This window comes from Microbacterium sp. (genome assembly GCF_047602155.1).
Classification (GTDB): Bacteria; Actinomycetota; Actinomycetes; order Actinomycetales; family Microbacteriaceae; genus Microbacterium.
This window is the reverse complement of record NZ_JASGHZ010000001.1, coordinates 56832-170568: the sequence shown is the minus strand read 5'-3', so window position 1 is coordinate 170568 and position 113737 is coordinate 56832. Positions and strand designations below refer to the sequence as shown.

The following is a 113737-nucleotide window of genomic DNA, read 5'->3' as shown; positions in this document are numbered from 1 at the left end:
ATGCGCCACCGCCTCGCCGGCATCGGCCTGCCCGCCCTCGCCGTCTCGCCCCGTCAGCTCGACCGCGACCTCATCCGGGCGATCGGCCGCAACGAGAAGGCCACGCAGCCCAAGGTCGCCGACGTCGACGACGCCCTCGTACGCCTGCGCACCGTGCTGCGCGACTATCGCGACGCGCTGACGCAGCGGCATCCGCGTGTGAACGTCTCGCCGCTGGAGGCGCTGCGCACCCTCACGACCATCGCCGGCACGACGCCGCAGCCGTCGGCATCCACCCGGTTCGACATCGGGACGCTGCAGACCCTGTCCACGCGCCGCAACGAGGCGGCGCAGGCGCTCGCGAAGGCCGCGCGGCTCGGCGAGTTCCGCTTCGGCCCCGACGACTCGCCGTGGTACGGCGTCGCCTTCGACACCACCGCGCAGGCCCGCGACGCGCACGCGCTCGCCGCGCGCCTGCACAAGCGCGACGTTCCCGGCATCCTGGAGCGCGGCTACGCGCTGATCGCGCAGACCCGGATGCGGCCGTTCACGACGGTCGCCGAGCTCGGCGCCTACGTGCAGCTGCTGCAGGGCATCCGCGGCTCGCTCGACCGTTTCAGCATGACGGTCTTCGATCGGCCCCTGGGCGAGCTCATCCAGGCGCACGGGTCGCGCCGCGACGCGCCGAACCTGTCCAGCGCGCAGCGCCGGCGCCTGAAGAACCTGTCGAAGGAGTACGTGCGTCCCGGCATGCACGTCACCGACATGCACGAGGCACTCGTGCGGGTGCAGCACCAGCGCACGCAGTGGCAGGGGCTCGTCGAACCGGGCGTCACCCCCGAGATGCCGCTCGGCCTCGACGACGTCGCCACGGCCTGGCAGCGGGTCGCCGCCGACCTCGGCGACCTCGACCGGGTCCTCGGGCGCGACGATGCGCTCGCCTCGCTGCCGATCCCGCTGCTGCTGCGCACGCTCGCCGGGCTCGCCGCCGACTCGGACGTGTTCGACAACCTCGTCGAGCGGGCGACCCTGCGCGGCGAGCTGACCGAGCTGGGGCTCGACGAACTGCTCACCGAGCTGTCGGTGCGCCACGTGCCGGAAGAGCACGTCGCCGCGGAGTTCGAGTTCGCCTGGTGGCAGTCGGCGCTGGAGGCGATGCTGCGCAGCGACCGCGCGCTGCTGGGCGCCAACACCGCCGTCGTCGACCGCCTGGAGCGCGACTACCGCCTCGTCGACGAGGCGCACGCGGGCTCCGCGGGGCCGCTGCTGGCCGCCGAGCTGGCGACGACGTGGAAGATCGCCGTCGTGGACGAGGCCGCCGAGGCCGCCGCCCTCAAGCAGACCCTGCGTGCCGGCGGAGCGACCGCCGCCGAACTGGTCGCCGCCGCCCCGACCCTCGTCCGCACGCTCGCACCGGTGTGGCTCGCCTCGCCGTACGAGGTGCCGTCGATTCCCGAGGCGCCGCTGTTCGATGTCGTCGTGATCGCGGATGCCGCCGCACTCTGCCTCGCCGAAGCGGCCCCCGCCCTGCGCCGTGCGCGCCAGGTGGTGCTGTTCGGGGACCCCGTCACGCAGAAGCCGACGCCGTTCCGCGTCGGCGCCGGAGCACCGACCGCCGACGACGAGCTGGAGGCGCCCTTCGACGAGGTGAGCGTCTTCGAGCGGCTCGCCGAGCTGATCCCCGTCGACACCCTCACCCGCAGCTACCGTGCGGGCGGCGAAGACCTCGCCGAACTCGTCAACGACGCCTTCTACGACGGCCGGATCGTCTCGCTGCCCTGGGCCGGCTCGTACCTCGGCCGCGGCAGCCTCAGCGTCGACTACGTCGAGGGCGGCCACGGCACCCCCGACCCGGTCACCGGCGCCGTCGAGAGCCCCGACGCCGAGGTCGCCCGTGTCGTCACCCTCGTCGTCGAGCACGCCGTCAACCGCCCGACCGAGTCGCTCATGGTGGTCACGGCATCCGTTCGCCATGCCGAGCGCGTGCGCGCCGCCGTCGCCGAGGCGTTCGCGGGGCGCTCCGACGTCGCCGCGTTCGTCGGCCGCGACACCGCCGAGCCGTTCGCCGTGCTCGGGCTGGAGGAATCGGTCGCCGAGAGCCGTGACCGGGTCGTGTTCTCGCTGGGGTTCGGCCTCACCAAGCACGGCCGGGTGCTGAGCGACTTCGGCGACCTGTCGGGGCCCGACGGGCAGCGCCTGCTCACCGTCGGCATGACCCGCGCCCGCCGTTCCATGGTCATCGTCTCGTCGATCCGCCCGTCGGCGTTCGAGGAGGGGCGCCTGGAGACGGGCGCCGCGACCCTCATGTCGATCCTCGGGGGCATCGCCGCCCGCGCCCGCCAGTCGCGGCTCGAAGACCTCGCCGATCCCCTCACCCTCACCCTCGCGGCGCACCTGCGCGCGCTCGGGGTGTCGGTGGACGTCGACTACCGTGGCCTGCTGCCGCTCGTGGCCCAGTACAAGGGCAAGGCGATCGTCGTGGAGAGCGACTCGGACACGATCGGCGAGTCGCTGCGCGAGAGCCTGCGGCTGCATCCGCAGGTGCTGCGGCGCCTGGGCTGGCACTACGTGCGCGTGCACGCGTTCGACCTTTACAGCGACCCGGCCGGCACCGCGGTGCGTATCGCCGCCATCCTCGGGATGCCGCCCGAGACGCCCACCGCCGACACCGTCACGCAGCCGATCGATGTCGTCGAATGAGCGCCAGCGCGTCGAGCGGGTGCCCGGTTCGCGCCGGGCGCGGCTGACGCCGGCGCCCGGCACGGACCCCGCTCCGGAGCTCCCGGAGACGGCGGATGCCCCTGCCGCAGGGGCAGAGGCATCCGATCCCGCCGGTCCCAACGACGACCGGATGCGGCGGGACGTGCCGCCGCACTACTGACTCAGGACTTCTGCTTCTCCAGCAGATCGCGGATCTGCACGAGCAGCTCCTGCTCGGTGGGCAGCGCCTCCGGCTCGTCCACCGCGGGCGCGGCGGCGGCTCGCTTCGCCTCGGCGCGCTCCTTGAAGCCGTTGTACGGGCGCACGATGAACAGGTACACGACGAGAGCGATCGCGAGGAAGTTGATCGCCGCCGAGATCAGTGCGCCGATGCCCAGCTGCGCCTCGGCGAAGATGCCCGGGATCGGGATCGTCCAGCTCGCCAGATCGCCCGTGGGCACCAACGCGCCGATGATGGGGTCGATGATCGCTTTCACGGCGGTGTCGACGATCGCGGCGAACGCCGTGCCGATGACGACCGCGACGGCCAGCTCGATGACGTTGCCCTGCGCGATGAACTCCTTGAAGCCTGCGACGAGGCCTTTCTTCTCAGACATGTGAGGATCCTTCTGTGTGTCCGCTCGGCCTGCGGGTGAGGTTACGACCCGGTCGACGCGGGGGAAATCGATGCTCCCGCACTCGATGATGGCGTGGAACCGGCCTTCGCGCCAGCGGCCGCATCGCTTTGTTTCGCTCGTGAGTCGGTGCGGTAGAAGCCCGATCCGTTGAAGGTCACCCCGACCGAGCCGTACTGCTTGCGCAGGCGTCCGTCGCACTCGGGGCAGTCGGTGAGCGCGGCGTCGGAGAACGACTGCACGGCGTCGAAGCTGTGGCCGCACTGCGTGCAGGCATAGGAATAGGTGGGCATGACGTCCTCGTGTGGGGGTTCAGCGCCGGCGCGGCGCGAGTTCGATGGTACGGGTCGCAGTGACGACGCCGGTGACGGGCTGGTCGTGCAGGTCGCGGGGCACCTCGTCGACGAGCTCCGAGTCGAAGACGACGGCGTACACCGGCGGGCAGTGCTCCATCGACCCGAGCGTCTTGTCGAAGTAGCCGCGGCCCCAACCGAGCCGCATGCCGGTGCCGTCGACGGCGGCGGCGGGCACGATCATCAGATCGACGTCGTTGACCGCGAGCGGGCTGAGCACGTCGCCGACCGGCTCGGGCATGCCGAACAGGCCCTCGGCGACATCGCCGTCGAGGGTCGCGACGGCCCAGTCGAGCAGTCCGTCACGGCGCGTGACCGGCAGGAGCACCCGGATGCCGCGGCGCACCGCCTCGTCGACGAACTCGCGCGTCCCCGGCTCGGTGGGCGCCGACAGGAAGCACGAGATCGAGCGGGCGCCGGTGCGCGCCACGAGCGCGTCGAGCTGCTCTTTCACGCCGGATGCCGCCGCCGCCCGCGCCGCCTCGGACCGCTGCTGCCGGCGCTCGCGCAGCTCGGCGCGCAGGGCGCGCTTCGCGTCGGCGATGGCATCGGTGGTCATGGTCTGATTGTAGGCGGCGGCCCGCCCACTAGGCTGTGGGCATGTCCCGCCGTTCTATCAAGGCCGTCATCCCGGCCGCCGGTCTCGGTACGCGCTTTCTGCCGGCGACCAAGGCGATGCCGAAGGAGATGCTGCCGGTCGTCGACAAGCCCGCGATCCAGTACGTCGTGGAGGAGGCCGTGGCCGCCGGCATCAGCGACATCCTCATCATCCTGGGGCGCAACAAGAACACGATCTCCAACCACTTCGACGCGGTTCCCGAGCTGGAGTCCAACCTCTCCAACAAGGGCGACCAGGAGAAGCTGAACCGGGTGCGCGCCTCGACGGCGCTCGCCGACATCCATTTCGTGCGCCAGGGCGAGCCGAAGGGGCTCGGTCACGCCGTGCTGCGCGCGCGCAACCACGTGGGGGAGTCGACGTTCGCGGTGCTGCTCGGCGACGACCTCATCGACGAGCGCGATCCGCTCCTGACGAAGATGATCGCCGAGAACGCGGCATCCGGTCTCACCGTCATCGCGCTCATGGAGGTCGACCCCGACCACATCCACCTGTACGGCGCCGCGGCGATCGAGCCCACGGACGACCCCGACGTCGTCAGGATCACGGGGCTCGTCGAGAAGCCCAAGCGCGAGGACGCGCCCTCGAACTACGCCGTCATCGGGCGGTACGTGCTGACGCCGCGCGTCTTCGACATCCTCGAGCGCACCGAGCCGGGCAAGGGGGGCGAGATTCAGCTGACCGATGCGCTGCAGGAGCTCGCCGTCACCGACGGCGTGCTGGGCGTCGTCTTCCGCGGACGCCGCTACGACACCGGCGATAGGGTGGACTACATCAAGGCGATCGTGCAGCTTGCCTCCGATCGCGACGACCTCGGATCCGAACTGCGACCGTGGCTGAAAGACTTCGCGGCGCAGCTGTAGCAGGCTGAGGGAGGTGCGGTGGACGTGACAGCGCCCCGCCAGTACGGCCCCGTGTCGATCCGGCTCGTCAAGCCGCGCGACGCGCGCGTGCTGCAGCACGAGTTGCTGGCCAACCGCACCTGGCTGCGCCCGTGGGAGGCGACGAGCCCCGACGGGCCGGTGTCGTTCGACATGAAGCTCGGCATCCGTCGTCTGCTGCAGCAGTACCGCGACGGGGCCGGCGTGCCCTACGTGATGGAGTACGACGGCGAGGTCGCGGGGCAGCTGAACGTGTGGGGCATCGCGCGCGGGTCGCTGTCGTCGGCGACCATCGGATACTGGGTCAGCGAGCGGTTCGCCGGGCGGGGCATCACTCCGACGAGCGTCGCGCTCGCGACCGACGTGTGCTTTCGCGAGCTGGGGCTGCATCGCATGGAGATCTGCATCCGGCCGGAGAATCTGGCGAGCCTGCGGGTCGTCGCCAAGCTCGGGTTCCGGTACGAGGGGCTGCGTCGCCGGTTCATCCACATCTCGGGCGACTGGCGCGATCACTACGCTTTCGCGCTCGTGCGCGAAGAGGTTCCCGAGGGGGTGCTGCAGCGCTGGGTGTCGGGTCGCGCCTCCGAGGATGCCGCCGCCATCCCCGCTGCCGATCGCCCCGCATCCGGTCGTTGAGCGAGGCGCGCAGCGCCGAGTCGAAACGCAGCAACCTTCACGCTCGACCTGAACCTCAGACACGCCGCTGCGTGCCCGGGTCTGCGGGCACGCGAGCCCTAGCGTGGTCCCCATGGGTGGGCAGGTTCTCGGTGGCGGCGTCGTGGTACTCGTCGCCGTCGTGCTGTGGATGATCTACCTGCTGCCGTCGTGGCACGGCCGGCACCAGTACAACGCCGCCGAACGCAACGCCGTGCGCCTGAACCAGGCGCTGCGCGTGCTCGCCGAGACGAGCGAGACGCCCGAGGAGGTGCGGCTCGAACTCAACGCCCGCACCGCCCTCGCGCAGCAGCGGCTCGCCCGCCGCGCACAGTCCGAGCGTGAGCACGCCGACCTCGAGCGGGCGCGCGCCGAACTGTCGGTCGCCAAACTGCAGGCCAAGGCCGACGCGGCGGCGGCGCGCGAGGCTGCGGCGGCGGCATCTGTCGCGCTGCGCCGGCAGCCCGAGGTGCGACGCGCCCGGGCGCGCAGGCGCGCCCGGCTGGTCGTGACGGTGCTCGCGGTCGCCGCTGTCGGGCTCGGCGGATGGGGCGGGATGCTGGTCGTCTCCTCCGGATCGCAGGTGCTGCTGTGGTCGGCCGTCGCGCTGCTGGCCGTGTGCGGCGTGCTGCTGCAGCGGATGTCGCGGGTGCAGCGCCGTGCGGTCGCCCGCGTCGACGTCGTGGTCGTTCCGCGGGTCGCCGGATCCGTGCAGGACGTGCCGCTCGAATCCGACCGCACCGCGTGGATGCCGCGCGAGCTGCCGCGCCCCCTCACCGCCTCGGCGGGCTCGCGGGCGGCCGCCGTGCTCGACCAGGCCGAAGCGCGCGAGGCGCTGCGCCGGGGAGCGGTCGAGGAGGCCATGCGGGTGCGTGCCGAGCGGTCGCAACCGGTCGCTCTGCGCCCCCGTCGCGAGCCGGAGTTCGCCGGCGGTGCCGCCGCGGGCGATGCCGCCATCGAGGCGCACGTGCGACAGCTGCTGGAGCGCCGGGCCTCGGGACAGTAAGCGGGGCGGGAGGTCCGCGGCCTCGGGCCGTCGTGTGCATCCGACCCCTGCGGCGCGTGATAACCTATCGGAGGTTCACGGGCCTGTGGCGCAGTTGGTAGCGCGCTTCGTTCGCAATGAAGAGGTCAGGGGTTCGAATCCCCTCAGGTCCACCAAAAGAATCCCCGATGAGAAGCTCTTTTCTCGTCGGGGATTCGCTCGTTGGGGATCCGGCAACCGCGAACACGGCCGCTGCGACTGCAGCCCGCGCCCCCGCGAGGTCCGCTCCGCCGACGGTCGCATTCGCGGAGTTGCGGTAGTCTTCCGGCCGTGACGGTTCCCCGTGGGTTCGGGCGCGACGGTGCGCCCGCGGTGATCGATCTCGCCTACCCGTTCACCGGGCGCTGGCTCGTCCAGAACAGCCCGGCGAATCGGGTTCCCAGTCATGGCACGCACGCCTTCGCCACGGCCCGCGCCATCGACTTCGTGCCGGTCACTGCGTCGGGACGCACCGCGCCGATCACACCCGATTCGCTCGTGCGGCCCGAACCCGCCGAGCGATTTCCCGGCTTCGGCCGCTCGATTCTGGCTCCCGTCGAAGGCGTCATCATGGCCGTTCACGACAGTGCCCCCGACCACCCGGCCTCCCGGGGTCTGCCCTCGATCCGGTACGCGCTGACGCAGCGTCGCCGAGCCGCGGCGGGATGGGTCGCGCTCGCCGGGAACCATGTGCTGATCGACAGCGGTGGCATCATCGTCGTGCTGTGCCATCTGCAGCAAGGCGGCATCCGGGTCGGTCCAGGCCAGCGGGTGCAGGTCGGAGACGCGATCGGTCGGTGCGGCAACTCCGGCAACAGCACCGAACCCCGCACGCGGTGACCCGGTGGCGGCCGGCGAGCCGACCTAACTGTTGCGGCCGGTCCATCCCCGGTGCCGGAACCACCACCACATCGCCCCGGCCGAGACGAGCATGGTGCCGAGCCCGAGGACCAGGAACGACCACAGCCCGCTGAGGATGTGCGCCACCTCCCAGTCGAAGTTCATGCCGAAGAAGCCGGTGAGGAAGGTCAGCGGCAGGAACACCGAGGCGATGATCGTCAACTGCTTGGAGATCTCGCCCTGCCGGTTCGCGATCGTCGAGAGGTAGAGGTCGGTGCAGCTCGCGACCATCTCGTGATACGAGTCGAGCTCGTCCGTGATGCGGATGAGGTGGTCGTAGACATCGCGGAAGTAGTCGTGGCTGTCGCCCTCGAGTCCTCCGAGGTCGGCGATCTGATCGGCTTGGCGAGCGAAGACGTCGCGCATCGGCACGACCGACTTCCGCAGTTGCAGCAGCAGGCGCTTGAGCCGGAAGATCTCCTGAAGCTGGCGGCCCTTCGTCTCGGCGACGATGGCGTCTTCGAGGTCGTCGATGTCCTCATCGAGGTCGGCGAGGATCGGGAAGTAGCTGTCGACGATCGCGTCGATCACCTTGTAGCAGTAGTACTGCTCGCTCCTGGCGGCCCCGCCCTGCTGCAGCAGCGGCGCCAAGCGCTGCAGCTCGGCGAATGCGGCGCGGTGCAGCGTGACGATCCAGGTGCCGCTGAGGTAGCAGTGGATCTCCTCCACCGGGCGTTGATTCTCGTCTTCGGGCTTCGATTCGACGCCACCGTGCAGGACGAGGAGCGCATAGTCGCCGTAGACGTCGAGCTTCGGGCGCTGCTCGAACTGGATGCTGTCCTCCACGGCGAGGGGGTGCAGGCCGAGCAGTTCGCCGAGGTGCTGGATCTGCGCCTCGGTGGGTGCGGTGAGATCGAGCCAGAAGAACTCGCCCTGCCGGCACAGGTCGCGGATCGAATCGTCGTCGATGGAGGTGAGCACATGCATACGTCGATTCTCCGGGGTGCGGCCGGAAATCGGTGTACTGTCCGCCGACGATGTCCGACGACCGCATCGGCCTCCGCTCCGCCCCTGAACGGCGAGACCCACTTTGCACGTCGAGACCGCTGTTCAGTTCGCGGGTCTCGACGTGAAAAGTGGGTCTCGCGGGGCGGGTTGGAGGGGTTCGGGATGCCGTCGCGCTCGTGCGCCGCGGTGCCCTCGGATTCGTTACCTATTCGTGATGTTTCTGGCTGTGTGAGGGGTCTTTTCGGGGTCGGAATGTCGGTGGCCCTTCGTATCGTGGGGGGTATGGAAGTCAGGTTCAGGAGCACGTCGGCGGAGGTTGATCCGCTGGCCGAGTTGTGGGCTGACCCGGACTTCGCGGCGGCATATGTCGCGGCAGAGAATGCGTGGGCTGTCGAGCGTGTGGATGCCGTGTGGGCTGGCGATGTCGCCCCGGACTCGCCCGACGCTGTGGCGTTGGATGAGGTGATGGGTGATGGGCAGGACATCCTCGACGTGCATGCGGTCGTGCGTGCCGCGCGGGCGGCGGTGGTGGCGCAGGATGCGTTGTTCCACCGGATTCTGGTGCGGGCGGCGGAGAACCCGGACCCGTGGGTGGGTCCCGACCCGACCCTGGACCGGTTGTGGCAGCCGCGGCGGGAGGGTGAGACGGTCGGGACGGTGCGTGCCCGGCGGCGGAACCTTGCGGTGCGGTCTGCGGCGGCGGACATCGCCGTGCGGGTGAGTCTGACGGACAACCAGGTGCGGGCGCGTGCGCAGCGCGCCGCGGTGCTCTCCTGCCGCTGCCCCCGTGTGTGGGGGTTGTGTGTGGCGGGTGAGGTGTCGGAGCAGAACATCCGCATCACGGTCGACCTGGCCGCGTCCCTCCCCGACGATGACACCGCCTCCTGGGCGGCCTTCGATGATGCGGTGTCCGGGTTCGCGGCGACGGCCGCGCCCGGGAGGTTCCGGACCCGTGCCCGTGCCGCGCGGGAGCGCGCGTACCGGGAGCCGTTGCAGGAGCGTCACGCCCGGGCGGCGGATGGTCGTTGTGTGTGGGTGGATCCGCTGCTGGATGGGATGGCGCAGCTCAGCGTGATCGGCCCCGCCGCGGATATCCACGCGATCGACGCGCACATCGACGACCTCGCCACCCACCTCGCGACCGTCGATGGGGAGACCCGCACGAAAGCGCAGTTGCGCGCCGACGCTCTGTTCGGCTTGTTCTCCCAGGGCGCGCACGCCGTGGCGAAAGATCCCGACAGCCCGTCATCCGGGATCGTGCCGACTGTCCGCGTCACCATCCCGGTGCTCACCCTGATGGGGCACTCTGACGAGCCGGCGACCCTCGACGGGTTTGGGCCGATTGATCTGGACACCGCGAAGACCCTCGCCGCGACCGCGGACACCTGGATTCGGGTGCTGACCCACCCGGTGACCGGGACGGTGATGGACGTGGACCGGAAAGCGTACAAGGTGCCGGAGGACTTGAAGCGGTTGATCCGGATCCAGTACCCGACCTGCGCGTTCCCCGGCTGCCAGAGACCCTCTGACACCTGCGACCTCGACCATAGGATCCGCTGGGCCGACGGCGGCACCACCTCACGCGACAACCTCACCCCGGAATGCCCCGCGCATCATCCGATCAAGGATGAGACCCGGTGGGGGCTCCACCGCGACGACACCGGCCGCATGTACTGGGTCACCCCCACCGGATACAGATCCGACATCGACCCACCACCGTTCTAGGGTGCATTGTCTCCGTGCAGCGATCTGGCCTCGCTCGTCGAGGATCACTGTCGCGGCCAAGGCAACCTTGTGAGGATGATGACCAGCCAGGCCGCTGTCGGCCGCTCCCGGAACGGCGATCTGGTCGTGCCCTGATCCGCGCTCCTCCTTGTGTGAGTGACCTGGATTCACCCGGACGATACAAGGAGAATCATGACGGCACACTTCAACCACACCATCATCGCCTCGATCGGCGCGCCGGGATGGCGGAGTTCTATCGCGACCTGCTCGAAGCCGACGAGGCTCCCTCATGGGGTCCGTTCGTCAACGTTCAGCTCGCCGACGGCGTCTTGCTGCAGTTCGCGGCTCCGCCGATGGAGTTCTCGCCGCGGCACTACGCGTATCTCGTCGACGACGCCCACTTCGACCGGGCTTACGCCCAGATCACCCCTCGGGCCACTATCTCGAGCTGATCACCCGGCCCTCCCTCGAGTGTGCGCTCGCGTCATGAGGGGAGCAGTGGTCGTAGCGCCGCAGTGAACGGTGCGAGGCCGGCCGCAACATGGTCTGCGAGCCCGGTCTCGGGTCTCTCCGCCCGCGCCCACGTCTCGACGCAGCGCGCGGCGACCGTGACAAGGGCGCGGGCCACATGGTCGATGAGTTCGGGGTCGACGTCAGGGCTGTGACGCCGACCCCGATCGACGATCAGCCCGACCAGCTGTTCCGTGCGCACGGCGGTGTACGCCCGCAGCTCGGGATCGTCCTGCGTCAGTCTCCAGCGCAGGCGCAGCGCGTCGTGCTCCTGCGCGGGGTAGTCGGCGGCGGCGATCATCGCGGTCGCCATGATCTCGACCAGTGGTCGCGCGGGCTCCCCGTCGAGGCTCGCCCGCAGTCGGGCCAGTCCGGACTCGAACTCCTCCCAGATCAGGTCGCGCTTGGCCGGGAAGTACTCGAAGAGCGTCGTGCGGCTGATCCCGGCGGCCTTCGCGATCTGCGCGAGAGACGTGGCGGCGTAGCCCTGCGCCGTGAACAGCACGCGGGCGATCTCGCGGATCTCCTCGTGCGAGGTCTCACGCGGTCGCCCCGGGCCTCTCGTGCTCATCACGACCATCTTCGCGCATCCTGCCCCATATTTCCGAACTGTGTTAGATTATTGATTATCGAGCAGGAAGGGACGATCATGAAATCCGTCTACGTGACAGGTGTCGACCGCATCGAATGGGTGGAGGTCGACGAGCCCACGATCGGCTCCCGCGACGTGCTCCTGGCAATTCGCGCCTGCGGCATCTGCGGCTCGGACGCCTTCTACGCCCACGTGGGCGGCATCCCGCCCCGCCAAGGCGCGACGCCGCTCGGCCACGAGCCCGCCGCCGAGGTCGTCGCCATCGGCGACGAGGTGACCGGCGTCGCCGTCGGCGACCACGTCGTGATCGACACGATGGCCTTCAGTGACGGACTGCTCGGCTCGGGCGGCGCGCAGGGCGCCCTCACCCCGCACGTCGTCGTCCGCGACTTCGTGCCGGGCCGTCAGCTCAAGGTCATCCCCGACGAGGTGCCGTGGGAGGTCGCCGCGCTCAACGAGCCGATGGCCGTCGCGCTGCACGCCGTCAACCGCACGCAGCCCCAGCCCGGCGCGAAGGTCGCGATCTTCGGCGCCGGCCCGATCGGACTGGGGGCACTGCTCGGTTACCGCCGCAAGGGCGCGCAGCACATCGTGGTCGTCGACGTCATTCCGGAGCGGCTGGCCAAGGCGCTCGAAATCGGTGCGGATGCCGTCATCGACTCCGCGACCGAGGACGTCGCGGCCCGCCTCGTGGAACTGCACGGCGACGGCGCCACGGCGCACGTGCGCGGAGTGCGTCCCGCGACGGACGTCTATCTGGATGCCGCCGGTGTCGCCGCGGTGCCGGAGGCGGTGACCCGGATGGCCAAGCACGGCGCGACGCTCGGCGTCGTCGCCGTGCACAAGAAGCCGGTCGAGCTGGACTTCGCCGACATCCTCGCGACCGAGCTGAACCTCGTGTGGTCGATGGGGTACCCGACCGAGATCTTCGAGGTGACCGACGACATCGCCGCGAACTGGGAGAAGTACCGGCTCATCATCAGCGACGTGCTGCCGTTCGACCGGGCGCTCGAGGCGCTCGCCCTCGCCGCCACGCCCGGCGCCGCCGACAAGGTCACCGTCGTCTTCGAGTGACGGCATCCGCCCAACCGCGCCGGTGCGCGACCGCATGCTGGCGCGCTCGTGGAGCACGGCGACTACATCGCCGGATCCGACCGCGCCCTCGTCGCCGCCGGCGTCCACCGCGCGGTGGGCTGAGTCAGGCCGCCTCGCGGGCGCGCAGGTCCTTGCGGAGGATCTTGCCCGACGTCGACTTCGGGATCGCGTCGACGAACTCGACCCGGCGCACCTTCTTGTACGGTGCGACCTGCTCGGTCACGAACGCCATCACGTCGTCGGCGGTCAGGCCCGAGTCGGGCGCGGCTACGATGAACGCCTTGGGGATCTCTTCGCCATCGTCGGCCTTGACGCCGATGACGGCGGCATCCATCACCTTCGGATGCGACAGCAGCAGCGCCTCCAGCTCTGCCGGGGCGATCTGGTAGCCCTTGTACTTGATGAGCTCTTTGACGCGGTCGACGATCGAGAACCAGCCGCCCTCGTTGTAGGTGGCGACGTCGCCGGTGTGCAGGAATCCGTCGGCGTCGAGGGTGGCCGCGGTCGCCTCGGGCTGGTTCAGGTATCCGAGCATGACGTTCGGCCCCTTGATCCACAGCTCGCCGGGGCGGGTCTCGCCGTTCGCCTCGAACTCGGTGATCTCCTCGCCGGTCTCGGGATCGACGAGCTTGCACTGCTCGTTGGCGAGCATGACGCCCACAGAGCTGACCGGGATGTCGTCGCGCTGGTAGGGCATCGCGTGCGAGACGGGGCTGAGCTCGCTCATGCCGTACCCCTGCATCATCCGGGTGTGCAAGCGCCGGCCCGCCGCCTCGGCGGTCTCGCCGTCGAGCGGCGCCGCACCGGAGAACACCGTGTGCACGGTGGAGATGTCGAACTGGTCGACGATCGGATGCTTGGCGAGGGCCACCGCGATCGGCGGGGCGATGTACAGGTAGGTGCAGCGGAACTTCTGGATGTTGGTGAGGAACTCGACGAGGTCGAACTTCGGCATGGTCACGAGGCTCGCGCGCTGCTTGAGGGCGAGGTTGAGCAGCACCGTCATGCCGTAGATATGGAAGAACGGCAGCACCGCGAGCACCCGGTCGACGTCGTGCAGGTCGATGCTGACGCGGCACTGGGCGACGTTGGCGACGAGGTTGCGGTGACTGAGCATGACGCCCTTGGGGATGCCGGTCGTCCCCGACGAGTACGGCAGCACGGCGACGTGGGTGGCCGGGTCGAAGCTCACGTCGGGGGCGGGGCGGCCCTCGGTGAGCAGTTCACGCAGATTCGGGTGGCCCTCTTCTGCCTCGGAGGCACCGTCGAGGACGATCAGGTGGTCGTCGGCGATGCCGACCGCGGCGGCCGCCGCTTTCGCCTGGGGGAGCAGCGGGCTCACCGTGATGAGCCACGTGGCCTGGGCGTCGCGGAGCTGCTTCTCGATCTCGCCCGGGGTGTACAGGGAGTTGAGCGTCGTCACGGTCGCCCCCGCGCGCAGGATGCCGTGGAACACCGTCGCGAACGCGGGCACGTTCGGGCACAGCAGGCCGAGGGTCGTGCCGACACCGACGCCGCGGGCGGCGAGGGCGCCGGCGAACAGGTCGACCTGCGCCTTGAGCGCCCCGTACGTCGTCTGCGCGCCGGTGGCCGGATCGATGAGGGCGATGCGGGCGGCATCCTCGGCGGTCAGCGAGCCAAACAGGTCGTCATAGACCGAGATGTCGGGGATCTCGATGTCGGGGAACGGGCTGGTGAACACGGGGCGATCTCCTTCGAACGGCCACGGATGCTCCGGCGGCACCGCCGGACACGTCCATCATGCCACTCGGTGCCGCCCGCGGTGGCACCCGGTTCCGGTCAGTCGATCCACAGCACGACGCCGGTCATCCCGGTCAGCACGGCGGTCGTGCCGGCCCGGATCGCATCGGCGCAGCGCTCGGGCGTGAAGGACTCCGCGTCGAAGTGGGTCGCGGTGCCGAGTCCTTCGCCGCGGAAGCCGGCTCCGGTCCAGTCGACGGCGGTGACGTTGTAGGTGGGCTCGGCCAGCTCCGCCCCGAGGATGAGGAAGGGCACCTCGAGGTGGTTCGGCGTGACCATCGCGAGCGCATCGATCAGGCCGTCGTCGACGCTCACGATGAGCTCCGGTTCCAGGTCCATCGCCTCGACGATCCCGCCGATGGCGTCGTCTTCCGCCGACACCGTGCGCAGGTCGGCATCCACCTCGTCCGCCCAGGCGTGAACGGCGTCGCTCAGCGCCGCGGACGTGGGATCGTCACCTCCGGACAGCAGCACGATTCGGTAGCCGGGCGACGGGCGCACGCCGTCCCACGAGCCGCTGATCGGGTTCACCGTCGCCTCCGGGCTCGGCGCCGACAACGGGGCGAAACCCGCCGCGGGGGTGCCGATCGCCGTCGTCGCCGGATGGGGACCGGATGCGGCACAGCCCACGACCGCGACGGTGACGAGCGCGGCGAGCGCGATCGCCGCGAGGCGGGCAGGGACGGGCACGGTGGTTCCTTGCTGTGGGGAGGTCTCTCCAGCATGCCGCCCCCGAAGCCTCTGCGGGAGGGAACGTGGCAGAACGTTCGCAGATGCACCCGTGCGGGTCACCCGGCATTCATCCGATGGCAACCTTGCGGGTCGAGCGTGGCTTGTCGGGACACCCGTCACATCGGGATCTCATCCGGCATCCATATCTGCAAGAGAACGGAACATCCATGCTTCTGGAAGTCTCCCCGCGCCCCGCGGGCCGGGCGGCGCTCTGGCTGTCCGCCGCCGCGGTCAGCGCGGCAGTTGTGATCGGTGGCGCATTCGCCGTCCCGACCGCCGCGCACGCCGACGCGACCGCGTCGTACACCGGGATCGTCCTCGGCGTCGGCTCGGACGAGTCGCAGCGCTCCGTGACCTGGTACACCTCGGCCGACTCCGCCCAGGTCGTCCAGGTGGCGCCCACGTCGGCACTCGTCGGCGGCGACTTCGTCGGCTCCGTCACGACGTTCGCCGCCACCGGCACCGCCAACATCGCGACGAGCGGCGGCTACAACCGTCACGCGATCCTCTCCGGCCTGCAGGAGGACACGCAGTACTCGTACCGCGTCGGCTCCGACGGCAACTGGTCGCCGGTGTACTCCTTCCGGACGCAGTCGTTCGAGGGCGACTTCGACTTCCTCTTCTTCGGCGACCCGCAGATCGGCGCGTCGGGCGACGTCGCGAAGGACGGCGCGGGCTGGGCCGACACGCTGAACGTCGCGCTGACCGCCAACCCCGACGTCGAGATCCTGGTCTCCGGCGGAGACCAGGTCGAGACGGCCAACGTCGAGTCGCAGTGGGATGCGTTCCTCGCGCCCGATCAGCTGCGTCAGTACCCGTGGGCGGCCACGATCGGAAACCACGACGTCGGCGGCAAGGCGTACGAGCAGCACTTCTACACGCCCAACACCGACTACTCCGACGCCTACTACCGTGAGGCCGCCAAGAAGTCGACGACCTCGGGCGGCGACTACTGGTACATCTACAAGGACGTGCTGTTCATCGACCTCAACAGCAACAGCTACAACTCCGCCACCGGTGGTGGCGACGCCGCGCACGTGCAGTATGTGACCGACGTCATTAACGCGCACGGCGCCGACGCGAAGTACACGGTGCTGGTCTACCACCACTCGATCTACTCGGCCGCCGACCACGCGAAGGATGCCGACAACAAGATCCGCCGCGTGGACTTCCCGACGACGTTCTCGAACCTGGGCGTCGACCTCGTGCTGCAGGGCCACGACCACGTGTACACCCGCAGCTACGAGATCAAGAACGGCGAGAAGGCCAACCCCGACGAGCAGCCCGGCCAGAACGACGTGTTCGTCGGCGAGGGCGGCGTCATCTACATGACGGCCAACTCGGCCTCGGGCTCGAAGTACTACGACATCACCGCGCCCGACAACAGCGGCACGAGCGGTGCCGGAAACGGCGCCGACCCGCTCAAGCCCGACGAGTACTGGTACAACTCGGTGCAGAACCAGGAGCACGTGCGCAGCTACGTCAAGGTGCAGGTGCGTGCCGACCAGCTCGTGGTCGAGGGCATCCGCTCGGGCACGTGCGACGCGCCGAACGCGGCATCCGAGCTCGGCAAGGTCGGCTGCGGCACCGACGGCGAGGGCTACACGGCGCCCGCCGGCGGAGTCGGCTCGATCATCGACTCGGTGACGATCCACCCCTACCACGGCGGCGGCGAGGACATCCAGGTCGATGTCCCGACGGCGGCTCCGGGTGAGTTCGGCTGGACGATCGACGGGCACAACGGCCTCGTCGACCTCGGCACCGCCGAGGAGAAGGACGGCTACTTCGAGGCCGCCGGCGAGATCAACCCGATCGCCGTGTCGGACACGCGCCGGTCGCTGGCGCCGTGGTCGCTGAGCGCGCAGCTGGGCGACTTCACCGACGCGGACAAGACTTTCTCCGGCAGCTACCTGGGCTGGACCCCGAAGGTGCTCACCCCGGGTGCGGGAGCCGTCGCGGGCGCCGCGGTCGGCTCAGGCTTCGACAGCGGCAAGGGTCTGTCGATCAGCCGCGTGCTCGGCTCGGCGGCGCAGGGTCACGACAAGGGCTCGGCGACGCTGGGCGCCGATCTCGACCTGAAGCTGCCCACCGAGACCGCGAAGGGCACGTACCGCGCCACCCTGACGCTCACCGCGCTGGCGGGCTGAGCCTCGGTCGGGACAGACCCGACCACACCGGATCCGTGGGTGAGGCTCCTTTCCCCTCACCCACGGATCGACCCGTTTCCACCCGCATCCGAAAGACCTCATCGTGAACGCACCCTCCCTCACCGCCTCGTCGCGGCGCGCCGGTCGCGCGTGGCTCGTCGGCGCGGCCATCGCCGCACTGCTGCTGCCGGTCCTCCCCGTCTCCGCGGCGGCCGCCGCCGACGAGGTCACGTGGACCGTCCGCACCGCGTCGAACTCGCTCGGCAGCGACCGCACGAACTTCACCTACACGATCGACCCCGGCGGGTCGCTGACGGATGCGCTCGTCGTCGCCAACCACGGCACCGATCCCGTCACGCTCGAGGTCTACGCCTCCGACGGATTCACCTCCGACGACGGGCAGCTCTCACTCCTCGTGGCGGACGAGCCGTCGAAGGCGATCGGCGCGTGGATCACGCCGCAGAACGGCGTCATCACGGTCGCGCCCGGCGAGGACGTCACCGTGCCGTTCACCGTCGCCGTGCCCGATGCCGCGACTCCGGGCGACTACGCCGGCGGAATCGTGACGTCGCTCACGGTGCCCGACGCCGCGGCCGGGGTCAACGTGGACCGACGCCTCGGCATCCGCGTCAACCTGCGGGTGGGCGGCGAGCTCGCCCCCGCGCTCGCCGTCGAAGACACCGTCGTCACGTGGGGCGGCGGACTGAACCCGTTCGCGGGAGCGGACGCCACCATCACCTACACGCTGCACAACGTCGGCAACACCGCGATCTCCGCCCATCCGGCGGCGCAGGTCTCGGGCCCTTCGGCCTGTTCCCGATGGATGCCGTGGACCCCGGCGACGTCCCCGAGCTGCTCCCGGGAGAGTCGTGGACACAGACGGTGACCGTCCCGGGCGTCGCGCCGCTGTTCGCGCTGTTCGCGACCGCCACGGCGACGCCCTTCGTCGTCGACGCGTCGGGCTCGACCTCGCCGATCGCGGACGTCAGCGGATCGGCGGTGGGCGCCGCGATCCCGTGGTCGCTGCTCGTGCTGCTCGCGCTGGTGGCTGCGCTGGCCTGGCTCTGGCTGCGCCGTCGCCGTCGGCGCCGTGCGGAGCTCGCGGCCCGGGAGCAGGCCCGCATCGACGCGGCCGTCGCGCAGGCGCTGGAGCAGGAGCGTGCTACCGCGGTGACCGCATCGGCCGAGTAGACGGGTCGACGCTTTCCTCACGCCTCCGCGGCGGGCCACTGCGGTGATCGCGGCATCCGCGTGACCGCCCACAGCACGGCGACCAGCGCGACCAGCAGGGCGTAGGACACGAGCGGGAACCGCGCGATCTGGTCGAACGCCGGCTGCAGCGCGGAGTCCCGGTCGGTGAGGACGCCGATGATCCACGCCGAGGCTGCGACCACCGCGACGCCCGCCGTGGCGAACCGGAACGCCGCGTACGCGCGCGCGTGTGACAGCCAGATCAGCAGCGGCAGGACGAGCACGGCGGCGATGAGCTGAGCGAGCTCGACGCCGAGGTTGAACCCGAGGATCGCCACGAGCTTCTCACCGAACCCGAGATTCAGGTCGAGGATCGTCGTCGCGAACGCCGTCCCGTGCACGAGGCCGAAGACCCCGGCGATGAGCAGCTCCCCGCGGGGCAGCAGTGGCCAGGCGGCATGGACCGCCGCCACGATGATCGAGACCGCCACGAGGATCTCGACCGGTTTCGTCGGGAACGAGATGACGCCGAGCGAGACGAGGGCGAGAGTGACGAGGTGGCCGGCGGTGAACGACGTGATGATGAGGGTCGCCCGTGCGATCGTCTTGCGCACCGGGATCGGCTGCGTCCAGCGCAGCCCGCGGCGGCCCCGCACCGCGACGGCGGGGGCGACGACGAGCAGGGTCGCGAGGAACAGCAGGTGGTCGGTGCCCTCGGCGATGTGCAGCATGCCGAGCCGCACGACGGCGAAGAACCCCCGCCAGGGATCGGGCGCCGTGCGCTCCAGGGCGAGCTCCGTCACGCCGCCGCCGAGCACGCCGACGATCTCGGGCTCGCCCTCCTCGACGCGTCCGTCGTTCCAGTCGCTCACGAGCGCGACGTACACCTGGTGCGCCGGGACGACGTCGAGGATGAAGGCGTAGTCGAGCACGATGCGGCCCGAGATCTCACGGTCCCCGTCCGCGTACCGGATCGTGGTGACGATGGCATCCTCGTCGTTGACCGCCCGGAACTCGGGCGGCTCGATGACCTCTCCCGTCAGGGTCGATGCGTCGTCGCGCACGCTGACCCGATTCAGGATGAACGTCATCAGGTTGTCCGACACGGCGTCCAGAGCCGCCTGGTCGGTGGGGATGTCGTAGCCGGTGGCCGCGACGAAACCGGCCTTCTGGATCTGCATCTCGACGACGACGGCGTCGGACTGCACGGTGACGAACACGCCCGTCGTGCCGGCCGGATGGGCGGCCGCGCGCTGAGCGGGCGCGAGGACGAGCAGCACCGCGAAGACGAGCACCGCGATGATCGGAAGGGGTCGGAGGCTGCGCGAGACGACGGAGTTCACGCCGCGACGCTAGCGGGCGCGGGAGAACAGCAGGCGAACCTCAGGCGACCGGTCGGAGACGGACAGGCCGGCTGGATAGGGTGAGGGGGTGAGCGCCGATCATCTCCCCGTCCGCAGCCGACTCGTCCACGACGCCCTGCGGGCGGCCGGGATCGCAGGCGACATCGTCGTGCTGCCGGATGCCGCCTCCACCGCCGTCCTCGCGGCCGAGGCGCTCGGGGTCGAGGTCGGCGCCATCGCCAACAGCCTCGTCTTCTGGTCGGACGGGGAGGCACTGCTCGTCATGACCAGCGGCGCGCATCGTGTCGACACCGCCGCGCTCGCCGGCCGCCTCGGCCGCGGCAAGATCCAGCGCGCGACGCCGGAACAGGTGCGCGAGGCGACCGGTCAGGCCATCGGCGGCGTCGCTCCGACCGGCCACCCGGCGCCGCTCGTCACCGTCGTAGACGAGGCGCTCGCCGCCTACCCGGAGATCTGGGCCGCGGGCGGCACGCCGCACACCGTCTTCCCGTTGACCTTCGACGAGCTCGTCCGCCTCACCGGCGGCACGGTCGCCCAGGTCGACTGAACGCCACTCACGCCCGGCGCAGGATGTCCCAGGCGGTGACCGCCGCCGCCGCCGACCAGGCCTGCGGGCGGCACGCCGCGGGATAGGGCGCGGGACGCGGCACGTCGGCCGCCGCGTCGCCGGCGTGCAGTTCGGGCATGCGGTACGCGAACGCCTCGGCCGCCGCCAGCAGCCCGTCGACCACCTGACGCGCGGGCGCATCCAGCCCGGCCCGCGCCATGCCGCGCGCCACGATCGCGGTGTCGTGCGCCCAGACGCTGCCGCCGTGGTAGCTGAGCGGCCAGAAGCCGGCGGCGTCGGCGGACAGCGTGCGCAGGCCGAAGCCCGACGACATGGTGGGACCGGTGAGCAGCGTCGCGACGCCGGCCTCTTCGTCGGGGTCGAGCAGGCCCGTGCCGAGCAGGTGCCCGGCGTTGGTGGTCAGGGTGTCGACGGCGTGCCCGTCGCGGTCGAGCGCGACGGCCGGATAGCGGCCCTCGGGCGTCGTGACCCAGAACCGCTCGGCGAAGCGCCGTTTCAGGCCCGCCGCCCACTCGCGCAGGGCGTCGCCGCCGGGCCGGCCGAACCGGTCGAGCAGCCCGGCGCCGCCGAGGGCGGCCTCGTAAGCGTAGCCCTGCACCTCGCACAACGCGATCGGCCCCTGGGCGAGAGTGCCGCTGCGCCACTGGATCGAATCGCCGGAGTCCTTCCAGCCCTGGTTGGACAGGCCGTGCCCGGTCTCGTCGATGTAGTCGAGGAAGCCGTCGTCGCCGGCGCTGGTCGTGATCCACTGCAGGGCGGCCTCCATCGCCGGCAGCAGGTCGCGCACCTCGTCTTCGGGCATGCCGGATGCCGCCGCCTCGGCGAGCACGCACACCCACAGCGGCGTCGCGTCGACGGTGCCGTAGTACAGCGGCGGCAGCACGATGCTCTCGCCGGGCAGCTCGAGCGTGCCGGCGCGCAGCTCGTGCATGATCTTGCCCGGCTGCTCGGCGGTCGCGGGGTCGACGGCCCGGCCCTGCAGGCGCGCCAGGACGCGCAGAGTGGATGCCGCCATCCTCCCGTCCAGCGGCAGCAGCAATCGCGCCGCCCACAGCGAGTCGCGGCCGAACAGCGTGAAGAACCACGGCGCGCCGGCCGCGAAGAACTCGTCGTCGGGGTGGTCGGGCAGGGCCAGCCGCAGCCCGTCGAGGTCCTCCAGTGCCCGCCGCAGCCAGTGCCGCAGCCGACCGTCGCGACCCTCGAGCGCCTCGGCCAGCACCGGCGATGCCCACGGCGCCGCGCCGCGCGCGCCGCGCACGACGAGGGTCGGGTCGTCCATGCGCACCGACCACGTCACCGACGCGGCCCCGCGCGGTGCGAGCTGCAGCCGCCACGCGACCACGAGCTCGTCGCCGACGGCGACCTCCGCGCCCGGTGCCGACAGCTCCAGCCCGGCGCCGCCGGCCGAGCGCACCCGGCATCCGTCCGCCGCCGCCTCCACCGCCCAGGGCGAAGCCTCGTCGACCGCGACCCCGGCTTTGACATCCTGCAGTGACGAGAAGTCGGGCTGCAGGCGCACGCGCAGCCCGAGCCGCAGCGGGGTGTCCAGGTGGGAGTGCACCGTGACGGTCTCGGTGACGACGCCGTCGGTCACGCGCCGCTCGCGGACGAGCCGCACCTTGGGGTCGGGCCACGCGTCGTCGACGGCGCGCAGCAGCGCGTCGAAGCGCACGCCGCCGGCTCCGGGCGTCGACCAGGCGATCGGCTCGGGCGCGTGCCAGTGCCCGTCGGCATCCGCGTAGTCGAGCCGAGCCCCGCGGAGGAAGCGGGCGTCGCCGTGGTAGACGCCGTCGATCGCCGCCGTGCCGATGTCGCCGTCGTGCCCCGACCAGGCCTGGGTCGGGGCCGACAGTGCGACCACGCGGTCGGCCAGGAATGGCTGCAGGCCTGCCGTCATCCCTTGACCGCCCCCTCACTCGTGTTCATGATGCGCCGCTGGAAGATGAAGAACAGCACCGCGACCGGGATCGTCATGATCGCCGCCGCCGCGAGCTTCAGCGGGTACTGCGTGCCCTGGCTGAGCTGGCCCGACGCGAGCGACGCGACGCCCTTGGTCAAGGTTGTCAGATCGGGGGACTGCGTCGCGACGATGAAGTGGCTCAGCTCGTTCCACGACCCCTGGAACGACAAGATCACGATCGTGACGAGCGCCGGCCGTGCCATCGGCAGCACGATCGACCAGAACACCCGGAACGTGCCCGCGCCGTCGATGCGGGCCTGTTCCTCGACGGATGCCGGGATCGACTCGAAGAAGTTCTTCATGATGAACACGCCCGCGGCGTCCACGAGGAGGGGCAGGATCATGCCCGCGTACGAGTCGTACAGGCCGAGCTGGTTGAGGACGAGGAACTTCGGGATGAGCAGCACGACCCCGGGCACCGCCATGACGCCCACGACGAGGGCGAACACGATGCTGCGGCCGCGGAAGTTCAGCCGCGCGAGCGCGTAGCCGGCCAGCGACACGAAGAACACCCGCCCGATCGTCACGCAGATCGTCACGACCGCCGAGTTGGCGAACCACAGCGGGAAGTCGCTGTGCAGGAACAGCCGCTCGTAGGCGGCCATCGTGAACGTCTCGGGGATGAGCGAGATCGGGTCGATCGCCGCTTCCTGCTCGGTCTTGAACGAGGTCGCGACCTGCACGAGGAACGGGTAGATGTACACGAGCGCCATGAGCAGCAGCAGCGCGTACAGCAGCACCTGACCGCCGACGCTGCGCAGGGAAAAACGGCGGGCTTCGATCATGACGACACCCTCTTCGGCTCGTACGCGCGGGCGCGCCGCTTCGACACCGGTCGCTCCCGCAGCGCCCAGCGCTGGAACAGCGTGAAGGCGATGATGATCGCGAACAGGATGAAGGCGATCGCCGCGCCGATGCCCCAGTTCTGGTTCTGGAACGCCGCCGTGTAGGACAGGTAGGCGGGCGTCATCGTGGTCTTCGCGGGGCCGCCCTGGGTGCCGGTGTAGATCTGGTCGAAGACCTGCCAGCATCCGATGAGCCCGAGGGTGATGACCGTGAACAGCGTGGGACGCAGCTGGGGGAGCGTGATGCGCCAGAAGCGCTGCCACGCGTTCGCGCCGTCCATCATGCCGGCCTCGGTCAGCTCGTAGCCGACATTCTGCAGCGCCGCGACGAACAGCAGCATGAACGTGCCGCTGGTCGTGAAGATCGCCATCAGGATGAGGGCCAGCATCGCGACGGAGGGGCCGGAGAGCCACTCCCACCACGAGATCCCGAGGAACGTGGCGGAGGTCAGCCACTCCGGGCCGCCCGACGCGCCGAGCTGGAAGATGCCGCGCGGGTCGTTGAACCAGTTCGGGCCCTCCGCGCCGAACCAGGCGAGGATCGCGTTGATCGGGCCGGTGAACGAGAACAGGAACAGCCACAGCACCGTGATCGCGACCGAGCTCGTCACCGAGGGGAAGTAGAAGGCGGTGCGGAAGAACCCGCGGGCACGCAGGATGCGGCGGCTCACGAGCACCGCGAGAAACAGCGACAGCGCCGTCTGCAGCGGCACGACCAGCAGGACGTACCAGGCGTTGTTGCGCAGAGCCAGGCCGAAGTCGCGCTCCTGCAGGCCGCCGCCGGTGGTGATGGCGGCGTAGTTGTCGAATCCGACGAAGGTGACGTGCGACGAGAGCGGGCTGCCGCGCCCGGTCCAGTCGGAGAAGCTCACCCAGAGGGCCATGAGCACGGGGATCAGCAGGAACGTGCCGAGAATCAGGATCACCGGCGAGACGAACAGCCACCCGGCGCCGGTCTCTCCCCGGCGGACCCCGCTGGAGCGGGGCCGCCGAGGAGAGCGCGGGCCGGACGACGTCGCCGCCGGAGCGACAGTCGTGGTCATGAGGTCAGCCGACGACGGCCTCGAGGTTGGACTGCACCGAGTCGAGGATCGTCTTCGGGTCGCCCGTCTTCAGAGACTCCAGCTGTGCGTTGAAGTCGGTGATGACGTCGGAGGCACCCTTGTTGGTCGGCACGCCCTGAGCGTAGGCGGCGCCGTCGAGGAAGGCGGCCAGGTCGGGGTTGTCGGTCTTCCAGGTCTCGGCGGCGGACTGCACCGACGGCATCGGGCCGAAGGCCTTCGAGAAGGCGAGCTGCTGGTCGGATGTGGTCAGGTACTCCACGAGGTCGAGCGCGGCCTTCTGGTTCGGGCTGTCGGCGGCCATGCCCCAGCAGTTGGTGAACTGCAGCGTGCCCTGTCCGGCGGGGCCGGCGGGCAGCTCGGCGACCTTCATCTTGACGTCGGGGTAGTCGCCCATCGCGCCGGTGATCCAGTTGCCCTCGATCACCATCGCGCCCAGCTGCTTGCCGAACGCCTCGCCGCCCCACCCGGCGCCGACATCGGACGCGTAGGCGAAGGTGCCGTCCTTGAGGTGGTCCTGCACGTAGGTCAGCGCCTCGACGTTGGCGTCGCTGTTCGCTTCGGCGGTCGTGCCGTCCTCCGAGACGAGCCGGCCGCCGGCCTGCGCCATGAACACGCCGATCCGGGCGAACTCGCCGCCGAAGACGAGACCTGTCGTGGTGTCGGTGGTGAGCTTGGCGGCCACGTCGGCGAGCTGGTCCCACGTGGTGGGGATGTCGGCATCCGTCAGCCCTGCCTGCTCCCACAGGCCCTCGTTGATGATGAGCTGCAGCGTGGAGAAGTCCTTCGGGGCGCAGGAGAACTGGCCGTCGTAGGTGAAGTTCTGCACGAGCGAGGGGTAGAAGTCGCTCTTGTTCGACAGCAGGTCGCCGTAGGCCTTCAGCGACCCGTTGCTCGCGTAGCCCGCGATCGCGTCGGTGGAGAGGTAGAAGAGGTCCGGCGGCGAGCCCGCCGCGAAGCCCTGGGAGAGCTGCTGCGAGAGGTCGGTCGCGACCACGACGCTCGCGTCGGTGCCGGACTGCTTCGACCAGGCGGCGACGGCATCCTCCACGGCCTTGGTCTCGGCGTCGCCGCTGGATCCGATCATGATCGTGAGGGCGTCGTCCGAGGAGGTGAGGTCGCCGGGTGCCGCGGTGCCCGTCGAGCTCTCGTCGTCGAACCCCGATCCGCAGCCTGTCAGCGCGAGCGACGTGGCCAGAGCCAGTCCTCCCGCGGCGAGCAGCGTCCGTGCTGTGTGTCGCTTCATCGCGTCTCCTTTGTCGCTTGAACGATCAAACTGCGACCCGGATGCCGGTTTTGATCGTTCAAATTATGGGATGCTTGCCAAGATAGAGGGAAGGCACAAGCCCGTCAAGCCTTATTCGCAGGGAGGTGTGCCATGAGCCGATCCGTGACGATCGACGATGTCGCCCGGGCCGCCGGTGTCTCGCGGCAGACGGTGAGCAACGTCGTCAACTCGCCGCAGATCGTGCGCGAGGCCACGCGCGAGCGCGTGCAGGACGCCATCCGGCGCCTCGGCTATGCGCCGCACGCCTCGGCGCGGCGCCTGCGCACGCGCCGCAGCTCGACGATCGGCGTGCACCTGAACCCCTACACCGGCGGCATCTCGGGCGTCGTGCTCGACCGCTTCGTCCACGCGCTGACCGAGCGCGCGGGCGAGCGCGGGCTGCGCGTCATGCTGTACGCGGCGCGCACGCCCGACGAGGAGATCCGGCGCATGGCCGATCTCAGCGACGGCGGCGACATCGACGCCGTCGTGCTGACCGACACCTTTCCCGGCGACCCGCGCGCCGAATGGCTGATCGAGCGGGGTCTTCCCTTCGTCTCGTTCGGGCGCCCCTGGGGCGCCGACGACCTGGGTGCGCCGGCCCATCACTGGGTCGACGTCGACGGCGCCGCGGGCACCGCGCAGGCGACCCGTCATGCGCTGCAGGCGGCGGGCCCCCGCGTCGCGTTCCTCGGCTGGCCGCGGGGCTCGGCCACGGGAGACGACCGGGAGCGCGGCTGGCGCGAGGCGATGGGCGCAGTGCCCGGGCTCGTCCGGCTCACGAGCGAGGAGTACGTCGCGAACGCGCGGGATGCCGTCGCCGCCGCGCTGCCGCAGCAGAGCCTGGACGCCATCGTGTGCGCGGGCGACTCGCTCGCCATCGGCGCCCACCTCGCGGCCGTCGCCGCCGGGCGCCCGTCGCTGCCGGTCATCGGCTTCGACAACACCCCGGCCGCCGAGGCGCTCGGCCTGTCGAGCGTCGAGCAGCTGCCCGAGCAGGTCGCCGCGGGAACGCTCGATCTGCTGCTGGGCTCGGGAACGTCGATCGTGCCGCGCGCCGCCGAGCCCGGGCGGGCGCACGTGCTGGTGACGCCGCGGCTCGTCGTGAGATGAGAGACGCGAGGCTCAGCGCAACCGCCGCTCCAGCTCTGCTGCCGCCGCCACGGCGACCGCCGCGAGTTCGCCGCCGTCGCGGCGGCTCTCGTCGGGCCAGGTCACGGCGAGGGCCGCGGCCGGCCACCCGGTGTGATCGCGCACGGCGACCGCGACGGAGCGGAAGCCCAGCGTGACCTCGCCGTCCTCGCTCGCGTGCCCGGCCCTGCGGGTCGCTCGCAGCACCTCGCGCAGCTCGCCGGGGCGCCGCGGGCCGCGGCCGGTGCGGTCGGCGAAGGATCCGGCATCCGGGTACAGCGCCCGCACCTGCTCACGGGGGAGCATCGCGAGCATCGCGCGGCCGGTCGCGGTCAGGTGCGCGGGCAGGCGCACCCCGACGTCGGTGACGAGGGCCGGGCGGCGCGGTGCACGCTCCTCGACGATGTACAGCACGTCGCGGCCCGCCATGACGGCCAGGTGCGCGCTCTCGCCGGTGCGGTCGGCGAGGGCCGCCACGAGCGGCCGGCCCAGGCGTGCGAGCGGCTGCTGCCGCGCGTAGCCGCCCGCCAGTTCGAACGCTGCGGCGCCCAGGCCCCACCGGCGTTCGGCGTCCAGATGCACCACGAAGCCGTGCTGGGCCATCGCGGCGAGCAGGTGGTACACGCTCGACCGCGGGATGCCGAGGTGCTCCACGATCGTCCGCGCCGCGACCGGCCCGCGCTGGCGCGCGAGGAAGGACAGGATCCGCAGCGTCTGGTCGGCGGCGGGCACCTGCGGTTCGGCGTGCTCATCTGGGATCACAGACACAGAGTGCCACATCCGGGTGGCGGCGGGAAGCGTCGTGGGCGGGCCGCGCACTCGCCGACCGACGGTCTCCACGGGGTGACCGCGGTGCGATCGGCCGCCTGGTCCCGCCCGGCGAACAGCATGACGACATCCGCCCAGGACCAGCGCAGGTCGATGCCGGACACCGGCGTGCCGGCGCGCGGTTCTGATACCCATCCGGCGGGCACGACGTGCAGTGCCAGCGACATCGTCCCCTCAGCCTCGGCGCCGGCCCACACCAGCGCGATGCCGGTGGCCTCCGAGTACGTCCACCAGTGAACCCGGGTCGCGCCCGAGGCTCGGAGCGCCGCGAGGTATGAGCCCAGGCTGTCGCTGCGCCGTTCGTCCAGGTCGGGAACGTTTCCGCTGCCCGCCCAGTACATCCCCGCCGAGTGCATCGCCGATGCGAAAGCGGCGATCTCCTCCGGTGAGACGCCGGTGCCACCCCCGCCTGCGGGGTCTGCGCGCCACGCGAGCGGCAGGATCCTCGCCTGCCCGCGTACGAGGATCGGGTTTTCCGGCGACAACCAGCCGTCGCGCTCGGCATCCAGCACGGCGGGCGGCAGCCCGTCGGCACGGGTGATCAGCGTGCGTCCTTCGAACGGCAACAGAGATCCCGCAGCGACCGAATCCGGGCCGAACGCGGCGGGTCGGTCCCGGTGCAGATCCATGTCGAGATCCATGCGTCTCCTACAGTGTGAGATTCCGGGGGCTACCCGGCCAGAGCGTGGGGATGTACTCGCCGTTCTTCACGCCCGTCGCCGTCTCGGGGATGTCGATCACGGCCTCGGGGATGCCGCTGGGCAGGTATCCGCCGGGGATCCAGGCGTCCAGGTCGGTGCCGCCCTCGAAGAACCCGTCGGGTAGGCCCAGCGCTGCAGCGAGCCTGTGCGGGTCTCCGGCGGCCTCCCGGATGACGTTGTCCAACTGGTCGGTCGGGAACACGTAGGCGGTGCCGTTGTTCCCCGGGCCGCAGGCGTCGAGGCTGTCCTTCTTGTAGATCCTCCTTCCAGCCGCCCTGCAGCGGATGCGAGACATCGCCCGAGTCGAGGTTCTGCACCTCGCTCACGTTGCGCTTGGACTTGTCGCCGTGCCTGCGGAACATCTCCGCCAGGCTACCGGCCGGCTAGGCTCCGTCTCCCTCTGTCGCACCGACGCTCCACGCCAGCGGATTCCTCGCCGTCGTACCAGCAGGCGCTCATGATGCTCTGCCCGAGTTCGTTGGGCGGGCACCTGCGGTTCCCCGCGCTCATCTGGGATCACAGACACAGAGTGCCACATCCGGGTGGCGGCGGGAAGCGTCGTGGGCTGGAATCGGAGCATGGCCAGCACCACCCTCGCATCCGTCGTCATCGGCGGCGCCCCGCTGACGGTCGCCGGCGTCGTGGCCGTCGCCCGCCACGGCGCCCGCGTCGACCTCGATCCCGACGCGCGGGAGAGGGTCGCGGCATCCCGCGCCCTCATCGAGCGGCTTGCCGACGACCCGGAACCGCACTACGGCATCTCCACCGGGTTCGGGGCGCTCGCGACGACCTTCATCGCGCCCGAGCGCCGCCGCCAGCTGCAGGCGAGCCTCATCCGCTCGCACGCCGCCGGCACGGGTGCGGAGGTCGAGCGCGAGGTCGTCCGCGCGCTCATGCTGCTGCGCCTGCAGACCCTCGCCACGGGGCACACGGGCGTGCGCCCCGTCGTCGCGGAGACGTACGCGGCGATGCTGAATGCCGGCATCACCCCGATCGTGCGCGAGTACGGCTCGCTGGGCTGCTCGGGCGACCTCGCCCCGCTGGCGCACGTCGCGCTCGCGGCGCTGGGCGAGGGGGACGTGCGCGACGCGGCCGGAGCCGTCGTCCCCGCCGCCGAGGCCCTCGCGGCCGCGGGCATCGCGCCGCTCGTGCTGGAGGAGAAGGAGGGACTCGCCCTCATCAACGGCACCGACGGCATGCTCGGCATGCTGTGCCTCGCGCTCGCCGACCTCGACAACCTGCTGACGGTCGCCGACCTCACCGCGGCGATGTCGATCGAGAGCCAGCTCGGCACCGACGCCGTCTTCGCCGCCGACCTCATGGCGCTGCGCCCGCAGGCCGGGCAGGCGGCATCCGCCGCGAACCTGCGCGCCTTCCTCCAGGGCTCGCCCATCGTCGCGAGCCACCGCGACCCCGCCGTCTGCACCCGTGTGCAGGACGCCTACTCGCTGCGCTGCTCGCCGCAGGTGCACGGCGCCGCCCGCGACACGGTCGAGCACGCCCGCACGATTGCGGCGCGCGAGCTGGCGTCGGCCGTCGACAACCCGGTCGTCACGGGCGACGGGCGGGTCGAGTCCAACGGCAACTTCCACGGCGCGCCGGTGGCGTACGTGCTCGACTTCCTCGCGATCGCCGTGGCCGACACGGCGTCGGTGGCCGAGCGGCGCACCGACCGGGCCCTGGACCGCACGCGCAGCAACGGCCTGCCGCCGTTTCTCGCCGACGAGGTCGGCGTCGACTCGGGCCTCATGATCGCGCAATATGCCGCGGCGGGCATCGTGTCGGAGCTCAAGCGCCTCGCGGTGCCGGCATCCGTCGACTCGATCCCCTCGTCGGCCATGCAGGAGGACCACGTCTCGATGGGCTGGGCCGCGGCCCGCAAGCTCCGCCGCGGCGTCGACGGGCTCGCCCGCGTGCTCGCGATCGAGCTCGTGACCGGATGCCGCGCCCTCGACCTGCGGGCGCCGCTGCGGCCCGCCCCGGCCACCGGCGCCGTGCGCGACCTCGTGCGCGCGGCGGGCATCGCGGGGCCCGGCCCCGACCACGTCGTCAGCCCCGACATCGAGCTGGCCACCGAACTCGTGCTGTCGGGCGCCGTCGCCTCGGCGGCATCCGTCGCCACGACCTGAGCCTCCACACCCGCCACCGAAAACAGGAGATCACGCGAGAACAGGACGAATCAGCGGCGAATCGGCCTGTTCTCGCCGAATCTCCTGTTCTCGATCACCGCAAGGAGCCAATGACATGACCAGTGAACCCCGTACCGTCCGCGCCGCCCGCGGCAACGTGCGCACCGCGAAGAGCTGGGGCGCCGAGGCCGCCAAGCGGATGCTGATGAACAACCTCGATCCCGAGGTCGCCGAGCACCCGGAAGACCTCGTCGTGTACGGCGGCACCGGCCGCGCCGCGCGCTCGTGGGAGGCGTTCGACGCCATCGTGCGCACGCTCGACGAGCTCGAGGCCGACGAGACGCTGCTCGTGCAGTCGGGCAAGCCGGTGGGGGTGTTCCGCACGCACGAGTGGGCGCCGCGGGTGCTCATCGCCAACTCCAACCTCGTCGGCGACTGGGCGACGTGGCCCGAGTTCCGCCGGCTCGAGGAGCTGGGGCTCATCATGTACGGCCAGATGACGGCCGGCTCGTGGATCTACATCGGCACGCAGGGGATTCTGCAGGGCACGTACGAGACCTTCGCCGCCGTCGCCCGGTCGCTGCGTTCTTCGACAGGAGAGGGTCGCGAATCGCTCGCCGGCACGCTGACGCTGACCGGCGGCGCGGGCGGCATGGGCGGTGCGCAGCCGCTCGCCGTCACCCTCAACGACGGAGTCGTGCTCATCGTCGACGTCGACGAGTCGCGCCTGGCCCGTCGCGTCGACCACGGCTACCTCGACGAGTACACGACCGACCTCGACGCCGCCGTGGCCCGCGTCGTCGCCGCGAAGGATGCCGGTGAGGCGCTGTCGGTCGGCGTCGTCGGCAATGCGGCCTTCGTCTTTCCCGAGCTGCTGCGCCGCCAGCGGGCGGGGGAGCTCGTGATCGACATCGTCACCGACCAGACGAGCGCGCACGATCCGCTCGCGTATCTGCCGATCGGCGTCGCGTTCGACGACTGGAAGCAGGCGGCCGCCGCCGACCCGGAGGGGTTCACGCGCCGCGCCCGTGAGTCGATGGCCGCGCAGGTCGCCGCGATGGTGGCGTTCCAGGACGGCGGGGCGGCGGTGTTCGACTACGGCAACTCGATCCGCGCCGAGGCGCAGCTGGGCGGGTTCGACCGCGCGTTCGCGTTCCCCGGGTTCGTGCCGGCCTACATCCGCCCGCAGTTCGAAGAGGGCCGCGGCCCGTTCCGCTGGGCGGCGCTGTCGGGCGACCCCGAGGACATCTACAGGACCGACCGTGCGATCGCCGAGCTGTTCCCCGAGGATGCCGCCCTGCACCGTTGGCTGTCCAAGGCCGGCTCCACGGTGCACTTCGAGGGGCTGCCGGCGCGCATCTGCTGGCTCGGCTACCGGGAGCGGCACCTCGCGGGCCTGAAGTTCAACGAGATGGTCGCCTCCGGCGAGCTGTCGGCGCCGATCGTCATCGGCCGCGACCACCTCGACTCGGGTTCGGTCGCATCGCCCTACCGCGAGACCGAGGCGATGAAGGACGGCTCCGACGCGATCGCCGACTGGCCGCTGCTGAACGCGCTGCTGAACACGGCATCCGGTGCGTCGTGGGTGTCGCTGCACCACGGCGGCGGCGTCGGCATCGGCCGGTCGATCCACGCCGGCCAGGTCACCGTCGCCGACGGATCGGAACTCGCCGCCCAGAAGCTGGAGCGCGTGCTCACCAACGACCCCGGCACGGGGGTCATGCGCCACGTGGATGCCGGCTACGAGCACGCGCGCGAGATCGCGCGCGAGCGCGGGCTCAAGGTTCCGATGGGGCTGTGATGCCCACGCTCATCACGAACATCGGCGAGCTCACGACGAACGTCGCCGGTCTCGGTGACGACCCGGACGACGCGACCGGCCTCATCCGCGACGCCGCCGTGCTCATCGACGACGGCCGCGTCGCGTGGGTCGGCTGTGCGGACGAAACGCCAGAGGATGCCGCGCGGGGTGAGGACGAGGTGGTTGATGCCGGGGGTAGCGCGGTCGTCCCGGGCTTCGTCGACAGCCACACCCACCTCGTGTTCGGCGGAGACCGCGCCGACGAGTTCGAGGCGCGGATGGCGGGCGCGTCGTATGCCGCCGGCGGCATACGACGCACGGTGCGGGCGACGCGGGAGGCCTCCGACGACGAGCTGCGCGCGCGGCTGGCCAGATTCGTGCGGGAGCTGCACGCGCAGGGCACGACGACGTTCGAGATCAAGACGGGTTACGACCTCACGGTCGCGGGCGAGGCGCGCCTGGCGCGCCTCGCCCGGGGCGTCACCGACGAGGTCACCTACCTCGGGGCGCATGTCGTCGCGCCGGAGTACAGGGCCGACCGCGACGCCTACGTCGACCTCGTCTGCGGCGAGATGCTCGCCGCAGTCGCGCCGCACGCCCGCTGGATCGACGTGTTCTGCGAGACCGGCGCCTTCACACCCGCCGAGACGGAGCGGATCCTCCGCGCGGGCGTCGCGGCGGGCCTGCGGCCGAGGCTGCACGGCAATCAGCTCGGCCCCGGCGCAGGTGTGCAACTGGCCGTCGCGCTGGGCGCGGCATCCGTCGACCACTGCACCTACCTCAGCGACGACGACGTCGCAGCCCTCGCCGCCGGCGACACCGTCGCGACGCTGCTGCCCGGAGTGGAGTTCTCGACGCGGCATCCGTACCCCGATGCGCGGCGCCTCATCGACGCGGGGGTCACGGTCGCGCTCGCGAGCGACTGCAATCCGGGCACGAGCTTCACGAGCTCGATGCCGCTCATGATCGCCCTCGCCGTGCGCGAGATGGGCATGACCGTCGCCGAGGCCGTGTGGGCGGCGACCGCCGGGGGAGCGCGGGCCCTCCGTCGCGCCGACGTCGGTCACCTGGGCGTGGGCGCCCGCGCCGACCTGGTGGTCCTCGACGCGCCGACGCGCACGCACCTCGCCTATCGGCCCGGCGTGCCGCTCGTGCACGCCGTCTACCGGAACGGCGTGTCAGCGCGCGGCTGAGGCATCCCGCGGCGCGCTCACTGCCCGTGCCCCGGCGCGTCGAAGCTCCACCGATCGGGGCCGATCGAGGAGGCGACGTCCCAGTCGCTCGTCGCCCACTCGAAGACCGCGACGGCGCACGTCGGCATGTGGCCGATACCGCCGCCCGAAAGCGCCTCGGCGAGCACCGTCATGCCCGGGTCGTGCGCGACGACGACGACCGCGGCCGCGCCGCGCCGGGCGGCGGCGCCCAGCAGCGTCCGCGCCGGGGCGCCGTACAGTTCCGGGTCGGGTTCGGGCTCGAGTCCCAGCGCCGCGCCGAAGAACCCGGCCGTCGTGCGGGCGCGCAGCGCCGTCGACGACAGGATCGCCGTCGGCCGCAGCCCGGTCTCGGCCAGCCGCCGCGCCATCTCCGGCGCATCGCGCAGGCCGCGGTCGTTGAGCGGCCGGTCGTGGTCGCCAAGCTGCGGCGTACCCCAGTCGCTCTTCGCGTGGCGCACCAGCACGAGCGTCGTCATGCGCGGATCCTCCTCGTGTGCAGCGCGGCCAGCAGCTCCAGCACGCACAGCGCCGCGAGGCGCACCGTGCGGCCGTCGGCGGCGTCGGCGGTCGCATCCACCTCGACGATGTCGGCGCTGGCGACGGCGGCATCCGCGGCGATGCCGCGCACCAGCGCGCGCAGCTCCCACGCCTGCAGCCCGCCCGGCACCGAGGCCGGGCAACCGGGCGCGACCGAGCGGTCGCACACGTCGACGTCGATGTCGAGATGGATGCCGCCTCCGCCGGCCACGGCCAGCGCCTCGGCGACCACGGCGTCGATCCCCCGTCGCCGCACCTCGTCGAGTGTGACGACGCGGATGCCGAGATCCTCCGCGCGCCGCGCGTAGGCCGCCGAGTTGGCGAAGTCGGCGATGCCGATCTGCACGATCCGTCGCGGATCGAGGCCGTCGGCGACCAGGCGCCGCACGGGGGAGCCGTTGGAGACGCCGTCGCGCAGATCGTAATGGGCATCGAGGGTGATGAGCCCCGCGGCGCCCATGCCCTGCGCCGCCCCGTAGGTCACGGAGTTGTCGCCGCCGAGCGCGATGACGAGGTCGGCGCGCGCCGCGAGGTCGCGCACGCGGTGCCGCAGCCGGGCCTCGCCCTCGGGGCCGTCGGGGTCGTCGATGTCACCGGCATCCGCGATGCGCAGCACCTCGTTGAGATCGACGGGCGGAGGGCCGATGAGGGTCGGGCTGTAGCGCCGCAGCGCCTCGCGGACGGCGCCGGGTGTCGCGTGGGCGCCGGTGGGGGACAGCGACGTCTTCGATGCCGGGGCGCCGAGGATGACGGCATCCCAGGTCCCGTCGGCAGGCTCCGGCCAGTCGCCGGCGCGGGGCCAGAGGTCGTCGTGTGAGAGCGCCATCAGCCGACGTACACCCAGGCCGTGCGGCCGCTGCCGAGCGTCACCGCGATGCGGTGGTACAGCGCCACCTCGTACTCGTCGGCGGCGTCGAGCTCGTCGGCGGTGATGTGCAGCACCTTGCCCACGACCTTGTCGACCGGGTTCCCGGTGGCCCGCAGCACGGGGTGCACCGAGACGCCGGAGATGTCGACGACGCGCTGGTCCTCGATCTCGGCGTAGTCGATCGTGTAGCCGGGCAGCACGTCGGCGTCGCCCGCGACCAGGCGGCCGAACGTGTCGAGCTGCACCTCGGCGTATTGCAGTGTGCCGTAGGTGAACAGCAGCTGGTCGCGCGGCGCGTCACTCACACCGCCAGGCTACTGCCGGGGGCGCGACACGCACAGCCGCATTGCCGATCGTGTCGGGGTCACCCGAGCAGCGCGTGCGCGACCGCGAAGATCGCGAGGCCGGCGAGGGCGCCGACGATGGTGCCGTTCAGACGGATGTACTGCAGGTCGCGGCCGACCATGAGCTCGATCTTCTCGGTCGTCTCCGCCGGATCCCACTTCTCCACCGTGTCGGTGATGATCGAGGCGATGTCGTGGCGGTAGCGGTCGACGAGGAAGACGGCGGCGTCGGCGACGCGATCGTCGACGCGGCGTTGCAGCCCCGGGTCGGAGGCGAGCCGTTCGCCGATCTCGACGAGCGCGGCCACGATGCGCCGGCGCAGGGCGCTGCCGGGGTCGTCGAGCGAGCGCAGGAGCCCGGACTTGGCGGTGTGCCACGCCTCGGCGGCGAGCTCGCGCACGCGCGGGCTGTCGAAGACGGCGCTCTTGGCGTCTTCGAGCCGCCCGATGGTGGCGGGGTCGTGCTGCAGGTTGTCGGCCAGACGCGCGAGGTAGCGGTCGATGGCGATGCGCGCGGGGTGCTGCGGGTCGGCCTGCACGGCGGCGGCGAACTTGACCGCCTCGTGGTAGACGGTGTCGTCGACGAGCCGCATCGCCACCGAGGGCACCCAGGACGGCAGGCGCCGCGAGACGAGGCCGCTGAACGACTCGCGGTTCGCCGCCAGCCACGTCGCGATGCTGTCGATGCCGAGATTGACGGCGCCGCGGTGCGCGTCGGCATCCAGCACCTTCGTCAGCCAGCCGCCGATCGCCGGCGCCCACTGCGGATCGAGCAGGTGCTCGCGGGCGAGGTCGCTGATGAGGTCGCGCACCTCGTCGTCGCTGAGCGCACGCAGGATGCCGGCCGCCATCGTCGACGCCTCGGACGCGACCGTCTCGGCGTGCTCCGGAGCCTGCAGCCAGCGGCCCGCGGTCGCCGCGATCGCGGTGGATTCGAGCTTGGTGCGCACGACCGAGCCCTCCAGGAAGTTCGTCTCGACGAACTCGCCCAGGGTGCGGCCGATCTCGTCCTTGCGGCGCGGGATGATCGCGGTGTGCGGGATCGGGATGCCGAGCGGATGCCGGAACAGCGCCGTCACGGCGAACCAGTCGGCCAGCGCGCCGACCATGCCGCCCTCGGCGGCGGCGCGGACGTACGCGAGCCACGGATACCGCTCCTGCAGCACGAACGCGACGACGAAGACGATCGCCATGAGGACCAGGGCGCCCAGCGCGACGCCCTTCATGACGCGCAGGGCGCGGCGGCGCTCCTGATCGGCGGGGCTCAGCAGCTCGGTCGGGGTGCGCGCCATCTGGCTAGTCTCGCACGGCGGGCTTCGACGCGGCTGCCCCGCCTCGCATGCCGACGTAGCCGAGCACGTCGAGCGCGGCGTCGACGGTCTGCGCGATGAGGGCACCGTCGATGGGCGGCAGGCCCGGCATGACGACGCGCATGAGGAGCGGTCCGGTGAGGAGATCGGCGATCCAGGCCGGGTCGGCGCCGGGGGCGATCTCGCCGCGCATGACGGCGCGCCCGAGGATGACGCAGGTGTAGGCGCGGCGCGGGGCGAGGTATCCCTCGACGAAGGGCCGCATCCGTTCCGAGTGGACGCTGAGCTCGCCGATCCAGCCGGCGAAGCCGCGCGTGACGACGGGGTCGGTGAACAGCTGCTGCTGGCGGCGCTGCACCTCGCGGAGGTCGGTCACGAGCGCGCCGGTGTCGATGTCGTCGTCGCGCCCGTGCCGGGCGGCGAGGATGCGGGGGACGATGTCGGCGAGGTCGCGGAAGCGCCGGTAGAACGCGGGCTTGTTCGTGCCCGCGCGGGCGACGACGTCGTCGACGGTGACGCGGGAGTAGCCGCGTTCGGCGATGAGCTCGGCCATGGCCCGCATGATCGCCGCGTCGATGTCGGTGTTGCGGGGGCGGCCGGTTCGCGTCATAGTGTTACTGATAGTAACGTAAGTTGCGTCGGGCGAAGGATTCGATGGGGGAGTGTCATGTACAAGACGATCGTGCGGGCGAAGGTGCGCGCCGTGTTCGACCGGATCAACGAGGGCGACTACCTGACGATGGTCGACGGGCTCGCACCCGAGTTCGAGTACGTCTTCCACGGCGAGCACGCCCTCGGCGGACGCCGCACGTCGCGCGAGGCGATGGTCCGCTGGTGGGAGCGGACGCTGCGCCTGCTGCCCGGTGCGCGCTTCGACATCCAGGAGATCCTCGTGAACGGCGGCCCCGCGCGCACGCGCGTCGCGCTGCGGTCGAAGGTGTCGGGGACGCTCCCCGGCGGCGTCGCCTACGCGAACACGGTCTTCCAGTTCCTCACGCTGTCGTGGGGCAAGGTGACGTCGGTCGAGACGATCGAGGATCTGCAGGTGCTCGAACGCGCCCTGCGCGCGGTCGCCGCCGCCGGCATCGACGAGGCATCCGCCGCCCCGATCGAGTAGACGCGGCGGATGCCGGCCGCGGTGGCGTGGTGGCGCGGTGGCGCGGTGGTGTGGCGGCGCGGTGGCGCGGTGGCGCGGCGGCTCGTTCATCCGTCGCAAAGCGTGCCGAAACCCACCGGTGGCCGTGATTCGTGACGGATGAACGCGGTGGGCATGGCTTCATCCGTCGCAAAGCGTGCCGAAACGCACCGGTAGGCGTGATTCGCGCCGGATGAACCCGGCGGTGCGGTGGGCGTGGCTTCGTCCGTCGCAAAGCGTGCCGAAACCCACCGATGGCCGTGATTCGCGCCGGATGAACGCGGTGGGCATGGCTTCGTCCGTCGCAAAGCGTGCCGAAACGCGCCGGTAGGCGTGATTCGTGACGGATGAGCCCGGCGGCGCGGCGGGCGTGGCTTCGTCCGTCGCAAAGCGTGCCGAAACGCGCCGGTAGGCGTGATTCGTGACGGATGAACCCGATGGCGCGGTGGGCGTGGCTTCATCTGTCGCAAAGCGTGCCGAAACGCGCCGGTAGGCGTGATTCGTGACGGATGAACCCGATGGCGCGGTGGGCATGGCTTCATCTGTCGCAAAGCGTGCCGAAACGCGCCGGATGCCGTGATTCGTGACGGATGAACCCGGCGGCTATGCCCCGACCGGGCCCAGCCACGCGGCGGCGACGGTGGAGTGCGCGGACTCGGGGTCGGAGGGGTGGAACATCCCGGCCAGCACGTCGCGGGAGAGGCGGCTCAGCTCGTTGCGGGTGAAGTACGACGAGCCGCCGGCCACCAGCATCGCCTCGTCGACGACCCGCTTGGCCGTGACCACCGCGCGGTGCTTGAGGCCGCTGAGCTTCGCGAACCACAGGCCGCCGTGGTCGGCGCGCGCGTCGATGTCGGTCGCGATTGCGGCCAGCTGCGGCAGCATCCCGTCGTAGGCGAGGGCCATCTCGGCGATGCGCCAGCGGATGTCGGGGTCGTCGCTGTACGGCATCCCGGTCTTCTTCGACACGCGGCCCCGGGCCGCCGCGACCGCGAGGTCGAGCGCGCGCCGCGCGATGCCGGTGTACACCGACGCCAGCAGCACCTCGAACACGCTGAAGATCCCGAACACGATGGGGTCGGGGTTCGGCCCGGGATCCACGCGGCGCACAACGCGATCGGCCGGCGCGACGGCGCCGTGCAGCTCGGTCGTGCGCGACTGCGTGCCGCGCATGCCGAGGGTGTCCCAGTCGTCGCGCGTGAGGACGGCATCCGAGCGGGGCACGAACGCGTAGACCATCTTCGGGCCGTCGGGCGAGGTGGTGTCCAGGCCATGCAGTCCGAGCTGCGTCCACACCGGGGCGAGCGAGGTGAAGATCTTCGTGCCGGCGAAAGAGTATCCGCCGCCCGGCAGGGGCTCGGCGACGGTGTCGCTGCCGAACAGCACGAGGTCGTTGCCGGCCTCGCTGATGCCGAATGCGAAGACGTCGCCGGATGCCGCCCCCTCCTGCACGAACCGCAGACTGTCGATGCCGCGGTCGGCCAGCACCTTGGCGACCCCGGTCCAGACCAGGTGCATGTTGATCGCGAGGGCCGTCGCCGGCGCCGCGGTCGCCAGGCGCTGCTGCAGCGCCGACGCGTCGGCCAGGCTCAGGCCGAACCCGCCGAGGGCCTCCGGGACGAGGATGCGGAGGTAGCCGGCATCCACCAGCTCGGCGAGATCCTCGTCGGGAAAGCGGTTCTCGGCGTCGACCTGCGCGGCGCGGGAGCGGATGCGCTCGAGCAGGTCGTCGGGGAGGATGCCGGCCGGGTCGAACGCCGTCATGCCAGCTCCGCCAGAGCCTGCTCGAGGTGGCGCATCGTGTCTTCGGGCAGATCGCGGTGCGGCGAGTGGCCGGCGCCGGTGACGACCGACATCGAGATCACCGGGTTGCGCAGCACCTCCTCGGCGAGTGCGCCCTGGAAGATCGAGTACACCGCCGGGTCGCTCGCGATGATGTGGGTGGGGACGGCGAGGCGGGCGGCGTCGGCGCGCACGTCCCAGGGGGTGTTCTGCACGTCGGTCTGCTCGACCGCCCAGCGGCTCGCCTGCTGCGCCGACAGCGCCTTCAGCTCGATGTCCTGCTCGTGCCAGGCGGGGTGCTCGGCGCGGACGGCGGCCTGCGACGGGTCGGCGAAGGCCGCCTCCTGGCTCGCGCGCACGGTGTCGCGGTCGCCGTCCGCGAGGTGGATGCCGGGGTCGACGAGCACGAGTCGCCGCGTCCACGCGGGCGAGCCGGCGCTCGCGACGGTGGCCGCGGCGCCGCCGAGCGAATGGCCGATGACGAGATCCCACGGGGCGTCGTCGTGCGTGCCGGTCTGCGCGACGTCGGCGGCGTACGCGGCGATCGTGTAGTCGAGGGCGCGGGGCGCCGTGCCGTGCCCGCGCAGGTCGACCGCGGTGGCGTGCCAGCCGGCATCGGCCAGCCACGCGCCGTACCGCCACATGAGGGCGCCGTTGGAGCCGAGGCCGTGGATCAGCAGGGCGCGGTGCGAGGCGCGCGGGTCGCCCCACGACAGGCGGGGCAGGGTGACGGGTGCGGGCATGGTTTCAGCCTAGATGAGTGAGTCCGTTTGGCTTGTTTGGCTCTGACGCGGCGTGGACGCTGTTAATGCGAGGCGGAGGGTGTTAACCCCGGTGTGTGAAAACTGAACTCAACACCCTCCTGATCACACTCTACGTCCACCTCGATGACCGGATCCTTCCAGCGATCGGCTTCACCCGGGATCGTTCACCGGGCCGTAAGCCCGCGCTCAACGACGTCGAGCTGTTGTGTCTGCTGGTCGCGCAGCATCTGCTCGGGATTGCGTCGGACCGTAAGTGGATCCGGCACGCACGGAAGCACTTCATCGGGATGTTCCCGAACCTGCCTGGACAGTCCGGATGGGGCAAACGCGTCCGGCAAGCCACTGGGCTGCTGTCGGCGGTGATCACCGAGCTCGCTCGCGACACCCCGTCCTGGGGTGAGATCACCCGGCTGGTCGACTCGACCCCGGTGCCCTGCGCCGCGTCGAGGGAGACCGTGAAACGCTCCGACCTGGCCGGGCATGCCGGCTACGGGTACTGTGCATCCCACTCCCGATACTTCTGGGGGTTCCGGCTCTACCTTGTCTGCACTCCCGACGGGATGCCCGTGATCTGGGGGCTCGCGAACCCGAAGATCGGAGAACGCGAGGTCACCGAGGCACTACTCCGGCACGACCAGCATCTCGTCCGCCCTGGACAGGTGATCGTCGGCGATAAGGGGTTCGCGGGCCGCGAGTTCGAGGCCTTCATCACCGACGAACTCGGCGGACACCTGATCCGTCCCGACCGGAAGGACGAGAACCCCAGGTTCGGGAAGCTCGGCGGCATCCGGCAATGGGTCGAGTCCGTGTTCGACACATTGAAAGGACAACTCACCCTCGAAGACCACGGCGGCAGAACACCCGCAGGGGTCTACTCCCGCGTCGCCGCCCGCCTCCTCGCCCTCGCCGCCGGAATCTGGCACAACTGGCTCACCGACGCCCCCAACAAACGATCCCTCATCGCCTACGACCACTGAAAACGATCGGACTCACCCATCTAGGCGTGCCGCGGCCGCGCGAGCGCCGCGCGGTAGGGGGGCGCGTCCCGGCCGCCGGCGGTGCCAAAAGCAGGGCGAAACGGCCTTTCGGCGTCCCAGAGGGAGCGGCAGGTGCGATCCGCCCTGCTTTTGGCACGCGCTCGTGCCCTCGGACACCGTGTGCCTAGGACACCGTCGAGACCGGCTCGGTGTCGGGGATGGGGCTGATGTCGCGGTGGCGCAGGTCGGGGAACCCGCGCACGCACGTGGCCGCCACGATGACGCCCGCGAGCGCGAAGCCGGCCGCCGTCCAGTAGGCGCCAGGAGGGCCGGAGCTGTCGATGAGGAAGCCGGCGACGGCCGAGCCGGCCGCGGCGCCGATGAGCTGGCCGGTGCCGATCCATCCGTACGCCTCGGCGGTCTCGCTGAATTTGACGGATGCCGAGGTCATCGCGAACATCACCGCCAGCGCCGGCGCGATGCCGATGCCGGCGAGCAGCAGCGATCCGCCGATCCACCAGAACGTCAGCGAGAACACGGTCGCCGACAGGCCGACGGCGACGACGAGCAGGCGTCGCGCCATCGCCCACGGCCCCATCGGGATGTGCCCGAACGACAGGCCGCCGGCGAGCGACCCGATCGAGAAGATCGCGAGCACGATGCCGGCTTCCAGCCCGCCGTGCCCGAACGTCGCGACGACGCCGGCCTCGACGGCGGCGCACGCGCCGATCAGCAGCACGCCGATGACGGTCGCCAGCAGCACGACGGGCTTGCCCAGCACCTTGCCGAACGCGCGCCGGCTGCGCGGGATGCGGACGCGCCCGACCTCGGGCGAGAGGATGAACCATGCCCCGCCGCCGACGAGCACGGCGACGATCAGCAGCAGCGCCGGGACGGTGCCGACCTGGGTCGCGACGATCGTGATGACCACGGGCGCGAGGATCCAGATGAGCTCCTGCAGGCTGGCATCCAGCGAGAACAGGGGTGTCAGTTGCCGGGCGTTGACGAGCTTCGGGTAGATCGTGCGCACCGCCGACTGCACCGGCGGCGTCGAGAGCCCCGCGACGAAGCCGAACGCCATGAAGCCGACGAGGGGCAGCGGCGCGAGCGCGACGACCAGCAGCGCCGCCGCGCAGACCGCCGTCGTCGCGGTGAGCACGCGCCGGATGCCCCACATGCCCATCCACCGGCTCGTCACCGGCCCCGCGATGGCCTGGCCGACGGATGCCGCCGCCAGCACGAGCCCGGCCGCGCCGTACGATCCGGTCTGCCGCTCGATGTGCAGCAGGATCGCGAGGCTCGTCATGCCGTTGGGGAACCGCGCCGTCAGCTGGGCCGCGATGATGCGCGCGACCCCGGGGGTGCGCAGCAGCTCGCGGTAGGCAGACATCCCTCCAGGGTATCGCCCGGATGCTGGGCACTCGCCGGGCGGGGCGCCCTCCCGCGGTGCGCCCCGGCATCCGTCGCGACCCGCGCGCGACACGCCGCGACACGCCCGCGACACGCCGAAGAGCGAATTCCACAGGGATGCGATGTCGGAACCCCGGCGTAGCGTGCCGAACTGTGGAGAACGCTCCGAATGCCGCCCGGAAAAGCCGGTGATTCAGGCGTTTTCCAGGTTCGCGACCGATGTCGCGAACTGTGGATGAAACGGTGGAGAACCTGTGTTGTATCGAAGGACAGCGGTGGAAAACTACACGGATGTAACTACTACCCCTTGTGGTGCTTCCCGATGTCGATACCCATATGTAGTATTGAGCTCCCGGCAAGGCATCGGAGCCCGGTCGACGGCAACACAGCGGAATTCAGGGGAGAAAGAGTCGGAAAATGGCGATCACGGTCTACACCAAGCCTTCGTGCGTGCAGTGCAACGCGACGTACCGCGCACTGGACTCGAAGGGCATCGACTACGAGGTTCTCGACCTGTCCGAAGACCCGGCAGCGCTCGAGCGCGTCAAGTCGCTCGGCTACCTGCAGGCGCCGGTCGTCGTCACCGACGAGGACCACTGGTCGGGCTTCCGTCCCGACAAGATCGACGAGCTGGCTTCCCGGTTGGCGTGACGGCGATGAGCGCGGCGACTGCGACCGAGGCGCCGCTGCTCGTCTACTTCTTCGAGCGTGTCGGGCAACACCGCCCGGTTCATCGAGAAGCTTGCCGAGAGACGGCACTGGCCGGCTCTGCGCATCCCGCTGCATCCTGCCGACGCCCCGCTGGTGGTCGACGAGCCGTATGTGCTCGTCACCCCCACCTACGGCGGCGGGCAGGGCCGCGGCGAGGAGAAGGGGGCGGTCCCCAAACAGGTCGTCCGGTTCCTCAACGACGAACGGAACCGGAGCAACCTGCGCGGAGTCATCTCCGCAGGCAACACCAACTTCGGTGAGGCGTACTGCCTCGCCGGCGACATCATCAGCCGCAAGTGCACCGTGCCGCACTTGTACCGGCTCGAACTTTTCGGCACGCCCGACGACGTCGCCCGTGTGAGCGACGGATTGGAACGATGGTGGAAGCTGCAGTGAGCCAGGCGACCTTCAAGACCGATGCGCGCTTCGAGGGGCTGGACTACCACGCCCTCAACGCGATGCTCAACCTGTACGGCGACGACGGCAAGATCCAGTTCGACGCCGACAAGCGGGCTGCGCGCGAGTACTTCCTGCAGCACGTCAACCAGAACACCGTCTTCTTCCACTCGCTGCGCGAGCGCCTCGACTATCTCGTCGAGAAGGAGTACTACGAGGGCGCGGTGCTCGAGAAGTACCCGTTCGCGTTCATCCAGGCGCTCACCGAGCGCGCGTACGACGCGAAGTTCCGCTTCGAGACGTTCCTCGGCGCGTTCAAGTACTACACGAGCTACACGCTGAAGACCTTCGACGGCAAGCGCTACCTCGAGCGCTTCGAGGACCGCGTCGTGATGACGGCGCTGGGCCTGGCCGACGGCGACCAGCGCCTCGCCGAGCAGCTCGTCGACGAGATCGTCTCGGGCCGCTTCCAGCCCGCGACCCCGACGTTCCTCAACACCGGCAAGGCGCAGCGCGGCGAGCTCGTCAGCTGCTTCCTGCTGCGCATCGAAGACAACATGGAGTCGATCGCGCGCGGCATCAACTCCGCCCTGCAGCTGTCCAAGCGCGGCGGCGGCGTCGCACTGCTGCTGTCCAACATCCGCGAGGCAGGGGCACCGATCAAGCAGATCGAGAACCAGTCCAGCGGCATCATCCCGGTCATGAAGCTGCTCGAAGACAGCTTCAGCTACGCCAACCAGCTGGGCGCGCGTCAGGGTGCCGGCGCCGTGTACCTGTCGGCGCACCACCCCGACATCCTGCGGTTCCTCGACACCAAGCGCGAGAACGCCGACGAGAAGATCCGCATCAAGACGCTGTCGCTGGGGGTCGTCATCCCCGACATCACGTTCGAGCTGGCCCGTAACGGCGAGGACATGTACCTCTTCTCGCCGTACGACGTCGAGAAGGTCTACGGGGTGCCGTTCGGCGACATCTCGGTCACCGACAAGTACCGCGAGATGGTCGACGACTCGCGCATCAAGAAGACGAAGATAGGCGCCCGCGAGTTCTTCCAGACCCTCGCCGAGATCCAGTTCGAGTCGGGCTATCCGTACATCATGTTCGAAGACACGGTGAACCGGGCCAACCCCATCAAGGGCCGGATCAACATGTCGAACCTGTGCAGCGAGATCCTGCAGGTGAACACCCCGACGACGTACAACGAAGACCTCTCGTACGACCAGATCGGCAAGGACATCTCCTGCAACCTGGGGTCGATGAACATCGCCCTGGCGATGGACGGCAAGGACCTCGCCGGCACGGTGGAGACCAGCATCCGGGCCCTCACCGCGGTGAGCGACCAGAGCCACATCTCCTCGGTGCGCTCGATCGAGGACGGCAACGACCGCTCGCACGCGATCGGCCTCGGCCAGATGAACCTGCACGGATACCTCGCGCGCGAGCACGTGCACTACGGCTCGGAAGAGGGACTGGACTTCACGAACATCTACTTCTACACGGTGCTGTTCCACGCGCTGCGCGCGTCGAACCTCATCGCGATCGAGCGCGGCACGACCTTCGACGGGTTCGCCGACTCGACGTACGCGTCGGGGGAGTTCTTCGACAAGTACACGGATGCCGCGTGGGTTCCGCAGACGGAGAAGGTCAAGGAGCTGTTCGCCGGCATCCACATCCCGACGCAGGACGACTGGCGCCAGCTGAAGGCATCCATCCAGGAGCACGGCATCTACAACCAGAACCTGCAGGCGGTGCCGCCGACCGGGTCGATCTCGTACATCAACAACTCGACGAGCTCGATCCACCCGATCGCGTCGAAGATCGAGATCCGCAAGGAAGGCAAGATCGGCCGCGTCTACTACCCGGCGCCGTTCATGACGAACGAGAACCTGGAGTACTACCAGGACGCGTACGAGATCGGCTACGAGAAGGTCATCGACACGTACGCCGCCGCGACGCAGCACGTCGACCAGGGCCTGTCGCTGACGCTGTTCTTCAAGGACACCGCCACGACGCGCGACATCAACAAGGCGCAGATCTACGCGTGGCGCAAGGGGATCAAGACGATCTACTACATCCGCCTGCGCCAGCTCGCCCTCGAGGGCACGCAGCTCGACTCCTGCGTCAGCTGCATGCTGTAAGACCCGGTCGTTGAGCGAGGGCGCGCGCTGCGCGCCCGAGACGAAACGCAGTGAGGAAAGAAGAACGAAATGACCCCCCACGAACCGCTCAAGCTCGTCGACCACGTGCAGGCGATCAACTGGAACCGCATCCAGGACGACAAGGATCTCGAGGTGTGGAACCGCCTCGTGAACAACTTCTGGCTGCCCGAGAAGGTGCCGCTGTCCAACGACGTGCAGTCGTGGGCGACGCTCACCCCCGAGGAGCAGACCACGACGATGCGGGTGTTCACCGGCCTGACGCTGCTGGACACCATCCAGGGCACGGTCGGCGCCGTGTCGCTGATCCCGGATGCGATCACCCCGCACGAGGAGGCGGTGTACACGAACATCGCGTTCATGGAGTCGGTGCACGCGAAGAGCTACTCGTCGATCTTCTCGACGCTGTGCTCGACGCCGGAGATCGACGACGCGTTCCGCTGGTCGGTGGAGAACCCGAACCTTCAGAAGAAGGCTCAGATCGTCATGGACTACTACCGCGGTGACGAGCCTCTCAAGCGCAAGGTCGCCTCGACGCTGCTGGAGTCGTTCCTGTTCTACTCGGGCTTCTACCTGCCGCTGCACTGGTCGAGCAAGGCGAAGCTGACGAACACGGCCGACATCATCCGGCTCATCATCCGCGACGAGGCCGTGCACGGCTACTACATCGGGTACAAGTTCCAGAAGGGACTGGAGAACCTGACGCAGGCCGAGCGCGACGAGTTGAAGGACTACACGTTCTCGCTGCTGTTCGAGCTGTACGACAACGAGGCGCAGTACACGCAGGATCTGTACGACGGCATCGGCCTGACCGAAGACGTCAAGAAGTTCCTGCACTACAACGCGAACAAGGCGCTGATGAACCTCGGCTACGAGGCGATGTTCCCGTCGACGGTGACGAACGTGAACCCGGCGATCCTGTCGGCCCTGTCGCCGAACGCCGACGAGAACCACGACTTCTTCTCGGGCTCGGGCTCTTCGTACGTGATCGGGAAGGCCGTCGCCACGGAAGACGAGGACTGGGACTTCTAGAGGGGGAGAGCAGAGTGCAATGTCGCACCCGAGAGTGTCCATATCGACCGGTGAGCTGATCGGTCGAACATCAGAAGGCGTCGATGTCTCCCTCGGCATCCCCTATGCGGCGCCCCCGTTTGGCGAGAACCGATTCCGGCTGCCGCAGCCCGTCACAGCCTGGTCGGAACCGCGAGACGCAGGGGCGTTCGGGCCGACTTCTCCGCAGACGCCATACCGCGCACGAGTGGCAGAGTTTCTCCCCAGCATCAACGTTCCAGGCGAGGACATCCTTACCGTGAACGTCTGGTCGCCCAGCGGGGCGAAGAACCTGCCCGTGGCGGTGTGGATTCACGGCGGTGCGTTCGAGAAGGGATCGGCCGCGCTCGATGTCTACAACGGGATGTCGTTCGCTCGCGACGGCATCGTGTTCGTGTCCATGAACTACCGGCTGGGAAGCGAAGGTTTCTCCGTCATCGAAGGCGCGCCACGGAACCTCGGTCTCGAAGACGCTGCCGCTGCGGTGCGCTGGGTCCGTGCGGAGATCGCGTCGTTCGGCGGTGACCCCGACAGGATCACGATCTTCGGTGAGTCCGCCGGCGGCTCGATGGTCGCCGCACTGCTGTCGCGTCCCGAAGGCCAGCTTGTTGCCGGAGCGATCATGGAGAGCGGTCCTCTACTCGTCGACGACCCCGAGAAGGGCGCAAAGCTCAGCGCCGATCTCGCGAAGCGCCTTGGCGTCCCCGCGACACGCGAGGGCTTCCTGGGCGTCACGCCCGACGATCTCCTGCGGGCTCGACGTGAGCAGGTGGGGAACAAGACCATCCTCACCGGCGCGCCGTCTTTCGCGCTCACGCGCGACCCGGACACGCTGCCCGTCGATCCGGCTGTCGGGGTGATCCAATCGCCCGTCCCCATGATCATCGGCGCGAATTCCGACGAGGCTCTGCTCTGGTTCTCGCCGCAAGACCTTGCGGGGGTGAAAGGGTTCAAGTACTGGGCGGGCAAGAAGGTGCTCAAGGTATCGAAAGCCGCCGAGCAGGCCTACCGACAGGCGTTCCCCGATGCCAGTTCAGGCATGCTGTTCTCGAAGTTCATCACCGACCTGCTGCTGCGCGGTCCTGGTCTGCTGGCAGCGAAAGCCCGGCCGGCGCGGACGAACGTCTACGAGTTCACGTGGAAGACCGATGAGAACGACCTCGGTGCCGGCCATGTCATGGAGGTGCCTTTCGTCTTCGATGACCTTTCTTCGCCGGACGCACAGAAGCTCGTCGGGAAGAACGCGCCGCAGGCGCTCGCCGACGCAGTGCACGGCGACTGGGTGCAGTTCATCACGACGCAGAGGGTCGACTGGCCCGTCTTCCAGGAGGGAAACCAGGTGCGGTTCTACACCGACCCGGTGGCGGTCGGGCCGGTGCCCCACGAAAGCACCGTCACCACTCTCATCCGCGACGCCCAAGCAGCCCAGAAGAGGTAGTTCCACCGGAAAGCCCCGCGTATTCGGCGGCGCGTTCCAGCAGTTGCGGTACACCGGCTTCGAGGAGGGAGGGTGAGCGTGCGTTGCTCACCACGTTCCGGCCAGCATGCGCACGGCAAGGATGACGACGACCACGCCGACGAGTAGGTCGGTCCATGTCGCAAGGGTCTCTTGCGCGTTCTTGCCGCGTTTGGTGACGTGCATGAGACCGGCGATCAGCAGGAACACACCGCCCGCGACGCCCGCCGGCAGTGCCCAATCGGGGATGATCGCCAGCAGCCCGGCGATTCCCATGCCGATGTTCGCGGTGCCGAGCTCTTTTGTGAGCTGACGCTCGGCGGTGCTCGTCTGGGACGACCCGAGGATCTGCGCGGTCGGGCCCTTGCCCGAGGTCTGTACGAACCCCGCGAGCAACAGTCGCGAGCCGACGCCCCAGAAGACCCACCACTTGCCGAACACCAGAAGGGGGTCACCCCCGACTGCGATCAGTTCCCAGACGCCACACGCGATCGGCAGCACGATCGTCTGCGCGATCACCACGATGAAGTAGCCCATGCCGCCACCGTAGACCTGGCCGGCCGTGCCGGTCGGAAGACGCGTCACGACCGCGGGACGACGACGGGACCATGGTCCCGGGCGCCGGGACAGCCCGGCTGGGTGATGGCGGACCGGATTCCGGTCGCCGTCCGATGCGCGGCACGCGGGCTCTGAGCCTCGACATCCGCTCGGCGACGGCTCGCAATCGCTAGCATTGTGTCCATGCCACAGGCTCCCCGCTTCAGTCCGGTCATCGCGCTGCTCGCGGTGTCGGCGATGTGGGAGGAGCAGCTGTCGACGGTGCTGAAGGATCTCGGCATCACGACCCGCAAGTTCGGGCTGCTCGGGCACATCTACGCCGAGCCGGGCATCTCGTTCTCCGAGCTCGCGCGCCGCTCGCACATCACGGTGCAGTCCGCGCACACCGCGGTGCGCACCCTCGTCGACGATGGACTCGTCGAGGATGCCACCTCCCACGCCGGCGCCGCCAGCGTGCTGCACGTGACCCCCAAGGGCGACCGCGTGCTGCAGACCGCGCGCGATCGCCTCGCCGAACTCGACGGCGCGCTGGCCGTGCGGCTGCCGAAGGTCGCGGCATCCCTCGACGGCATCCGCGCCGGCATCGTCTGATCCCCGCGCCCGCGCCTCTCCGCCCGTGCGCGAAACCTCACAAATGTCCGCTCAAACGCCCATTTCGGGCGTTTTTCGCGACATTTGTGAGGTTTCGCGGGAGGGGCGGGGGGTGGAGACGGTGACGGTGAAGCGGGGGTCGCGGGCGACCTGGGTCGTCGGGCCGACGAGGCGTTCGAGGACGGGGCGGTAGCGCAGCGGCGAGTTCCAGACGCACCACAGTTGTCCGCCCGGCCGCAGCACGCGCGCGGCGTCGGCGAACAGGCGCGGTGCGAGGTCGCCGGTGACGGCCGCGCCGGAGTGGAACGGTGGATTCAGCGCGATGAACGACGCGCTGGCGTCGGGGCGCGCGGCCAGCAGGTCATCGCGCACGACCCGAACCCGGTCGGCCGCGCCGTTCGCCGCCACCGTCTCCCGCGCCGAGGCGACGGCGGCGGCCGACTGATCCGTCGCGTACACCGAGGCCGCGGGATGCCGCAGCGCCAGCGCCGTGGCGACGATGCCCGTGCCGCAGGCGAAGTCGATCCACGGGTCGTCGGGCGTCCCGCCCTCGGGGTGAGGGGGCAGGTGCTCCAGCAGCAGGCGCGTGCCGAGGTCGAGCTTCGCGCCCGCGAACGCGCCGCCGAACGCGCGCACCTGCAGCTGCGTGCCACCGGGCGGCGTGCCACCCGGCAACGTCACCGCGGCCGCGGCCGGCGCCGGATCGCGCCCGTCGTGCGGGCCCCGCGCCACGAGCACGCGCGACTTCTGCCGCGCGTGCGTGACGTCGACCGTCGCGAAGAACGACCGCAGCACGTCGTTCTGCGCCACCGTCATGTGCTTGAGGCGCCCACCGGCGAACACGACGACCGACGGGTCGGCGTGCGCGGCGACGAGTCCGGCGACGTCGCGCAAGGCATCGAGGGAGCGGGGGAGGCGCAGCAGCACGACCCGCGCCCCGCGCACCAGCTCGGCATCCATCGGCATCGAGCGAAAGCAGCCGGTCAGGCCCAGCGCCGCGGCGTTGGCCGCCAACGCCTGCTCGCCGGTCAGCGCGTCCTGGTGCACGCGCACGTCGGCCGCGCCGCCTGCCGCCGCGTGCCAGGCCGCTCCCAAGGCGAGCGCCCCGTAGCCGTCGCCGATGACGACGACCCCGCCGGCCGGCGCCGCAGAGCGCGCCGCGGCCGACTCGTCGAGAATGAGGCGGTCGGCGGCGTCGAACGCGACCAGCCCGGACCCCTCGACATCGGGCCGGCGGCGCAGAGCCTCGAACGGGAAGCTCATGAGTCCGCGTACCGCAGGCGCACGTCGCTTGGCGTGCACTCGTCGCCGATCCGGATGCCGCCCGCCAGCGCGCCCGCCACGCGCAGCTCGGTCAGTGATGTCACGGCGCGACGGCGCAGCTCCCACGGGTCGATCGTGTTGACGAAGATCCTCGTGCCGCCCTCGAACCCGGCGGGCGTCGAGATGCGCCACTTCAGCACGACGCGCCACGGCATCGGCCACGGCGCCCCGGACGGGCGGTAGTGCCACTCCTCGTTGGTGGGCACCTGCGCCCCGGTCGCGGCATGCAGCGCGTGCACGAGGTCGGACACCGCGCGGATGCCGGCATCCGAATGCTCCTGCGGCAGGTTCGCGGGCGACGTCGAGTAGATCTCGAACGCCGGGTAGCGGTGCCCGACTCCGGCGAACGCGACGGCGCCGTCGTTCGCCGCGACGACGAGTCCCTCGGCGACGGCGAGGTCGGCGATCGCGCGTTGATACAGGTCGCGCCCCTCCGACAGCAGCCGCAGCTCGTGGTCGACCTGGGGGCCGTGCTCGTCGATCGCGACGAGCTGCTTGTGCAGGTGCTCGAACGACGCGCCGGCCGGGCGCAGCCAGTTCTGGAACACCGACACGTACGCGGCGTGCGGCTGTGCGGCCTGGATCTCGGCCAGCGCCTGCACGGTGAAGGCGAAGTAGGCGGCGTGCTCGTCGGGAGTGAGCGTTCCCGAGGAGGCGAGCTGGGCATCGGTGGTCGCGCCGTCCACGACGTGGCGCCTGGCGACGACGACGTCGTGCGAGCCGCCGAGCAGGTCGAGGGTCGCCTCTTCGAGCGAGGTCTCCACGCCCGATGCGCGGGAGCGGATGGCGGCGAGCGCCTCCAGCTGTGCGTGGCCGACCGGGTCGGCGAGGTACTCGCGCGCCCACTCGAACACCCCCGAGGGCTGGCGGAACCCGTGGTTCTCGCGCCAGTACTCCGCCGAGACGATCTCGAAGAGGTTGCCGAACCGGCGGAACTCGGCCACGGAGTCGGAAAGAGCGCTCGCGGGCACGTGCCGCAGCTCGGCGAAGCCGGCGCCGACCAGTCGGGCCTTCTCGGGCGTCGTCTCCAGGTACCGGTCGACGCAGAAGGCGCACAGCCGCCGGTGTTCGCCGGGCTCCAGGATGCGCACGTCGTCGCGCGGTGCGGCCAGCGGCCGGTTCGCCCGACCCGGCACCGTCCAGACGCGGGTTCCGGTGAGCGGGCCGACCTGCTTCACCGTGCCGTCGGGGAGTCGCTGGAGCCGCTTCGGCGCGCCGTCTTTGAGCACGACTTCAGCCTAGGCGAGCGGGTTCAGCTGCCGTCGGCGACGAGCCTGACGCGCACGATGTTCGTCGACTCGTCGAGCTCGGCGACGGCCGGGTAGGCGCCGACGAAGTCGGAGAACGACCGGTGCCCGAGCGCCTTCTCGCTGAAGGAGGGGTCCATGCGCTTGAGCAGGTTCTTCACCGCCGACAGGTGCACCCATTCGTCGTCGGTGCGCTCCTGCTCCAGGCGCAGGGCACGGCCGAGCAGCTCGGCCGCAGGGTCCGCGGGCTTCTTGCGGCGGCGCGAGGAGGTGGGGGCGGCATCCGTCGTCTTCTTCTGCGCGGGAGCCGGAGCCGTGACGCCGGGCAGCGAGTCGTACGCGTCGAACTGGTCGCACGCCGCCGCGAGCGACTTCGCCGTGGAGCCGGCGACGCCGACGCCGACGACGAAGCGGCCGAGGCGTTTGCAGCGCTGCGCGAGCGGCACGTAGTCGCTGTCGCCGGCGACGATGACGACGTGGGTGAGGTCGGGCAGGCGGAACATGTCCTCGACGGTGTCGACGGCCAGGCGGATGTCGGCGCCGTTTTTCGCGTACGCCGCGGCGGGGAACAGCTGCACGAGATCGACCGCCCTGGCCACCAGCTGCGAGCGGTAGAACGCGTTGACCGGCGACGACCAGTCGGCGTAGGCGCGGGTGAGCACGAGCGTGCCGAAGGAAGCCGCGTAGTCGATGATCGCGCCGACGTCGATCGTCGCCTCTTTGAGCTTCTGGGCGATCTCGGGCTCGTCGGGGTCGGCGATGATCCGCTGCCGGTCGGCCGCGTAGGCGTTTCGGCCGTGGACGCGGTCGTACCAGCTCATGACGATGTTGTCGAAGTCGAGGTAGACGGCGACGCGGTGCGGTTCGGGCATGTTCATCGTTCTTTCGGGTAGCTGACGCCCACCTGGGCGCGGATGTCGTCGAGCGCGGCCATGATCGCAACCGATTCGTCGATCGGCAGCAGGTCGCTGTCGGTGCGGCCCTCTTGGATGAGGCGCTCGGCATGCAGCGCCTGGTACTGCATGCCGCGCCCGTCGATGCGCGACCGGTACTCCTCGAGCACGGTCTGATCCGCAGCGATCAGCCGGAACGACGACGCCACGTACCAGACACGGTCGATCGCGAGGGATGCCGCGGACCCGAGGACATGGGCGATGTTCGGCCCGGCGGCGCGCGACGAGCAGACCAGCGACGAGACGGCACCACCGGCGTGGGTGGCGGCGATGGCGACCTCGGTGTCGGCGCCGGTCTGGCCGAGACGGCCGGTGGCGCGGATGTCGGTCATCGGGCCGAGGATGTCCCACGCGAACGACACGGGGTAGATGCCGAGGTCGAGCAGTGCTCCGCCGCCGAGCTCCAGTGCGTTCAGGCGATGGGCGGGATCGTCGGAGAGGCGCTGCGTGTGGTCGGCGATGACGGCGTGCACATCTCCCAGCGCGCCCTGCGCGATGAGCTCGCGGATGCGCACCATGTGCGGCAGGTACCGCGTCCACATGGCCTCCATGGCGAGCAGGCCCCGCGCGGCCGCCAGGTCGCGGATGGCGGCGGCTTCGCCGGCATCCAGCGTCAGGGCCTTCTCGATCAGGACGTGTTTGCCGGCGCCCAGGGCGAGCATCGCGTGCTCGTGGTGGTGGCTGTGCGGCGAGGCGATGTAGACGATGTCGACGCCCGGGTCTGCGACGAGGTCTTCGTACGTGCCGTACGAGCGGGGGATGCCGTACTGGTGCGCGAACCGGGCGGCCCTGTCGGCGTCGCGCGAGCCGACGGCGGCGACGTCGAGGCCCGCGGTGCGCAGGTCGCTGGTGAAGGCGTGCGCGATGCCGCCCGGGGCGAGGATTCCCCAGCTGAGACTCATGCGTCGAGCCTACGGGTAAGTGCGGCCCGATTCTGTGCTCGGGGGTGCTGGTTCATCCGGCGCGAATCACGGCTATCCGCTGGTTTGGGCGCGTTTTGTGACGGATGAGCGGTGGGGCGCGGCATTCATCCGTCGCATATCGCGGCTATCGCGGGGTTTGGGCGTGTTTTGTGACGGACGAACGCAGCCGCGTGGGCCCGCCGCGCTACGGCACGAGCACGACCTTGCCGTCGACGCCGGCCTCGACGAGGCGGTGGGCTTCGGCGGCATCCGTCAGCGGCAGTTCGCGGCCGATCTCGACGCTGAACCGTCCGGCGGCGAGCAGGTTCACCGCGACCGGGACGGCCTCGGCGCGCCACGCCTGCTCCTGCGGGCCCAGCGGCCTCGGGCTGCCGCCCAGGAACGCCCGGATGCCGAGGGCATCGGCGTCCTTCCCGCGCACGAGGGTGGCGATGCGGCGGCGATCGGCGACGAGGTCGAGCGAGGCCCCGATCGCCTCGTCGGTGCCGGCGATGTCGATGGCGGCGGTGACGCCCTGCGGGGCGAGTGCGCGCACCCGGTCGGCGAGCCCGGGTCCGTAGGCGACCGGCAGGGCGCCCAGCGCCCGGGCGCGGTCGGCACGGCGGTCGCTCGTCGTCGCGATGACGGTGACGCCCCACAGCGCCGAGAACTGGATCACGGCCTGGCCGACCGCGCCCGACCCGCCGTGTACGAGCAGCGTGTCGCCCGCTGTGACGGCCAGCGAGCGCAGCGTCTGGTACGCGGTCGCGAACGGGATGCCGACGGCCGCTCCCACCGCCGCGGGCACCTGCGGCGGGCGCGGGGTGACCTGTGCGGGGGTCACGACGACGTCGGTCGCGTACACGCCCGCCGCGCCGAAGATCACGACCGCATCGCCCGGACGGTACCCCTCGACGCCGGCGCCGACCGCGGTCACGACGCCCGCGCCGTCGCTGCCGACCCGCCGCGGCGCGGTGATCTCGCCCGATGCGCGTGCGCCCGAGCGCAGCTTGTGGTCGAGGGGGTTCACGCCGGCCGCCTCGACGCGGACGGCGAGCTCGCCGGCATCCGGCGCGGGCGGCGTGAGGTCGGTGGCGACGAGAACCTCGGGCCCGCCGAACGCGGAGTAGGTGATCGCGATGGCCATGCCACCAGGGTAGCGACGGCTTCGCCGCCGGATTATCGACAAACGTCTACTTGCGGTCTTCTAGTCACCGGCTCCAGTATGCAAGGAGCAGCGCTTGAGTTGCTTTCCTTTCCCCCCGAGTGATCTGGATCGCTGTGCCTGAACTGACTCCATCGCGCATTCTTTGCCGTCTCGCTTCGACGTGGAGTCGAGTGGCTCGCAATCCAAGAGCGTTCGCGCGTACGTCGAAGCCTTTGGCGATGCGATGGACCGCGTCTGTTGCTGTCGTCAGCGTTCTTGCGGCAGTCCAAGTGGCTCAACCGGGTGTGGCGGCCGCGACGGAGCCGGTGGAAGAGGCGGTGTGGCCCGTCTTGAGCATGTCGGTCGATCCCGGATATGAGGTTCTTGATGGGTTTCGCACGTCGAGTACCGAACCCACGGTCTACGTGTGGGGCGACCTGGCCGAGGACGTCGATGTCGATGAGGATGCCACTTTCGATATCGCGATCGAGGTGCGAGATGCCGCCGCGCCCGGCGATCCGCTCGCATCTGTCATTCTCGAGGATTCAGCAGCAGGAGATCCCGGAACTGATGGGAGTTGGGTGGTCCCTTCCGACTTGCTGGTTGCGGGTCACGACTACGAAGTTCGTCTGCGTTCGCAGTCGGCAGGCGAACACGGTCCGTGGTCTGGCTGGTACGGACTCGCCGTGGTGGTTCCGCCGCCGGGGCCGACGCTCAGCAGTCCGGGGGAGGGCGAGTGGGTCGTTGCGAGCTCGTTGGTCAGCGCAACGGTGCCCTCGGATGCGCCGGCGGGTCAGACGACCGTTGTGTTCGAGTTCCAGCGATTTTGGGAGTATGGGGCGCCGATCACGAGCACGCAGTATAGCGACGCCGACCCAAGTGGGGTAGCGACGACCACGGTGCCGTACGGATACCCCTTCGGCGACGGGCCCGTGAGGTGGCGGGCGAAGTGGATCAACGGGCTTGTTTCCGAATGGAGTGACTACTCGACGTTCGTCGTCGGAAAGAAGCCGACCGCGCCGACAGTACGCGGGTCGGGTACCGCGCTGTCGCTCAACATCTCCTGGACGCAGCCTTCGAGCAACCCCTATCTGATCGGTTCTGATTTCGATGTCACGCTGGAGCGAGACGGCGCGGTCGTGCGCGAGTCGACCGTCGGTGGCTATCAGACGCGCACCGCTTTCGAAGGCGTCAGCCCTGGCACCTATACGGCAAGAGTTGTTGCGCGCAATCCCCTCGGCTCGAGCCCCGCTGGATCGGCAACGGTTGAGGTGACCTCGACGTACCCCGGTGCGCCCAAGAACGTGAGTCTGGAGATGCTCGGTTTGGCCGCCGAGCTGTCCTGGGAAGCTCCGCCACTCGACGGCGGATCGCCGATCATCCGCTACGACGTCGTTGTGCTCGACACCTCGGACTACTCGGTTGCTTCCACCATTTCGACGACTGCCACCACCGCGTCGGTCGGCGGCTTGTTGGCGGGGCGGGAGTACCGATTCACCGTTGATGCGGTGAATGCCAAGGGATCGAACCGCGCCTTTGGCGGTTACGGTGTCGCTTTCGATGTCCCGGATGCCCCCACCGGCGTGGAGACCGTTGTCGGCGATGGCTTCATCGATGTGTACTGGGACGCGCCCAGCGACAACGGCAGCCCCGTCACGTCGTACATCGTGTCCGCCGGCCCGGGCTCGGATCCGATAACGGTTCCCGGTCGATGGGGCCGGCAGGGCGCTCGGATCTACGACCTCACCAACGGTGAGGACTATGTCATATCCATCCGCGCCGTGAACGCAGCCGGCGAGGGGCCCGGCGTGGACTCCGACGTCACCGCGCCGATGTCGGATTCGACTGACACCGATGCCGACGGCCTTCCCGATGTTGTCGAACTCCGGGTGGGCAGCGACGTGTCGCTGCCCGATTCCGATGCCGACGGCATCACCGATGCGGATGAGGTGCTGAAGCTCTCGGGGTTCACCTCTCCCGCGATCCCGGATTCAGACGGCGACGGCATGAGCGACGCTGACGGTGACATCGATGGCGATGGCATCACCAACCTCGACGAACTGGAAGACGGTCTCAACCCGGTTTCCCCAGATTCGGATGCCGATGGGCTTGATGATCAGGCAGAGAGAGTCGCGGGCGCCGATCCGCTGGAGCCTGACACCGACGGCGATGGAGTACCGGACGGACGAGAAATCGAGAACGCCCTCGATCCACTGTCAGCCGACTCGGACTCGGACGGGGTTTCCGACAGCGAGGAGGAGATCTCACGCAGTATCACCGCGACTGTCATTGATCGGGCGGGGACAGTGTTGGATGGTGAAGCGGAGCCCGAGTTGGACCCCGGGCAGGGCGGCATCGCTCCGGCCGTGGCCGTCGTCTCAGCCCTGATCCACCGTGGTGGTTGGGTTGTGGACCGCGTGGCGTGAAGTGAAATGTCCTTCTGGTCTGGGAAAATGTTGATTGTCTAGATCAATGTTCCGCAGTCCGGAAGGACATCTCGTAAGTGAAAGCATCTCACGGTATCGCTCCGGTGTTCGATGACCGGAACCTCGTGTCGCACGCAGGCCTGGTACCGGTGCTGGAGCTGGCCGAGAAAGCGGGCCTGACCGAGCTGGTCGAAGCGTCCTCGACGCTTCCGGCGGCGAGCGTGGCGATCAAGGTCCGCACGATCCTCGGCGGGATGCTCGCCGGGGCGGACAGCATCGACGATCTTGGCGTGCTGCGCTCTGGGGCGACGGCCCGGGTGCTCGGGCAGGTGCGGGCGCCGTCGACGATCGGCACGTTCCTGCGCTCGTTCACCCATGGTCACGTCCTGCAGTTCGGGAAGGTTAACCGGGTTCTGTTGCGTCGCCTGTTGGGCGAGGTTCCCGCGTTGTCAGGGACGGAGGGCGGGCTGGTGTTGGTGGACATGGACGACACGATCCGTGAGGTCCACGGTTACCAGAAGCAGGCCGCCGCGTTCGGATACTCCGGGGTCCGCGGGCTGAACGCACTGGTCGTGACGATCACAGGGCAAGACGCGGCCCCGCTGGTCGCGGAGGCGTCGCTGCGGCGCGGGAACGTCCGCTCCGGCGACAACGCCGCCCACCACCTCGCCCGCGCGCTGACGACGGTGAGGGAGACAATGCCGCGGCGGCGGGTTCTGACCCGGGCGGACTCGGCGTTCTGCACCCACGAGAACGTGACCGCCGCGGCCCGAGGCGGGGCGTGGTACTCGTTCACGATCCCGCAATGGCGCACCGTGCAGGCCGCGATCGCGGGCATCCGCGAAGACGCATGGACGAAGATCAAATACACGAACGCGGTCCGCGACGAGGACACCGGCGAATGGATCAGCGACGCCGAGGTCGCCGAGGCTCCGTTCACCGCGTTCGTGTCCCGACCCAAAGACGAGCACATCGCCTGCCGGCTGATCGTGCGCCGCGTCAAGCGCCTGAACGTCAACGCCGCGCAGGGGCAGGAGACGCTGTTCGACACCTGGCGGTATCACGCGTTCATCACCAACAGCGACCTCGACCAGATCGAGGCGGACAAGCTCCACCGCGGTCACGCGATCATCGAGCAGGTCATCGCCGAGCTCAAGAGCGGCCCACTCGCTCATCTGCCCTCCGGGAAGTTCACCGCGAACCACGCCTGGCTCCAGCTCGCAGTCATCGCTCACAACCTCTCTCGCGCCGCAGCCACTGCCGCCGGCCTCGGCAGAGCACGCATGGCGACGCTACAGCGCACCATCATCAGCACCCCCGCAAGACTCGCCTCGACAGGGCGGCGGCTCGTGATGCACCTGCCCACGCACTGGCCCTGGGCGCCAGCATGGGCGCTGCTCTGGGCGACCGCGACCGACCCGCCACGCACGGCAACGCCCTGACCACCCAGCCCATGACGGGCGCGACCGGAGCCGAAGTGGAAGAGCCAGAGCACCAGCTGGCAGCACCCGCACGCCCACAAAGGCCACCACTGAACCAACACCAGAGTCCCACCCCGTCAAAACCGACACGGTGGATCAGGGCTCAGGAACTCCGCTGGCAAACGCGGCCGTCCGGGTGAACGAGTCGCGTGCGCCCCCGGTGGTCGCTGCCGTCACCGGAGCCGTGCGCGTGACCGCCTTGCCGACCGATGACGACGCAGACGGAGGGGACGCCCTCGCGACGTCCAGTCAAGGGCGAGCCACGGTGGCAGCACCTTCGTCCGCTTCGGTCAGCGAGGTTCGGCTGGGATATCTCTCCATGGTCGCTGAGAGCCGACTAGCGAACCTGGCGCCCGTCGCGTGGAATGAAGAGACATCAACGTGGGACTTCGTCGACAACGACGTCACGGTGTCCACCGCGAACCACACGATCACGATCGCCGACCCAGAACTCGGTCTGACGTACGCCGTCGTGGACCTGGATGCCTGGGCGGCCGCCGCGTCTGTGTGCGGCGGCGAGGGAGCAGGTTCTGTTCTCCACGAGGTCGAGATCATGGTTGACGCGACCGGGAGCATGGATGACGCGGACCCCACCGGCGCACGTTACGCCGCGCTGCGCGCTGTCATCGGCAGCCTGCCTTCGACGTCGCTGGTCTCAGCCCTGATCCACCGTGTCGGTTTTGACGGGGTGGGACTCTGGTGTTGGTTCAGTGGTGGCCTTTGTGGGCGTGCGGGTGCTGCCAGCTGGTGCTCTGGCTCTTCCACTTCGGCTCCGGTCGCGCCCGTCATGGGCTGGGTGGTCAGGGCGTTGCCGTGCGTGGCGGGTCGGTCGCGGTCGCCCAGAGCAGCGCCCATGCTGGCGCCCAGGGCCAGTGCGTGGGCAGGTGCATCACGAGCCGCCGCCCTGTCGAGGCGAGTCTTGCGGGGGTGCTGATGATGGTGCGCTGTAGCGTCGCCATGCGTGCTCTGCCGAGGCCGGCGGCAGTGGCTGCGGCGCGAGAGAGGTTGTGAGCGATGACTGCGAGCTGGAGCCAGGCGTGGTTCGCGGTGAACTTCCCGGAGGGCAGATGAGCGAGTGGGCCGCTCTTGAGCTCGGCGATGACCTGCTCGATGATCGCGTGACCGCGGTGGAGCTTGTCCGCCTCGATCTGGTCGAGGTCGCTGTTGGTGATGAACGCGTGATACCGCCAGGTGTCGAACAGCGTCTCCTGCCCCTGCGCGGCGTTGACGTTCAGGCGCTTGACGCGGCGCACGATCAGCCGGCAGGCGATGTGCTCGTCTTTGGGTCGGGACACGAACGCGGTGAACGGAGCCTCGGCGACCTCGGCGTCGCTGATCCATTCGCCGGTGTCCTCGTCGCGGACCGCGTTCGTGTATTTGATCTTCGTCCATGCGTCTTCGCGGATGCCCGCGATCGCGGCCTGCACGGTGCGCCATTGCGGGATCGTGAACGAGTACCACGCCCCGCCTCGGGCCGCGGCGGTCACGTTCTCGTGGGTGCAGAACGCCGAGTCCGCCCGGGTCAGAACCCGCCGCCGCGGCATTGTCTCCCTCACCGTCGTCAGCGCGCGGGCGAGGTGGTGGGCGGCGTTGTCGCCGGAGCGGACGTTCCCGCGCCGCAGCGACGCCTCCGCGACCAGCGGGGCCGCGTCTTGCCCTGTGATCGTCACGACCAGTGCGTTCAGCCCGCGGACCCCGGAGTATCCGAACGCGGCGGCCTGCTTCTGGTAACCGTGGACCTCACGGATCGTGTCGTCCATGTCCACCAACACCAGCCCGCCCTCCGTCCCTGACAACGCGGGAACCTCGCCCAACAGGCGACGCAACAGAACCCGGTTAACCTTCCCGAACTGCAGGACGTGACCATGGGTGAACGAGCGCAGGAACGTGCCGATCGTCGACGGCGCCCGCACCTGCCCGAGCACCCGGGCCGTCGCCCCAGAGCGCAGCACGCCAAGATCGTCGATGCTGTCCGCCCCGGCGAGCATCCCGCCGAGGATCGTGCGGACCTTGATCGCCACGCTCGCCGCCGGAAGCGTCGAGGACGCTTCGACCAGCTCGGTCAGGCCCGCTTTCTCGGCCAGCTCCAGCACCGGTACCAGGCCCGCGTGCGACACGAGGTTCCGGTCATCGAACACCGGAGCGATACCGTGAGATGCTTTCACTTACGAGATGTCCTTCCGGACTGCGGAACATTGATCTAGACAATCAACATTTTCCCAGACCAGAAGGACATTTCACTTCACGCCACGCGGTCCACAACCCAACCACCACGGTGGATCAGGGCTCAGTGCACGCCACCACGCCGGTCGGCGTGATCGGCAGCCGCGCGATGTCTGCCACATTCTGGGCAGACTGGTGGATGCTCCGCGAGGTGTCTCCCAGGCAAAGCCCGCTTGATGGGGGCGGGGCGACTCCTGTGGAAGTGGCGCTCCAGTGGGTCGACGACATCGAAGCCGCTGGCGTCGGCGATGATGACAGTTTTCTTGGTGAGGGGGCTGCCTCGTTCGCGGAAGAGTGGCTTGGTGGGCGGCGCAACAACCACTTCCCTGTGGAAAGCTGCGCGAGCAAGTCGATCGTGCTCGTCACCGACGGCGCCTGGCGGCCTCCAGCCGAGCGTGACCCATACGCTGACGAGGACTACGTTCCCTTCCGCCAACGCGATACGCCTGTCCACGTCCTCGATGTCGGGGTCGGGGACGAGGAAGATCGCGACTGGCTGATCCAGCTCGCCGACGACACCGGCGGCACCTACTCGTACGTTCCGACGGCCACTGATCTGGCTGCATGGATCGAGGACGCACGCAATCCTGAACCGCCGCTCACTGACGACACGATCACTGATAGTGACGGTGATGGGCTGAGCGACTGGGTCGAGCAGCACGGAATCCGCTCCACGATGTTCCCGGGAGCATCGAGCTACCTTGGGCGAACGGTGTTCACCGACCCGCAGCTCAGCGACAGCGACAGCGATGGTCTCAGCGACTCCGAGGAAGTCGGTGCCGTCCTCGTACCCGATGCGGCGGGTGTCGACTGGAACGACCTCACTCCGGTCACCGCGTACGCACTCAGCTCCGACCCGACCAGCGAAGATGGCGACGGCGACGGCCTGAATGACCCATCCGAGCTCGAGTTCCACCTCAACGCTCTGCTTGCTGACAACGACTTCGATGGGCTCAGCGACGGAGAGGAAGAGTTCTACGGAACGTACAGCACGCTCGTGGACAGCGACTTCGACGGATTCACCGACGGCTACGAAGCCGCGAATCTCGATAGCGGATACGACCCCGTCGAGCTCACAAAGACTGTCTCCGAGTACGAATGGCTGTCCGAACTCGGCCTGGGCATGTTCTGCGGCGAGATCGATGTCTGCCGCAGAGACTCCATCCCCTGGCTCATCGGAAACATCATCAGCGGCATCCTCGTGTTCGGGGACGTTCGAGACGCGATCGCCGGTGCGGCTGCCCTTGACCTGCCCGTCTTCACCATGGCCGCCATCGGCATCATCCCCGGATTCGGCGACCTGGGCACCGGGATCCGCAAGATCGTCAAAGCGATCGAGAAGTCGGCGGACTCGGAGTTCAGCAGCGCAGCGCTCAAACTGCTGTACAAACAGGCAGACACTGCCACCTACCTGCGCCAGATCGACGAGATCGCTCCGACACTCGCGGGCAGCGTGCGCGGATACGCCACGGGGATATCCGACGACGCTCTCGCGAGACTGATCAACGCGAACGGCATCGATCGGATGAAGATGATGATGAACAGCGCCGCCCTCAAGACCCCCGACTATGGCAGTCTTCCCAAGCCGTCGGCTGGGCTGGGCTGGCGCGGTGCGGAAGACTACCTCCACGACCTCGTCGGTGTGCCAGGGTACACGCAGAAGGCCACCAAGGTTTCCATCAACGGGTCTCAGAGGCTTCGGTTCTTTGACGCGATCGCCGGCGCAACGGCGTTCGAGGCGAAAGTCGGGTCGGCCCGGAATGCGTTCGTCAAGTTCCAGGCCGTGAAGGACGCAGCGATCAAGACAGCGGACAATACGATCGACAGTATCGAGTGGCATTTCTTCGTCAGTTCTCGGACGGGGAAGATCGGGATGTCGCAGGACGTGCTCGACACGCTGGAGACTGCCGGTATCAAGTTCGTGCTGCACATCACGGGAGACTAGGACTGCTATGGATTTCTCGGATCTGGATCGGCCGGTCGCGGAGGACTATCTCCGATACGTGCGCAGCACGCACGAGGTGCGCCTGTGGGAGTTGGCGAACTGGGTCTCGGCAACGGGCGGCCCGGTTGAGGTTCTCGACGGGTCGGTCGGATCCCTCGTACCGTTGTATGTGTGGTTCAAGGGATTCGTCGATGCGGGGATGCCCGGGGTGCCGGACGGCTCGGCGCCCGAAGTGTCGCGGCTGCTGGGGTGGTCGGAGGTAGATCCCGACCGGCTTCGCCAGATCTATGGTGCGGAGGTGCTGAGCCACTACCTCTTTGAAGTGGTCCGACGCTATCACCCGGATATCAAGTGGACGCTGTTCACCGAAGGTCCGGGGAAGACGCGTTGGCTCAGCAACCAGGAGACCGGAATCGTGATACCGCTCCGTGACGGTCCGTCGTGGGAGGGCATCCTCAACGTGGGGCCGAGCGTGCGGCGCAGATACGTCGATCGGGACAAGCTGTCATTCCCTGATGACAGGCTCCGCTCCTCGGCTACTGACGCGTTCATGTTGAACAAGCAGCCGGTGGTTCCGCCGAGTGGGTCGGTCCTTACTGAGTACGTCGGGGCGCCGCGGCCGGACGCGTTGCCGTTGGAGGGGCCGGTGCCGACCTACACGCCGGGGCCGATCCGGAGGGAGACGGCGTCGAGCGTGAAGGATGACCTTGCCGCGCTGCTGAACGCGACCCCGCCGGGTGGGATCGATGAGGGGGATTGGACTCTCGCTGCACCCGACGCGACCGGTGACCTGGAGGATGCGCGGCCGCTCCCGGCCGGAAAGGTGCTCGCCGAACTCAACCGGCGCGGTTACCTGACCATGGACGGTGAACGGGTCACCGTTCGGCACCTCGACGAGGGCATCACGGAGTTGTTCATGCCGGAGTCAGCGACCGTGGACATCGCACTGCTCGTGTCTGGAGGTAAGCTCCGTGCGGTGCATGCGGATGTCGTCGGTGAGGGTGGTGCCGGCATCCTCGCCGCCCTCGCCCGGATCCCGCACGCGACACTGCACCCTACCGAAGACCTCGACTGAGCGCGAGTGGCATTTCTTCGTCAGTGACCGAACTGGGAGGATCGGGATGTCGCAGGACGTGCTCGACACGCTGGAGGCTGCCGGGATCAAGTTCGTGCTGCACATCGCGGGAGACTAGGACTGCTATGAGATTCTCGGATGTGGATCGGTCGGTCGCGGAGGATTATCTCCGGTACGTGCGGGGCACGCACGAGGTGCGGCTGTGGGAGTTGGCGAACTGGGTCTCGGCAACGGGGGGCGCGGTTGAGGTTCTCGATGGGTCGGTCGAGTCGCTGGAGCCCTTGTATGTGTGGTTCAAACGTTTCGTCGATGCGGGGATGCCGGGGGTGCCGGACGGCTCGGCGCCCGAAGAGTCGCGGCTGCTGGGGTGGTCGGGCGTAGATCGTGACCAACTCCGCCAGATCTATGGTGCGAGGGTGCTGAGCCACTACCTCTTCGATGTGGTCCGCCGCTATCGTCCGGACACCGAGTGGACGCTATTCATCGAACCGCCGGGGAAGATGCGCTGGGACACCAACCTGGAGACCGGAATCGTGATACCGCTCCGTGACGGACCTTCATGGTCGGGCATCCTCAACGTGGGGCGGACTCTGCTGAGCCAGTACGTTGACGGGGACAAGCTGTCCGTTCCCGACGACAGGCTCCGCTCCTGGGCCGTCGTCGCGTATCTGCTGGACAAGCAGCCGGTGGTTCCGCCGGGTCGGTCGGTCCTTACTGAGTACGTCGGGGCGCCGCGCCCGGACGCGTCGCCGTCTGAGGGACCGGTGCCGACGTTCACGCCGGGGCCGATCCGGCGCGAGACGGCGTCGAGCGTGAAGGACGACCTCGCTGCGCTACTCAACGCGACCCCGCCGGGCGGGATCGACGACGGTGATTGGACTCTCGCTGCACCCGACGCGACCGGTGACCTGGAGGAGGCGCGGCCCCTCCCCGCGGGGAAGGTGCTCGCCGAGCTCAACCGGCGCGGCTACGTGACCATGGACGGTGAACGGGTCACCGTTCGGCACCTCGACGAGGGCATCACGGAGTTGTTCATGCCGGAGTCAGCGACCGTGGACATCGCACTGCTCGTGTCTGGAGGTAAGCTCCGTGCGGTGCATGCGGATGTCGTCGGTGAGGGTGGTGCCGGCATCCTCGCCGCCCTCGCCCGGATCCCGCACGCGACACTGCACCCTACCGAAGACCTCGACTGAGCGCGAGTGGCATTTCTTCGTCAGTGACCGAACTGGGAGGATCGGGATGTCGCAGCACGTGCTCGACACGCTGGAAGCTGCCGGGATCAAGTTCGTGCTGCATATCACGGGAGACTAGGACTGCTATGAGATTCTCGGATGTGGATCGGCCGGTCGCGGAGGACTATCTCCGATACGTGCGGGGCACGCACGAGGTGCGGCTGTGGGAGTTGGCGAACTGGGTCTCGGCAACGGGTGGCCCGGTTGAGGTCCTCGATGGGTCGCTGGAGTCTCTCGAACCGCTGTATGTGTGGTTCAAGCGTTTCGTTGATGCGGGGATGCCGGGGGTTCCGGGTGGTTCGGCTCCCGAGGCAGGTCGGCTGCTGGGGTGGTCGGAGGTGGATCCTGACTGGCTTCGCCAGCTCTACGGTGCGGAGGTGCTGACTCACTACCTCTTCGAGGTAGTCCTGCGATACCGCCCGGACACCGAATGGACGCTGTTCACCGCACCTCCAGGGAAGATGCGCTGGAGCAGTGATCAGGAGACCGGGATCATGATTTCCCTCCGCGACGGGCGGACATGGGCGGAAATCTTCAATGTGGGACGGGCTCTGCTGAGGCAATACGTCGAGCGGGACAAGTTGTCTGACCCAGAAGACAGGTTCCGTTCCTGGGCCGCCAGTGTGTACGTGTGGGGTAAGAGGCCAGAGCTCCCGCCGAGTGGGTCCATCCTTGCGCAGTTCGTCGGAGAGCCGCGTCCGGACGCGTCACCGTCTGACGGTCCAGTTCCGACGTTCACGCCGGGGCCGATCCGGAGGGAGACGGCGTCGAGCGTGAAGGCCGACCTCGCCGCGCTACTGAACGCGACCCCGCCGGGGGGAATCGATGACGGGGATTGGACTCTCGCCGCGCCCGACGCGACCGGTGACCTGGAGGAGGCGCGGCCCCTCCCCGCGGGGAAGGTGCTCGCCGAGCTCAACCGGCGCGGCTATGTGACCTTGGATGGTGAGCGGGTCACCGCCCGGCACCTGGGAGAGGGCATCACGGAGTTGTTCATGCCGGAGTCAGCGACCGTCGACATCGCACTTCTCGTGTCGGGACGTAAGCTCCGTGCGGTGCATGCGGATGTCGTCGGTGAGGGCGGTGCCGGCATCCTCGCCGCCCTCGCCCGGATCCCGCACGCGACACTGCACCCCACCGAAGACCTCGACTGAGCGCGTACGGTTTCGCGGCCACGGGCACCGGATGGAGCCACGGGAACCATCGCGGGCGCCCCTGCGGGCGTCGTTCTGGGTGCAGTAGGCATCGGTCTTAGCGCGACGGGGACGTTCGTGTTGTGGGTGGTTGACCGACTAACGTGGAGTTCCAAGAAGATCTGCTGTTAGCGCCGAAAGCGAAGTTTTACAGTGTCTGCACAGGTGGTTCTCGCGCTCGGGCTCGTTGTCTCCATGATGGTGCTCGCGCTCCTCGGCAACGTCCGACGACTGCGTCGCTCTCGCGTCACGGGTACCCCAGAAGATGCCGTGAATTGCGCACCCGTGCGGGCGCACCCGACGATCCTCGCGCTCGCAATCATTGGGTTCGTGCTCGTCGGTGCCCTGGTGTTCTTGCTGATTTTCGTGGCAACGTAGGGCTCAGGCCGCGGCGAGCGCTTTCGCGATGCGCTGCGGCGACACCTGCTCCGCCGTGCCGAGCTGCTGGGCGTAGAGGCTCACGCGATACTCCTCCAGCAGCCATCGCGCGCGCGTCAGATTCGCCGGGGCGCCGGGTTCGAGCGGTACCGTCCCGCCCGCCTCGGCGTACAGCGCGGCGGCGCGCTCGAACTCCGTCATCCGCTGCCGGTCGCGACCGGGACCATCGGCCAGCGCGTTCACCCGGAACAGTGCCGCCTGCAGGTAGCGCGGCAGGTGCGCCAGCCGGTCGAGACCGGTGCGCGAGACGAAACCGGGAAAGACGAGCCCGGCGAGCTGCCCCTTCACGTCGCCGAGCGCCGCGAGTAGCGTCATCGAGTTCTGCGCCTTGACGGCACGCTCGACCTCGCGCTGCAGGCCGAGGATGCGCGCGGTCAGCGAGACCGCCTGGAACAGTTCGTCGACGACCGATGCCGAGAACGCGTCGCGGGCCGCCGCGAACTGCTCGGGCGTGCGGATGCGCCCCGCCGTGCGCGCCAGGACGGCGTCGGCGACCGCGACCCGGGCGTCTTCGATGAGCGCCTTCGCGGAGGGATACGGCGACGCCGCCAGCGACAGCTTCTCCGCCGCGGTCAGGTGCTCGAGCACGTAGGGCGCGGGCGACGGCACCGCCAGCAGCAGGAGGCGCCGCACCCCGGCGTGCGTGAGGCGGGCGGCCCGCTCGGGCGTCGCCTCGATGCGCAGGGCGACGGCATCCTTCTCGTCGACCAGCGCCGGGTACCCGCGCACGACCCCGCCGGCGACTCTCGTGTCGACGACCTCGGGCAGTGCGCCGAAGTCCCACGTCGTGAGGCCGGTGCGTTCGGCGACGGGGTCGGCGTCCGACCCGCGCTCGTCCGTGGCGCCCGGTGCCGGTGGGCGGGCGGGCGCCGTCGGGCGCGGCGCAGCGCCGCCGACGGCACGGCTGACGGCATCCCGCGCGCGCCCGGAGAGCTCGGCCTGCAGTGCGGCGAGGTCGCGCGACGACCCGGCCGTGCGGCCGCGGTGGTCGACAGCGCGGAACGTCACCGTCAGGTGCGGCGGCACACGCTCGAGGGCGAAGTCGGCGGCGGTGACGGGCTGGTTCGCGACGCGCTGGATGCGGGCGGCCAGCGCCGCGCGCAGGGTCTGTGCGGGCAGGCCCCCGTGACGCTCCGGCCCCGCCCCGGCAAGCTCGTCGCCGAGCCTCGCGGCCCAGTCGGCGGCGGGCACGACGTGGCGCCGGATCGCCTTCGGGAGCGCGCGCAGCAACGCCGTGATCAGCTCGGCGCGCAGGCCGGGCACCTGCCAGTCGAAGCCGTCGGGGCGCAGGCCCGCCAGCAGCGGTAGCGGCACGACGACGCTCACGCCGTCTTCGGGGCTCCCCGGCTCGAAGCGGTACGCGAGCGACAGCACCTGGTCGCCCTGCTGCCAGCGCCCGGGAAAGTCCCTCTCGTCGGAGCGGGGCCCCTCACCCCGGAGGTCGGCCTCGGTGAGATCGAGCAGGCGCGGCGTGTCCGCCTGCGCAGCGCGCCACCACGACTCGAACGACCGGGCATCGAAGACGTCGCGCGGGACGCGCGCGTCGTAGAAGGCGAAGACGGCCTCGTCCCCGACGAGGATGTCGCGGCGGCGCTCGCGCTCCTCGACCTTCTCCAGCCGGCGACGCAGCTCCAGGTTCCGCCGTTCGAACGCCGTCAGGCGCTTGTCGGCGGGCGGGTTCCAGTCGCCCTCGACGAGCGCATGCCGGAGGAACAGCTCGCGCGCGCCCTCGCGGTCGATGCGGGCCAGCTGCACGCGACGGCGGGGGATGATCTCGACGCCGAACAGCGTCACCTTCTCGGCGGCGACGGCGGCACCGGCATCCTTCGACCAGTGCGGATCGCTGAGCGTGCGGTGCGCGAGATCCCCGGCGAGCTCTTCGGCCCAGGCCGGGTCGATCACCGCGACGGTGCGGGCGAACAGGCGCGAGGTCTCGACGAGCTCGGCGGCCATGACGGCGTCGGGCGACGCCTTGCGCAGGGCCGAGCCGGGGAAGATCGCGAACTTCGTGCCGCGCGCGCCGCGGTACTCGGCGAGCGGCTTGCGCTTGTCGGTGGGCTTCTGCTTCACGATCGATCGGGTATCGAGGATGCCGAGGTGCGACAGCAGCCCTGCGAGGATCGCGCGATGGATGCGGTCGGGGTCTGCGGTCCCCGTGCCCACCGGGTTCGCCGATCGGTCGTCCCGGCCCATCAGCTGCCGCAGCTGCCGGTGCACGTCGAACCATTCCCGCACGCGTACATAGTTGAGGTACTCGCTGCGGCACATGCGCCGGAAGGCACTCGACCCGAGGTCGCGCTGCTGCTCCTGCAGGTGGTTCCAGAGGTTCAGGAGCGTGAGGAAGTCGCTCGTCGGATCGGTGAACCGGGCATGCAGGCGGTCGGCGGCTTCGCGGGCGGCGCCGTCGTCGGCCGACGGGCGCTCGCGCACGTCCTGGATCGACAGCCCCGCGACGATCGCCAGCACGTCGCGGGCGACGCCCTGTCGCCGGGCTTCGAGCAGCATCCGTGCGAAGCGGGGGTCGATCGGCAGCCGCGCGATCTCGCGGCCGAGCTTCGTGAGGCGCCGGGCGCCCGTGACGGCGCCGAGCTCGGTCAGCAGCTCGAACGCCGCCTTCACCCCGCGGCTGTCGGGCGGGGTGAGGAACGGGAACTCCTCGATGTCGCCGAACCCCAGGGCGAGCATCTGCAGGATGACCGCCGCGAGCGAGGTGCGCGTGATCTCGGGCTCGGTGTACTCCGGGCGCCCCGCGAAGTCGTCTTCGGCGTAGAGCCGGATGGCGATGCCGGCCGACGTGCGACCGGCGCGACCCGACCGCTGCTGCGCCGAGGCCTGCGAGATCGCCTCGATCGGCAGGCGCTGCACCTTCGAGCGCGCGCTGTAGCGCGAGATGCGCGCCGTACCGGCGTCGACGACGTACCGGATGCCGGGAACCGTCAGCGACGTCTCGGCGACGTTCGTCGCCAGAATGATCCGGCGGCGTATGCCGGCGACGGCGGACGGCTCGAACACGCGGTGCTGCTCGGCCGCCGACAGGCGCCCGTACAGCGGCAGCACCTCGGTGGGGCGGGCGTCCTTCGCGTACATGCCGCGGACGGCATCCATCGCATCGCGGATCTCGGCCTCGCCGGGCAGGAACACCAGCACGTCGCCGTCGGGTTCGCGGTCGAGCTCGCGGAGGGCGGCGAGGAGCGTGTCGACGTCGTCCTCGGTGAATGCGGCGATCTCGTCGTGCGGACGGTAGCGGATCTCGACGGGGTAGGTGCGGCCGGAGACCTCGATGATCGGGACGGGCTGCGTTTCGTCTCGCTGCGCTCGCTCAACGACCGTGGCGGTGGCTGGAGGGCGCGTGAAGTGCTTCGCGAAGCTCTCCGGGTCGATCGTGGCCGAAGTGACGATGACCTTGAGGTCGGGGCGCTCGGGGAGGATGCGGGCGAGGTAGCCGAGCAGGAAGTCGATGTTCAGCGACCGCTCGTGCGCCTCGTCGACGATGATCGTGTCGTAGCGGCGCAGCAGCCGATCCCGGTGGATCTCGTTGAGCAGGATGCCGTCGGTGACGAGCGCGATTCTCGTGTCGGGCGAGACCTGGTCGGTGAAACGCACCTTGTAGCCGACGGCGCCGCCGAGCGGCACCTGCAGCTCGTGCGCGATGCGCTCGGCGATGGTGCGGGCGGCGATGCGGCGGGGCTGCGTGTGCGCGATGGAGGTGCGGCCGAGCTCGAGGGCGATCTTCGGCAGCTGCGTCGTCTTGCCCGATCCGGTCGCACCGGCCACGATCACGACCTGGTGCGCCGCGATGGCGCGCGCGATCTCGTCCCGCGCGGCGCTGACGGGCAGCTCCGGCGGGTAGGAGATCACGGGCTCGGCGGAAGGCATAGCCCTCCATCGTAAGCCGACGGGGCGCTGCGCTACACCCAGCCCTGCATCCAGTTGTGCAGGCGGTAGAACTCGTACGGCACCTGCATCGCCGACCACAGCGGGTACCAGAACACCGACAGCACGATGACGACCCCGAGGAAGACGAGCACGACCCGCTGGCCGGCGATGCGCCGGTCGGCCGACACGGCGGCGGAGTCGGCATCCGCCCGCGCGCGCGAGGGGAAGCCCGACGCGACCTCGCGCAGCGCGAAGGTCAGCGCGATCAGCAGGAACGGCCAGATCACGATCGTGTAGAACTGGAAAACCGTGCGCTCGGGGTACACCAGCCACGGCGCCCAGGTCGCCGCGATCCCGGTCAGCACGACCGCGTGCCGCCAGTCGCGCGCGACGACGAAGCGGTACGCGAGGAAGAGGGCCGCGGCGATCGACGCGTACCACAGCAGCGGATTGGGCATGCTGTAGAGGATCTGGAGGCAGCCGTTGTCGCCGCCGGCGCAGCCGCTCTGCCCGTCGGCCGTCGCGTACGAGTACATCGCCGTCGGGCGCCACAGCAGCGGCCACTGCCAGGCGGGGCTCTCGTAGGGGTGCGGCGAGGTCATGCCGGTCATCGAGTTGTAGATCGTGACGTGGTACTGCCATAGGCTCTGCAGCGACACCGGCACCCACGCGAAGATCCCGGTCGCGGGGTCGGCCTCGGCGAGGTGGCGGCCGTAGCCGCCGTCGGTGGCGAGCCACCCCGTCCACGACGCGAGGTAGACGACGAACGCCACCGGGACGAGCAGCACGAAGGATGCCGCGCCCTGGCGCGCGGCATCCATCGGCCAGAACACCACACCGAGGCGGCGACGCTCCAGGGCATCGGTGACGACGAGGTAGAGGCCGATCGCGGCGACCACCCACACGCCCGACCACTTCACGGCGGTCGCGGCGCCCGCCGCCGCGCCGGCGGCGACCACCCACGGCCGGTTCCACAGCACGGCGCCCCAGCGCGGGGGCTCACCCTCGCGAGCGCGCGCGACCGTGGCGGCGGCGAGCCGGTCGAGGCGCGTGCGCCGGTCGAGCACCGCGAACCAGAAGGCGAGCAGGACGAAGAAGGTGAGGAAGATGTCGAGCAGCGCGACCCGGCTCATCACGATGCCGAGCCCGTCGATGGCGAGGAGGAACGAGGCCACCGCCCCGAACAGGGTCGAGTTCGTCAGCGCCTTGGCGAGGAAGAACAGCACCAGCACGCACGCCGTGCCGCACAGGGCCGTCGCGACGCGCCAGCCGAACGAGCTGTCCGGCCCGAACAGCCACATCCCCAGTCCGATCAGGTACTTGCCCAGGGGCGGATGCACGACGAAGCTCGGGTCGGTCGTGAAGATGTTCGTCTCGCCCGCCTCGAACCGGGCGTTGGCGTCGTCGGGCCAGCTGGCGGCGTAGCCGAGGATCCACTGGCTCCAGGCATCCTTGACGTAGTAGGTCTCGTCGAAGACGAGCTTGTGCGGGTGGCCGAGGTTCCACAGCCGCAGCACGGCGGCCAGCAGCGTCACGAGCGTCGGCGCCAGCCACCCGTACAGGCGTTGCAGGCGAGGGTCGAGCGCGACGCGTTCGCGCCACCGGTCGGCGAACGAGACGGCCGTCGGCCGCGTCGGCAGCAGGGGTTCGGCGGTCGTCGTCACGCGCACAAGCCTATGCTGGGGCGGTGATCATCCTCGCCGCGACGCCCATCGGCAATCTCGGCGACGCGTCGGCGCGCCTGGTCGCGGCGCTGGAGGGCGCGAGCGTCATCGCTGCGGAGGACACCCGCACGACGCAGCGCCTGCTGCAGGGGCTCGGCATCGCGAACCGGCCGCGGCTGATCGCGCTGCACGACCACAACGAGAAGCAGCGTGCCGCCGAGCTCGTCGAGCGGGCGCGCGACGAAGACGTGCTGGTGCTCAGCGACGCCGGGATGCCGACCGTCAGCGACCCGGGGTTCGCCCTCGTCGCCGCGGCCGCAGCGCAGGGGGTCGCGGTCACGGCGCTGCCCGGGCCGAGCGCGGTCGTCACGGCGCTCGCCGTCGCGGGGCTGCCGACCGACCGGTTCACGTTCGAGGGCTTCTCGCCGCGCAAGCCGGGGGAGCGGCGCCGGGCTCTGTCGGCTCTGTCGGCCGAGCCGCGCACGATGGTGTTCTTCGAGGCGCCGTCGCGCCTGGGCGAGACCCTCGCCGCGATGGCGGAGGCGTTCGGCGCCGACCGGCCCGCGGCGGTGTGCCGCGAGCTGACGAAGCTGCACGAGGAGGTCGTGCGCGACGGGCTCGGCGCGCTCGCGGTCTGGGCGCGCGGCGGCGTCCGCGGCGAGATCGTCGTCGTCGTGGGCGGCGCGCCGGCACGCGCCGTGTCGGAAGAGGACGCCCTCGCGCAGGTGCAGCGGCTCGTGGACACCGGCATCCGGTTGAAGGATGCCGCCGCCGAGGTCGCGACGCAGACCGGGCTGTCCAGCCGCGACCTGTATCAGGCGGTGCTCGCGGCGCGCGTCAGCCCTTGACCGAGCCGGCGGTCAGCCCGCCGATGATGTAGCGCTGCAGCGACAGGAACAGCACCAGCACCGGCACCGAGGCGAGGATCGCACCGGCCGCGAACAGACCCCAGTTGCTGGAGAGCTGGTTCGACACCCACTGGAACATGCCGACGGCGAGGGTCCAGTTGTCCTCCGAGACCAGCACGATCTTGGAGATGATGTAGTCGCCGAACGAGGCGATGAAGGCCAGCAGCGCGACCACCGCGAGGATCGGCGTGACGAGCGGCATGATGATGCGCCAGAAGATCTGGGCGTGGCTGGCGCCGTCGATCTTCGCCGACTCGTCGAGCTCGGTCGGGATCGTGTTGAAGAACCCGTACATGAGGAAGGTGTTCACGCCGAGCGCGCCGCCGAGGTACACGCAGATCAGCGCCACCTTCGAGTTCAGCCCGAGCAGCGGAAACACCTCGCCGAGGGCGAGCAGCATGAGGAAGATCGCGACGAACGCGAGCGCCTGCGGGAACATCTGGATGATGAGCAGCGCCGTGAGCCCCACGCGGCGGCCGGTGAAGCGGAAGCGCGAGAAGGCGTAGGCGGCCGCAGCGCCCATGAGCACGGCGCCGACGGCGGCGGAGATGCCGACGACGAGCGTGTTGCCGTACCAGGTCCAGTAGCGCGTGTCGGCGAGGGCGGCGTAGTTGGACAGGTCGAACGCGCGGAACAGGGTGTTGCTGGCGGCGAGGCTCCCACCGGGGTTCAGCGAGGCCGACAGCACGTACACGAGCGGGAACATCGCGTAGAAGAGGATGCCGGCGGCGACGAGGTACTTCCAGCCCACGTGGAGCAGCCAGCGCCGACGCACGGCGGCCCGGCGACCCGGGTCGAGGGTGACGACGGCGCGCGCCTCGCGGGCGGTGGGGGTGGCGGGAGCGGACATCACTGGTACTCCTCGAGCTTCTTGGTCTGGCGGAACGCGATGGCGGAGATGATGCCGACGACGATGAACACGAGGATCGACAGGGCGCTGGCAAGTCCGTAGTCGGCCTTGCCGCCGGAGACGCCGGAGATGTCCCAGATCGCCGAGATCAGGATGTCGGTCGCGCCGAGCGCGTACGGTGCGCCCGGTATCGCCGGGCCGCCGTTGTTGAACATGTAGATGACCGTGAAGTTGTTGAAGCTGAACGCGAACGACGAGATCAGCAGGGGCGCGGTGGCCACGAGCACGAGCGGCAGGATGATCGACCGCAGTTGGCGGGTGCGGCCGGCGCCGTCGATGGATGCCGCCTCCAGGGCGTCGGACGGCAGCGCCTGGATCGCGCCGGTGCACACCAGGAAGTAGTACGGATAGGTCAGCCAGACGTTCACGAACAGCACGGCGACGCGGGCGAGCCACGGATCTCCCAGCCAGTCGATGTTCGCGCCGCCGAAGAAGAACTCGTTGATGACGCCGAACTCGGCGTTGAACATGCCGCGGAACAGCAGCGCCGACATGAACGCGGGGAAGGCGTAGGGGAGGATGAACAGCGTCCGCAGAACCTTGCGACCCTTGACGCGCTCGTCGTTGAAGATGATCGCGAACAGCAGCCCCAGGGCGAACGGGATCGCCACCGACAGCAGCGCCCACGCGAACGTCCACAGGGTCACGAGCGCGAGCGGCTGGAACATCGCGGGGTCGGTGAACAGGCGCACGAAGTTGTCGAACCCGACGTTCACGGTCCAGCCGGTCGGCAGGGTCTGACCGTCGTCGGAGACGAAGTTGCCCATCGCCGTCGCGCGGTACACCGTGCCGGTGGTCGTGTCGGTGATGGTCTGGGTGTCGGCATCCCACGTCATCGTGGAGAGGTAGATCGACGCGCTGGTCGCGTCGCGCGTGCGCAGCGACCCGTCGTTGGGGTCGTCCGAGACGGGCACGCGCAGGTCGACGACGGCCTGCTGCATCGCCGGGTCGCCGATGAGGGCGTTGCGGGACACGACGTTCCAGCCCGGCACCTCCTGCGGCGCTCCGGAGCCGGTCGCGTCGCCGACGACCTCCAGCGGCTGGTCGGCCGAGCCGGCCTTGATCTGGCCGTCGTCGGTGATCGCGAAGCCCAGCTCGCCGTTCTGCTCGACGACGGTCAGGGGGTACGTGGGGGATCCGTCGACGCGGCGCTCGCCCTGGCCGAGGGCTGCCTGCACGGCCTGCTCCTGCGAGCCGACGTGCCCCGCGCCGTAGTTCGTGAAGGCGATGTAGGCGGTGTAGGCGAAGATGAACACCTGGAACACCAGCAGGAACGCCAGCCCCGGCATGAGGTACTTCAGCGGCAGCGCGCGCTTGGTGAAGTAGACGATGTCGGCGGCGACCAGCACGATGACCGCGGCGGCGAGGATGAGCCACGACTCGGCCTGGAAAGCCGCGAAGATGCCCATGATGCCGAAGGCGTTGATCGCGCCCATGATCGCCAGCTTCACGAGGAATCCCCAGCCGGGGCCGTTCCAGGTGCGGCCGTGCGACTGCGAGGTCTGCGGAACCGTCATGCGCATCTCCTTCGTCGAAAGGGGTCCGGGGGTGGGCGTCGTGCCCACCCCCGGACGGGGATCAGCCGATGGCGGCTTCGAGGTCGCTGACCATCGTCGACCAGGTCGAGGCGGGGTCGGCGCCCTTGATGATCTGCACCTGAGCGGCGTTCCAGAGATCCCAGACCGAACCCATCTCGGGGATCGAGGGCATCGGCACGCCGTTCTTCGACGACGCGAGGAAGCCGGCGATCACCGGGTCGGAGGAGACCTCGTCGGCCAGGTCGGTCCACGCCGGGATGCGCGGGTCGGCCTCGTACAGCGCCTTCTGGGCGTCGTAGGTGGCGAGGTAGGTGGTCAGGAACTCCTGCGCGACCAGCTGGTTCTTGCTCTGCGAGCTGATGTAGAAGCCCTGCACGCCCACGAACGGCGCCGCCGTCTCGCCGCCGGCCGACGGGATCGGGTTCACCTTGATGTTGACGCCCTGCGCGGTCAGCGTCGCGACGGCCCAGGGACCCTGGACCGTGTAGGCGGCCTTGCCCGAGGCGAACAGCTCGTTGTTGGTGTCGTAGTCGATCGTCGTGGAGATGAAGCCGGTGCCGGTCTCGCCGTTGGCGCCGAGCCACTGCGCGAACGCGGTGCCCGCATCGCCGCCCATGCCGACCTCGGAGGTGTAGCTGCCCGAGGCATCCTGCTGGAACACCGGGGCGCCGAACGAGGTCTGGAAGCCGTACATCGTGTAGGCGTCACCGGTCTGGCCGCTGGTGTTGATCACGAACGGACGCTCGGCGCCCGCGGCCTGTGCCGTGGCGATCATGTCGTCGAAGGTCGCGGGGGCGTCCTCGCCGACGAGGTCGGTGTTCTGGATGAGCGCGATCGTCTCCAGCGAGTACGGCAGCGCGTACAACTGGCCGTCGTAGGTCATGGCGTCCAGCGCAACCTGCTCGAACTCGCCGGCGACATCGCCGAGGTCGATCGTCGAGACGACACCGGCCTGCACCAGGGCGCCGAGCCAGTCGTGCGCGCCGATCGTGATGTCGGGCCCCTCGCCGGTGGGGACCTGGTTGATGAAGTCGTTGCGGATGTCGTCGAAGTTCTTCTGGACGAGCTCGATCTTGCCGCCCGTCGCGTCTTCGAACGCCTTCGCCGCGGCCGTGATCGCCGGCTCGCGGTTCGCGTCGGTCCAGACCGTGAGGGTCACGCCGCTCGCGTCGATCGCGTCGTCGGTGTCGGAGGGCTCGGGGGAGCTGCTGGAGCAGCCCGCGAGCAGCAGGGTGGCGGTCGCGATCGTCGCGACGCCGATGGCCATCTTGCGCATGGTTCTTCCTTCTGTTGTGGTGTGGCAGTTGTTCTCAGCGTGGTGATCGGACGACGGCGACGTCGCCCCCTGTCACCGTCAGGGTTCCCTCCGCGACGGTGCCTGTCAGCAGGTCCGTCCCGGAAATCGTCAACGTCTGGGCCGCGGTCGTGTGGTTGATCACGGTGACGTAGTCGGCCTCGTCGCCGCGGCGGCGGATCACCTCGACGCCGGCGGGCACGGCGCTCGGGGCCAGCCCCGCATCGGCGTAGACGGCGTGCAGGATCGCGGCCAGCCCCGCGGCGCCCGGCCGCGTGCTCACGTACCAGGCCGTCCCGGCGCCGGAGACGTTGCGCGTCACGGCGGCCCCGCCCGCGGCGGGCCCGTCGAGGGCGATCGCGCGCGGCTCGGCGGTGGTCAGCACGAGATCTTCCTGCCAGACGTCGGCGGGGTAGGTCGAGTCGTCGAAGACGATCGGCGCGACATGCCCGGCGCGCAGCGGCAGGTGCTCTTCGACGCGCAGCCCGAGCGTCGCCGCGAGGGGCGCGCCGAAGCCGCCGGCGTGCACGGCGTCGTTCTCGTCGACGATGCCGCTGAAGTACGAGACCACGAGGGTGCCGCCGCCCCCGACGAACGCGGAGAGGTTGTCGGCATCCGCCGTGGTCAGCAGGTACTGCGCGGGCGCGATCACCAGGCGGTAGCCCGAGAGGTCATGACCGGGGAGGGCGAAATCGACCGTGATGCCGTCGCGCCACAGCTGCGCGTAGAAGGCGCGCACGCGCTCGGCGTAGTCGAGGTCTTCGCTGGGCCGCCACTCCAGGTCCTGCGCCCAGAACGACTCGTAGTCCCAGAGGATCGCGACGTCGGCGTGCACGCGCGAGCCGCGCACCTCGCCGAGCCGACCGAGCTTCGCGCCCAGCGCGGTGACCTCGCGGAACACGCGCGAGGCGTGGCCGGCGTGCGGCAGCATCGCCGAGTGGAACTTCTCCGCTCCCGAACGGGAGGCGCGCCACTGGAAGAACAGGATGCCGTCGGCCCCGCGCCCGAAATGCGACAGGGAGTTGCGGGCCATCTCGCCGGGGCGCTTGGCGACGTTGCGCGGCTGCCAGTTGACGGCCGAAGTGGAGTGCTCCATGAGCAGCCACGGATTGCCGCCGGCGACCGAGCGGGTGAGGTCGGCGGCGATCGCCAGCCCGATCTCGCCGTCTTCGTCGGCGGCCCAGAGGTAGTGGTCGTCGGAGACGATGTCGACCTCGGCGGCCCACTTCCACAGGTCGCAGCCGTTGTGCTGGTTCGCCATGAAGTTGGTCGTGACGGGGCGGTCGCTGTGCGCGCGGATCGCGTCGCGCTCGGCGATGAAGCACTGCCGCAGCTGGTGGTCGGTGAAGCGCGCGTAGTCCAGGCGTTGCGCGGGGTTGACGACGCTGGCCGCCGCCGCGGGGGCGCCGACGTGCTCCCACTGGCCGTAGTGCTGGCCCCAGAACGCGGTGCCCCACGCCGTATTGAGCGCGTCGAGCGTGCCGTAGCGTTCCTGCAGCCAGCCGCGCCACGCGCGTACGGCGTGTGCCGAGAAGTCCTCGCCCACCGGCACGCCGTATTCGTTGTGCACGTGCCAGAGCACGACGGCGGGGTGGTGGCCGTACCGCCGGGCCAGTGCGGTCGCGACGCGCACGGCGGCCTCGCGATACGCCGGGGCGGAATGCGAGGCCATGCCGCGCGCGCCGAACCCGAGGGCGACGCCGTCGCGCGTGACGGGGCGGGCGTCGGGGTGGTTCGCGAAGAACCAGGCCGGGGGAGAGGCCGTCGGGGTGCCGAGGTCGATGGAGATGCCGTTCTCGTGCAGCAGCCCGATGACCTCGTCGAGCCACGCGAAGTCGAACTCGCCTTCGCGCACCTCGATGAGGCCCCAGGCGAAGATGCCGATGCTGACGAGGTTGACGCCCGCCGCGCGCATGAGCGCGACATCCTCGTGCCAGACCTCGCGGCTCCACTGCTCGGGGGTGTAGTCGCCGCCGAAGGCGATGCCGGAAAGCTCGGGCCAGCGCAGCGCGGGCCTGCGAACGTCCGACAGGGGGGTGGCGCTCATCCGTGGGGTTTCCTCATCGTCCCTCGCGTGCACTGTGACCGGTCACAGCTTCGCGTCGATCATACGCAGACGATCCGCGGGAGGCGGGGTTTCGTTACCCAACTGTGACCGGTCACAGGTTTTTCTCCGGTGTCCAGTAGAGTCGGCTCTCGTGGGATCCACCGACAGCACCCGAAAGCCGACGATCCGCGACGTCGCGGCCGTGGCCGGGGTCTCGCACGGCACGGTGTCGCGCGTGATCAACGGCGGGCACTGGGTGTCGCCCGAGGCGCGCGCCGCCGTCGAAGAGGCGATCCGCACGACGGGTTACACCGCCAACCACGCCGCCCGGAGCCTCGCGACCGGCCGTTCGGGCTCGATCGCATTCCTGCTCACCGAGCCTCAGCACCTGCTGTTCTCCGACCCCACGTTCGCGCTGCTGCTGCGCGGTGCCACCGCGACGCTCGCCGAGCGCTCGATGACGCTCGTGCTGCTCATCGCCGACACTCCGCAGGAGCGGGCGAACGTCGAACGCTACGTCCGCGCCGGGCACGTCGACGGCGTGCTGCTGGTCTCGTCGCACGAATCCGACTCGCTGCTGGCCTCGCTCGTCGCCGCCGGCGTGCCGACGGTGTGCACCGGCATCCCGATCGGCGCCGAGGCGACGGTGCCGAACGTCGCCGTCGACGAGGCCGGGTCAGCGCGGATGATGACGCGCTACCTCATGGACCGGGGGCACCGGCGCATCGCGCTGATCGCCGGGCCGACCGATACCCCCGGTGGCCGGTTCCGCCTCGTCGGGTTCCGTGACGAGCTGGGCGACCGCTTCGATCCGCAGCTCGTCGAACACGGCAGCTACGAGAGCGTGAGCGGGGATGCCGCCATGACGCGCCTGCTCGAGCGCGCGCCCGACATCGACGCCGTCTTCGCGGCGAGCGACGTCATGGCCGTCGGCGCGATCGCGGCCCTGCGCCGCGCCGGCCGGCGCGTGCCCGAAGACGTCGCCGTCGCCGGATTCGACGACTCCGGCCTCGCCGCGACGCATCAGCCGCCGTTGACGACCGTGCGTCAGCCCTGGGCGCAGATCAGCTCGACGATGGTCGACATGCTCCTCGACGTCATCTCGGGCACGCCCCGCGAGGCCGTCGCGCTGCCGACGACCCTCGTCGTGCGCGCGTCGGCGTGACCGGCGTCACACGCGAGGGAGGCGGCATCCGTCCCCTCTAGAATCGTCGGGTGAGTTCAGGCCAGTCTTTCTACATCACGACGCCGATCTACTACCCGAGCGACCTGCCGCACATCGGTCACGGGTACACGTCGGTCGCCGTCGACGCGCTCGCGCGCTGGCACCGCCAGGCGGGCGACGACACCTGGATGCTCACCGGCACCGACGAGCACGGCCAGAAGATGCTCCGCGCCGCCGCCGCCAACGGCGTCACGCCGCAGGAGTGGGTCGACCGGCTCGTCACCGGTTCGTGGTTCCCGCTGCTGGAGACCCTCGACGTCGCCAACGACGACTTCATCCGCACGACCCAGCCGCGCCACGAAGAGCGCGTGCAGCAGTTCGTGCAGGCGCTCTATGACCGCGGCCACATCTACGCCGGCGAGTACGAGGCGCTGTATTGCGTGGGCTGCGAGGAGTTCAAGCCCGAGGCGGAGATCGTCGACGGCACCGGTGCGTTCGAGGGGCTCAAGGTCTGCGCGATCCACTCCAAGCCGCTGGAGCTGCTGCAGGAGAAGAACTACTTCTTCAAGCTCAGCGAGTTTCAGGATCGCCTCCTCGAGCTGTACAAGACGGTGCCCGACTTCGTGCGCCCGGAGTCGGCGCGCAACGAGGTCGTGTCGTTCGTGCGCAGCGGACTGAAGGATCTGTCGATCTCGCGGTCGGCGTTCGACTGGGGCATCACGGTGCCGTGGGATCCCTCGCACGTCATCTACGTGTGGGTGGATGCCCTGCTGAACTACGCGACCGCCGTGGGATACGGCACCGACCCCGAGCAGTTCGCGCGGCGCTGGCCCGCCTACCACGTCGTCGGCAAGGACATCCTGCGCTTCCACGCCGTCATCTGGCCGGCCATGCTCATGGCTGCCGGGCTCGACGTGCCGCGCGGCGTGTTCGCGCACGGCTGGCTGCTCGTGGGCGGCGAGAAGATGAGCAAGTCGAAGCTCACCGGCATCGCGCCGACCGAGATCACCGACGTGTTCGGGTCGGACGCGTACCGGTTCTACTTCCTGTCGGCGATCGCGTTCGGTCAGGACGGCTCGTTCTCGTGGGAGGATCTGTCGGCGCGTTACCAGGCCGAGCTCGCCAACGGCTTCGGCAACCTCGCCTCGCGCACGACCGCCATGATCGAGCGGTACTACGAGGGGATCGTGCCCGTCGCGGGCTCGTACGCGGACGGCGACCTTGCCGTGCAGCGGGTGGTGGCCGATGCCGCCTCCGCCGCCGACGCGGCGATGGAGCGGTTCCGGCCCGACGAGGCGATCGCGGCGATCTGGACGATCGTCGATGCCCTCAACGCCTACATCACCGACAACGAGCCCTGGGCGCTCGCGAAGGGCTCGGCGCTGGCGAAGGACGACGCGCAGGCGAAGGACGACGCGCAGCGCGCGCGCCTGGGCACCGTGCTGTACACCGCCGCCGAGGGTCTGCGCGCGCTCGCCGTGCTGCTGAGCCCGTTCATGCCGGAGGCGACCGAGAAGCTCTGGGTGGCGCTCGGACACGCGGGCCGGCTCGTCGACCAGCCGCTGCGGGACGCCGGCCAGTGGGGTCAGCTCGTGCCCGGCACGTCGGTGAACGGCCTCGCTCCGCTGTTCCCCCGCGTCGAGCAGGACGCGTGATCCCGCCGCGCCGCGCCCCGCTGCGCTTCGCCCCGCTGCGCTTCGCGCTGCTGAAATCGGCACGCGCTGTTGAAATATGCACAGCGCGTGCTGATTTCGACAGCGCGAGCAGGGGGGTGGCCCGGTGACCGACCCGTCGAACTACGTCCGCGAACGCGAGAAGGGCTCGCGCGATGTGACGTACCCGGCCGCGCCCGAACCGCTGGCCGTGCCGGTGTACGACAACCACACGCACCTGGAGATCGCCGACGGTCCCGACGGCGGGCTGGGCCTCGACGAGCAGCTGGCGCGTGCCGCGGACGTGGGCGTCGTCGGGGTCGTGCAGGCCGGCGGCGACATCGAGTCGAGCCGGTGGTCGGCGTGGGCGGCGGCAGCGCACCCCCGGGTGCTGGCGGCCGTGGCCATCCATCCCAACGAGGCGCCGGCATATGCCGCACAGGGAATACTCGACGACGCCATCGCGGCGATCGACGAGCTCGCCGCGCAGCCGCGGGTCCGGGCGATCGGCGAGACGGGGCTGGACTTCTTCCGCACCGATGAAGCCGGCATCCCGTCGCAGTTCGAGAGCTTCGAGGCGCACATCGCACTGGCGAAGAAGCACGACCTCGCGATGCAGATCCACGACCGCGACGCGCACGACGCCGTGCTGGAGACCCTCGAGCGGGTCGGGGCGCCCGAGAAGACCGTGTTCCATTGCTTCTCCGGGGATGCCGGCATGGCTCGCATCGCCGCCGACCGCGGCTACTGGCTCTCGTTCGCCGGCAACGTCACCTTCAAGTACGCGCAGAACCTGCGCGATGCGCTCGCCGTGACCCCGCGCGAGCGCATCCTCGTCGAGACGGATGCGCCCTTCCTCACTCCCGTGCCGCATCGCGGCCGCCCGAACGCGCCCTACCTCATCCCGGTGACGGTGCGGTTCATGGCCGCCGAGCTCGGCATCGACCTCGACGAGTTCTGCGCACAGCTGGCCGCCAACACCCTGGAGGTCTACGGCTCGTTCGCGGGCTGACCGGCGTCACCCGCCGCCGTCACCGCCGCCGCCATCACCGCCGCCGCCGTCGCCCCCGCCGAAACCGCCGCCCCCGTCGCCCCCGCCATCGATCGTGTGGGTGAAGTCGACGAACGCGCTGTCGAACGAGTCGAACGCGCCGCTGTCGTCTCCGACCCAGCCGACGGTGCCGTCCCCGGGGAACCACACCGGCGCGACGCCCTCGGCCGCGTAGCGCAGCTCGAGCGCCCGGGCCCAGTCGGAGGCCATGCCGAAGAGCACGGCGTACGGCAGCAGCCGTTCGTACAGGTGCACCACCGTGACCTCGCCATCGGCCCTGCGCTCGGCGGTGCCGTGGCTTTGCAGCATGCGGATGCGATCCTCCTCGGCAACCGAGATGAACTCGCGCACCCCCTGGAGGTGGAGGTAGGCCTCGGTGCCGCGGGGGGGTGTGCACGATGCGCTCGGCGACCGCGAAGAACCCGAGCGCGACGCCGGCCAGGGCGGCGAGGTAGACGGGGATGCTGTCGGCGGGGCTCAGATTCGCGGCGTGGCCGAACATCGCCATGAGCGGGAGGACGGGCACGGCGGACGCGAAGGCGATGGCGCCCAGGATCACCGCCGCACGGGGCCGGGTCCGGATGAGATACCCGCGCTCGATCGCCTCGCTCTCCGCGCAGGCGACGAGGAGGTGCAACTCGTGGGCGAGTGCCGGGTCGGGGCCGCTCATGACCTTCTTCAGCCCCGCCGTGTCTCCGCCGAAGAGTGTGACGAGCGTCTTGCGGTCGAGAGGGTCACCGACCCGCTCCGGGTCGGTCAGGCGCAGCGTGGTGGTCGCCCCGTCTCGCCCGTGCCGTGCGACGTTCTCCTCCACTGTCAGCGCACCGCCGACGGCGAGATGGACGATCTGAGCCGAGGCGCGGCGGCGACGTATCCGCAGGATGGGCCCGGCGATGAGCGGAGGAAGCTCCGGGGGCACGCTGTAGCGGGCGATGACGGTTCCCGTGCGGCTGCGCCGTGCCGTTCGGGCGCCGACGAACCACCCCGCCGAGCCCGCGATGAGCGCACTGGCGACGAGCGCGGTGAGGGCGATGACCAACATGCCTTCAGAATAGGGGCGCCGTGGGAGCGGCTGCGAGCTCAGCGGGTGGTCGCGCCGCGGACGATGTCGAACGGCAGGTCGATCGAGAGCAGCCCGGGCGCAGTGGCCGCGGGGCCGGCATCCGCGGGTGGATCGCCCCCCGGGTCGCCGAGGTCGAGCGCCCCGAACAGCACGTCGGCGGCCCGCTCGGGGTACAGGCGCACGTGCGTGATCGCGAGGCGCTCGTCCAGCGCCCCGTCGCCGGTGCACAGGGTGAGCAGCTGCAGGTCGCGGGGGATCACGAGGCCGAGGGTTTCCAGGTGCAGATAGATCTCCGGACCCTCTTCGCAGTAGGCGAAGATCGCGTCGGCACCGGCGTCGAGCAGTTCGTGCACGGCGGGGATGAGCCGGCGCCGCCCCGCGTCGACCCGGGCGACGAGGGGCGCGCGGCCGTTGAGGGCGCTCCAGGCGAGGTAGGCGCTCTCGCCGACCTGGTCGCGCGGCACCTCGCTGTCGTCGACGAGGAATCCGATGCTCGCAGCGCCCGCCCCCGCCAGCAGCCCGAGCCCCGCGCGCACGGCGGCCGCGTAGCCGGTGCGGATGGTGAGCCCGCCCGGCACGGACAGATCGCTCGCCGCGACCGGGATGCCGGCGGCCACCGCCTCGCGCAGGATCGCCCGGTCGTCGGCCGGGTCGGGGAAGTACAGGGCGTCCAGCTGCGCGCCGGTGAGCAGGTCGGGGCGCGTGTCGGGCAGCACCGTGACGGTGAACCCGCGCTGCGCGCCGGCCTGCACGAGGGCGTCGAGCTGCCGGGCGCGGTGCAGGGCGCGGCGGCCGTCCTGCAGCGAGCCGCCCGCCAAGACGAACCCGACCGTCATCGTGCGGCCGCTGCGCAGCGCCGCCGCGTGCCGGTTGGGCGCGTAGCCGAGCTCGGCGGCGATCGCCTTGATGCGCTCGCGGGTCTCGGGCCGCAGGCTCCCCCGGTCGTTGAGGGCCTGGCTCGTCGCGGCCGTCGACACGCCCGCGCGCGAGGCGACGTCGCGGAGCGTGACCCGGCTCATGACGAGTCCCCGGATGCCGTCGGCTCCGCGGCGCCCGCCCGGTCCGCGGGGAGCACCGTCCGCACGGCGTCGGCCCACGCCGCCCCCGCGCCCGTCGCCGCCAGGCCGTGCCCCTGCGCGATGAGCCCGTGCAGCAGCACGCCGGCGAAGTGCCGCAGCGCCGCCTCGACGTCGGCGGAGGCCGCGCCTCGAACCCGCTCGAGCTCGCCGTCGAGCACCGCCTGCACGTGCGCGCGCAGGTCGACGACGGCGGGCGAGACCTCGTGCACCCGGCGCGCCATCGCGTGCCGCATCGCCGCGGTCTGCACGATGAGGTGCGCCTCGCCGAGCGTCGCGAGGTCGTCGATCGGCGCGTGTACGCGGATCGTGTCGAGGTCGAGCAGTTCGACGCCGGGCAGCGAACGGATGCCGGGGTCGACGTTGCGCGGCATCCCGAGATCGACGATCAGCTGCGTCGAGGTGCATGCGCGCCGGGCCCGGGCGTGGTCCTCCGTCGTGACGGCGTAGGTGTCGGTCGTGGTGGTGCAGGTCACGATGACGTCGGCGTCGGCGAGCTCGGCGTCAAGGTCCGCGGCTTCCACGGTCGTGAGGTGCTCGCGGCGCGCGAAGCGGTCGTTGCCCGACCGCGAGTGCACGCGGATGTCGACGGCCCCGACGGCGCGCAGGGCGGCGAGGGATGCCGCCGCGTACCGGCCGGTGCCGATCAGCAGCACGCGCGCCCGCTCCCATGCGCCCACGCGCGAGCCGGCGAGCTCGATCGCGAGCCGCACCAGGGAGCGGCCCGATTCGCCGACCTGCGTGGAGTTCTTGACGGCGCGCGAGGTCTCGGTGGCGCGCTGGAAGAGGTGCTCCAGCGGTGCGGTCGACACGCCGTCGCGGCGCGCGGCGTCGAGCGCGCGGCGCACCTGACCGGCGATCTCGTCCTCGCCGACGGCGACGGAGTCGAGCCCGGATGCGACGGCGAACAGGTGCCGCGCGACGCGGTTGCCGTGCGCGAAGTCGACGGTCTCGCGCACGTCGCGGAAGGGCAGGTCGGCAAGCTCGGCGAGGCGCTGGACGGCGGCATCCATCGCCGGCACCGGTGAGACGTCGTCGGGGCCGTCGGCCAGGTCGAAGTACGCCTCGAAGCGGTTGCAGGTCGACAGCACGACGGCGCCGCGGATCGTGTCGTGCGCACCCGTCAGCTCGGTCGCTGCGGCCTCGCCGACCACCGACAGGCGCTCCAGCGCCTCGAGCGGCGTGGTGCGCTGGTGGGCGGTGAGGCAGACGAGCACGGGAGCCTCTCGTTCGGGATCGGTTCGGATCGGCGCTAGGATTCTCGAGGAAGTATAACGATTAACTCGGAGCATCATCATCTCTTCGCACGCTGACGTCGCACCTTCTCGCCTGATCCGGGCTCTGCGCGGCGACCGTCCCGAGGTCACGCCCGTGTGGTTCATGCGGCAGGCCGGGCGCTCGCTGCCGGAGTATCGCGCGCTGCGCGCGCGGGGCACGATGCTCGATGCCTGCCTCGACCCTGCGCTGGCCAGCGAGATCACGCTGCAGCCGGTGCGCCGGCACGGTGTGGACGCCGCCGTCTTCTTCAGCGACATCATCGTGCCGCTGGCCCTCGTCGGCGTCGACGTGCAGATCTCCGCGGGGCGTGGCCCGGTCTTCGCCCGCCCGGTGCGCACGGCGGCCGAGGTCGCGGCGCTCGTGGCGACCGATCCCGCGCTCGTCGACGAGCGCGGCGAGGCGATCGCGGATGCCGTGGCCCGCGCGACCGCGATGCTCGCCGAGGTGTCGGCCAAACGCGGCGAACAGATCCCGCTGATCGGCTTCGCCGGCGCGCCGTTCACCCTCGCGGCCTACCTCGTCGAGGGCGGCCCGTCGAAGGATCACCTCGCGGCGCGCAGCCTCATCCACTCCGACCCCGCCGCCTGGCGCGACCTCGTCGCGTGGCTCGCCGAGGTGACGGGGCGCTTCCTCGCCCTGCAGATACGGGCGGGGGCGGCGGCCGGGCAGCTGTTCGACTCGTGGGCGGGCGCGCTCGCGCCGGAGGACTACCGCCGCGCGGTGCTGCCGGCATCCGCCGCGGCCCTCGCACCGGCGCGCGCCCTGGGCGTGCCCCTCATCCACTTCGGCGTCGGGACGGGCGAGCTGCTCGCCGACATGGCCTCGATCGGCGTGGATGCCCTCGGCGTCGACTACCGCGTTCCGCTGGATGCCGCCGCTGCGCGTGTCGGGCGCGATGTCACGCTGCAGGGCAACCTCGACCCGGCCGTGCTGTTCGCGCCCGAGCCGGTGCGCCGTGCGGCGGTGGACGCCGTCCTGACGGCGGGCCTCGCCGCGCGTGCGCACGTGTTCAACCTCGGCCACGGCGTGCCGGCGGACACCGACCCGGCGGTGCTGTCGGGCCTCGTGCGGATGGTGCACGACTGGCGCCCGCCGGAGGCCGCATGAGCGCGGGGTGCGACACCGACGTCGCGATCGTCGGCGGCGGCGTCGCCGGCCTCACGGTCGCGCGCGACCTCGCCGCGGCCGGCGTCGGCGTCGTGCTGTGCGAGGCATCCTCTGAGGTCGGCGGGCTGCTGCGGCGCGGGGTCGTCGCGGGGCGGGACGTCGACCTCGGCGCCGAGTCGTTCGCGACCCGCACCGACGCGGTCGCCGAGCTGGCCGCCGAGCTCGGCCTGCCCACCGTGACGCCCCGCGCCGGCGGCGCCTGGATCGCCGTCGCGACCGAGGACGGGCCGCGGCGCCTGCCGCTGCCGCAGCGGACGATCGTCGGGATCCCCGCCGACCCGCGTGCCGCCGACGTCGTCGCGATCATCGGCGCGGATGCCGCCGCCACCGCCGCGGGCGAACCACTCCTGCCCGTGTCGGGCGACGACGTGTCGGACGATGCCGCACGCGAACCGTCGCTGCACGACCTCGTCGAGCGGCGCCTCGGCCCCCTCGTCGCACGGCGGCTCGTCGACCCGCTGTGCCGCAGCGTGTACTCGCGGCCGGCGTCCGACGTGCGCCTGTCGCAGGTCAATCCCGCGCTGTGGCGCGAGTTCGCCGCCCGCGGATCGCTCGTCGACGCCGTGGCCGCCCTGCTGCGCGCACGATCGGACCGGGGCGTGCGCGCCGGTGCCGCCGTCGCCGGGATCGCCGGCGGGATGTGGCGGCTGCCGCAGGCGCTCGCCGCCGCGGCCGCCGCGCACGGCGCCGACCTGCGCACGGGCGTCGCCGTAACGGCGGTCGAGCCCGCGACGGGGCCGGCGACCGATGGCGTCGTCGTCGTGCACACGACGGCCGGCCCGCTGCGGGCGCGCCGGGTCGTCGTGGCCACCGGTCCCGCGGCGACGGCATCCCTCCTCGGCGTTCCGGCGTTGGCGCTGCCGGCGGTGTCGGCGGTGCTGGCGTCGGCGTCGTCGGTGCTGACGGCGGTGTCGGCGTCGGCGCACCGCGGGCGCGGCGAAGTTGGCGCAAATGGGGGTGTCGGGGTGCCTTTGGGCCCGGATTGTGCCAACTCGACGCCGGGCGGGCGCGTCGCGGGTGGCGAAGTTGGCGCAATTGGGGGTGTGGGGGTGCCTTTGGGCCCGGATTGTGCCAACTTTGCGGGCGGCGATGGCGGCGGGCGCGGCGCGCACGGGGAGTGCGGCACGCCCGGCGGGTGCGGTGAAGTGGACGCAAATGGGGGTGTGGGGGCGCCTTTGGGCCCGGATTGTGCCAGCTTTGCGGGCGGCCATGGCGGCGGGCGCGGCACGCACGGTGAGTGCAGCACGCCCGGCGGGCGGGGCGAAGTTGGCGCAAATGGGGGTGTGGGGGTGCCCTTGGGCCCGGATTGTGCCGACTTCGCGGGCGGGGTTGCTTCCGGGGATTCGCAGAACGAGCCGGGGCGCATCCGCGTCGTGGTCGCGGCGATCGCGCATCCCGGGCTCGACGCGTTCCCGGTCGGCGCGGGCGTCATCGTCGACCCGGCCCTGGACACCGCGGCGAAGGCGCTGACGCACGTGACGGCGAAGTGGGAGTGGGCGGGCGCCGCGGCGCGCGGCATCCACCTCGTCCGCCTGTCGGCGCGCGACGCGGATGCCGGCACCCTCGCGACCGCCGCCGACGTCGCCCGCGAGACGAGCCTGCTGACCGGCGTCGACCTCGCGCCGGAGGACGTCCGTGACCTCGTCGTCCATGAGTGGACGGATGCCGTCGCCCTCGGACCGTTGCCGGGCGCGACGCTCGGCCGTCTCGCCCAGAGCGGGATCGAGCTCACCGGCGCCGTCGTCGCCGGCACCGGGCTCGCCGCCGTCGTGCCGCACGCCCGCGCGCTCGCCGCGCGGCTCGGGGGCGAGCTCGTCGGCCCTTCTCCCTCTTCCACCTCTCGACAAAGGAGCATCGCATGACCGCACCGACCGATAGCGCCGAGGTGAACCCCGTCGGGTTCACGCTGTTCGCGATCCTCGCCGGTCCCCGTCCGCGCGGCGCCGCCCCGGATGCGGCCGCGCTCGACGAGCTGTCGGCCGTCGTCGCCGGCCTCGAAGCAGGCGGCGTCGTGGTGCGCGGGCTCTACGACGTGACCGGCATGCGCGCCGACGCCGACCTCATGGTGTGGCTGCACGAGCGGCCCGGCAAGGCTCCCGGCGACGAGAGTCCCGAGGCGCTGCAGCGGGCGCTGCGGGCGCTGCGCCGCACTGCGGCGCTCCGGGACTTCACGTGCGAGTGGAGCGTCATGGGCGTGCACCGCGAGGCGGAGTTCAACAAGCGGCACATCCCCGGGTTCCTCCGCGGCGAGCGCGCGCGCGACTGGCTGTGCCTGTACCCGTTCGTGCGCAGCTACGAGTGGTACCTGCTGCCCGACGACGAGCGCTCGGCGATGCTCGCCGACCACGGCCGCAAGGGCGCGGCGTTCCGCGACGTCGTCGCCAACACGGTCTCGACGTTCGCGCTCAGCGACTACGAGTGGCTGCTGCCGCTGGAAAGCGACAACCTCGTCAGCCTCGTCGACCTCATGCGGGCGCTGCGCGCGACCGACGCGCGTCGGCACGTGCGCGAGGAGGTGCCGTTCTACACCGGACGGCGCATCGAGGTCGAAGACCTCGTGGAGGTGCTCGGCTGATGACCGCGCAGTCCACGACCGCCCAGACCACCCCCGCCCGGGCGAAGGTCGCCCCGGCATCCCGCCCCGCCTTCGTCGCCGACGGCGCGGTCGTGCCGTCGGGCACCGCCGCGACCCGGGGCGGCGCGCCGTACGCGACCGTTCCGGTGGACTACGACGCCGTCCTGCTGCTGGGCTTCGGCGGGCCGGAGGGGCAGGACGACGTCATCCCGTTCCTGCGGAACGTCACGGCGGGGCGCGGCATCCCCGACGAACGCCTGGAGGAGGTCGCGCACCACTACCGCCACTTCGGCGGCATCTCGCCGATCAACGAGCAGAACCGCGTGCTGCGCGCGGCGCTCGCCGCCGACCTCGCCGCCCGCGGGCACGACCTGCCGGTGTACTGGGGCAACCGCAACTGGGCGCCGTACCTCGACGAGGCGCTGCAGCAGGCGTACGACGACGGGCATCGCACGATCCTCGTCATCGCCACGAGCGCGTACAGCTCCTACTCGTCGTGCCGGCAGTACCGCGAAGACCTCGCCGACGCGCTGGAGGCGACCGGGCTCGAGGGGCTCGTCGAGATCGACAAGGTGCGCGACTTCTTCGATCACCCGGGGTTCGTGACGCCGTTCCTGGAGGGCATCCGCGAGGGGATCTCGGCGCTCGCCGAGCGGGGCGTCACCGACCTGGCGAACGACGTCGAGATCCTGTTCTCCACGCACTCCATCCCGACTGCGGATGCCGACCGCTCCGGTGCGCCGGAAGACGGTTTCGGCCCCGGCGGGGCGTACCTCGCGCAGCACCTCGCCGTCGCCGAGCACATCGTGGCCGAGCTCGGCGCAGCGGCGCCGTGGCAGCTGGTGTTCCAGAGCCGGTCGGGCCCGCCACAGATGCCGTGGCTCGAACCCGACATCAACGACGTGATCGCCGAGCTTCCGGCGCGCGGGCGCAGGGCCGTGCTCATCGTGCCGCTCGGGTTCGTGAGCGACCACATGGAAGTGCTGTGGGATCTCGACACCGAAGCGCTGCAGACCGCCGCCGAGCACGGGATCGTCGCCGTGCGCACGGCGTCGCCGGGCGCCCACCCCGCCTTCGTCGCGGGGCTCGCCGACCTCGTCGAGGAGCGCCTGCACGGGGCGCCGCCCGAGGAACGTCCGCACCTGACCGCCCTCGGCCCGGGCTACGACGTGTGCCGTCCGGGATGCTGCGAGAACACCCGCCGCGGTTTCCGCCCGGCCCTCGCCGGGGTCGCTCCGTGACCGACCCCGCCGCACCCCTGCGCCTGGGCACCCGCGCGAGCCTGTTGGCGACGACCCAGTCGGGGCTCGTCGCCGAGGCGCTGCGCGCCGCGAGCGGGCGGGCGGTCGAGCTCGTGCCGATCACGACGGCGGGCGACGTCCTCACCGGGCCGCTCGCGCAGCTCGGCGGCACCGGCGTCTTCGTCGCCGCCCTGCGCGACGCGCTGCTGCGCGGTGAGTGCGACGTCGTCGTGCACTCCATGAAGGATCTGCCGACCGGCGAGGTCGAGGGCTTGCGCATCGGCGCCGTGCCCCCGCGCGCGTCGGTGCGCGACGCGCTGTGCAGCCGCGACGGCCGCACGCTCGACGAACTGCCGGCCGGCGCGGTCGTCGGCAGCGGGTCGCCGCGTCGCGTCGCCCAGCTGCTGCAGCGCCGACCGGATCTCGTGGTCCGCGGCATCCGCGGCAACGTCGACACGCGCCTGCGCAAGGTCGACGACGGCGAGTACGACGCGACGGTGCTCGCCGAGGCCGGGCTCGCCCGCATCGGGCGCACCGACCGGATCGCGCAGGTCTTCTCCTGGCCGACCTCGGCGGGGCAGGGCGCGCTCGCGGTGGAGGTGCGCGACGGCGATGCGATCGCGGACGTGGTCGCGTCGATCTCCGATCCGAATGCCGAGGCCACCGCGTTCTGGGAGCGCGCCGTGCTCCGCCGCCTGGAGGCCGGCTGCGCCGCCCCGGTGGGCATCTCCGCGCGGATCCTCCTGGACGGCCGGTCGCCGCGTTTCGTCTCGGACGCGCTGCGCGCGTCCTCGCGGGGCGACCGGGGGGACGACGGCGGGTCTCAACTCCCGGTCGTTGAGCGAGGCCCGCAGGGCCGAGACGAAACGCCGGTGCTCCTCGTCGCCGAGGTGTACTCCCTCGACGGCGCGCGCAGCGTACGGGTCGAACGAACGGTGCCGTTCGCGCAGGCTGCCGATGCGGATCGCCGTGAGCGCATCGCCGCCGACGTCGTCGCCGAGCTGCTGGATGCCGGGCGCCAGAGCTCGCCGACCTCGCGGGGAGTTCGCGGTGAGCGAGACGCTGAGCGAGACACTGGGTGAGGCGCTGAGCGGTGCGCTGCGCGGCGCGCGCGTGCTCGTGCCGCGCGGGGGCGCGTGGGGCGCCCGCGTGGCCGCGGAGCTGACCCGGCGCGGCGCCGAGGCCGTCGTCGCACCGCTCATCGCCGCGGCGCCGCCGCGCGATGCCGCCGCCCGCGACGCCGCCTTCGCCGCGCTCGCCGCGGGCCGCTACGACTGGCTGTTCGTCACGAGCGCGGCGAGCGTCGAGCAGCTTGCCGCGGCGGGCATCGCGATCCCGGCGACGACGCAGGTCGCCGCCGTCGGGCAGGCGACCGCCCGCGCGTTCGCCGACCACCCCGAGCTGCGCGCCGAGGTCGCCTTCGTCCCCGTCGGCACGTCGGCGGCGGCCACGCTGGTCGCGCAGTGGTGCGTGGGGCGGTCGCCGGCATCCACCGGCCGGGTGCTCGTGATCCGCTCCGACCTCGCGACCGCCGTCGTCAGCGACGAGCTCGAGCTGCAGGGGTTCGCGGTCGACGTGTGCATCGGCTACCGCACCGTCGGCGTCGATCTGCCCGCGTCCGTCGTCGCCGACCTGACCTGCGGCCGTATCGACGTCGTGCTGCTCACGTCGCTGAGCGTCGGGCGCGAGCTGCGCCGCCAGGTGGGCGCGCTGCCGGCATCCGTCCTCGTCGCCTCGATCGGCCCCGGCACGACGCGCGACGCGCAGCGCCTCGGCTTCACGGTCGGGCACACCGCGCACTCCCAGAGCGTCGACGCGCTGCTGGCCGAACTCGACGCGCCCGTCCCGCCACCGGAGGTACTGCCATGACCGCCTTTCCCGTCCGCCGCCCGCGGCGGCTGCGCCAGACGGCGGCCCTCCGCCGCCTCGTCGCCGAGCACGACCTGACGCCGCGCCGGCTCGTGCTGCCGGTGTTCGTCAAGGAGGGCATCGACGCCGCGCAGCCGATCGCGAGCATGCCCGGGGTGAGCCAGCATCCGCTGTCGGCGCTGCCGGACGTCGTGGAGCAGGCCGTCGCGGCCGGGCTCGGCGGCGTCATGCTGTTCGGCGTGCCGGCGGTGCGCGACGCGGTCGGCAGCGGGGCCGTCGACCCCGACGGCATCCTGAACCGCGCGATCGCGGTCGCAGCCCGCATCGCCGCCGGTCGGCTCACGGTGCAGGGCGACCTCTGCCTTGACGAGTTCACCGACCACGGGCACTGCGGCGTGCTCGCTTCGGACGGCACCGTCGACAACGACGCGACGCTCGAGGTCTACGCGCGCATGGCGCTCGCGCAGGCCGAGGCCGGTGCCGACATCCTGGGCCTGTCGGGCATGATGGACGGCCAGGTCGCCGCCGTCCGCGCCGCGCTGGATGCCGCCGGCCGCACCGACGTCGTCCTGCTCGCGTACGCGGCGAAGTACGCGTCGGCGTTCTACGGCCCGTTCCGCGACGCCGTCGAGTCGACGCTGACCGGTGACCGCCGCACGTACCAGCTCGATCCGGCGAACGGCCGGGAGGGCGTGCAGGAGGCGCAGGGCGACATCGACGAGGGCGCCGACGTCGTCATGGTCAAACCGGCCGGTCCCTATCTCGACGTGCTCGCACGGGTCGCAGACCTCTCGCCGGTGCCGGTGTGGGCGTACCAGGTGTCGGGGGAGTACGCCATGATCGAGCACGCGGCCGCGGCCGGGCTCATCGACCGCGAGCGGGCGATCGGGGAAAGCCTCGTGGGGATTCGCCGCGCGGGCGCCGACGCGATCCTCACGTACTGGGCGCTCGAGGTCGCCGGGTGGCTGCGCGCCGGGAGGAGCCTGACATGACCAACGATGACCTGTTCGCCCGCGCCCGGGCCGTCATCCCCGGCGGTGTCGACTCGCCCGTGCGCGCCTACGGCTCGGTCGGCGGCACGCCGCGGTTCATCGTCTCGGCCGCCGGCCCCTACGTGACGGATGCCGAGGGCGACCGCTACGTCGACCTCGTCGCGAGCTGGGGGCCGGCGCTTCTCGGCCACGCGCACCCCGCCGTGGTCGACGCGGTCGTGGCGGCGGCCGGCCGCGGCCTGTCGTTCGGCGCGCCGACGCCGGCCGAGGCCGAGCTCGTCGAGGAGATCGTGCGGCGGGTGAACCCTGCCTCCGGCGTGCGCACGGTAGAGAAGGCGCGCCTGGTCTCCACCGGCACCGAGGCCACCATGACCGCCATCCGGCTGGCGCGCGGGGCCACCGGTCGCGACCTGCTCGTGAAGTTCGCGGGGCACTATCACGGACACTCCGACGGGCTCCTCGCCGCCGCCGGGTCGGGGCTCGCGACGTTCGCGCTGCCGGGGTCGGCGGGCGTGCCCGAGGCCGTCGCGGCGCAGACGCTCGTCGTGCCGTACAACGACCGCGAGGCGCTCGCCGCGGTCTTCGCCGCCCATCCGGGCCGCATCGCCGCTGTCATCACCGAGGCCGCGGCGGCGAACATGGGCGTCGTGGCGCCGGCATCCGGGTTCACGACGTTCGTCGCCGGCCTGTGCCGCGCCGAGGGCGCGCTGCTCATCAGCGACGAGGTGCTCACCGGGTTCCGCGCGGCGCCCGGCGGCTACGCGCAGGTGCTGCGCGAGGCGGGGGAGGAGGTCGTCCCCGACCTCGTCACGTTCGGCAAGGTCATCGGCGGCGGGCTGCCCGTCGCCGCCGTCGGCGGGCGCGCCGAGGTCATGGACCTGCTCGCCCCGCTCGGCCCGGTGTACCAGGCCGGGACGCTGAGCGGCAACCCCGTCGCCGTCGCGGCGGGGCTCGCGACGCTGCGCCACGCCGACGAGGCCGCCTACGCGCGGCTGGCGGCGGCATCCGAGGTCGTGTCGGCGGCGGTCGGCCGTGCGCTGGATGAGGCCGGCGTACCGCACGTGATCCAGCGCGCCGGCACCCTGTTCAGCGTCTTCTTCGGGGCGGATGTCGCCGGCGGCGTGCCCGACTACGGGGCCGCGCAGCGGCAGGATGCCGCAGCCTACGGCCGGTTCTTCCACGCCATGCTGGATGCCGGGGTCTCGCTGCCCCCGTCGGCCTTCGAGGCGTGGTTCCTCACCGCGGCGCACGACGACGAGGCTCTGGACCGGGTGCTCGCCGCGCTGCCCGGGGCCGCCCGGGCCGCCGCGTCTGGGTAGCGGGCCGCCGCGTCCTGGGTACCTGCAGCTGTACAGTTCCGGAGGAGATGGGTCTGCGCCAGGTCATGGTGGAGAACCCCGTAGAGGCGCAAAAGTAGTCGCGTCTTGATCGGCTAGTTTCTGCGGTTTTCAGTCTACGTCGGAAGGGCGCGTGCGCGGGAGGCGACTTCCTCGGCGAGGTAACGGTGCCGGGGCAGGAGTTGACCGGCTGGATAAGTGGCGGTCAACAACTCGATGCACTCCTGCGCAGTGGTGTAGCCGAGTCGGTTGAACAGGATCACGGCGTCATCGAGGTCGCGTTCGTCGCGGGAGGCGTGCAGCTTCATCGCCAGGAGGTAGCCGGGTGAGGGCACCTGCACGAGCAAAGACTCGGACTCGAACACGGTGCGCGGGTGCTCGTCGGCTCCGGGCAGGAAGCCCTTGGCGGCATCGTTCAGCCAGTCGGGTTCCAGCCCGTGCGGGCCGCTCATCTCCTCCGCGATCTGTCGCACCTCGGGCGCGGGCACGAACAGCGCGTCCACGTCGCGGGTGAGACGGTTGGCGTCGTAGGCCAGCGCCATCGCCGCACCGCCGACGACGAACAGTTGCGCCTGCACGCCTGCGGCGGCGAGGCGGTCGGACAGCTCGTGGAACAGGGCTTGCACCTGGTTCGCGTCGAGCTGCCCGCCCTGGGTCATGCCCTCGCCAGAGAACGTGCGGTGACGAGAATCCCGCGCCGCCGGAACGCCCCCGGGCTCTCCTGGTCGGCATCGGCACGGAAGATAGCCGGAACAGCCGGATACCAGGCTTCCGTGCGGCGCGACGGGTCATGCACCCATGCGGGAGTGGGCCATCCGTCGAGGCCTGAGAGGTAGTCGGCGAGGGCAGCGAACGCGGCGTCGAGCTGCACCGACCCGGTGCGGGGCGGCTCGTCGGTGAACACTCCGGCGGCGAGGTCAGGGCCGCCGCGACGCAGCACGGACGTGTAGTCGTCCAAGGTCTGGAGGATGCCGAACCGCCAGCACCCATCAAGACTCTCGCCATCGGCCAGCAGAGTCCGGCACGCCTCAGCGTTGTGCGCCGCCGTATGCCGCACACCGACAAGAGGGCTCGGCGAGGCCGCGGGTGTGGCGCGGGCAGCGTCAAGCAACGCCGCGACCGACAGCACTTCGCCCTGGAACACCATGACCGTCCCCTCCTTCCTCGGCCTCCATTCTCTCAGACGTTCTCAGCAGCGTCACGAGTCCACAGCCCAGGCGTTACAGGCCGCGTGCTGGTCCATCGCGGCGTGGATCACTGCGGTAAGGGCCGCGCTCGCTCGGGTCGGAGACCTGCCGCTCCCGCTCGGCTGCTTGCTGCCGCCGGTTCACCTGCTCGTTGGCCCCTTGCAGCGCCCGGTCGGACTCGCAGCCACGCACCAGTCCCGCGACCTGCGAACGCAGGTGTTCGAGGGGCTGAGCGAGGAGATCCATACCCCTATTCTGACGAGGGCCTCCGACATTGGACCGCCGGAAAGCGGGCCGGTCAAAAGCGAGAACGTGCGCCCGACCTCGGGGTCGCAAATTGCCGCAACACCGGGCTCAATCCGGCCAGATGCGACCCCGCGGCGACGCGGGCGATCGCCGGCGCGGGGGACGGGCGAACTAGGCTGAACCCATGCCCGTGACCCTGCTCGGCGCGACCGAGATCCGCGCCCTGGCCGCCGAGCTCGACGTCACTCCGACCAAGAAGCTGGGCCAGAACTTCGTCGTCGACGCCAACACCGTCCGCAAGATCGTGCACGTGGCCGAAGTGACGGCATCCGACCGCGTCGTCGAGGTCGGGCCCGGGCTCGGTTCGCTGACCCTCGCGATCCTCGAGACCGGTGCGCACGTCACCGCCGTCGAGATCGACCACCGCCTCGCCGAGCGGCTGCCGGTCACCGCGGCAGCCCACGGCGTGCCCGCGGGCGCACTCACGGTCGTCGACGCCGACGCCCTGCGCGTGACCGACCTCCCCGGCGACCCCACCGTGCTCGTCGCCAACCTGCCCTACAACGTGAGCGTCCCGGTACTGCTGCACTTCATGGAGAGCTTCGCGTCGATCCAGCGCGGCGTCGTCATGGTGCAGGCCGAGGTCGGTGAGCGCCTTGCGGCCCCGCCCGGGTCGAAGGTCTACGGCGCGCCGAGCGTGAAGGCCGCCTGGTACGGTCCGTGGCGCCTGGCCGGCACGGTCTCGCGGCAGGTGTTCTGGCCCGTGCCGAACGTCGACAGCGTGCTCGTCGCCTTCCGCCGCGACCCGCAGCCGCGCGGCGATGAGGAGCTGCGCCGGGCGACGTTCCGGGTGGTGGATGCCGCGTTCCAGCAGCGCCGCAAGATGCTCCGTCAGGCCCTGGCACCCCTGCTGGGCGGCTCGTCGGCGGCGAGCGGCGTGCTCGAGGCCGCCGGTGTCGATCCGACGCTGCGCGGCGAGCAGCTCACCGTCGACGACTTCGTCGCCGTCGCCCGCGCGCGGGGCGGTGTCGCTAGCCTGGAGCCGTGACCCTCGCCGACGACTTCCCGCGTCGGGTGCACGTGCGGGCGCCGGGCAAGATCAACATCGCCTTCGACGTCGGCGACGTGCAGCCCGACGGCTACCACGACGTGGCCTCGGTGTACCAGGCGGTGTCGCTGTTCGAGGACGTGTGGGCGTCGACGGCCGACGAGTACGCGATCACGGTCACCGGCGACCTCGACATCTCGGGAGTGCCGCTCGACGAGGCCAACCTCGCCCTGCGGGCCGCCCGGCTCGTGGCCGAGCACGTGCGGTGGGATGCCGGCATCCAGCTGCACGTGCACAAGGGCGTTCCGGTCGCCGGCGGCATGGGCGGCGGATCGGCGGATGCCGCCGCCGCGCTCCTCGCCGTCAACGAGCTGCTCGACGGCAGGCTCACCACCGCCGAGCTGCAGGAGCTCGGCGCCACGCTGGGCGCCGACGTGCCCTTCGCGGTGCTCGGCGGCACGGCCATCGGCACCGGCCGCGGCGACGAGCTCGCCCCGGCGCTCGTGCGCGGGCGCTTCGACTGGGTGCTCGTGACGAACCCCGACGGCTTGTCGACGCCCGCCGTGTACCGCGAGCTCGACCGGCTGCGCGCCGTCCCCGACATCGCGCCGGAGCACGGCGTCCCGCAGGTCGACCCGGCCGTGCTGCAGGCGCTGCGCGCGGGCGACGCCGTCGCGCTCGCGGGTGCCCTGCGCAACGACCTGCAGGAGGCGGCGCTGTCGCTGCGGCCGGAGCTCGGCGACGTGCTCGCGGCGGGGCGGCGTGCCGGGGCGCTGGCCGGGATCGTGTCGGGCTCGGGCCCGACCATCGCGCTGCTGGCCGCCGACGTGGATGCCGCCGACGCCCTCGCCGACGCGTTGGAAGCGGCCGGGCACACCGCGCTCGTCGCGCACGGGCCGGTGCCCGGTGCGCGGGCGCTCATGCACTGAGGGACTGCTCAGCCCAATTCGTCGCGCACCGCGAGCACCCCGGCAAGGGTCTCGGCGTGGGTCGTGCTCAGCGGCGACAGGCCCAGGCGGATGCCGTCGGGGAACCGGAAGTCGGGGACGACCCCGCGCTCCCACAACCGAGCCGTCACCTCACGGAACGACGGATGCCCGATCGTCACGTGCCCGCCGCGCCGGGCGGCCTCGCGCGGGCTCAGCAGCCGCACGCCGAGCGGCGCGAGCACGGCGTCGTACGCCCGCACCGCGAAGTCGGTGAGCGAGACCGACTTGGCTCGCACGGCGTCGATGCCGGCCGCGGCGATGAGGTCGAGCATCCCCTGCATCCCGAGCATCGAGAGCACCGGCGGGGTGCCGCTGAGCAGCTGACGGATGCCGGTCGCCGGCGCGTACGCCGGCCCCATCGCGAAGATGTCGGCGGCGCTCCACCAGCCCTGGATCGGCTGGCGGATCTCGGGCTGCACTCCCGTGCGCACATAGCCGAACGCGGGCGACCCCGGCCCGCCGTTGAGGTACTTGTACGTGCAGCCGACGGCGAGGTCGACGCCCCAGGCATCGAGCCGCACCGGCACGACGCCGACCGAGTGGCACAGATCCCACAGGGCCAGGGCGCCGGCCTCGTGGACCGCCGCGGTGATGGCGGGCACGTCGGCCAGCGCTCCGGAGCGGTAGTCGACGTGGCTCAGCGCCACGAGCGCCGTGCGGTCACAGACCACCGCGGCGACATCGGCGACGGTGACGCCGGCGACGGCATCCGGTTCGATCCAGCGCAGCGTGACGCCGGTCTCGGCGGCGACGCCCTCGGCGACGAAGCGGTCGGTGGGAAAGTCGCCCGACTGCAGCACGATCTCGTCGCGCCCGGGGCGGGCGGCGACGGCGGCGCGCATGAGCTTGTACAGCACGACGCTCGTCGAATCGGCGACGACGGTCTGCCCGGGCGCCGCCCCGAGCGCGACGTCGGCGATGCGGTCGCCGAGCCGCATCGGCAGCTCCATCCACTGCTCGTCCCACGAGCGGATCAGCCGCGTGCCCCAGTCGTCCCGCACGAACGCGGCCATGCGGTCGGGGAGGGCCCGCAGCGGACGGCCGAGCGAGTTGCCGTCGAGGTACGCCCGGATGCCAGGCGCTTCGGCGAAGGCGTCGACAGACGCGGCGAGCGGGTCGGCGGCGTCGAGGGCGGCGGCCTCGGCGCGGAGGAGTTCGGCGGGATCGGTCATGGCACGAGGCTATCGCCGCACCCGCCGAACTCCTCCACGGCGACTACCCGGTCGGCTCGGTGTACTGCGTGATGAGCGTCCGCTCCAGCGGATCGCGGGCGAAGCCCGTGAAGGTGCCCAGCTCGCCCTGGACGACGCGTTCGTGCACCAGCGGGATGGTCGCGTTCAGCCGCAGGATGGCGGTCTCGGCGGCCATGGTCGCGTCCTCGCGCTCGGCGCCCGGCTCGTACTGCAGACCGTCCTTCAGGATGCGGTCGATCTCCGGGTCACAGAGCTGTGCGATGTTGTTGCCGCCGTCGCACGAGAAGTCCTGCATGATCGCCGACAGCGGGTCGCCGGTGTCGAGCATCGTGTTGCGGGAGACGATCACGGCGTCGAAGGCGCCGCCGAGCATGTCCTGCTCGAGGTGCGCGTACTCTCGGACGTCCTGGGTCACGACGAACCCTGCGGCCTCCAGCTGCGCCTCGATCTGCACGGCGATCTCGGGGTTCTCCGCGCGGTCGGTGTAGGTCGCGAGGGTGATCTCGACGCCGTGGACGTCGGCCGGCTGCACCGGCGAGGTCGTGTCGCCGCGCTTGTCGGCCGCCCACGGGACGGCCGGCCCGAGGATGCCGACAGCAGGGTCGGCATGCCCCTCGTAGACGGTGTCGGCGATCTGCGTCGCGTCGATGGCCGCGCGCGCCGCGGCCCGCACGGCCGGGTCGCTGAACGGACCGGATGCCGTGTTCAGCGCCAGGTGGGTCGTGCGCGGCATGAAGACCTCGTGCACCATGTCGGGGTCGAGCAGGCTGATCTGCGAGACCGGGATGGTCTCGGCGACATCGGCCTCCGACGAGCGCAGCGCGGCGGCCCGCGCGGTGCCGTCGGGGACGAACGAGGCGTCGATCCCCGAGGCGATGGCCTTGTCGCCCCAGTAGTCGTCGAACCGTTCCAGCGTCATCGTCGTGCTGCCCTCGATCGCGGTGATCTCGAACGGGCCGGTGCCGGTGCCGAGCGGGGTGACCGTGCCGTCGTCGCCGTAGGCGGCGGCGGACAGGATCGACAGCTGCGGGCTCGCGAGGCGGTTCGGCAGCATCGCGTCGGCGACGTCGGTGACGACGGTCACCTCGTCGCCGGCGGTCACCTCGACGGTGAGATGGATGCCGCTGAGCGCGCGCGGCGACAGCCCCGATTCTCCGGCACGGTCGAGCGTGTTCTTCACGGCGGCGGCGTCGAAGGGCGTGCCGTCGTGGAAGACGACGTCGTCGCGGAGCGTGAACACCCAGGTGAGGTCGTCGACCCGTTCCCACCCGGTGGCCAGCAGCGGCTGGGGCTGGATGTTCTCGTCGAGCCGCACCAGCGTCTCGGCGGCGCTCAGCCGCGAGAGCTTGAACGCGTCGTCGCTGAAGGGGTTCATGGCGGCTTTCGGCGGCTGCATGAAGGCGACGCGGATGCGGTCGCCCCCGGTCTCACCCCCGGTGTCGCCGGTCGTGCCGGAGCCGCCGGATCCGGCGCATCCGCCGAGCAGGAGTGCGGCGGCGATCGTGAGGCTGGCGAGGGCGCGCTTCGTCGGTCTCGATGTCATGGCGTATGCCTTTCTTCTTCTTCAGTGCACCGGTGTCCGGTGCGCGGGGTCGTGCGCGGTGGCGACGGCATCCGGTGCGGTACGGCCGGTGCGGCGTCGCAGGGTGACGTTCGAGAGCGAGACGGCGAACACGCCGAGGGCGATCAGCGCCGCGGCGGGCAGGGCCACCAGGAACGGCGCGCGTTCGACGTAGGGCAGGCCTTCGGACAGCACCAGTCCCCAGTCGGATGCCGGGGGCTGCGGGCCGAGACCGAGGAAGCCGAGCGCGGCCAGCGCGAGACAGATCCCCGGCAGGCGCAGGCAGGCGTGCCGGAACACGGGGCCGATCACGCCCGGCAGCACGTAGTGGAAGAGCAGTCGCACGCGGCCGACGCCGAGCACGGGCGCGATCGCGATGTGGGGCTGCGCCTTGGCCTCGGCGACGAGGGCCGCGGTGTGCGAGGCCAGCGGCGCCCAGCTCACGGCGGCCACGGCGATTGCCGCCCCCACGGCGGAAGGCCCCATGATCGCGGCGACGATGAGGCCGGCGAGGATCGGCGGGGCGGCGTTCGTGATCTCGATGGGGCCGGCGGCCGCGTTCGGGAACAGGCCGACGACGAGACTGAGCGCGAGGCACGCGAGCATGACGACGACCCCGGTGCCGAGGGTGGACAGGGCGCCGTGCGAGACCCGGGCGAGCACGTCCCGCCCGCTCGCATCGGCGCCGAACGGGAGCGTCCAGTCGGGCGCCTGCAGCCGCGTGAAGTCGAGCGCGTAGGGGTCGCGGGGGAGCCCCGCGACGATGAGCACGACGAGGAGGACGAGCATGGCCGCGGGCAGGATCAGCGCCGACGCCGAGCTCGGGGCGCGCGGCACGGGCGCCGGCAGCGAGCTCGATCGCAGCGCCGGGCCGAGCAGGGCCACCCGCAGCAGCGTGACGCCCACGCCGAACGCGACGGCGAGGAGCATGAGCAGCAGCACGCCGCCCTGCAGCGTCGGCAGATCCTGTGCCTGCGCGGCGCCGATGGTCGTGCGCCCGATCCCGGGGATCGCGTAGACCTGCTCGACGACGACGGCGCTGGCCGTGATGCTCACGAGCACGAGCGACAGCGGCGCGGCGATGCCCGGCAGCGTCCGGCGCAGCGCTGCGAGGACGATCCGGGCGTTCGAGGAGCCGGCGACCTGCCACGTGGCGATCCACTTCTCGGCGAAGGTGTCGGCGAGGGCGTCGGAGAGCATCCGCCCGAGGAATCCGCCGGCGGGGATGCCCATCGCCAGCGCGGGGAGCACGACGTACTGCGGACCGCGCCATCCGTACGGCGGAAACCAGCCGAGCCACACGGCGAACACGATCAGCAGGACCGACGCGAGCAGGAAGTCGGGCAGGGCGGTGAATGCCGCCGCCGCGCCCCCGCCGGTGCGGGCCGGGCGCCCCGCGAGTCCCCGCCGGAAGGTCGGCACCGTGAGCAGGGCGGCGAGTACCACCGCGACGCCGAACGATGCGAGCATCAGCGTCAGCGACGTGCCGAGCGTCGTGACCAGGTCGAGGGCGACGGGCTTGCGGGCCACCCATGACACGCCGAGGTCGCCGCGCAGCACACCGCCGAACCAGGTCGTGAACGACCCGAACGGGCCGGCATCCAATCCGATCTCCCGCCGGATCGCCTCCAGAGCCTCTTCCGTGATCTCGCCCTCGGCCGAGCGGGCGCGGAAGATCGACACGGCCTGGTCGCGTCCCGACAGCAGCGGGATGATGCTGAGCAGGAAGACGACGCCCACGATGGTGACGACGCGGGAGGATGCCGCCACGAGTGCCGGTCGGGGGTTCATCGCGCCGCCCCTGCCGTGAGCACGGGCACGGCGTCGAGGAGTTCCCGCGTGCGCCGGTCTTCGGGTGCGCACAGCACCTCGGTCGTGGGGCGGTCCTCGACGATCGCCCCATCGTGCATCACGATCGTCCGCGCGCAGAGGTCGGCGACCACCGACAGGTCGTGCGACACGAGCACCAACCCCATGCCGCGTTCGTCGGCGAGGCGGCGCAGGAGGGCCACGACCTCCTTGCGCATCGGAAGGTCGAGGCCGCTGACCGGTTCGTCGGCGAAGAGGAACTCGGGCTCGGTCGCGACGGCGCGGGCCAGCGCGACCCGCTGCGCCTGACCGCCCGACAGCTCGCCCGCCCGGCGGTGAAGGAAGCCGTCGCCGAGGCGCACCGCGTCCAGCGCGCTGCGGATCAGCGCATCGTGGTCCCCGGGCACGCCGAGGCGGGCGAGCGGTTCGCGCAGCAGCCGCTGCACGCTCATGCGCGGGTCGAGGGTGCTCGCGGGATCCTGCGGGACGTATTGCACGGCGCGCCGGTACCAGCGCAGCTCGCGCACCCCGGCCGGGCGCACCGTGCGCGAACGGCAGGAGATCGTGCCGGTGTCGCCGGGCTCGAGTGCGAGCATGAGCCGCAGGAGCGTGGTCTTGCCCGAGCCCGAGGCGCCGACGAGGCCGACGCGCTCGCCGGGGCGCAGGTCGAGCGACGTCGGGTGCAGGGCGACGTGCCGTCGCGTCGTGCCGAACAGGCGCTGGCGGGGGAGCGGATACGACCGGCTCACCCCGTCGACGTGGATGAACGTGTCGGGGCTCGTGTCGTCGCGCGGTGCGTCATCGGCATCCGGCTGTGACATCCGCAGGCCCGGCGAGATCGTCGCGGCGCGCGCGGCCTCGACCAGCTCGCGCGTGTAGGCGTCTTCCGGCGCCGAGAGCACGGCGTCGAGCGGGCCCTGGTCGACGACGACGCCCTGACGCATGACCACGCCGTGCCGGCACAGTGCCGCGGCGACGGCGATGTCGTGCGTGATGAACAGCAGCGACGGCGCATCCGGACCCGCGGTGTAGCGCCGCAGCACCTCGAGCACGCGCTGCTGCGTGATGACGTCCAGCGCCGAGGTCGGCTCGTCGGCCACGATCAGGCCGGTGCCGCAGGCCAGCGCGAGCGCGATGCACAGCCGCTGCCGCTGTCCGCCGGAGAGTTCGCCGGAGAACCGCTGCAGCAGCCGTTCGGGGTCGGGGAGCCCCACCGAGGCGGCGAGGTCGACGGCGGCGCGACGGGCGTCGTCGCGCGAGAGCGACCGGTGGCGGCGCAGCGGCTCGGTGAGCTGGGCTCCCAGCCGGACCAGGGGGTTCAGCGCCACGGCGGAATCCTGGAACACCGCCGCGACGCGAGCCTGCGCGGGGCGCCGGGGCGCCGGTATGCCCGCCACCTCGATGCCGTTCACGCGGATGCTGCCCTCGACGACGGCGTGGGCAGGGAGGTTGCCGAGGATCGCCCCGGCGGTCAGCGACTTTCCCGACCCCGACTCGCCGATCAGGCAGGCCCGCTCGCCGCGGTCGACGCGAAAGGTCGAACCGTGGACGAGGGGATGTCCACCGATCCGGATGCGGAGGTCGGTCACGTCGAGCGCCGGGGTGGATTCACGAGCCATATTGATAATGATTATCATTTAAACGTATGCGTGACCAAATCGCGACGACGTCTCGGGACGACGCCCGGATCGCCGCACCGGCGACCCTGCTGGGGACGCAGCTCCTGTTCAACGTCGGCTTCTACGCCGTCGTGCCGTTCATCGCGGTGGTCCTGACGGACGACTTCGCCCTCGGCGGAGCCGCCGTGGGGCTCGTGCTCGGCGTGCGGGCGTTCTCGCAGCAGGGGATGTTCCTCGTGGGCGGGGTGCTCGCCGACCGCTGGGGCGCGAAAGCACTGATCCTCGTCGGCTGCGGCGTGCGCGCATCCGGGTTCCTGCTGCTCTCCGCGGCGCTGTGGCCACAGCTCGGGACCGCGCCCGAGCCGCCGCTCCTGTCCGTCTTCATCGCGGGCACCGTGCTGACCGGGCTCGGCGGCGCGATGTTCTCACCCGCCCTCAACACGCTCGTCGCGGGTGCCGACCGTCGCCGCAGCGGGGGCGTGAACCTCTTCGCCTGGCTCACCGTCGCCGGCGAGCTCGGTGCGGCGACCGGGCCGCTGGTCGGCGCGCTCCTGCTCGGTCGGGGGTTCGCCGTCGTCGCCGTCGCGGGGGCGGGGCTGTTCGCCGTCATCGGCTGTCTGCTCTGGTGGCGGCTGCCGCAGACGCCGCGCCGTTCCGGCGGGCCGGCACGGCGACCCGGGCGCGTGCCCGCGGCACTGACCGACCGCCGTTTCGTCGCTTTCGCCGCGCTGCACAGCGTCGACCTGCTCGCGTACAACCAGCTCTATCTCGCGTTTCCGGTCGAGCTTCGGCGGGTGGATGCCGGCGCTCTCGCCCTCGGCGCGATCTTCGCGTGGGTGTCGGTCCTCACCGTCGCGCTGCAGCTGCCGGTCGCCTCCTGGTCGCGCCGGTTGCCGTCGGCCGCGGCGCTGCGCATCGGATACCTGTGCGGCGCCTCCGCCTTCCTCGTGCTCGCGATCGCCGCGCCGTTCGCTCCGGCGCCGGGGTGGGAGCTGCTGCCCGCTTTCGCGGCGGCGACCCTGCTGACGGCGGGGCATCTGTTCGCCCTGCCGACGGCGCTCGGCGCGGTGGGCGGCTTCGCCGGCGCGCTGCCGACGGGCTCGTACTTCGGTCTGCTCGCCACCTGCGGGGGTCTCGCCGTCCTCGTCGGCAACGTCGTCGTCGGCGCGCTCCTCGGTGCCGCGTCCCTCCCGCAGCCCGCGGCGGCGCTGCCTTGGCTCGCGCTCGCCGCCGCGCTGCTGACCTCGGCCGGGCTCGTCGGGAGCCGGTGGATGTGGGTGCGCCGCTGACCCGACCCTCGCGTAGCCTGGACGGGACATGGCACATCTGCTCGGGGCCGAAGGCCTGCACCTGGAGTTTCCCACCAAGATCGTCTTCGACGGCGTCTCGCTCGGCGTCGACGAAGGGGACCGCATCGGCATCGTCGGGCGCAACGGCGACGGCAAGTCGAGCCTCATGGCGATGCTCGCGGGGCGCCTGTCGCCGGATGCCGGACGCGTCACCGTGCGCAGCGGAGTGCGCGTGGGCGTGCTCGACCAGGGCGACACGCTCGACGACGACCTGACCATCGCAGAGTCGATCGTCGGCGACCGGCCGGAGCACGAGTGGGCGGGGGATGCCGGCATCCGCGACGTCATCGCGGGCCTCGTCGGCGACCTCGACTGGAACGGACCGGTCGCGGGGCTGTCCGGCGGTCAGCGGCGCCGGGTCGCCCTCGCACGGCTGCTGGTCGGCGACTGGGACGTGCTGGCGCTCGACGAACCCAGCAATCATCTCGACGTCGAGGCGGTGGCCTGGCTCGCGCAGCACCTCACGCGGCGGTGGACGGCGAATGCCGGCGCGCTCCTGCTGGTGACCCACGACCGGTGGCTGCTCGACGAGGTGTGCACGAAGACCTGGGAGGTGCACGACCGCATCGTCGAGCCGTTCGAGGGCGGCTACGCGGCATACATCCTGCAGCGCGTCGAACGCGACCGGCAGGCGGCCGCCATCGAGCAGCGCCGGCAGAACCTCGCGCGCAAGGAGCTCGCGTGGCTGCGGCGTGGCGCCCCGGCGCGCACGAGCAAGCCGAAGTTCCGCATCGACGCGGCGAACGTGCTCATCGCCGACGTGCCCGAGATCCGCGACAAGGTGCAGCTGCAGTCGCTCGCCGTCTCCCGCCTGGGTAAGGACGTCGTGGATCTCCTGGACGCCGGGGTCACCTACGACGACCGGCCGGTGCTGACCGGGGTGGAGTGGCGCATCGCGCCGGGGGAGCGCACCGGCATCCTCGGCGTCAACGGCGCCGGCAAGTCGACCCTGCTGGGCCTCGTCGCCGGCGCGATCGAGCCCACGAGCGGGCGGGTCAAGCGCGGCAAGACGGTCAAAGTGGCGACCCTGACGCAGCGCATGGACGAGCTCGACGAGCACCTCGACGAGCCCGTGCGGGTCGTCATCTCGCGGCTGCGCACGAACTACACGTTCGGCATCGGCTCGAAGGCGACCGAGCTGACCCCCGGTCAGCTGCTGGAGCGGATGGGGTTCTCGTCGGCGCAGCTGTCGACGCCGGTGAAGTGACCTCTCCGGCGGGCAGCAGCGGCGCCTGCAGCTGCTGCTGGTCCTGCTCGACCAGCCCAACGTTTTGATCCTCGACGAGCCCACCAACGACCTCGACACCGACATGCTCGCCGCGATCGAGGATCTGCTCGACTCGTGGCCGGGGACTCTCCTCGTGGTCAGCCACGACCGCTACTTCATGGAGCGCGTCACCGATCAGCAGTACGCGATCCTCGGCGGGAAGCTGCGGCACCTGCCCGGCGGCGTGGACGAGTACCTGCGGCTGCGGGTAGCCTCCCGCTCGTCCGCACCGGTCGTTGAGCGAGCGAAGCGAGACGAAACGTCGCCGGCCACCCTCTCCGGCGCCGACCTGCGCGCCGCGCAGAAGGAGTTCTCTTCCGTGGAGCGGCGGATGGGGAAGGTGCAGGAGCAGATCTCGAAGGGCCGGGACGCTCTTGCCGATCACGACCAGTCGGACTACGTAGGTCTTGGCCTGGAGATGGAGCGGATCACCGCGCTGGAGAGCGAACTGGAGGATCTCGAGGAGCGCTGGTTCGAACTGGGCGAGGTCGTCGAAAACTCCGCAGGCTGAGGAGCGCGGTTGCGAAGAGGGGCTAGCTGGACGTGCTCTGCATGCGGTTCTCATATCCGATGATGACGAGGTGTACGCGGTCTCGGGCGTGGAGCTTGGCGAGGATGCGGTTGACGTGGGTTTTCACGGTCGGCACGGAGAGGAAGAGCCGGGTGGCGATCTCGGCGTTGGCGAGGCCTTCCACGACGCAGGAGAAGACGTCGATTTCTCGCGGTGACAGCACGGCGAGCGGATCCGGCCCGGTGGCCGTGGCCGCACGGGTCTGAGCGTCAGCAACGACGAAGGTCTCGATCAGTTTTCTGGTGATGCGGGGGTCGAGCACGCTGTCTCCGGCTGCGACCGTGCGGATCGCGTCGGTGAGCTGAGCCGCCGTGGCGCTCTTGAGGAGGAAGGCGCTCGCGCCCGCACGGAGGCTGCCGAAGGCGTACTCATCGAGATCGAACGTCGTGAGCACGATCACCCGTGTCTCCCGGTGCGCGGCGGTGATCTGCCTGGTTGCCTCGATCCCGCCCATACCAGGCATTCGCAGGTCCATGAGGACCACGTCGGGTCGCAGGGATGCTGCGAGGCAGACGGCTTCTTCGCCGCTGCCGGCTTCGCCCGCGACGTCGAGGTCGTCGGTCGCCTCGATCACGAGCGCGTTCCCGGTTCGGATCAGCGCATGATCGTCGACGAGCAGCACCCGGGTCCGTGGATCAGCCATCGCGCCCTCGCTCTCTGTCCGGCTGCAGCACGGCAATCGTGCGCCACCCCCCGCCGGGTCGCGGCCCCGCCTCCGCGTGGCCGCCGAATGCGCGGGCGCGCTGCTCGATGCCGACGAGCCCGTGTCCCGGGGTGTGCGGCGCCGTCTGGGGGCATCCGTCGTCTTCGATCTGAACCTCGATCCGGGCGTTCTCCTGCCGAATCGTCGCGCTGGCCGCCGATGGCGCATCCGCGTGACGGAGGGTGTTCGTCAGCGACTCCTGCACGATGCGGAAGACCGCCTGCCGCACGGCCACGTCATCGGGCAGCGGATCGCCGTCGCGGGTGAGCGTCACCGGGAGCCCCGCGATGCGGAAACGCTCGACAAGCTCTTCGACGGTCGGGAGATTGTCGCCCGAGCGATGCAGGTTCTCATTCAGACCGGCATCGGATGCGCGGAGCAGGTTGAGCGTGCGGTGCATGTCATCGAGGGCATCGCGGCTGACAACCGCGATCTGCTCGACCGCCGCGTTGGCCTTTTCCGGTTGTTTCTCTCGGATGCTCGTCGCGCCATTCGCAAGCGACACGATCACCGTGAGGGCGTGCGCGACCACGTCGTGCATTTCGGCGGCGATGCGCGTCCGCTCGGCGAGCGCGGCGTGATCGATGCGTTCGTTGACGAGTTCCACAAGGCGCTGTTGCTGATCCCTGCGGCTTTTCACGATGACGCCGATCACGAGCGCGACCAACGAGAACGGTTCGAACAGCGCCACCAGGGGCGGCTGCGTCCCGCTGAGGGAGTACGGGATCGTCGCCAGCGCTGTCGCTGCGACCCCGGTGCCGTAGCCCGCCACCGCGCGCCGGGTGGACTGCGTCGACGCGACGGCAAAGAGTGCAAAGGCGAACGGGATCATCGGGAACGCCATCCCCGGCCTCGCGATGGGGCTGAACGCGCACGCGCACGCGACCACGATGAGCATCGTGAACGGCCACCGGCGGCGCAGAAACAACGCGGCCGCGGTGATCGCGAGCAACGAGTATCCCCACCAGCCGACGTCGTCGGCGCGGGAGATCAGCGCCGCCAGATACGGTCCACACGCCAGCACCACGACCACCGCATCGACCACGACGGGATGGCGACGCAGCCAGGCCAGCGGTTTCGCGGGCGGACGGCGCAGATCGCCGATCTGCATGCTCACCGGTTCAGCCCTCCTCGCTCCCATTCTCCCGAGGTTCAGGCGTCGCGGGTTTTCAGCAGCACAGCGGACAGCGCGAGCGCGGCGGCGGCCCAGAGGGCGAGCACCCCGAACCCTGCCCACGGGGTGAGCTGCGCCGTCGTCTCGAAATCGGAGATCAGACGGCGCCCCGCGAGGGTCGGCAGATAGTCCACCACGTCTCTCACCCCGGGGATCGAGGAGAGCACCGGCGGCAGCACGATCAAGAGCGCGAGCACGGCGATCAGCGCGGCGACGACCTGACGGATCGACGCCGTGGCGCCCACCGCGAAGATCGCGATCACCGCGAGGTACAGCCCCGATCTCACGCTCAAAGACGCGGCCTCTCCGAAGGAGACCGCGTAGTGCACGTTGGTGCCCGTCAGCATGGCGGCCGAGAGCCCGAGCGCGATGGCCGACCCGCTCACACCGACGAGGAACCCCGCGGCACCGAGCACGAGCGCCTTCGCGCCCAGCCAGGGGATGCGTGTCGGCAGCGAGAGCAGCGAGAGTCGTACCTGACCGGAGGTGTATTCGTTCGTGATGGCGAGCACGGCGACGATTGCGACGACGATCTGCGCCCACAGCACGCTGTCGACGAACTGCATCGGTGTCGCGGTGATCTCCTGCCCGGCGAACCGTGGGTCGGTGAGCCGGGAGATCATGCCGAGTGAGAGCAGCCCGCCGGAGCCCGCGATCATCACCACCGCGACGAGAAGCAGGATACGGTTCGACAGCAGCGTCGAGAGCTTCAAGACTTCCGCGCTGATCGCGCCGGCCCACGCCGGGCGCGCCGCGCGTGCCGTGTCGGCATCCATCACGGGTACCTCCTTCTGGTCAGACATCACGGCCACCCAGCACCAGCGCTGCGCAGAGCACGCCGGCGACGGCCCAAGCGAACAGCACCGCCCCGCCGCCCCACGCGGTGAGCGGCGATGCCGGGTTGTCCGCCGCGATCAGCAGGCCACCCGCGGGAGACGGAAGATACGGCACGACGTGCGGGACCGGCTCCCACGGGATCAACGTGATCGCGAGCGGCAGCACCCAGATGAACCCGATCACGGTCAGGATGCCGGCGACCAGGTCGCGCACGATGACCCCGATCGCGACCGCGAGGATCGCGATCCCGGCGAGGTACACCCCGGCGCCGACCACGAGCCGCACCGCCAGGCTCGCATGTCCGGTGAGATCGACGCCGCCGATCGCGCCGGCGAGCAGCGCGCCGCCGGCGCCGAGAGCACCGGCAAGAAAGGCGGTGACACCCATCACCACCGCCTTGCCGACGAGCACCGGCCACCGGGTCGGGGCGGCGAGGAAGGTCACCCGGCTCGTCCCGGACGACCATTCGGTGCACGCGAACACGGCCGCCAGCACCGCGACGAGCATCTGCGCCCACGATGCCCCGGCAAGCAGTTCCGTCGGCGTCACCGACTGCGCGCTCCGCGCCCACACGAGCAGCACCGCCAATCCCGGGGTCAACAGGAACGCGACGCACATCGTGATCGGGTTCGAGAGGAGGGTGCCGAACTTCACCCACTCCGCCCGCATCACTCGCACAGGCGTCGCCCGCGTCACGGCATCAGAGGTCATGACGCGCCCCGACCCTCGTCGCCGGCGCGGTACTCGACGGCATCGCTCGTGAGCTCTGTGTACGCCTCTTCCAGCGTGCGCTGCACCGGCGAGAGTTCGAGCAGCACGATCCCCGCATCCGCCGCCCGCTGCGCGATCTCTTCGACAGGCACCCCCACGATGTCGGCCATGGCCGCATCGTGCGAGGTCGTGGCGACGCCGGGTGCGACCAGCAGCCGTAACAGTTCGCCGAGTTGCCCGGTGCGCACCCGAACCCGTTCCTCGTGCGCGGTCAGCTCGGACAGCGGGGCGTCTGCGATGAGTTCGCCCCGTCCGATCACCACGACGTGCTCAGCGACCAGCGACAGTTCGCTCAACAGATGCGAGGAGAGGAACACGGTGCGCCCCTCGCGCGCCAGATGCGCGAGCAGGTTCCGCATCCACGTCACGCCCTCGGGGTCGAGGCCGTTCACCGGCTCATCGAGAATCAGCGTGTGCGGATCGCCCAGCAGCGCGACCGCGATCCCGAGGCGCTGGCTCATGCCCAGCGAAAACTTCCCGGCCTTCCGCTTCGCGACGCTCTCAAGACCGGCAAGACCGATCACCTCATCGACACGCTTCCTGGGGATGCCGTGCGTCGTCGCGACCGTGCGCAGATGATCGACCGCCCGGCGGGATCGGTGCGCCGACTTCGCATCCAGCAGGGTGCCGACCTCCCGCAGCGGCGCACGCAGTCCCGCGTACCGCCGCCCGCCGATCAGTGCCTCGCCCGAGGTCGGACGATCCAGGCCCACGATCGAACGCATGGTCGTCGATTTGCCCGCGCCGTTCGGTCCGAGAAACCCGGTCACCTTTCCCGGCTGCACCTCGAACGAGAGGTCGCGGACGGCCCAGTTCTTGCCGTATCGCTTGCTCAACGACAGTAGGTGAATACTCACAACAACCTCCGACTTCGCGCGGTGAATCTCGATCCACCTCGACGCTACGGAGGCGCCCAAGGGGTGCGATGCCAACCACGGGTGGAACTGTTCGGGCGGCTGCCGGCGCGAGACGCCCCTGCGCCACGGCGACGGTCTTCGCCCTGCTTCTCGAGGGCTGCTGCGCCTTCCGCCGCTGAGGCGGGCAGGGGTCACGCTCGGCCTTCGGGCCGCGCGCCCGGCCCTGAAGCAGCCGGCACCCGCAATACCCCGAAGGGGTATCGTGGATGCCGGAGGCCACCGCATGCACGGATACTCGCTGGACAAGGAGGCGCTGCAGCGCCGGATGAACCGGGTCGAGGGGCAGGTGCGCGGCATCGCGCGGATGATCGACGACGACCGCTACTGCATCGACGTGCTCACCCAGATCGCCGCCGTCACCAGCGCGCTCGAATCCGTCGCGCTGACGCTGCTCGACGATCACCTGGGGCACTGCGTGACCGACGCGATCCACGAGGGCGGCGACACTGCCGAGGCGAAGCTGAAAGAGGCCAGCGGCGCCATCCGCCGCCTCGTCCGGTCCTGACGCCTGCTGCGCCCGATGAGCGGCTACAGTCGGTAGTGATGCTGTCCAGAACGTGACGGAAAGGAGGCGAGGGGGATGACCACTGTGGAGGCGCAGGCGCAGGATGCCGGCATCCGTCCCGAGCCGACGATTCCCCGCGCCGACCGATTCATGCGTGCGCTCCTGCGGGTGCCGGCAACCGACAAACGCGCGGCGCGCGGCGCCGAGCGGGCGTTCCGGACGGCGATCATCGTGTCCGGCATCCGCTGTCTCATCACCTACCTCGCCGTTCCGATCCTCATCCCCGTCGCTGCCGTCGCGGGCATGATCGCCACGCCGCTGAGCATCGCGCTGTGCCTGTTCGCGG

100 protein-coding genes, 1 tRNA gene and 2 pseudogenes (2 of these 103 only partly in view) are annotated in these 113737 nt (G+C 70.7%); 51 read left to right on the top strand and 52 right to left on the bottom strand.

The annotated features are described in order from the left end of the window. Positions 1 to 2679, top strand: the 3' portion of a protein-coding gene (locus QM720_RS00780; protein ID WP_415124142.1) for an AAA family ATPase. The gene continues 1011 nt to the left of window position 1, outside the view; 2679 of the gene's 3690 nt are visible here — the last part of the coding sequence; its start codon lies beyond the left edge, outside the window; it ends in the stop codon at positions 2677 to 2679. After that, complete coding sequence (locus QM720_RS00775; RefSeq protein ID WP_415124140.1) at positions 2666 to 2860, top strand: hypothetical protein; 195 nt, start codon at positions 2666 to 2668, stop codon at positions 2858 to 2860. Before QM720_RS00780 ends, QM720_RS00775 begins: the two co-directional genes overlap by 14 nt. Before the next feature lies 1 nt (position 2861). Here the strand turns inward: QM720_RS00775 and mscL are convergent, their stop codons facing one another. Genes mscL through QM720_RS00760 form a run of 3 tightly spaced genes read right to left on the bottom strand, consistent with a single transcriptional unit; the run spans position 2862 to position 4226 of the window. Beyond that, positions 2862 to 3296 carry a large conductance mechanosensitive channel protein MscL gene (gene mscL / locus QM720_RS00770; protein WP_415124138.1) on the bottom strand — a complete coding sequence of 145 codons (435 nt, stop codon included), beginning with the start codon at positions 3294 to 3296 and terminating at the stop codon, positions 2862 to 2864. Positions 3297 to 3337: 41 nt separating this feature from the next. Continuing rightward, complete coding sequence (locus tag QM720_RS00765; protein ID WP_415124136.1) at positions 3338 to 3607, bottom strand: FmdB family zinc ribbon protein; 270 nt, start codon at positions 3605 to 3607, stop codon at positions 3338 to 3340. Between the two features lie 19 nt (positions 3608 to 3626). Further along, entirely contained in the window at positions 3627 to 4226 is a 600-nt protein-coding gene (locus tag QM720_RS00760) for a 5-formyltetrahydrofolate cyclo-ligase (protein ID WP_415124134.1), read from the bottom strand. A 41-nt stretch (positions 4227 to 4267) separates the two neighbouring features. Here QM720_RS00760 and galU point away from each other — a divergent pair, with 41 nt between their 5' ends. From galU to QM720_RS00735, 5 genes are all read left to right on the top strand, one after another. Next, a complete protein-coding gene (gene galU, locus QM720_RS00755; protein ID WP_415124132.1) occupies positions 4268 to 5146 on the top strand; it encodes a UTP--glucose-1-phosphate uridylyltransferase GalU in 879 nt (292 codons plus the stop codon). A gap of 18 nt (positions 5147 to 5164) precedes the next feature. Beyond that, entirely contained in the window at positions 5165 to 5800 is a 636-nt protein-coding gene (locus QM720_RS00750) for a GNAT family N-acetyltransferase (protein ID WP_415124130.1), read from the top strand. 112 nt (positions 5801 to 5912) lie between these two features. Then, positions 5913 to 6824 (top strand): large exoprotein, encoded by a 912-nt coding sequence (locus tag QM720_RS00745; protein ID WP_415124128.1) that lies wholly within the window; start codon positions 5913 to 5915, stop codon positions 6822 to 6824. Between the two features lie 79 nt (positions 6825 to 6903). After that, positions 6904 to 6979 (top strand) — tRNA-Ala (locus QM720_RS00740). A gap of 154 nt (positions 6980 to 7133) precedes the next feature. Beyond that, on the top strand, positions 7134 to 7682 hold the full coding sequence (locus QM720_RS00735) for a M23 family metallopeptidase (protein WP_415124126.1): 549 nt from the start codon (positions 7134 to 7136) through the stop codon (positions 7680 to 7682). Positions 7683 to 7706: 24 nt separating this feature from the next. Here the strand turns inward: QM720_RS00735 and corA are convergent, their stop codons facing one another. Then, a complete protein-coding gene (corA, locus tag QM720_RS00730; protein ID WP_415124124.1) occupies positions 7707 to 8669 on the bottom strand; it encodes a magnesium/cobalt transporter CorA in 963 nt (320 codons plus the stop codon). Positions 8670 to 8852: 183 nt separating this feature from the next. Here corA and QM720_RS00725 point away from each other — a divergent pair, with 183 nt between their 5' ends. Together QM720_RS00725 and QM720_RS00720 are read left to right on the top strand one after the other, a co-directional pair. Next, a complete protein-coding gene (locus QM720_RS00725; protein WP_415124122.1) occupies positions 8853 to 10415 on the top strand; it encodes a DUF222 domain-containing protein in 1563 nt (520 codons plus the stop codon). Between the two features lie 242 nt (positions 10416 to 10657). Beyond that, a complete protein-coding gene (locus tag QM720_RS00720) occupies positions 10658 to 10867 on the top strand; it encodes a hypothetical protein (RefSeq protein WP_415124120.1) in 210 nt (69 codons plus the stop codon). Between the two features lie 32 nt (positions 10868 to 10899). Here the strand turns inward: QM720_RS00720 and QM720_RS00715 are convergent, their stop codons facing one another. Beyond that, positions 10900 to 11496: a TetR/AcrR family transcriptional regulator gene (locus QM720_RS00715; protein ID WP_415124118.1), complete on the bottom strand. Its 597-nt coding sequence runs from the start codon at positions 11494 to 11496 to the stop codon at positions 10900 to 10902. Positions 11497 to 11574: 78 nt separating this feature from the next. Here QM720_RS00715 and QM720_RS00710 point away from each other — a divergent pair, with 78 nt between their 5' ends. After that, positions 11575 to 12591, top strand: a complete 1017-nt coding sequence (locus QM720_RS00710; protein ID WP_415124116.1) for a zinc-dependent alcohol dehydrogenase — start codon at positions 11575 to 11577, stop codon at positions 12589 to 12591. A gap of 124 nt (positions 12592 to 12715) precedes the next feature. Here QM720_RS00710 and QM720_RS00705 read toward each other — a convergent pair whose 3' ends face one another. Both QM720_RS00705 and QM720_RS00700 read right to left on the bottom strand, forming a co-directional pair. Then, the gene (locus tag QM720_RS00705) at positions 12716 to 14314 is read right to left on the bottom strand and encodes an AMP-binding protein (protein WP_415124114.1); all 1599 of its coding nucleotides are present in this window, start codon (positions 14312 to 14314) and stop codon (positions 12716 to 12718) included. 98 nt (positions 14315 to 14412) lie between these two features. Then, positions 14413 to 15063, bottom strand: coding sequence for a hypothetical protein (locus QM720_RS00700; protein ID WP_415124112.1), 651 nt, complete (start codon positions 15061 to 15063; stop codon positions 14413 to 14415). A 209-nt stretch (positions 15064 to 15272) separates the two neighbouring features. Between QM720_RS00700 and QM720_RS00695 the strand changes: the two genes are divergently transcribed. The 3 genes from QM720_RS00695 to QM720_RS00685 all read left to right on the top strand — a co-directional run bounded on the left by QM720_RS00695 (position 15273) and on the right by QM720_RS00685 (position 18443). Next, the gene (locus tag QM720_RS00695; RefSeq protein WP_415124110.1) at positions 15273 to 17252 is read left to right on the top strand and encodes a fibronectin type III domain-containing protein; all 1980 of its coding nucleotides are present in this window, start codon (positions 15273 to 15275) and stop codon (positions 17250 to 17252) included. A 103-nt stretch (positions 17253 to 17355) separates the two neighbouring features. Beyond that, positions 17356 to 18138, top strand: coding sequence for a WxL protein peptidoglycan domain-containing protein (locus tag QM720_RS00690; protein WP_415124108.1), 783 nt, complete (start codon positions 17356 to 17358; stop codon positions 18136 to 18138). After that, positions 18135 to 18443 carry a hypothetical protein gene (locus QM720_RS00685; RefSeq protein WP_415124106.1) on the top strand — a complete coding sequence of 103 codons (309 nt, stop codon included), beginning with the start codon at positions 18135 to 18137 and terminating at the stop codon, positions 18441 to 18443. Before QM720_RS00690 ends, QM720_RS00685 begins: the two co-directional genes overlap by 4 nt. A 17-nt stretch (positions 18444 to 18460) precedes the next feature. Here the strand turns inward: QM720_RS00685 and QM720_RS00680 are convergent, their stop codons facing one another. Further along, positions 18461 to 19786, bottom strand: coding sequence for a HupE/UreJ family protein (locus QM720_RS00680; protein ID WP_415124104.1), 1326 nt, complete (start codon positions 19784 to 19786; stop codon positions 18461 to 18463). An 88-nt stretch (positions 19787 to 19874) separates the two neighbouring features. On the opposite strand from QM720_RS00680, the gene QM720_RS00675 reads away from it, so the two are divergent. Further along, positions 19875 to 20354: a YbaK/EbsC family protein gene (locus tag QM720_RS00675; RefSeq protein ID WP_415124102.1), complete on the top strand. Its 480-nt coding sequence runs from the start codon at positions 19875 to 19877 to the stop codon at positions 20352 to 20354. 7 nt (positions 20355 to 20361) lie between these two features. Here QM720_RS00675 and QM720_RS00670 read toward each other — a convergent pair whose 3' ends face one another. The 4 genes from QM720_RS00670 to QM720_RS00655 are packed head-to-tail and all read right to left on the bottom strand — an operon-like array spanning position 20362 to position 25487. Then, positions 20362 to 22272 carry a glycogen debranching N-terminal domain-containing protein gene (locus QM720_RS00670; RefSeq protein ID WP_415124100.1) on the bottom strand — a complete coding sequence of 637 codons (1911 nt, stop codon included), beginning with the start codon at positions 22270 to 22272 and terminating at the stop codon, positions 20362 to 20364. Beyond that, positions 22269 to 23120, bottom strand: coding sequence for a carbohydrate ABC transporter permease (locus QM720_RS00665; protein ID WP_415124098.1), 852 nt, complete (start codon positions 23118 to 23120; stop codon positions 22269 to 22271). The genes QM720_RS00670 and QM720_RS00665 overlap by 4 nt, the downstream gene beginning before the upstream one ends. Beyond that, on the bottom strand, positions 23117 to 24223 hold the full coding sequence (locus QM720_RS00660) for a carbohydrate ABC transporter permease (RefSeq protein ID WP_415124096.1): 1107 nt from the start codon (positions 24221 to 24223) through the stop codon (positions 23117 to 23119). Before QM720_RS00660 ends, QM720_RS00665 begins: the two co-directional genes overlap by 4 nt. A gap of 4 nt (positions 24224 to 24227) precedes the next feature. Beyond that, positions 24228 to 25487, bottom strand: a complete 1260-nt coding sequence (locus QM720_RS00655; RefSeq protein ID WP_415124094.1) for a sugar ABC transporter substrate-binding protein — start codon at positions 25485 to 25487, stop codon at positions 24228 to 24230. A gap of 132 nt (positions 25488 to 25619) precedes the next feature. Between QM720_RS00655 and QM720_RS00650 the strand changes: the two genes are divergently transcribed. Beyond that, on the top strand, positions 25620 to 26621 hold the full coding sequence (locus QM720_RS00650) for a LacI family DNA-binding transcriptional regulator (RefSeq protein ID WP_415124092.1): 1002 nt from the start codon (positions 25620 to 25622) through the stop codon (positions 26619 to 26621). Between the two features lie 12 nt (positions 26622 to 26633). On the opposite strand, the gene QM720_RS00645 is transcribed toward QM720_RS00650, so the two are convergent. Genes QM720_RS00645 through QM720_RS00635 form a run of 3 tightly spaced genes read right to left on the bottom strand, consistent with a single transcriptional unit; the run spans position 26634 to position 28463 of the window. Further along, a complete protein-coding gene (locus tag QM720_RS00645; protein ID WP_415124090.1) occupies positions 26634 to 27419 on the bottom strand; it encodes an IclR family transcriptional regulator in 786 nt (261 codons plus the stop codon). Further along, a complete protein-coding gene (locus tag QM720_RS00640; RefSeq protein WP_415124088.1) occupies positions 27398 to 28096 on the bottom strand; it encodes a hypothetical protein in 699 nt (232 codons plus the stop codon). Before QM720_RS00640 ends, QM720_RS00645 begins: the two co-directional genes overlap by 22 nt. A gap of 19 nt (positions 28097 to 28115) precedes the next feature. Further along, positions 28116 to 28463: a hypothetical protein gene (locus QM720_RS00635; protein WP_415124086.1), complete on the bottom strand. Its 348-nt coding sequence runs from the start codon at positions 28461 to 28463 to the stop codon at positions 28116 to 28118. A gap of 283 nt (positions 28464 to 28746) precedes the next feature. Between QM720_RS00635 and hutH the strand changes: the two genes are divergently transcribed. From hutH to hutI, 3 genes are all read left to right on the top strand, one after another. Then, positions 28747 to 30297, top strand: a complete 1551-nt coding sequence (hutH, locus tag QM720_RS00630) for a histidine ammonia-lyase (RefSeq protein ID WP_415124084.1) — start codon at positions 28747 to 28749, stop codon at positions 30295 to 30297. A gap of 115 nt (positions 30298 to 30412) precedes the next feature. Next, positions 30413 to 32098, top strand: coding sequence for a urocanate hydratase (hutU, locus tag QM720_RS00625; RefSeq protein ID WP_415124082.1), 1686 nt, complete (start codon positions 30413 to 30415; stop codon positions 32096 to 32098). Beyond that, entirely contained in the window at positions 32098 to 33291 is a 1194-nt protein-coding gene (gene hutI / locus QM720_RS00620; protein ID WP_415124080.1) for an imidazolonepropionase, read from the top strand. The genes hutU and hutI overlap by 1 nt, the downstream gene beginning before the upstream one ends. Positions 33292 to 33308: 17 nt before the next feature. Here hutI and QM720_RS00615 read toward each other — a convergent pair whose 3' ends face one another. The 5 genes from QM720_RS00615 to QM720_RS00595 are packed head-to-tail and all read right to left on the bottom strand — an operon-like array spanning position 33309 to position 36981. Beyond that, the gene (locus QM720_RS00615) at positions 33309 to 33788 is read right to left on the bottom strand and encodes a SixA phosphatase family protein (RefSeq protein WP_415124078.1); all 480 of its coding nucleotides are present in this window, start codon (positions 33786 to 33788) and stop codon (positions 33309 to 33311) included. After that, positions 33785 to 34675 (bottom strand): arginase family protein, encoded by an 891-nt coding sequence (locus tag QM720_RS00610; protein ID WP_415124076.1) that lies wholly within the window; start codon positions 34673 to 34675, stop codon positions 33785 to 33787. The genes QM720_RS00615 and QM720_RS00610 overlap by 4 nt, the downstream gene beginning before the upstream one ends. Next, the gene (locus QM720_RS00605; protein ID WP_415124074.1) at positions 34675 to 35022 is read right to left on the bottom strand and encodes a gamma-glutamylcyclotransferase family protein; all 348 of its coding nucleotides are present in this window, start codon (positions 35020 to 35022) and stop codon (positions 34675 to 34677) included. Before QM720_RS00605 ends, QM720_RS00610 begins: the two co-directional genes overlap by 1 nt. Positions 35023 to 35081: 59 nt before the next feature. Then, positions 35082 to 36353 carry a DUF445 domain-containing protein gene (locus QM720_RS00600; RefSeq protein WP_415124072.1) on the bottom strand — a complete coding sequence of 424 codons (1272 nt, stop codon included), beginning with the start codon at positions 36351 to 36353 and terminating at the stop codon, positions 35082 to 35084. A 4-nt stretch (positions 36354 to 36357) separates the two neighbouring features. Continuing rightward, entirely contained in the window at positions 36358 to 36981 is a 624-nt protein-coding gene (locus tag QM720_RS00595; RefSeq protein ID WP_415124070.1) for a TetR/AcrR family transcriptional regulator C-terminal ligand-binding domain-containing protein, read from the bottom strand. A gap of 57 nt (positions 36982 to 37038) precedes the next feature. Here QM720_RS00595 and QM720_RS00590 point away from each other — a divergent pair, with 57 nt between their 5' ends. Continuing rightward, the gene (locus QM720_RS00590; RefSeq protein ID WP_415124068.1) at positions 37039 to 37488 is read left to right on the top strand and encodes a nuclear transport factor 2 family protein; all 450 of its coding nucleotides are present in this window, start codon (positions 37039 to 37041) and stop codon (positions 37486 to 37488) included. A 159-nt stretch (positions 37489 to 37647) separates the two neighbouring features. Here the strand turns inward: QM720_RS00590 and QM720_RS00585 are convergent, their stop codons facing one another. The 3 genes from QM720_RS00585 to QM720_RS00575 form a co-directional block, all read right to left on the bottom strand. Then, positions 37648 to 38040: a hypothetical protein gene (locus tag QM720_RS00585; RefSeq protein ID WP_415124066.1), complete on the bottom strand. Its 393-nt coding sequence runs from the start codon at positions 38038 to 38040 to the stop codon at positions 37648 to 37650. 69 nt (positions 38041 to 38109) lie between these two features. After that, entirely contained in the window at positions 38110 to 39270 is a 1161-nt protein-coding gene (locus QM720_RS00580; protein ID WP_415124064.1) for an acyl-CoA dehydrogenase family protein, read from the bottom strand. Beyond that, the gene (locus tag QM720_RS00575) at positions 39267 to 40031 is read right to left on the bottom strand and encodes an alpha/beta fold hydrolase (RefSeq protein ID WP_415124062.1); all 765 of its coding nucleotides are present in this window, start codon (positions 40029 to 40031) and stop codon (positions 39267 to 39269) included. Before QM720_RS00575 ends, QM720_RS00580 begins: the two co-directional genes overlap by 4 nt. Before the next feature lie 95 nt (positions 40032 to 40126). On the opposite strand from QM720_RS00575, the gene QM720_RS00570 reads away from it, so the two are divergent. Continuing rightward, positions 40127 to 41029: an IS982 family transposase gene (locus QM720_RS00570; RefSeq protein ID WP_415124060.1), complete on the top strand. Its 903-nt coding sequence runs from the start codon at positions 40127 to 40129 to the stop codon at positions 41027 to 41029. Positions 41030 to 41213: 184 nt separating this feature from the next. Here QM720_RS00570 and QM720_RS00565 read toward each other — a convergent pair whose 3' ends face one another. After that, on the bottom strand, positions 41214 to 42419 hold the full coding sequence (locus QM720_RS00565; RefSeq protein ID WP_415124058.1) for an MFS transporter: 1206 nt from the start codon (positions 42417 to 42419) through the stop codon (positions 41214 to 41216). 437 nt (positions 42420 to 42856) lie between these two features. On the opposite strand from QM720_RS00565, the gene nrdH reads away from it, so the two are divergent. The 5 genes and pseudogenes from nrdH (at position 42857) to QM720_RS00540 (ending at position 48190) form a co-directional block, all read left to right on the top strand. Then, complete coding sequence (gene nrdH / locus QM720_RS00560; protein WP_215488156.1) at positions 42857 to 43090, top strand: glutaredoxin-like protein NrdH; 234 nt, start codon at positions 42857 to 42859, stop codon at positions 43088 to 43090. 5 nt (positions 43091 to 43095) lie between these two features. Then, positions 43096 to 43546, top strand: a pseudogene (nrdI, locus tag QM720_RS00555) (class Ib ribonucleoside-diphosphate reductase assembly flavoprotein NrdI). Then, positions 43528 to 45684 (top strand): class 1b ribonucleoside-diphosphate reductase subunit alpha, encoded by a 2157-nt coding sequence (gene nrdE / locus QM720_RS00550; protein WP_415124056.1) that lies wholly within the window; start codon positions 43528 to 43530, stop codon positions 45682 to 45684. Before nrdI ends, nrdE begins: the two are co-directional and overlap by 19 nt. Before the next feature lie 69 nt (positions 45685 to 45753). After that, positions 45754 to 46734 carry a class 1b ribonucleoside-diphosphate reductase subunit beta gene (gene nrdF / locus QM720_RS00545; RefSeq protein ID WP_415124054.1) on the top strand — a complete coding sequence of 327 codons (981 nt, stop codon included), beginning with the start codon at positions 45754 to 45756 and terminating at the stop codon, positions 46732 to 46734. Positions 46735 to 46768: 34 nt separating this feature from the next. Beyond that, positions 46769 to 48190 carry a carboxylesterase family protein gene (locus QM720_RS00540; RefSeq protein ID WP_415124052.1) on the top strand — a complete coding sequence of 474 codons (1422 nt, stop codon included), beginning with the start codon at positions 46769 to 46771 and terminating at the stop codon, positions 48188 to 48190. 87 nt (positions 48191 to 48277) lie between these two features. Here QM720_RS00540 and QM720_RS00535 read toward each other — a convergent pair whose 3' ends face one another. Continuing rightward, the gene (locus QM720_RS00535; RefSeq protein WP_415124050.1) at positions 48278 to 48793 is read right to left on the bottom strand and encodes a DUF6790 family protein; all 516 of its coding nucleotides are present in this window, start codon (positions 48791 to 48793) and stop codon (positions 48278 to 48280) included. 156 nt (positions 48794 to 48949) lie between these two features. On the opposite strand from QM720_RS00535, the gene QM720_RS00530 reads away from it, so the two are divergent. Continuing rightward, entirely contained in the window at positions 48950 to 49357 is a 408-nt protein-coding gene (locus QM720_RS00530) for a MarR family winged helix-turn-helix transcriptional regulator (protein ID WP_415124048.1), read from the top strand. Between the two features lie 51 nt (positions 49358 to 49408). Here the strand turns inward: QM720_RS00530 and QM720_RS00525 are convergent, their stop codons facing one another. The 5 genes from QM720_RS00525 to QM720_RS00505 all read right to left on the bottom strand — a co-directional run bounded on the left by QM720_RS00525 (position 49409) and on the right by QM720_RS00505 (position 54929). Beyond that, positions 49409 to 50620: a class I SAM-dependent methyltransferase gene (locus QM720_RS00525; protein WP_415124046.1), complete on the bottom strand. Its 1212-nt coding sequence runs from the start codon at positions 50618 to 50620 to the stop codon at positions 49409 to 49411. Beyond that, entirely contained in the window at positions 50617 to 51909 is a 1293-nt protein-coding gene (locus QM720_RS00520; protein ID WP_415124044.1) for a DUF4921 family protein, read from the bottom strand. Before QM720_RS00520 ends, QM720_RS00525 begins: the two co-directional genes overlap by 4 nt. Positions 51910 to 51932: 23 nt before the next feature. Continuing rightward, positions 51933 to 52805: an NYN domain-containing protein gene (locus tag QM720_RS00515; protein WP_415124042.1), complete on the bottom strand. Its 873-nt coding sequence runs from the start codon at positions 52803 to 52805 to the stop codon at positions 51933 to 51935. Beyond that, a complete protein-coding gene (locus QM720_RS00510) occupies positions 52802 to 53782 on the bottom strand; it encodes a Gfo/Idh/MocA family protein (protein ID WP_415124040.1) in 981 nt (326 codons plus the stop codon). The genes QM720_RS00515 and QM720_RS00510 overlap by 4 nt, the downstream gene beginning before the upstream one ends. Before the next feature lie 205 nt (positions 53783 to 53987). Next, positions 53988 to 54929, bottom strand: coding sequence for a quinone oxidoreductase family protein (locus tag QM720_RS00505; protein WP_415124038.1), 942 nt, complete (start codon positions 54927 to 54929; stop codon positions 53988 to 53990). A gap of 239 nt (positions 54930 to 55168) precedes the next feature. Between QM720_RS00505 and QM720_RS00500 the strand changes: the two genes are divergently transcribed. Together QM720_RS00500 and QM720_RS00495 are read left to right on the top strand one after the other, a co-directional pair. Then, entirely contained in the window at positions 55169 to 57355 is a 2187-nt protein-coding gene (locus QM720_RS00500; RefSeq protein WP_415124036.1) for a fibronectin type III domain-containing protein, read from the top strand. Positions 57356 to 57432: 77 nt separating this feature from the next. Then, positions 57433 to 58797: an IS1380 family transposase gene (locus QM720_RS00495; protein ID WP_415124034.1), complete on the top strand. Its 1365-nt coding sequence runs from the start codon at positions 57433 to 57435 to the stop codon at positions 58795 to 58797. 839 nt (positions 58798 to 59636) lie between these two features. Here the strand turns inward: QM720_RS00495 and QM720_RS00490 are convergent. Further along, positions 59637 to 61001 carry an IS1380 family transposase gene (locus QM720_RS00490; RefSeq protein WP_415124034.1) on the bottom strand — a complete coding sequence of 455 codons (1365 nt, stop codon included), beginning with the start codon at positions 60999 to 61001 and terminating at the stop codon, positions 59637 to 59639. A 125-nt stretch (positions 61002 to 61126) separates the two neighbouring features. Here QM720_RS00490 and QM720_RS00485 point away from each other — a divergent pair, with 125 nt between their 5' ends. The 5 genes from QM720_RS00485 (at position 61127) to QM720_RS00465 (ending at position 66882) form a co-directional block, all read left to right on the top strand. Further along, entirely contained in the window at positions 61127 to 63004 is a 1878-nt protein-coding gene (locus QM720_RS00485; RefSeq protein WP_415124032.1) for a hypothetical protein, read from the top strand. Positions 63005 to 63011: 7 nt separating this feature from the next. Continuing rightward, the gene (locus tag QM720_RS00480; protein WP_415124030.1) at positions 63012 to 64079 is read left to right on the top strand and encodes a hypothetical protein; all 1068 of its coding nucleotides are present in this window, start codon (positions 63012 to 63014) and stop codon (positions 64077 to 64079) included. 23 nt (positions 64080 to 64102) lie between these two features. After that, positions 64103 to 65272 (top strand): hypothetical protein, encoded by a 1170-nt coding sequence (locus QM720_RS00475; RefSeq protein WP_415124028.1) that lies wholly within the window; start codon positions 64103 to 64105, stop codon positions 65270 to 65272. 125 nt (positions 65273 to 65397) lie between these two features. Then, positions 65398 to 66465, top strand: coding sequence for a hypothetical protein (locus QM720_RS00470; protein WP_415124026.1), 1068 nt, complete (start codon positions 65398 to 65400; stop codon positions 66463 to 66465). A gap of 204 nt (positions 66466 to 66669) precedes the next feature. Beyond that, complete coding sequence (locus tag QM720_RS00465) at positions 66670 to 66882, top strand: hypothetical protein (RefSeq protein ID WP_415124024.1); 213 nt, start codon at positions 66670 to 66672, stop codon at positions 66880 to 66882. 3 nt (positions 66883 to 66885) lie between these two features. On the opposite strand, the gene hrpA is transcribed toward QM720_RS00465, so the two are convergent. Then, positions 66886 to 70818, bottom strand: coding sequence for an ATP-dependent RNA helicase HrpA (gene hrpA / locus QM720_RS00460; RefSeq protein WP_415124022.1), 3933 nt, complete (start codon positions 70816 to 70818; stop codon positions 66886 to 66888). 32 nt (positions 70819 to 70850) lie between these two features. After that, complete coding sequence (locus tag QM720_RS00455) at positions 70851 to 72482, bottom strand: dolichyl-phosphate-mannose--protein mannosyltransferase (protein ID WP_415124020.1); 1632 nt, start codon at positions 72480 to 72482, stop codon at positions 70851 to 70853. A gap of 23 nt (positions 72483 to 72505) precedes the next feature. On the opposite strand from QM720_RS00455, the gene rsmI reads away from it, so the two are divergent. Beyond that, a complete protein-coding gene (gene rsmI, locus QM720_RS00450) occupies positions 72506 to 73330 on the top strand; it encodes a 16S rRNA (cytidine(1402)-2'-O)-methyltransferase (protein WP_415124018.1) in 825 nt (274 codons plus the stop codon). Here rsmI and QM720_RS00445 read toward each other — a convergent pair. The 4 genes from QM720_RS00445 to QM720_RS00430 all read right to left on the bottom strand — a co-directional run bounded on the left by QM720_RS00445 (position 73320) and on the right by QM720_RS00430 (position 79179). Next, on the bottom strand, positions 73320 to 74240 hold the full coding sequence (locus tag QM720_RS00445; protein ID WP_415124016.1) for a sugar ABC transporter permease: 921 nt from the start codon (positions 74238 to 74240) through the stop codon (positions 73320 to 73322). The two genes, rsmI and QM720_RS00445, sit on opposite strands and share 11 nt — an antisense overlap. Continuing rightward, the gene (locus QM720_RS00440) at positions 74240 to 75817 is read right to left on the bottom strand and encodes an ABC transporter permease subunit (protein ID WP_415124014.1); all 1578 of its coding nucleotides are present in this window, start codon (positions 75815 to 75817) and stop codon (positions 74240 to 74242) included. Before QM720_RS00440 ends, QM720_RS00445 begins: the two co-directional genes overlap by 1 nt. Positions 75818 to 75878: 61 nt before the next feature. Next, complete coding sequence (locus QM720_RS00435) at positions 75879 to 77114, bottom strand: sugar ABC transporter substrate-binding protein (RefSeq protein WP_415124012.1); 1236 nt, start codon at positions 77112 to 77114, stop codon at positions 75879 to 75881. Between the two features lie 34 nt (positions 77115 to 77148). Continuing rightward, on the bottom strand, positions 77149 to 79179 hold the full coding sequence (locus QM720_RS00430) for a beta-galactosidase (RefSeq protein ID WP_415124010.1): 2031 nt from the start codon (positions 79177 to 79179) through the stop codon (positions 77149 to 77151). Between the two features lie 151 nt (positions 79180 to 79330). Between QM720_RS00430 and QM720_RS00425 the strand changes: the two genes are divergently transcribed. The 3 genes from QM720_RS00425 (at position 79331) to QM720_RS00415 (ending at position 83008) form a co-directional block, all read left to right on the top strand. After that, positions 79331 to 80344: a LacI family DNA-binding transcriptional regulator gene (locus QM720_RS00425; RefSeq protein WP_415124008.1), complete on the top strand. Its 1014-nt coding sequence runs from the start codon at positions 79331 to 79333 to the stop codon at positions 80342 to 80344. 50 nt (positions 80345 to 80394) lie between these two features. Next, the gene (gene metG / locus QM720_RS00420; protein WP_415124006.1) at positions 80395 to 81999 is read left to right on the top strand and encodes a methionine--tRNA ligase; all 1605 of its coding nucleotides are present in this window, start codon (positions 80395 to 80397) and stop codon (positions 81997 to 81999) included. A 124-nt stretch (positions 82000 to 82123) separates the two neighbouring features. Beyond that, positions 82124 to 83008 carry a TatD family hydrolase gene (locus QM720_RS00415; protein ID WP_415124004.1) on the top strand — a complete coding sequence of 295 codons (885 nt, stop codon included), beginning with the start codon at positions 82124 to 82126 and terminating at the stop codon, positions 83006 to 83008. A 6-nt stretch (positions 83009 to 83014) separates the two neighbouring features. Here QM720_RS00415 and QM720_RS00410 read toward each other — a convergent pair whose 3' ends face one another. The 3 genes from QM720_RS00410 to QM720_RS00400 form a co-directional block, all read right to left on the bottom strand. Next, a complete protein-coding gene (locus tag QM720_RS00410) occupies positions 83015 to 83356 on the bottom strand; it encodes a hypothetical protein (RefSeq protein WP_415124002.1) in 342 nt (113 codons plus the stop codon). 771 nt (positions 83357 to 84127) lie between these two features. Further along, entirely contained in the window at positions 84128 to 85129 is a 1002-nt protein-coding gene (locus tag QM720_RS00405; RefSeq protein ID WP_415123999.1) for a LacI family DNA-binding transcriptional regulator, read from the bottom strand. Further along, the gene (locus QM720_RS00400) at positions 85126 to 86403 is read right to left on the bottom strand and encodes a glutamyl-tRNA reductase (RefSeq protein ID WP_415123997.1); all 1278 of its coding nucleotides are present in this window, start codon (positions 86401 to 86403) and stop codon (positions 85126 to 85128) included. The genes QM720_RS00405 and QM720_RS00400 overlap by 4 nt, the downstream gene beginning before the upstream one ends. 112 nt (positions 86404 to 86515) lie before the next feature. Between QM720_RS00400 and hemE the strand changes: the two genes are divergently transcribed. The 8 genes from hemE to QM720_RS00360 are packed head-to-tail and all read left to right on the top strand — an operon-like array spanning position 86516 to position 95627. Then, positions 86516 to 87571, top strand: a complete 1056-nt coding sequence (gene hemE, locus QM720_RS00395) for a uroporphyrinogen decarboxylase (RefSeq protein ID WP_415127755.1) — start codon at positions 86516 to 86518, stop codon at positions 87569 to 87571. Further along, entirely contained in the window at positions 87568 to 89493 is a 1926-nt protein-coding gene (locus QM720_RS00390) for a protoporphyrinogen/coproporphyrinogen oxidase (protein WP_415123995.1), read from the top strand. The genes hemE and QM720_RS00390 overlap by 4 nt, the downstream gene beginning before the upstream one ends. Further along, positions 89490 to 90206 (top strand): hydrogen peroxide-dependent heme synthase, encoded by a 717-nt coding sequence (hemQ, locus tag QM720_RS00385; protein ID WP_415123993.1) that lies wholly within the window; start codon positions 89490 to 89492, stop codon positions 90204 to 90206. Before QM720_RS00390 ends, hemQ begins: the two co-directional genes overlap by 4 nt. Beyond that, positions 90206 to 91447 carry a ferrochelatase gene (locus QM720_RS00380; RefSeq protein WP_415123991.1) on the top strand — a complete coding sequence of 414 codons (1242 nt, stop codon included), beginning with the start codon at positions 90206 to 90208 and terminating at the stop codon, positions 91445 to 91447. Before hemQ ends, QM720_RS00380 begins: the two co-directional genes overlap by 1 nt. Then, complete coding sequence (hemC, locus tag QM720_RS00375) at positions 91444 to 92529, top strand: hydroxymethylbilane synthase (RefSeq protein WP_415123989.1); 1086 nt, start codon at positions 91444 to 91446, stop codon at positions 92527 to 92529. The genes QM720_RS00380 and hemC overlap by 4 nt, the downstream gene beginning before the upstream one ends. Next, positions 92498 to 93316 (top strand): uroporphyrinogen-III synthase, encoded by an 819-nt coding sequence (locus QM720_RS00370; RefSeq protein ID WP_415123987.1) that lies wholly within the window; start codon positions 92498 to 92500, stop codon positions 93314 to 93316. Before hemC ends, QM720_RS00370 begins: the two co-directional genes overlap by 32 nt. Beyond that, a complete protein-coding gene (gene hemB / locus QM720_RS00365) occupies positions 93313 to 94308 on the top strand; it encodes a porphobilinogen synthase (RefSeq protein ID WP_415123985.1) in 996 nt (331 codons plus the stop codon). The genes QM720_RS00370 and hemB overlap by 4 nt, the downstream gene beginning before the upstream one ends. Next, complete coding sequence (locus tag QM720_RS00360) at positions 94305 to 95627, top strand: glutamate-1-semialdehyde 2,1-aminomutase (RefSeq protein ID WP_415123983.1); 1323 nt, start codon at positions 94305 to 94307, stop codon at positions 95625 to 95627. The genes hemB and QM720_RS00360 overlap by 4 nt, the downstream gene beginning before the upstream one ends. A 134-nt stretch (positions 95628 to 95761) precedes the next feature. On the opposite strand, the gene QM720_RS00355 is transcribed toward QM720_RS00360, so the two are convergent. From QM720_RS00355 to QM720_RS00345, 3 genes are all read right to left on the bottom strand, one after another. After that, on the bottom strand, positions 95762 to 96304 hold the full coding sequence (locus QM720_RS00355) for a DUF6036 family nucleotidyltransferase (protein WP_415123981.1): 543 nt from the start codon (positions 96302 to 96304) through the stop codon (positions 95762 to 95764). Further along, positions 96301 to 96792 carry a hypothetical protein gene (locus QM720_RS00350; RefSeq protein WP_415123979.1) on the bottom strand — a complete coding sequence of 164 codons (492 nt, stop codon included), beginning with the start codon at positions 96790 to 96792 and terminating at the stop codon, positions 96301 to 96303. Before QM720_RS00350 ends, QM720_RS00355 begins: the two co-directional genes overlap by 4 nt. A gap of 73 nt (positions 96793 to 96865) precedes the next feature. Beyond that, positions 96866 to 97078 carry a hypothetical protein gene (locus QM720_RS00345; RefSeq protein ID WP_415123977.1) on the bottom strand — a complete coding sequence of 71 codons (213 nt, stop codon included), beginning with the start codon at positions 97076 to 97078 and terminating at the stop codon, positions 96866 to 96868. Positions 97079 to 97262: 184 nt separating this feature from the next. On the opposite strand from QM720_RS00345, the gene rsmA reads away from it, so the two are divergent. Then, positions 97263 to 98126 carry a 16S rRNA (adenine(1518)-N(6)/adenine(1519)-N(6))-dimethyltransferase RsmA gene (gene rsmA, locus QM720_RS00340; protein WP_415123975.1) on the top strand — a complete coding sequence of 288 codons (864 nt, stop codon included), beginning with the start codon at positions 97263 to 97265 and terminating at the stop codon, positions 98124 to 98126. Next, positions 98123 to 99055 carry a 4-(cytidine 5'-diphospho)-2-C-methyl-D-erythritol kinase gene (locus QM720_RS00335; RefSeq protein WP_415123973.1) on the top strand — a complete coding sequence of 311 codons (933 nt, stop codon included), beginning with the start codon at positions 98123 to 98125 and terminating at the stop codon, positions 99053 to 99055. The genes rsmA and QM720_RS00335 overlap by 4 nt, the downstream gene beginning before the upstream one ends. 8 nt (positions 99056 to 99063) lie before the next feature. On the opposite strand, the gene QM720_RS00330 is transcribed toward QM720_RS00335, so the two are convergent. Genes QM720_RS00330 through QM720_RS00315 form a run of 4 tightly spaced genes read right to left on the bottom strand, consistent with a single transcriptional unit; the run spans position 99064 to position 105297 of the window. Further along, positions 99064 to 100287: a kynureninase gene (locus tag QM720_RS00330; protein WP_415123971.1), complete on the bottom strand. Its 1224-nt coding sequence runs from the start codon at positions 100285 to 100287 to the stop codon at positions 99064 to 99066. Between the two features lie 43 nt (positions 100288 to 100330). Continuing rightward, a complete protein-coding gene (locus QM720_RS00325) occupies positions 100331 to 101851 on the bottom strand; it encodes an ABC transporter substrate-binding protein (protein WP_415123969.1) in 1521 nt (506 codons plus the stop codon). 21 nt (positions 101852 to 101872) lie between these two features. Continuing rightward, positions 101873 to 103660, bottom strand: a complete 1788-nt coding sequence (locus QM720_RS00320) for an ABC transporter permease subunit (protein ID WP_415123967.1) — start codon at positions 103658 to 103660, stop codon at positions 101873 to 101875. After that, the gene (locus tag QM720_RS00315) at positions 103657 to 105297 is read right to left on the bottom strand and encodes an ATP-binding cassette domain-containing protein (protein WP_415123965.1); all 1641 of its coding nucleotides are present in this window, start codon (positions 105295 to 105297) and stop codon (positions 103657 to 103659) included. Before QM720_RS00315 ends, QM720_RS00320 begins: the two co-directional genes overlap by 4 nt. Before the next feature lie 26 nt (positions 105298 to 105323). Between QM720_RS00315 and QM720_RS00310 the strand changes: the two genes are divergently transcribed. Together QM720_RS00310 and QM720_RS00305 are read left to right on the top strand one after the other, a co-directional pair. Beyond that, positions 105324 to 106586 carry an MFS transporter gene (locus tag QM720_RS00310; RefSeq protein ID WP_415123963.1) on the top strand — a complete coding sequence of 421 codons (1263 nt, stop codon included), beginning with the start codon at positions 105324 to 105326 and terminating at the stop codon, positions 106584 to 106586. A 28-nt stretch (positions 106587 to 106614) separates the two neighbouring features. Next, positions 106615 to 108424 (top strand): annotated as a pseudogene (locus tag QM720_RS00305) (ABC-F family ATP-binding cassette domain-containing protein). Positions 108425 to 108446: 22 nt separating this feature from the next. Here the strand turns inward: QM720_RS00305 and QM720_RS00300 are convergent. The 5 genes from QM720_RS00300 to QM720_RS00280 all read right to left on the bottom strand — a co-directional run bounded on the left by QM720_RS00300 (position 108447) and on the right by QM720_RS00280 (position 112826). Beyond that, on the bottom strand, positions 108447 to 109106 hold the full coding sequence (locus QM720_RS00300) for a response regulator (RefSeq protein ID WP_415123961.1): 660 nt from the start codon (positions 109104 to 109106) through the stop codon (positions 108447 to 108449). Positions 109107 to 109119: 13 nt separating this feature from the next. Continuing rightward, positions 109120 to 110019, bottom strand: coding sequence for a sensor histidine kinase (locus tag QM720_RS00295; RefSeq protein ID WP_415123959.1), 900 nt, complete (start codon positions 110017 to 110019; stop codon positions 109120 to 109122). A 320-nt stretch (positions 110020 to 110339) separates the two neighbouring features. After that, positions 110340 to 111164 (bottom strand): hypothetical protein, encoded by an 825-nt coding sequence (locus QM720_RS00290; protein WP_415123957.1) that lies wholly within the window; start codon positions 111162 to 111164, stop codon positions 110340 to 110342. Next, positions 111157 to 111909, bottom strand: coding sequence for a hypothetical protein (locus QM720_RS00285; RefSeq protein WP_415123955.1), 753 nt, complete (start codon positions 111907 to 111909; stop codon positions 111157 to 111159). Before QM720_RS00285 ends, QM720_RS00290 begins: the two co-directional genes overlap by 8 nt. Beyond that, complete coding sequence (locus tag QM720_RS00280; RefSeq protein WP_415123953.1) at positions 111906 to 112826, bottom strand: ATP-binding cassette domain-containing protein; 921 nt, start codon at positions 112824 to 112826, stop codon at positions 111906 to 111908. The genes QM720_RS00285 and QM720_RS00280 overlap by 4 nt, the downstream gene beginning before the upstream one ends. Positions 112827 to 113109: 283 nt before the next feature. On the opposite strand from QM720_RS00280, the gene QM720_RS00275 reads away from it, so the two are divergent. Then, on the top strand, positions 113110 to 113391 hold the full coding sequence (locus tag QM720_RS00275) for a metal-sensitive transcriptional regulator (RefSeq protein ID WP_415127753.1): 282 nt from the start codon (positions 113110 to 113112) through the stop codon (positions 113389 to 113391). Between the two features lie 75 nt (positions 113392 to 113466). Then, positions 113467 to 113737, top strand: partial view of a hypothetical protein gene (locus QM720_RS00270; protein WP_415123951.1) — the 5' portion only. The gene runs 143 nt beyond the window's last position; 271 of the gene's 414 nt are visible here — the first part of the coding sequence; the start codon lies at positions 113467 to 113469; its stop codon lies off the right edge, out of view.

What these genes read in the sequence shown, in the direction of transcription:
- QM720_RS00575 (WP_415124062.1), bottom strand. Translation starts at nt 40,031, where the DNA reads ATGCCCGCACCCGTCACCCTGCCCCGCCTGTCGTGGGGCGACCCGCGC.
- QM720_RS00525 (WP_415124046.1), bottom strand. Translation starts at nt 50,620, where the DNA reads ATGAGCTTCCCGTTCGAGGCTCTGCGCCGCCGGCCCGATGTCGAGGGG.
- QM720_RS00660 (WP_415124096.1), bottom strand. Translation starts at nt 24,223, where the DNA reads ATGACCACGACTGTCGCTCCGGCGGCGACGTCGTCCGGCCCGCGCTCT.
- QM720_RS00670 (WP_415124100.1), bottom strand. Translation starts at nt 22,272, where the DNA reads ATGACGGCAGGCCTGCAGCCATTCCTGGCCGACCGCGTGGTCGCACTG.
- QM720_RS00725 (WP_415124122.1), top strand. Translation starts at nt 8,853, where the DNA reads ATGCCGTCGCGCTCGTGCGCCGCGGTGCCCTCGGATTCGTTACCTATT.
- QM720_RS00355 (WP_415123981.1), bottom strand. Translation starts at nt 96,304, where the DNA reads ATGACCCAGGGCGGGCAGCTCGACGCGAACCAGGTGCAAGCCCTGTTC.
- QM720_RS00285 (WP_415123955.1), bottom strand. Translation starts at nt 111,909, where the DNA reads ATGACCTCTGATGCCGTGACGCGGGCGACGCCTGTGCGAGTGATGCGG.
- QM720_RS00720 (WP_415124120.1), top strand. Translation starts at nt 10,658, where the DNA reads ATGGCGGAGTTCTATCGCGACCTGCTCGAAGCCGACGAGGCTCCCTCA.
- QM720_RS00600 (WP_415124072.1), bottom strand. Translation starts at nt 36,353, where the DNA reads ATGGCGCGCACCCCGACCGAGCTGCTGAGCCCCGCCGATCAGGAGCGC.
- QM720_RS00360 (WP_415123983.1), top strand. Translation starts at nt 94,305, where the DNA reads ATGACCAACGATGACCTGTTCGCCCGCGCCCGGGCCGTCATCCCCGGC.
- hutI (WP_415124080.1), top strand. Translation starts at nt 32,098, where the DNA reads ATGCCCACGCTCATCACGAACATCGGCGAGCTCACGACGAACGTCGCC.
- nrdE (WP_415124056.1), top strand. Translation starts at nt 43,528, where the DNA reads ATGGTGGAAGCTGCAGTGAGCCAGGCGACCTTCAAGACCGATGCGCGC.
- QM720_RS00760 (WP_415124134.1), bottom strand. Translation starts at nt 4,226, where the DNA reads ATGACCACCGATGCCATCGCCGACGCGAAGCGCGCCCTGCGCGCCGAG.
- QM720_RS00310 (WP_415123963.1), top strand. Translation starts at nt 105,324, where the DNA reads ATGCGTGACCAAATCGCGACGACGTCTCGGGACGACGCCCGGATCGCC.
- hutU (WP_415124082.1), top strand. Translation starts at nt 30,413, where the DNA reads ATGACCAGTGAACCCCGTACCGTCCGCGCCGCCCGCGGCAACGTGCGC.
- QM720_RS00635 (WP_415124086.1), bottom strand. Translation starts at nt 28,463, where the DNA reads ATGTCTCGCATCCGCTGCAGGGCGGCTGGAAGGAGGATCTACAAGAAG.
- QM720_RS00405 (WP_415123999.1), bottom strand. Translation starts at nt 85,129, where the DNA reads ATGAGCCGGGTCACGCTCCGCGACGTCGCCTCGCGCGCGGGCGTGTCG.
- QM720_RS00350 (WP_415123979.1), bottom strand. Translation starts at nt 96,792, where the DNA reads ATGGTGTTCCAGGGCGAAGTGCTGTCGGTCGCGGCGTTGCTTGACGCT.
- QM720_RS00655 (WP_415124094.1), bottom strand. Translation starts at nt 25,487, where the DNA reads ATGAAGCGACACACAGCACGGACGCTGCTCGCCGCGGGAGGACTGGCT.
- QM720_RS00445 (WP_415124016.1), bottom strand. Translation starts at nt 74,240, where the DNA reads ATGTCCGCTCCCGCCACCCCCACCGCCCGCGAGGCGCGCGCCGTCGTC.
- QM720_RS00325 (WP_415123969.1), bottom strand. Translation starts at nt 101,851, where the DNA reads ATGACATCGAGACCGACGAAGCGCGCCCTCGCCAGCCTCACGATCGCC.
- QM720_RS00410 (WP_415124002.1), bottom strand. Translation starts at nt 83,356, where the DNA reads ATGCTGCAAAGCCACGGCACCGCCGAGCGCAGGGCCGATGGCGAGGTC.
- QM720_RS00590 (WP_415124068.1), top strand. Translation starts at nt 37,039, where the DNA reads ATGTACAAGACGATCGTGCGGGCGAAGGTGCGCGCCGTGTTCGACCGG.
- QM720_RS00470 (WP_415124026.1), top strand. Translation starts at nt 65,398, where the DNA reads ATGAGATTCTCGGATGTGGATCGGCCGGTCGCGGAGGACTATCTCCGA.
- QM720_RS00320 (WP_415123967.1), bottom strand. Translation starts at nt 103,660, where the DNA reads ATGAACCCCCGACCGGCACTCGTGGCGGCATCCTCCCGCGTCGTCACC.
- QM720_RS00380 (WP_415123991.1), top strand. Translation starts at nt 90,206, where the DNA reads ATGACCGCGCAGTCCACGACCGCCCAGACCACCCCCGCCCGGGCGAAG.
- hutH (WP_415124084.1), top strand. Translation starts at nt 28,747, where the DNA reads ATGGCCAGCACCACCCTCGCATCCGTCGTCATCGGCGGCGCCCCGCTG.
- QM720_RS00665 (WP_415124098.1), bottom strand. Translation starts at nt 23,120, where the DNA reads ATGATCGAAGCCCGCCGTTTTTCCCTGCGCAGCGTCGGCGGTCAGGTG.
- rsmA (WP_415123975.1), top strand. Translation starts at nt 97,263, where the DNA reads ATGCCCGTGACCCTGCTCGGCGCGACCGAGATCCGCGCCCTGGCCGCC.
- QM720_RS00530 (WP_415124048.1), top strand. Translation starts at nt 48,950, where the DNA reads ATGCCACAGGCTCCCCGCTTCAGTCCGGTCATCGCGCTGCTCGCGGTG.
- corA (WP_415124124.1), bottom strand. Translation starts at nt 8,669, where the DNA reads ATGCATGTGCTCACCTCCATCGACGACGATTCGATCCGCGACCTGTGC.
- hemQ (WP_415123993.1), top strand. Translation starts at nt 89,490, where the DNA reads ATGACCGCACCGACCGATAGCGCCGAGGTGAACCCCGTCGGGTTCACG.
- QM720_RS00440 (WP_415124014.1), bottom strand. Translation starts at nt 75,817, where the DNA reads ATGACGGTTCCGCAGACCTCGCAGTCGCACGGCCGCACCTGGAACGGC.
- QM720_RS00430 (WP_415124010.1), bottom strand. Translation starts at nt 79,179, where the DNA reads ATGAGCGCCACCCCCCTGTCGGACGTTCGCAGGCCCGCGCTGCGCTGG.
- QM720_RS00565 (WP_415124058.1), bottom strand. Translation starts at nt 42,419, where the DNA reads ATGTCTGCCTACCGCGAGCTGCTGCGCACCCCCGGGGTCGCGCGCATC.
- QM720_RS00295 (WP_415123959.1), bottom strand. Translation starts at nt 110,019, where the DNA reads ATGATCCCGTTCGCCTTTGCACTCTTTGCCGTCGCGTCGACGCAGTCC.
- QM720_RS00595 (WP_415124070.1), bottom strand. Translation starts at nt 36,981, where the DNA reads ATGACGCGAACCGGCCGCCCCCGCAACACCGACATCGACGCGGCGATC.
- QM720_RS00640 (WP_415124088.1), bottom strand. Translation starts at nt 28,096, where the DNA reads ATGGATCTGCACCGGGACCGACCCGCCGCGTTCGGCCCGGATTCGGTC.
- QM720_RS00345 (WP_415123977.1), bottom strand. Translation starts at nt 97,078, where the DNA reads ATGGATCTCCTCGCTCAGCCCCTCGAACACCTGCGTTCGCAGGTCGCG.
- QM720_RS00765 (WP_415124136.1), bottom strand. Translation starts at nt 3,607, where the DNA reads ATGCCCACCTATTCCTATGCCTGCACGCAGTGCGGCCACAGCTTCGAC.
- QM720_RS00580 (WP_415124064.1), bottom strand. Translation starts at nt 39,270, where the DNA reads ATGACGGCGTTCGACCCGGCCGGCATCCTCCCCGACGACCTGCTCGAG.
- QM720_RS00695 (WP_415124110.1), top strand. Translation starts at nt 15,273, where the DNA reads ATGCTTCTGGAAGTCTCCCCGCGCCCCGCGGGCCGGGCGGCGCTCTGG.
- QM720_RS00745 (WP_415124128.1), top strand. Translation starts at nt 5,913, where the DNA reads ATGGGTGGGCAGGTTCTCGGTGGCGGCGTCGTGGTACTCGTCGCCGTC.
- QM720_RS00275 (WP_415127753.1), top strand. Translation starts at nt 113,110, where the DNA reads ATGCACGGATACTCGCTGGACAAGGAGGCGCTGCAGCGCCGGATGAAC.
- galU (WP_415124132.1), top strand. Translation starts at nt 4,268, where the DNA reads ATGTCCCGCCGTTCTATCAAGGCCGTCATCCCGGCCGCCGGTCTCGGT.
- QM720_RS00315 (WP_415123965.1), bottom strand. Translation starts at nt 105,297, where the DNA reads ATGGCTCGTGAATCCACCCCGGCGCTCGACGTGACCGACCTCCGCATC.
- QM720_RS00645 (WP_415124090.1), bottom strand. Translation starts at nt 27,419, where the DNA reads ATGTGGCACTCTGTGTCTGTGATCCCAGATGAGCACGCCGAACCGCAG.
- QM720_RS00290 (WP_415123957.1), bottom strand. Translation starts at nt 111,164, where the DNA reads ATGTCTGACCAGAAGGAGGTACCCGTGATGGATGCCGACACGGCACGC.
- nrdH (WP_215488156.1), top strand. Translation starts at nt 42,857, where the DNA reads ATGGCGATCACGGTCTACACCAAGCCTTCGTGCGTGCAGTGCAACGCG.
- QM720_RS00585 (WP_415124066.1), bottom strand. Translation starts at nt 38,040, where the DNA reads ATGCCCACCGCGCCATCGGGTTCATCCGTCACGAATCACGCCTACCGG.
- nrdF (WP_415124054.1), top strand. Translation starts at nt 45,754, where the DNA reads ATGACCCCCCACGAACCGCTCAAGCTCGTCGACCACGTGCAGGCGATC.
- QM720_RS00650 (WP_415124092.1), top strand. Translation starts at nt 25,620, where the DNA reads ATGAGCCGATCCGTGACGATCGACGATGTCGCCCGGGCCGCCGGTGTC.
- QM720_RS00510 (WP_415124040.1), bottom strand. Translation starts at nt 53,782, where the DNA reads ATGAGTCTCAGCTGGGGAATCCTCGCCCCGGGCGGCATCGCGCACGCC.
- QM720_RS00615 (WP_415124078.1), bottom strand. Translation starts at nt 33,788, where the DNA reads ATGACGACGCTCGTGCTGGTGCGCCACGCGAAGAGCGACTGGGGTACG.
- QM720_RS00330 (WP_415123971.1), bottom strand. Translation starts at nt 100,287, where the DNA reads ATGACCGATCCCGCCGAACTCCTCCGCGCCGAGGCCGCCGCCCTCGAC.
- QM720_RS00775 (WP_415124140.1), top strand. Translation starts at nt 2,666, where the DNA reads ATGTCGTCGAATGAGCGCCAGCGCGTCGAGCGGGTGCCCGGTTCGCGC.
- QM720_RS00480 (WP_415124030.1), top strand. Translation starts at nt 63,012, where the DNA reads ATGGATTTCTCGGATCTGGATCGGCCGGTCGCGGAGGACTATCTCCGA.
- QM720_RS00515 (WP_415124042.1), bottom strand. Translation starts at nt 52,805, where the DNA reads ATGAACATGCCCGAACCGCACCGCGTCGCCGTCTACCTCGACTTCGAC.
- QM720_RS00715 (WP_415124118.1), bottom strand. Translation starts at nt 11,496, where the DNA reads ATGAGCACGAGAGGCCCGGGGCGACCGCGTGAGACCTCGCACGAGGAG.
- QM720_RS00610 (WP_415124076.1), bottom strand. Translation starts at nt 34,675, where the DNA reads ATGGCGCTCTCACACGACGACCTCTGGCCCCGCGCCGGCGACTGGCCG.
- QM720_RS00435 (WP_415124012.1), bottom strand. Translation starts at nt 77,114, where the DNA reads ATGCGCAAGATGGCCATCGGCGTCGCGACGATCGCGACCGCCACCCTG.
- QM720_RS00710 (WP_415124116.1), top strand. Translation starts at nt 11,575, where the DNA reads ATGAAATCCGTCTACGTGACAGGTGTCGACCGCATCGAATGGGTGGAG.
- hemB (WP_415123985.1), top strand. Translation starts at nt 93,313, where the DNA reads ATGACCGCCTTTCCCGTCCGCCGCCCGCGGCGGCTGCGCCAGACGGCG.
- hrpA (WP_415124022.1), bottom strand. Translation starts at nt 70,818, where the DNA reads ATGCCTTCCGCCGAGCCCGTGATCTCCTACCCGCCGGAGCTGCCCGTC.
- QM720_RS00500 (WP_415124036.1), top strand. Translation starts at nt 55,169, where the DNA reads ATGCGATGGACCGCGTCTGTTGCTGTCGTCAGCGTTCTTGCGGCAGTC.
- QM720_RS00505 (WP_415124038.1), bottom strand. Translation starts at nt 54,929, where the DNA reads ATGGCCATCGCGATCACCTACTCCGCGTTCGGCGGGCCCGAGGTTCTC.
- QM720_RS00390 (WP_415123995.1), top strand. Translation starts at nt 87,568, where the DNA reads ATGAGCGCGGGGTGCGACACCGACGTCGCGATCGTCGGCGGCGGCGTC.
- mscL (WP_415124138.1), bottom strand. Translation starts at nt 3,296, where the DNA reads ATGTCTGAGAAGAAAGGCCTCGTCGCAGGCTTCAAGGAGTTCATCGCG.